Raw genomic sequence first — 114,652 nt, 5'->3', positions numbered from 1 at the left:
GATCTACACTTATGCGATCGTCGGCAGCGTCAGATGTGTATAAGAGACAGCCGGTGGGCGGCGGCCGTACGCGCCACGACACACACCGGGTGGGTGACAAGCGATCTCAAGCGATGAATGGAGTGGCCAGTGGCCGAATGTCCGAGTGAACCGACAACCGACGCCGCGGGGGTCGCCTTCGCGGCACCGCCGGGTGAGGCGACAACGACGCCTCGCCTTCAGGGGCGGCTGGGCGTCGGGAGCATCGTCTTCGCGATTCTTGCTTGGGCGGCACCGCTTCTCGTCGTCGTCGGTCTGATGCCGGCCATGATCGGGTTCGCGGGCGAGGGAGTCGTTCCCGGCCTTCTGCTCACGATGGTCATCCTCCTCGTCTTCTCTGTCGGCTACGGAGCGTTGACTCGGTACGTCGACCGGCCAGGCGCGTTTTATACCTACATCACAGCGGGTTTGGGTAATCGTCTCGGTCTCGGCGGTGCATTTGTTGCGCTGTTCACTTATTCGGTGCTGTTGCTGTCGACCTGGGCCGCCTTCGGGTTCTACGCGAGGCAGTTCTTCGTCGAAGGGCTGGGCCTCTTCTCGATGCCCTGGTATGTATTCGCCTTGGCCGGTGTCATGCTCACCGGTCTGTCCGGCTACGTGCAGGTGGAGTTCTCCGCCAAGACCCTCGCGGTTGCGCTGAGCGTCGAGGTCCTCCTCGTGCTGCTGGTGAATCTCCGCATCTTCTTCGACGGAGGCCCCGACGGTGTGCCGGCCGCGGCATTCACCTGGAACGGAGTCGCGTCCGGCGGATTCGGTCTGGCGGTGCTCTTCGCTTTTCTCTGCTTCGGCGGTTTTGAGTCGTCGGCGATCTATCGCGAAGAGGCCAAGGATCCGATCAAGACCGTCCCGCGGGCGACCTATGCCGCGGTGGTCGTCATCGGATCCTTCTACCTGCTCGCCGCCACCGCAATGCTCACCGGCATCGGTTCGGGAGGTATCGAGGCGGCACGGCAGGGCGCCGATGTGTCGACGATGTTCAGCGACCTCGCTCTGAAGTACGTCGGCGCCGTGATGCCCAGCATCGTCAACGGTTTGGTCATTCTTTCGACCTACGCGACATTGCTCTCCCAGCACAACGCTGTGTCGCGTTACCTGTACTCGTTCGGTCGCGACGGGGTCCTGCCTGCCGTGCTCGGAAAGGCGCATCCGAAACACCACTCCCCGTTTCGCGCGTCGCTGTTGGTGACATGCCTGGAGATCGTCGCAGTGCTCGTGATCGCCGCCGTCACGGCTTTCGAGGCTGTGGGGACCGACGCCTTCGTCGTGTACATCCGGGTCAACGGGGTCGGCGCAGTCGGGATAGTGGTGCTGCTCTGGCTCGTGAGTCTTGCCGTGTTGATGTACTTCAAGAGGAACCCGGTACGGGGTACCGGCGGCGGTCTATGGCGCACGGTGGTCGCGCCGTTGCTGGGGCTGGCGGGGATCTCCGTGGTGTTCGTGCTGAGCGTGTCGAACCTCGACAAACTCATCGGCGCGGGCCCGCTCGTCTCCGCGGCGCTTGCCGTTCTGGTGCCGCTCGTCTTCGTCGTCGGTTGGGTTTACGGGAACGTGCTGCGCAACCGCCGAGCAGACGTGTACGCCCGGATCGGGCGACAGTAAACCATTGAGCAGGTCAATATCTGGGAAAAGAGGACAACGGAACGTGGTCGGCACACGACTCGAAGGCAAGGTCGCAGTTCTCAGCGGGGGTGCGCGCGGGATGGGACTGGCGCATACCAGGGCCTTGGCGAATGAGGGCGCGCGCGTCGTCTCCTTCGACATCAACGAAGGTGAAGCACCGGCATTGGTCGACGAGTTCGGCTCGGACCGCCTGTTGTTCCTGAAAGGGGATGTCAGGTCCGGCTGGGACTGGGAGCGAATTGTGGCCGCAGGCCTCGAAAGGTTCGGGAGCATCGACGTTCTGGTGAACAACGCGGGTATATCACCGATTCAGTCGTTGGAGAGCGTTTCTGAAGAGGACTACCGTCGCGTGATCGACATCAACCAGGTCGGAACATTCCTTGGCATGCAGGCGGTCCTCCCGGCCATGCGGGAGCGCGGAGGCTCGATCGTGAACATCGCCTCGACCGCGGCGTTGGTGGGGTTTCCCGACATCTTCCCGTACGTCGCATCGAAGTGGGCCGTGCGAGGCATGACGAAGGCTGCTGCACTGGAACTCGCCGAGCTGGGCATCCGGGTCAATGCGGTGTGCCCCGGTGACACAGACACCCCGATGATCCGGGAGAACATCGAATCCGGTGCCGGGGGTTCGATGCCTCCAACAGATGAGCTTCCGTTCAAGCGGTGGGCACGAGCTGAGGAGATCTCCTCTGCCGTAGTATTTTTGGCTTCGGACGAGTCCTCCTATATGAGCGGTTCAGAGATCGTGGTGGACGGTGCCTACACAGCGCAGTGAGCGCGTGACGTCGCCGGGGGAGTGCACAGAGGAATATCCGGACAAGCGCCTTGCCGGCCAGATCGTTTTGGTGAGCGGTGCGGGCCGCGGAATGGGAGCCGCCCATGTGCGTGCGCTGTTGACGGCAGGGGCACGTGTCGTCGGCTTTGACGTCGCTGCAGGGGCGGGTCCTGAGATCCTCTCGGAAGTCGGAGATGAGCGATTTTGTTGGCTGTTGGGAGACGTGACTTCAGCAGCCGACTGGCGGCGGGTGGTCGATGAGTGTGCGTGCCGGTTCGGCCCGCCGAGCGCGCTGGTGAACAATGCCGGGGTGGTCGGGATCGGCCGCGTCGACACTGTCTCCGAGAGCGAGTACCGCCGCGTCATCGAGGTGAATCAGCTTGGACCGTTCCTCGGCATGAAGGCGGTTCTCGAGCCCATGAAGAGAAGCGGGGGAGGATCGATCGTCAACATCTCCTCCACGTCGGGGATGGTCGCGTTCCGCGACAATTTCGCGTACGTCGCGTCGAAATGGGCGCTGCGGGGGATGACCAAAGCGGCATCAATCGAGTTGGCGCATTTAGGTATTCGCGTGAACACCGTCCTTCCTGGCGAAACCGATACTCCGCTGCTGCGTGCGGATCCCACCGCGCTGCCACCCGAAGCCTCCCACTTCGGACGGTGGGCCCGCCCCGAGGAGATCTCGGCCGCGGTGGTGTTCTTGGTGTCAGAAGAATCCTCATACGTCAGCGGGGCTGATGTCGTGATCGACGGCGGCCACACCGCGAAGTAGCGCCAGGTCGCGTTACCTGATCTCGCGCGGGAGAGAACCAGCAATGAATCAGCCAATTCGCTTCGGACTCATAGGAACCGGTCGCATCGGACGGATGCACGCCGCCAACATTTTTGAGCACCCGGAAACCGTGCTCGCGTCGGTCGCCGATCCCGTCGTCGACGGAGCAGCTGATGTGGCCGCCCGGTACGGAGGAACGGTCACGGACTCTCCGGAGGAGTTGATCGAATCCGGCGGCATCGACGCCGTGCTCGTGGCATCCCCGACACCCACTCACGTCGAACTTATCGAGGCGTGTGTGGATGCCGGCCTACCGGTGCTCTGCGAGAAGCCGATCGACCTCGACATCGCGTGCGTCGATGCACTGCGCCCCAAGGTCGCTGAATCCGACGTACCGGTCGCGTTGGGTATCAACCAGCGTTTCGACCCCGCGTTCGCCGAGGTCCATGCCCGAGTACGCGACGGGCAGATCGGGGAGCTCGAACAGCTTGCGATCGTCAGCCGGGATCCCGCACCGCCGCCCGCGGACTACATCGCAGTGTCGGGAGGAATTTTCCGGGACATGACGATTCACGATTTCGAGATGGCACGCTTCTTCGTGGGTGACATCGTGGAGGTGAGTGCGACGGGTGCCCGGCTGTTCGACTCCGGCGCCCGCGAACACGGTGATTTCGACACGATTGCGGTGACGCTGCGGGCAGCTCGCGGTGCCCTCGTCACGATCACGAACTCACGGCACAGTGCCATCGGCTACGACCAGCGCCTGGAGGCTTTCGGCGCCAATGGCGTACTACAGGTTGCCAACGCACCTACGAGTCTTGTCAGCTTCTCCTGCGCCGGGATGGTCGAATCCAGGTCGCCCTACGTCGAGCCGTTCTTGGAGCGCTACGCACGGGCCTACGCGCTCGAGCTCGTCGAGTTCGTGAAGCTCGTACGCGGTGAGCGATCTTCCAGCCCCACCTTTGAGGACGGCCGCGCGGCTCTGCTCATCGCAGATGCCGCACAACGTTCGGCAACCATGGGAGAAGCGGTCGGCCTCGACCTGAGTTGAGCCGGCAGGCAGACGTCGCGACGAGCGGCGGGGCGCTGCGCCACATCCGTGACTCAGCGCCCCGCGCTTCGGATTACGTACCGTACGTCGTCTCGCCGCTGACCTCAGGGATGTCGACCCATGCGCCGGACTCAGCGCTGCGCAAGGAGGCGTCGACCAACTCGGATGCGGCCCAGCCGTCGGCCGCCGACGGGGCTAGCTGTTTTCCTTCGGTCACCGAGCGCAAGAACAGCCACGCCTCAATGGTTTTCAGGTCGTTGAACCCGATGCCCGGGCCGGGACCCGGCTGGAAGCGCCGGAACTCGCCGAAGGAGGCGTCGGTCTGGATGGTGCGATAGCCGCGGCGATCCTCGGCGAACTCCAGCTGGTTCATGCGCTCGAAGTTCCAGCGCAGAGAACCCTGCGTGCCGTAGACCTCGACGATGTACTCGGCGTGCGGTCCGATGGCCACCCGTGTCGATTCCAGCATGCCGATCACTCCTCCCTCGAAACGGGCGAGTAGTGCTGCATAGTCTTCGTTTTCGACTTTGCGGGTCACGTCCGAGGCTGCGCCCATGTCGAAGGTATTCGATGAATTGCCTGCCGGAACGGGCCGTTCCGGAATGAAGGTTCCAGTGAGCGCATTGACGGAAGAGATTCGGCCGACGAGGTATTGGGCGAGATCGAAGCCGTGGCTGAGCACATCACCGAGAACCCCCGAGCCCGCGTACGCCTGCTCGTAACGCCAGGTGAAAACCTGCGTCGGATCCGAGGCGTAGCCGGTCAGCAGGCGGATCTGCACGTTGGTGATACGTCCAAGAGCGCCGGAGCGGATGAGGCGGCGGGCTTCCGCGACAGCGGGTGCGTGCCGGTAGTTGAATCCCACCGCGGTCACGAGTCCCGCGGCTGCGGCACCCTCGGCGATCTCGCGCGATTCGCGGGCGCTGCGGCCCATGGGCTTCTCGATCCAGAAGTGCTTGCCGGCCTCGATTGCGGCCAGCGCGATCTCGTGGTGCAGGAAGTTCGGCGAGCAGATCGAGACGACGTCCACATCGGGGTGGGCGAGCACCTCGCGGTAGTCGGTGGTCGTATTCCGGTAACCCAGCGCCGTCTCGGCGTGGGCGCGTCCGGCGTCGTCCGGATCGGCCGCGATCACGAGCTCCGCGTGATGCGGAAGCTCGGGGAAGAATTGTGGGACGGCAAGATAGGCACGCGAGTGCAGGCGCCCCATCCACCCGACCGAGATGAGACCGACTCCGATGCTGTTCTGCGGCTTCAACGGAATTCCTTTGTATTGATGGTGATGTCCGGGGACGCCTCCCCGCGCAACGCTGATCGGCATCCATTGACAGCCTAGGAACGAGCGGGAGGTCCATGGTGTGTCAATGTGAAACATCTGATCCCTGAATCCGGCGGCTGTACTGGAGTTCGACATTGGACACGCCGAGGACGAGGGAGTTCCGGAAATCATGGTGGAACGGGCGCCAGGGATCTGTTCCGAGCACGCGCGGGTACTCGTCACGGGTGCCACCTCAGGTGTCGGAGAGGCGACGGCACGTCTGTTCGCCAACCGTGGCGCACGGGTTGCCTTACTTGCCCGGCGATCCGAGGAACTGCAGCGAGTGGTCGCCGATCTAGGGGATGGTGCGAAGGGATTCGTCGCCGACGTCTCCGATCCAGAGTCGGCCTCGACCGCAGTACGCGATGCCATCGAAGCGTTCGGTGGTTTGGACGTGGCTGTGAATGCCGCAGGTGTCGCTGGTTACGCTTCGCTGGAAGACCTGAGTGACGAATGCTGGCGCGAGGTCATCGATACCAACCTGTCGGGAACGTTCACCGTCTCGCGGGTCGCCGGTCTGCACATGCGGGATGCGGGCGCAGGCGCGATCGTCAATGTAGCCTCTGACCTTGCTTCGATGGGAGTCCCCGGGCTCGCTCACTATTGCGCGGCCAAGGCGGGTGTGGTCGGTCTGACCCGTGCGCTGGCGCTCGAACTCGCCCCTGCCGTGCGCGTCAACGCCGTCTGCCCCGGCCTGATCGACACGCCCATGCTGAGAGCAGGGCTGGCTCACGAGGCAGACCCGCAGCGGGCGCTACGCGACAAAGAGGCCACTGTGCCGCTCGGCAGGCTCGCCACACCTGCGGAGGTGGCTGCGGCGATCGCCTTTTTGGCATTCGACGGCACCTTTGCGACCGGAACCGCCATGGCCTTCGACGGGGGCACCTCGGCCGCCTGATAAGCGCAGCGTGCCCACTGACCCGCACGTGATCCCGCTCGTGGCAACGAGATCCGAACATCCCTGATACCGACATCCAGTACGCGAGGAGCAAACCCAGCCATGCAACAGTCGAACACCAGCGATCTCCGTAGCGCCCGCTGGTTCGGTCCGCACGATCTCACCGGATTCGTGCACCGCACAGCGATTCAGGCGGAGGGATTCTCCCGGTTTGCCATCAAAGACCGTCCTGTGATCGGGATTGCCAACTCGTGGTCCGAACTGGTGAACTGCAACATCCACTTCCGGCTCCTCGCGGATGCGGTCAAGCGCGGCGTACTGCTCGCCGGAGGTTTGCCGTTGGAGTTCCCGACGATCTCCCTCGGCGAGAGTCTCATGAAACCGTCGGCCATGTTGTTTCGCAATCTCATGGCGATGGATGTCGAGGAATCCATTCGCGCCTACCCGTTGGACGCCATCGTGCTGCTCGGCGGCTGCGACAAAACCGTGCCGGCTCAATTGATGGGGGCCGCAAGCGCGGATATCCCGACGATCATGTTGACCGGGGGACCCCAGGAGCCCGCGCATTTCCGGGGGAAGCAGCTGGGCGTCGGCACCGATACGTGGCGCTACGCCGACGAACTGCGGGCCGGCAGGATGACCCAGGAGGACTTCGATGAGCTGGAGGCCGCCGCAAAGCCGACCGCCGGCCACTGCAGTGAAATGGGAACCGCCTCCACGATGACATCTATCGTCGAAGCGCTCGGGATGTGCCTGCCAGGAACCGCTTCGATTCCCGCAGTCGACTCCCGCCGGGCCTCGGCGGCCGAGGCGACCGGTCGGCGCGCGGTGGAGATGGCGATCTGCCAGGGGCCGAGGCCGAGCGAAGTGTTGACCGCCGAAGCGTTCGACAATGCCATCACCCTGCTCATGGCGGTCGGCGGTTCGACCAATGCCGTCGTGCACCTCCTGGCTCTTGCCCGCCGCGTCGGGGTGGACCTGCCGCTCGACCGGTTCCACCAGATCTCGCAGCGCACTCCACGCATCGTGAACGTACGACCCTCCGGCGAATACCTCGTAAAGCAACTCTTCGAGGTCGGTGGTATCGCCGCGGTACTCAAGGAACTCGACCCGCTGTTGAACCCCGACGCGCTCACAGTCAGCGGGAAGACGCTGGGTGCGGGCTACGCGTCGGCGCCGCATCCCGATCGCGCGGTGATCAGCACACTAGGTGAACCCTTCGACACCGCAGGCGGTATCGCCGTCGTTCGCGGATCCCTCGCGCCCAACGGAGCGGTGATCAAGCGGAGTGCGGCCTCGCCCGAGTTGCTGCAGCACCGTGGGCCCGCCGTCGTCTTCGAGGACATCTACGATCTCGGCCGGCGCATCGATGATCCCGAGTTGGGCATCAGCGAAGACTCAGTTCTGGTGCTGCGCAACAGCGGTCCGGTGGGCGCTCCCGGCATGCCGGAATGGGGAATGCTGCCGATCCCCCAGCACCTGCTGCGCAAGGGGGTGCGGGACATCGTCCGCATCTCGGACGCTCGGATGAGCGGAACTGCGTTCGGTACCACGGTCCTTCACGTCGCCCCCGAATCTGCCGTCGGCGGACCTCTGGCGGCGGTGCGCGACGGTGATCCGATCGTGCTCGACGTCGAGAACCAGCGGCTTGATCTCGACATCCCGGCCGAGGAGATCGCACGCAGACTCGCGGAGACGAAGATGCCTGAGCCGAAATACCGCCGCGGTTACGGCCGACTGTTCCTCGATCACGTGTTGCAGGCCGATCAGGGCTGCGACTTCGACTTCCTGCAGGGTCTGCCGGATGAAGAGCCACAGCGGCTGCCGTACGGCTTGATGAGCGGTTGGCAGGGCGGCTGGTGATCATGCCACCGGGACAGAAAGGAAGTACCACGGTGAGGCCCAAGGCGATCGTCATCGTGCCGCAGGGGCGGCCGGAGCCACCCGTGGACCGGCTGACAGACGAAGCCGAGATCGTCATCGTCCGAACAGTTGAGGAGCTTCGGGCCGCGCAGTCGGGCGCCGAGGTCCTGTTCCTGAACGACTTCAGAAGTAATCTGCTGCGGGAGGCCGGCCCAGGGGAGCTTCGCTGGATCCACACGTCCAGCATCGGGGTGGACGCGTTGCTCACTGACGAGATCGTGAACAGCGACATCATCGTGACCAACTCTCGCGGGGTGTGCGAACGGCCCATCGCAGAGTGGATTCTCGGTGTGCTCCTGATGTTCACCAAGGATCTGCGCCGGACCATCGAACTTCAACAGGAACGCAGGTGGCTGCACCGCGAGACAGAGCCGTTGCTGGGTCGGAAGGTTCTGGTTGTCGGGCCCGGACCAGTTGGTCGGGAGACTGTGCTGCTGTTGCGTGCGGCCGGGATGGATGTCACCGTCGTGGGTCGCTCGGCCCGGGAAGACCCTGTGCTCGGCGCGATTGCCGCTTTTGACGATCTCGACCGAATGCTCGGTGAGGCAGCTGATGTGGTGCTCACCCTTCCTCTCACGGAGGCCACGCGCGGTCTGTTCGACGCGAGCCGGCTTGCGCGGATGCGTCCCGGGTCGCGGCTCGTGAACGTCGGGCGCGGCGCGGTGGTCGTGGATGACGATCTGATCGACGCCATAGACAGGGGACACCTGGGTGGTGCGGCCCTCGACGTTTTCGACCAAGAGCCGCTGCCGCAAAGCAGTCCGCTCTGGGAAAGAGGCAACATTCTTGTGTCGCCTCATGCCTCGGGGGACCTTGTCGGATGGAGAGCGCGCGTCGTCGATTGCTTCGCCGAGAACTTGCGGCGGTGGAAAGCTGGTGTGCCGCTGCGCGACGTGGTTGATGTCGCGCAACTCGGAGTCACGGCCCCCGCGTTGCGGGGCAACGGATCCTGAACCAGGAAAACACTGACAACAGAGCCGAACACACAATGGAATATTCAACACCGCCACGGCCCGAACCCGAGGCCGTCAGGGCGGCTGTGGCAGATCTGCGCAGCCACGGCATCGCCGTCGACGACACCGCGCTGACCCGATCCTTGTACTCGTCGGACGCCTCGGTCTACCGGGTATTACCCGCCGCGGTGGCTTTCCCCCGGCACACCGAGGAGATCGATGCGATCGTTGCCGCGTGCGCCCGAACGCAGGTGCCGATCATCAACCGCGGTGCGGGAACATCGATCGCAGGCAACGCCATCGGTGCCGGACTGGTCGTCGACCACAGCAAGCATCTCAACAACGTTCTGCACGTCGATATCGAGACATCCTCTGCCCGAGTGCAACCCGGAGTTGTGCATGCGACTCTTCAGCGTCACGCCGCGGCGCACGGACTGCGTTTCGGACCTGACCCCTCCTCGCATTCTCGGTGCACCATCGGCGGGATGATCGGCAACAACGCTTGCGGATCCCGGGCACTCGGATATGGCCGAACCAGTGACAACATTCGTGGGCTCCACGTCGTGACCAGCGCGGGGGAGCATCTGCGGCTGGGAACGCTGGATCGTGGCGATGTGGCGTCGCAGCTGTTGCAAGAACTGCGCTCCACCACCGCGGCGTCGCTGAAGGTGATCCGGACCGAGTTCGGGCGCTTCAGCCGCCAAGTGTCCGGCTACGCCCTTGATGCGCTCTTGCCGGAGAACAGATTCGACGTGGGCAGGCTCATGGTCGGGGCCGAGGGGACCTTGGGCGTGGTAATCGAAGCTGACGTACGCCTCGTCGCGGACCCGCCGCACCGGGTGATGGGCGTACTGGGGTTCGAGAATATGGTGGCCGCCGCAGCAGCTGTACCAGCGATCCTGCCGCTCAAACCTATTGCCTGCGAGGGATTGGACAGCAGGATCACCGATGTGGTCCGTCGGCTTCGTCCGGGCTCCTTGCCTGAGATGCCGCGCGGGGCGGGATGGTTGTTCGTGGAGTTTGCCGGTGACGATCGCCGTGAGCTTGAGGCCAATGTGGCTGCAGCCGCGACGGCTTGCGGGGCAGTGGGATTCCGTCAGGTTCGGTCGGCGTCGGAGGCCACGGCACTGTGGAAGGTTCGCGAGGATGGTTCGGGGTTGATAGCCCGAACTGATGGCGGACGATCCGCACATGCCGGCTGGGAGGATGCCGCGGTCCCACCGGAGCACTTGGCCGCCTATTTGACGCAGTTCGAGGATCTGCTGTCGCATCATGGCTTGATGGGCGTCCCGTACGGGCATTTCGGCGATGGCTGCGTGCATGTGCGTATCGACTTCGACCTTGATGAGCCCAGCGGCAGAGGCCGTTATGCGGAGTTCCTCGACGATGCCGCACAACTCGTTGCGTCGTACGACGGTTCGATGTCGGGCGAACACGGTGACGGCCGGGCTCGTAGCTCATTGCTCGGCCATATGTATTCGACCGCTGCCATAGAGCTCTTCCGTGCGGTCAAACGGCATTTCGATCCGACGAATCTGATGAACCCGGGCGTGATCGTCGACCCGCTGCCGGCCACCGCGGACATCCGCTACGTCAAACCGGTAGTGCTGAAGAGCCCGCCGGCGTTCACCTACCCGCACGATGCCGATGGCTTGTTCGGGGCGGTGCATCGATGCACGGGCGTGGCACGATGCGTAGCGCCGAACCCGTCAGCCGGCGGGGTGATGTGTCCTTCGTTCCAGGCGACCGGGAAGGAGAAGGACTCGACACGGGGGCGTGCCCGCATTCTGCAGGATGCGGTCGCCGGCAATCTCGGATCAGCTGGACTGTCCGCGCCCGAGGTGGGTGAGGCGCTGGACCTGTGCCTCAGTTGCAAGGGCTGTCGATCTGACTGCCCGACCGGCGTCGACATGGCCCAGTATAAATCAGAGGTCCTGCATGCCAGATATCGTGGCCGACTGCGCCCGCGTTCGCACTACTCGCTGGGTCTGCTCCCGCTGTGGCTGCGTGCGGCGCGCAAGGCACCTCGATTTGCCAACGCGTTGAGCGGGATTCAGCTGCTGCACCCTGTGGCTGCGTGGTTGGCAGGCATCGATGCCCGCCGCAGGTTGCCTCGAATCGGGCCCAGGTCTGAGCGTTCTGTGTGGCGGGCCGCGCCGCAAGAGCCCGTGGCCGATACCTCGACCCAACAGGTCGTCCTGTTCGTCGACACCTTCACCAACAGCTTCACACCCCATGTCGTCAGCGCTGTCATCGCGGTACTGAGGTCCGCCGGCTATCAGGTCCATATACCGCGGGCAGACATCTGTTGTGGTCTCACCTGGATCTCGACCGGCCAACTCGACGGCGCCCGCCGCAGGCTCGATCGAACAGCGGCGGCGTTGCATCCCTATGTGAGCCAAGGTATGTCCGTCGTCGGCATCGAACCTTCCTGCACCGCGGCGCTGCGATCCGATCTACCGGAACTCGTCGGCGGCAAGCGCGCGGCCGAGGTCGCCGCAGCGGTGAAGACGCTCGCCGAACTGTTGGTCAGCGACAACGATTATCGGACCCCCGACCTTGCCGACGTAGAGGTACTTGCTCAACCGCACTGCCACCATCACGCTGTCATGGGCTGGCAGGCGGACCGCGCGCTCCTCGACCGCGCAGGTGCCCGGATCACGTCCGTGGGGGGCTGCTGTGGGCTCGCGGGCAATTTTGGGGCCGAGCGCGGCCACTACGACCTTTCGGCCGCGGTGGCGGAGACTCAGTTGCTCCCTGCATTGCGTGAGATCTCATCCAGCGCAGTGATCTTGGCAGACGGATTCTCTTGCCGAACGCAGATCGAGCAGCTGTCCGATCGACGTGGCGTTCATCTGGCCGAGTTGCTGGCGAGCCGCCTGACGCCCAGGGTGCCTTGAGGTTTCGGTGAAACGCTACGCAGATGTTCCAAAGTGGCACGGTCACCGGAACTGATTCCCGGAGAGAGTTGACAGGACTGCCGACCGACCGACGGGAGACCACGTTGACTCACCACCTGCTCACCGTTCCCCGCCGCGCTCACCCGCTCGGCGACGCGCAGCGACAGTTGCGCGACGCGACACAACACCTCGGTTTCGACGACGGCATGGTCACCATGCTGAGCCGACCTCGTCGCGAAGTGACGGTCAGCATTCCGTTACGCCGCGACGACGGAACCATCGAAGTTCTCACCGGACATCGCGTGCAGCACAATCTGTCACGCGGTCCGGCGAAAGGAGGCCTGCGATACAGCCCCGCCGTGGAAATCGACGAGGTACGGGCCTTGGCGATGTGGATGACTTGGAAGTGTGCTCTCATCGACGTGCCCTACGGTGGCGCAAAGGGTGGCGTCCGAATCGATCCCAAGGCGTATTCCACCGCGGAACTTGAGCGGGTGACGCGTCGCTACACGAGCGAAATCCTCCCGCTGATCGGGCCCGAACGTGACATCCCAGCTCCTGACATCGGAACCGATGAGCAGACGATGGCCTGGATCATGGACACTGTTTCGGTCAACCGTGGGCACACCACCCTCGGTGTGGTGACCGGAAAGCCGCTCTCCCTCGGAGGGTCGCTCGGCCGTGGCGGCGCCACTTCACAGGGCCTGGTCCATATCGCGGCGGAAGCACTGGCCAGTCGCGGTGTCTCCGTTCGAGGCGCGACAGCGGCCGTTCAGGGATTCGGAAAGGTCGGCCGCGGCGCCGCACAGTTCCTGCACGAGCAGGGCGCCCGTGTGGTAGCGGTCAGTGACGAGTTCGCTGCCGTGCATGACGAACGTGGACTTGATATTCCGAAGTTGGCCGAGTTCTCTGCCGCCCATGGTTCCATCGCCGGATATCCCGACGGCGACGTCTTGGACGGCGGCGGCTTGCTCGAACTCGACGTCGACCTCCTGATCCCCGCTGCGGTCGAAGGTGTTCTGCACGAACTCAATGCGGATCGTGTCCGGGCGACGGTGATTGTGGAAGGAGCAAACGGTCCGACGACGTCGGAGGCTGACCGGATCCTGGCAGACAATGACGTGCTCGTCGTGCCGGATATTCTCGCAAACGCCGGCGGCGTCGTGGTGTCCTATTTCGAATGGGTACAAGCCAATCAGGCCTACTGGTGGAGCGCAGCGGAGGTGGAAGCTCGGCTGAAGAACCGCATGTTCCAGGCTTGGCGGACGGTGACGGATCTGGCTGAACAGCAAGGACTTTCCCTGCGTAAGGCGGCAACGGTACTGGCGGTGGACACGGTCGCCCGGGCGCACCGGCTACGGGGTCTGTATCCATAGTCGGCACCGTGATCATTTGGGGTCGGCGCTAGTCGACCGTCTTGAGAGCGCGGTGGGTCCGCAGACCTGGCGACCCGCTGGGCATAACGTGTCGGCGGCGACCGAATACTGACCAGAGCGCGGCAAGGTGAGCTCTAGTCAACGTTTGCATTGGTGCGGTTATAGGGCGCTCAGTAGTTGGTTGAACGCCTCGGTCATCGAGGGGTGGGTGTAGATCGAGTCCCGCAGGGCGGTGGCGGTGATGCCGTGCCGCATCGCCAGCGCGACGGTGTTGATCACCTCGTGGGAGTCATGGCTGAGCAGCGCCGCCCCGAGGATCAGGTCGGTGGTGGCATCCACCACGACCTTCATCCGGCCGACGGGCTCGCCGACGATGCGGGCTCGCGGCACGGTGGCCATCTCTGCGACGTTCATCGCGGCCACCTTGATGTTCAGGCCGGCATCCCGCGCGGCCCGTTCGGTCAGCCCGACCCGGGCCAGCGGCGGCGTCATGAACAACGCGTAGGGCACCGCGGAGCGGTCGGCGGTGCTCCGCGCGCCTGCTCCGATCAGTTGATCGAGGACGATGCGATAGTCGTCGAGGGAGATGTAGGTGAACTGTGGGCCACCGTTTACGTCGCCGATGGCGAATATGTGCGGTTGGTTGGTGTGCAAATGGTCATCGACGGGTACGGCACCCGACGGTGTGGTGTGCACGCCGGCCGCCTGCAGGTTCAGCTCGGCGGTGACGGGTTCGCGGCCCAGAGCCACCAGCACGGCGTCGGCGGGTGCGGTGTGTTCGGCGCCGTCATACCGATAGGTCACGGTATCGTGCACGCCGGTCACCCGTGCGCCGGTGATGACATGAATACCCTTGTCCTGCAGTATCTTCCGTGCCACCTCGGCAACGTCGTCGTCCTCGGCGGCCAGAACCTGGTCGTGCCGTTCGAGCACGGTGACCTCTGATCCGTACGCCGCGTACATCGCCGCGAACTCCAGACCGACGTACCCGCCGCCGAGCACCACCAGCCGCTGCGGCAGATTCTCCTCGACCAACAGGTCGGTGCTTGTGCGCACCAGCGGTGAGGTGGCCAGCCCCGGGAGGTCGGGAAAGGTCGGGCGAGAGCCGGTCCCGATCACGATCCACGTCGCGGTCACAGTCACCTCGTCGTCGTCCGCGGTGGTGACGGCCACGGTGTGGGCGTCGACGAACCGGGCCGCGCCAGTAATGACCTCGACGGTGGCCAGGCGGTCCAGCATTGCGAAGTTGCCCGCCCGCAACCCAGCGGTGAGCTCGGCGGTGGCGACCACCGCGTCGTGGTACTGCGCGTCGTGCGCCGAGCCGGTGCCCAGGTGTTCGGACCGGTACACCAGCGATTTCGTCGGGACGCACCCGACGTTGATGCACGTGCCGCCATACATCTGCGCGGACTGCTCGATCATGGCCACCCGCCAGCCCGCACCGCCCAGCGCGGCGGCGAGGGTCTTGCCGCCCTTGCCGAACCCGATGACCGCCAAATCGACCTGTCGCTCACTCACCGGTAGACCACCACTTTGCCGATCATGCGTCCGGATTCGACGAGTCGGTGCGCCTCACGTAATCCGGTCGCGCTGAAGTCGTTGATGGCGGTGGTGACGGTGCTGCGCAGTTCGCCCTGATCGACCATCTTTGCGGCCTCGGTCAACAGGCGCTGCTGTCCGATCATGTCGTGGGAGTACAGCGCACGCGTGAACATCAGTTCCCAGTGCCAGGCGATGCTCTTGGCCTTCAGCGGCAGAAGGTCCAGGCCGTCGGGTTCATCGATGGCGGTGATGTGGCCGAACGGCCGGGTGATGGCGGCGTAGATGTCGATGTTGCCCGCCGAGTGCGGCGAGAACACGTAGTCCACCCCGTCGGGGGCGACTTCCAGAGTCTGCCGCTGCAGGTCGTGGTGGTTGATCACGACGTCGGCACCCAGTGCCGATGCCCATGCCCGGGAATCGTCGCGACTGGCGGTGGCGATCACGCGGATGCCTGTGCGCTTCTTCGCGAGCTGAATCATCGCCGAGCCCACCCCGCCGGCAGCACCCAGAACCAGCAGGTCCCCAGTGGAGTCCGCGGTCAGGGCGAACCGCTCGAACAATGCTTCCCAGGCGGTGATCGTCGTCAACGGGAGGGCGGCGGCGTCCTTGAACGACAAAGACTTCGGCTTGCGGGCGACAATGCGTTCGTCGACAGCGTGAAATTGTGCGTTGGTCCCCGGCCGGCTGATGTCGCCCGCATACCAGACCTCGTCACCGACCGCCAGGGTGCTCACTGCGGTCCCGACCGCCTCCACGACACCGGCAGCGTCGAACCCCAGGATGACCGGGGATGTCGACGGGGTTAGGCCGCCGCGTTGCTTGATATCCACGGGATTTACCGACACAGCCTCGACGCGGACAAGTACATCGTGGGAGCGGAGATCCGGAACAGGCACCTCGATGTCGCGGAGGGCATCGGGATCGTCAATTGGTAGGCCTGCGAAAGACGCGATGGCGGTCATCGTGGTCACGCGCACACCGCCAGCAACCGCTGGTGTGGGTTGGGTCGACCGGTGGAGTAGGTCATCATTTGTCCTGTTCCTTTGCGGGAGTGCGTTATTGAGCCAGTGTCGCGGTTATCGCGGTGGGCGGCAATAGGTCAGATGTCTATGGCGCCGGACCAGCGGGATGGATTAGACGCCGTCGCCTGGGCGGCGGGGAAGTGGTCATTTGTCGGATACCCGCACCGGTGCACGGCTGCCAGCCTTGACGCGCAGCTTGATCAACACACCACATGGGAGGCTGACAAATGACGACCATTGACACTGTGGGCGCGGGATTCGCGGCGAATCTGCGCGTCGAGGTGGGCGCTGACACATTCGTCTACCGCCGGTTGGGAACACCGTCACCGACGGTGCCGCCGCTGGTGCTGTTGCAGCACTTCCGCGGCAATCTGGACTACTGGGATCCGGCCCTGCTCGATGTGCTCTCGGCGGACCGGGAGGTCATCACTGTCGATCTGCGCGGGGTTGGCGGGTCGACAGGTGTGGTCCCTGACACCGTGGCCGGAATGGCCAGAGACGCGCTCGCGTTCGTCGAGGCTCTGGGACTGACATCGATTGACGTGCTCGGCTTTTCGCTCGGCGGACACATAGCCCAAGAGATCGCGTTGATTCGGCCGCGGCTGCCGCGTCGTCTGGTGTTGGCCGGTACCGCGCCGCAGGGTGCACCTGATTTGCACCGCTGGTCCGACGACGTGTATCGCTGGGCATGCGCTGACGACATCACCCCGGAGGGCTTTCTGTCCTTGTTCTTTTCGGGATCCGAGGCCAGCGTGAAGCGGGGCTGGGACTATCTGGCCCGCACCCACGCCCGCACCGAGAACCGTGACCGCGAGACCACGTTGGCGTGTCGCGATGCGCAATATCAGGCGCTGATGACCTGGGGCATACCGGAATCGGCCAAGCTGGAGCGCTTGACGGCGATCACGCAACCGACGCTGGTCGCCAACGGCGACAACGACACCATGATGGCCACGAAGAACAGCTACCTGTTGGCCGAGAGGATTCGCGGCGCTCAGATCCGGATCTATCCCGATGCCGGGCACGGCTTCCTGGACCAGTATCCGGTCGAATTCGGTCAGCACGTCTGCCAGTTTCTCGGGCGATGACCGTGCTGGATGCCTCACGGGAGGCGTTGCCCGCCGGCTTGTTGGCAGGCCGTTACGCCGGGCGGGCGCTGAGCCTGGTCGCCGAGGCCGCCCGGGACGCCATCGCCGAGGGTCGGCGGCCGGGCGACGACGTGCTCGACAGCGTGGCCCGCTTCGTGACCGACGGCCCGCACGCTGCGATGCCGGCACTGCGCGATGCCCTGGAATGCACGCGCCGGCCTGAGTGGGCCCGCGGTGCGAACGCCAGCTCCCTCTGGCTGGCCGGTCGCGCAGCCGGGCTGGCTTGGGATTTCGACGCATGGCAACGATGTTCGATCGAGCTGCTTCGTGCGTTACGCAAGGAGGGCCCGGTGTCGATGCTGCCGTCTGCGTTGACCGATCGCGCCGCCACGCTGCTGTTGACGGGCAAGGTGGGTGACGTGGCTCCGTTGGCCGATGAGGAGGAGTCGGTGACCGCGGTGGCCGGCGGGCGTGTGGTTCCTTACAGTCAACTCGGTCTGGCCGCGTTCACCGGCCGCGACACCCAGGCCAGATATCTGATCCTGGCCGGCACCCAGGACGCCCATCGCCGCGGTGATGGTGCGGGTCTGTGTTTCATCAATTGGGCTGCCGCCGTGCTCTACAACGGGCTGGGCTGTTACGAGCAGGCGTACGCCGCCGCCGGCGACATCGCTCAGGATCAGCCCGCCCAGGGCTACCGCAATTGGGCGCTGGCCGAGCTGGTTGAAGCAGCAATGCGGACCGGACGTCGCGAGGAGGCAAAGGAAGCCCTGCTCCGGCTCGACGAGGTGACCCTGGCCAGTGGTAGCCACTGGGCGCGGGGCGTGCGCGCACGATCGCACGCACTGCTCACCGACGGGCCCGCTGCCGAAGTCTGGTTCGGTGAGGCACTCAGCCACTTGGAACGTACTCCGCTGCGGCCCGAACTGGCCCGCACCCACCTGCTGTTCGGGGACTGGCTGCGCCGCCGGCGCCGCGCCGTCGCGGCGCGCGAGCACCTACGGCGCGCGGCCAGTGACTTCGCCGAGCTGGGCATGCCGGCCTTCGAGCAGCGCGCACATCTAGAACTGGCCGCTGCCGGGGCGGGCGGCACCTTCGCCGAAGTGCCGATCGGGCCGGCGTTGACCGCCCGCGAAGAACAGATCAGCCGCATGGTGGCGCAAGGCGCCACCAACGCCCAGATCGCCACCCGACTGTTCATCACGCACCGGACCGTCGAATATCACCTACACAAGGTGTTCCGGAAATTGGGGGTCACCTCCCGCACGCAGCTGGCTCTGCTGGTCAACGCCGCCCCGGCCCAGGCGCCGCGAGCAGCGTCGTAACTGTTCTGGTCCAACATCATTCATCGCGACAGAAAGACATCATGTACACCCATCTGCTTGCCCTGAACCCGAGTCGGCAGCACATCGTCAAAGTTGACCTCGCCGACGGGACGGTCACGGACTTTCTCACCGCAGTCAGCCAGTTCCCCGACGGCATCGTCGTCGACCCCCACGCCGACGCTCTTTACTGGACGAATATGGGGGCGCCGGGTCTGCCCGCCGACCACCCGCCGCAACAGGAAAGCGACCTGGACTTCTACCGCCGCAACGGTTCCCTCGAGCGCGCCGCACTCGACGGCTCGGACCGTCAGACGGTCCTGGAGTCCGGCAGCTTCGTGACCGGCAAGCAGTTGGCCGGTGCGTGGTCGCGTTGTCGTCTCTACTGGTCTGACCGAGAGGGCGCAGCGGTGCGCAGCGTGTCCTTGGACACCGGCCAGATGCGCGACGAAGTCGTGGTGACCCACAGTGAGCAGGAGCGCCGTGTCATCCGCAACCAGTGTGTCGGGGTAGCCGTCGACGAGCGCAACAACCATCTGTACTGGACGCAGAAGGGGCCCTCCGACGGCGGGGACGGCCGGATTTTCCGTACCGCGCTGGACATCCCGGTCGGGCAGACCGCCGACTCCCGCACCGTGGAGGTGTTGTGGTCTGGACTGCCTGAACCCATCGACCTGGAACTGGATCTCGACAGCGGGGTGATCTACTGGACCGACCGCGGTACACCGCCGAGGGGAAACACGCTGAACCGCGCGCAAATTCCGGGCCCGGGTCAGACCGGCGGGGCGATCGACATTCTCGCCGGTGACTTCCATGAGGCGATCGGTTTGGCCGTGGACACCGCAGCGGGGATCGCCTATGTCAGCGACCTGGGAGGACAGATCCGCGCCGTGTCCCTCGCCGGCACCGGTGACTGGGTGGTGGCCTCTGTCCCAGGTGGCTTGACCGGAATCGCCGGAATCGGGAAGTAAACGGTGGCATCGGATTTCGATGTCGTGGTCCTCGGATCGGGGCCTGCCGGGGTGACCGCGGCGACACGCGCGTCCGAACTCGGCGCACGGACAGCAATGATCACCGCAGGCCGATTCGGCGGAATGGCAGCCAACGACGGGCCGGTACCGGTACGCACGTTGGCGCACACTGCCCGCCTGCTGCGTGACGCCCGCCAACTGGGCCGCTACGGCATCACCGGGTTTTACCCGGAGTTGGACTACAGCCAGGTGCTCGGGCGCGTGACGGCTGTCGTCGACGATGTGCGGGCATCATCATTTCTGCTGCGGCAGATCACCGCTCAAGGTGTCACGCTCTATCAGAACACCGGTCGTGCGCGATTCCTGGACGGCCATCGAGTACAGACCGACTCCGGGCTGAGCATTTCTGCGGACAGGTTCATCGTGTGCACCGGCGGTACGAACAAGACGCTGCCGATACCGGGGTTTGACCTACTGGGCACGCACAGTGACGCCTGGACGTTGACCACTGTGCCCGAATCGATGATCGTGGTCGGCGGCGGTGCGACCGGTCTGCAGGTGGCATCCATATTCAACGCCTTTGGCACCTGGGTCAGCGTCTTCGAGGCCGGTGCACGATTGCTACCGCATGCCGACGCTGACGTGGCAGCCGGTGTCGCCGAGGGGTTCCGGCAGTCCGGTATCGATGTGTGGGAAGCCTTCGGCACCATCGAGTCGTTCACCCGCAACGGCGCCGGCATTCGGATGGAGTACACCGACTCAGGACAGCGGCACAGTCTGGATGCTGAACTGGTCATCAGCGCGGTCGGATGGATCGCCGACGTCGACGATCTGCACCTGGATACCGCTGGGATCGCCGTGAACGCAGCTGGATTCGTGAGCACTGACCAATATCTGCGCACCAGCGCCCCGCACATCTTCGCGGCCGGTGACATCACCGGCAGATCGATGCTGGCCTCCGAAGCGATCCGCGACGGATACGTCGCCGCCGACAACGCAGTCGGCGGCTTGCGGTCACCGCTGACCGACCACTACGCGCCGGAGGGGAGCTTCACCGACCCGGAGTACGCATCCGTCGGATTAACCGAAGCGCAAGCACGTGCGACCGTCGCGCTGGTGCACTGCAGCCGCGTCGACTATGCCACCTGCGTGCGCCCGATCATCGACGGCCGCACTGATGGATTCTGCAAGCTGGTCATCGACGCCGAGACTGCCGAGATCCTCGGTGGCCACGTTGTCGGCGATCGCGCCATCGACATCGTCCAGGTGCTCTCGGTTGCGCTGGCTACCGGCACGGGACGCGTCGATGACCTTGCCCGACTGGCTGTTTCGTTTCCCACCTACGCAGAGATCCTGATCCACACCGCCATCGCGGCATCGCAGCAGCTTGGACTCACCGGCATCGCGCACAGATAGCACCCGCCTACGCAGACCTGCCGTCACCGAGAGGGTGCCGGCAGGTCTCGTGCTGTCCGGATGTCATCCAATTGAATTGTGGGACTGTGGTTTTCACGGATGCAATGCTGCTGCGCGTATCGACACAATGAAGTGCGCACATCAACACACGAGAGGATCTCATGACCACCAACGCCACAGCGCTGCCGGCGATCCCCCTTCAGGATCTCGGCGAGGGCCTGCTCAAGGCAGACTTCTACGCCTATGAGGAGATCCTGTCAGACGAACAGCGCGCCACGATCAACCGGCTGCGTGAATTCTTCCGCACCCGGGTCGTTCCGATCGTCGACGACCACTGGGCCCGAGCAGAATTCCCGCATCATCTGATCCCGGAGTTCGCGGGGCTGGGCCTGGTGGACTGGGCCGACCCGGCGTCGTCGGCCACCGAACCGAGCAATCTCATGAACGGCATCACGGCGATGGAGCTGGCGCACGCCGACGCCTCGATCGGCACCTTCTTCGGCGTTCACACCGGCCTGGCCATCGGGAGCATCATCACCTGCGGTTCCGAGGAGCAGAAGAACCGCTGGTTGCCGGCGATGAGCCGCTTCGAAAAGATCGGCGCGTTCGGTCTGACCGAACCGCACGGCGGATCCGACGTGGCAGGCGGCATGCAGACGACTGCACGCCGCGCCGGCGACGAGTGGGTTCTCAACGGTGCCAAACGCTGGATCGGCAACGCGACGTTCGCCGACCACATCGTGATCTGGGCCCGCGACGTCGACACCGACCGCGTGCTGGGTTTCGTTGTGGACAAGGGCACCCCGGGTTTCACCGCCACCAAGATCGAGAACAAGATCGCCCTTCGCATCGTGCAGAACGCCGATATCGTGCTCACCGACTGCCGGGTGCCGGAGGCAAACCGGCTCCAGAACGCCAACTCGTTCAAAGACACCGCCAAGATTTTGCGCCAGACCCGTAGTGGCGTGGCCTGGCAGTCCGTCGGTGTCATGTGGGCCGCCTACGAGATCGCCCTGGCCTACGCGGTGGAGCACACCCAATTCGGCCGGCCCATCGGGAAATTTCAGCTTGTGCAGGACCTGCTCGTCAAGATGCTCGGCAATGCCACCGCGTGCGCGGGCATGATGGTGCGCCTGGCCCAGCTCCAAGACGAGGGCGTGTACCGCGACGAGCAGTCCGCACTGGCCAAGGCGTACTGCACGGTACGCATGCGCGAAAGTGTCGGCTGGGCACGGGAACTGCTCGGCGGCAACGGCATCGTTCTGGACTACAACGTCGGCCGCTTCGTCGCCGACTCCGAGGCGCTCTATTCCTATGAGGGCACCCGGGAAATGCAGACCCTGATCGTCGGCCGGTCCATCACCGGCGGCCTGAGCGCCTTTGTGTGAGGAGCACCAACATGACAACACCTTCACCTGCCGCCATCTTCGCCGGACTCAAGGTCGTCGAGATCGCCAGCTTCATCGCTGCCCCGGCCGCAGCGACGATGCTGGCCGATTTCGGCGCCGACGTCATCAAGGTCGAGCCGCCCGGGCTCGGCGACCCCCAGCGCGTACTCAGCTCGCTACCACCGAGCCCCGTCGCCGCGGGGAACTACAGCTGGCACCTGGCCAACCGCAACAAGCGCGGCATGGCGGTGGACCTCAAATCCGAGGGTGGCACCACCATCTTGCGTCGCCTCGTCGAATGGGCCGACGTCGTCATCACGAATTTTCCGCACGGCACCCGTGAAGCCCTGCACCTTGGCTACGACGAAGTCTCCCAGTGGAACCCGCGGGTGATCTATGCCGATATCACCGGCTTCGGCGATGCCGGCGATGATGCGAACCTGCCCGGCTTCGACCTGACAGCCTTCTGGTCGCGCAGCGGTCTGCTGGCCGCCACTCGCGACGCCGGTGCGCCGCCGACCTCGCCCGTATGGGGCAGCGGCGACTACACCACCGCCACCGCCGTCTACGCGGCCATCACCACGGCGCTGTATCACCGCGAGCGCACCGGTGTGGGATCCAATGTCGGGACCTCCCTGCTGGCCACCGGCGTGTGGGCCACCGGCACCCTGGTTTCGGCGGCGCTGGCAGGCGGCACGCCGTATGAGCTCCATGACCGCACCGCGCCCGTGAATCCGCTGAGCAACCCCTACCAATGCAGCGACGGCCGATGGCTGATGCTGGTGGCCCGCCCTCAGCACTGGCCCAAACTGGTTGAGGCACTGGGCCGACCCGACCTGCTCGCTGATCCACGGTTCGCCGACGAAACAGGTTTACGCAGCCATTCGGAGGCACTGGCCGCTGTCCTGGACGGTGAATTCTCGGCCCGGCCCTCCGGTTACTGGAAGCAAACCCTCGATCACGCCCGGATCACCTACAGCATCATCCAGACCCCGGAAGAGGCGGCCGCTGATCCTCAGCTGAAGGCCAGCGAGGTGGTTGTCCCGATCAGCGGCGCCGCAGACCTGGAATATACGGTCAACAGCCCGATCACGATTCGCGGCCAGCAGAAGGTGCCTGCCACGCGCGCCCCTGATCACGGGGAGCACAACGACGAGATCCTGGCGCAGCTCGGATTCACCGTTGAGCAGGTCACCGAACTGCGCACCGCGCAGGCCATCCCGCAGGCAACAGAGGTGCTCCGATGAGCGCAGAAGAACTGGTGCAGCAGCAGGCCGCCGACGGCGTTTTGACCATCACCATGAACCGACCCGCCCAGCGCAACGCGATCAACCATGACGTCGCCGTGGCTCTCGGCGCGGCCTTGGACCGCCTCGACGCCGATCCCGCGGTTGCTGTCGGGGTGCTTACCGGGGCGGGCGGAACCTTTTCCGCCGGAATGGATCTCAAGGCGTTTGCCGGTGGGCAGACACCGGTGCTGCCCGGGCGCGGACTGGGCGGGCTCACCCGGGCTGTGGTCGCCAAACCGTTGATCGCGGCGGTCGAAGGCTGGGCGCTGGGTGGGGGATTCGAACTGGCACTGGCCTGTGATCTGATAGTCGCCGCGGAGAACGCCACCTTCGGTTTTCCCGAGGTCAAACGTGGCCTGATCGCCGGCGAAGGCGGCGCGGTGCGGCTTCCGCATCGCCTGCCTCACCATCTCGCCATGCGACTGCTGCTCACCGGCGATCCCATCACCGCGCCGGTGGCACAGCAGTACGGACTGGTCGCCGACCTCGCAGCCACAGGATCCGCACTCAGCGCCGCTCAGGCGCTCGCCGCACGGATCGCCATGAACGCACCGCTGGCCCTGGCCTCAGTCAAGCAGGTTGTCCGCGAGACCCAGGCGCTACCTGAAGGCGAGGCCTTCATCCGCCAGGACGAGATTGCTGCACCGTTGCTGAGAAGTGACGACGCCCGCGAGGGTGCAGTGGCCTTCGCCGAGAAACGTTCCCCGGTCTGGCACGGACGCTGACCGCCCCACCACACAGGAGTAGCACCATGTCCACAGTCGATATCACCACCATCAAACAGATCGCGATCGTCGGCACCGGCACCATCGGGGCCAGTTGGGCCACCCATTTCCTGGCCCGCGGATTCGATGTCGTGGCCACTGATCCTGGCCCCGGTGCTGAAGCAGCGCTACGCACCTACGTCGACGCCGCCTGGGACACCGCCGCCCGTCTCGGCCTCGCCGACGGTGCCTCCCGCGACCGCCTCAGCTTCACCACCGACCTCGCAGAGGCGGTCGGGCACAGTGATTTTGTTCAGGAGAACGCCCCCGAGCGCCCTGACCTCAAGGTCAAGCTGTTCGCCGATATCGACGCGGCCGCCCCGCCGCAGACCATCATCGCCTCGAGCTCCTCGGGCATCACGATGAGCGTGATGCAAGCCGACTGCGTCGGAGCAGAGCGGACCGTCATCGGGCATCCGTTCAATCCGCCACATGTCATCCCGCTGGTGGAGGTGGTCGGAGGAACCCGCACCTCCACCGCAACGATTGACGCGGCCATGGCCTTCTACGCCGCGATCGGGAAGAAGCCGGTGCTGCTGAAAAAGGAACTGCCAGGCCATGTTGCCAATCGGTTGCAGTCCGCGCTCTACCGAGAGGTGGTACACCTCATCGGCGATGGCGTCATCGGGGTCGCCGACGCCGATGACGCGGTGTCCTGGGGTCCTGGCCTGCGCTGGGGAGTGATGGGTCCGAACCTGCTGTGGCACCTCGGTGGCGGAGAAGGCGGGATCGCGCATTTCATGGAGACGCTCATGCCCCGGATGACCGAGGGCTGGCCGGCGCTGGGCAACCCGTCTTTCACCCCGGAGCTGGAACAGAAGATCATCACGGGAGTCCTGGACGAGGCACACGGCCGCTCCATCGGTGAGCTGGCCGCCGATCGCGATGACATGTTGTTGGATCTGATCGCAGCCCGCACCAAACACCAGTAATAGCAATGCAATCCGGTGGGCAGGCGATGAGCGTCATCGTCTGCCCACCATTGCATCGGCGCGAAAGGCAGCACACATGACATCATCGCGATACAGCGCGCGGTGGCGCTACTACTGGGTGCACCACATCTGGCTCGACATCGTCCCAGCGGCGGCGGTGATCGCCGTGTGGTCGCTTCTGGCCCGACAGGATGTCGTGCCCTTCGGTCTCTCCCACGTCCCACCGGACACTCGGCGGGCGCTGTATCAATCATTGTCGTCCATCGCCGCCACCATGGGTGGGGTGACCCTGACCAGTATCTCGTTGCTGCTCAACCTGATCCGCGTGCCTACTGGTCCGGTAGAGCTGCCCGCCGCTGACGAACGACGGATCGGTCAGGCGTTCCTTGGGGTCTTGCCCTGGCAGGGGGCGCTGTTCGCCGGCGCTCTGATCGCGATCACGATGGATGCGACGCGCTCCGGCGGGTATCCGTGGCTACAAATCGTTCTGCTGGCCCTGGCGACGGCCGGGCTGTGCTCGATCGGCCGGGTGTTCTGGATCCTGCGGCGACTACTGGGCGCGACAGCCAGACGAGCGTAGGCCGCCGCGCCCGGCAGCACACTCGAACCGGTAACCGCTCAGGTCGACCGCGACGATCAACGGGTCGGCGGCAGCGGTGTTGTCCGCATTGCGCGGGTAGATCCGCATCTTGGTCGGCAGCACGATCCCCGACACCGTCACCGGTTCCAGAAGGTACCGCGCAGCAGGGTTGCTGCCCTGGATGTCAACTTCATAGTCGTGGCGGCGCACCAGCCCGTCGGCATCGATGTAGAAGGTCTGCACGGTGCTGTGGGTCGCGATGTCGGGCGGGAAGGTGACGCGCAACCGTCGCCATGTCTGCCCCTGTTCGCTCCACGGCTCGATCTCTTCAGCCACGATTCCCGTGCGGGCCAGCAGGAACGGTGATGTCAGATACGTCCACATGGTGTAGCCGGCGAAGTAGGCCACCTGGGTGTGGCTCCACGGGGTTTCCATCGCGTAGCCGGCGAACGAGGCGCGCGGATCGTCGAGCTGCTCGACCGTGTCGCCGTCAGGGGTTTCGATGGTGACCCGCTGCGGGGTGTATCGGGAATGATTGCTCGTCGGCGCGAACGGTCCGTGCGACACGGACTGGTTCTTCAAATCCACACGCACCTGCGCGTTTTGGAGCACGGTGGGCTGTCCCTTGAGGCCCCACAGCACCCCACCTTGATGCAAGTGGGCAGTGAGATACGAGTATCGGGTGAAGCGCTCCAGTCCGCCGTGGGCGTTCATGGTCAGTTCGAGCAGATCGGACATCGGTCCCTCCTTGGTCACAGTGGCGAGACCACTGTGCGCGCTGGCGGGGTGCGACGGTATCGGTCAGCTGACCAGTTCCCCCAACGCGGCGTGGAGTTGGCTGCGGCTGGTGATGCGCAGCTTCGGGAATACCTTGTACAGGTGCGCGGCAACGGTCTTGTGAGAGACATAGATCCGATCGGCAATCTCGCGATTGGTCAGGCCGGAGGCTGCCAGCTGCGCGATCTGCAGCTCCTGAGCGGTGAGATCGGCTGTGGTGTCGCTCTTGGACACAGCGCCGGCCCCGGAAACCCCGGCGGCGCGTAGTTCTGCGGCGCTGCGTTCGACAAAGGCTGCGGCTCCCGCGGTGTCGAACGCAGCCAGTGCCAGAGACAGGTGGGTGCGTGCTTCGACGATGCGTCGTCGGCGGCGTAGCCACTCGCCGTAGAGCAGGTGGGTGCGGGCCAGCTCCAACTCGGCGTCAGCGGTCTCGCCGACCGCCAGCGCGGCTCGGAACGCGGCGTCTGCCTCGTGATCGGAGTCGGCCAGCAACGCGAGGGCGCGCTGCGCCAGCATGGTCTCCAGGCCGGTGCCCAAATGCCCTGCCTGCGTGGCGATGTCGGCCACCAGTGGTCGCACCACGTGCGCTCGGTCGCAACCGGCGGCGGCCTCGGCCAGGTCAGCGACTGCCCAACGTCGAGAGGTGCGGTGCAACGTCATCTTCAGCAGGTGGCCCAGTGCCTCGGCGTGGTTGGCCGCGCACAGCGCTGCCAGACCGGCGGCCCAGTGCGCATCGTCATTCCAGAGGATGGCCGGGTCGGGCGCCAGCGCCATACGCGCGCGGTCGAGGGCGCCCCGGGCACGTTCGGGTTGTCCCAGCCAGGTCAGCGCGCGGGCCAGGATTCCCGCAGCGGACGCCTCGGTCATCGGCAGGTTCATGTCGTCGGCCATGCGCACAGCGTTTTGAGCGGCGATGGCCGCGGCCTGAGGACGGCCCTGGATCAGCAGTAGTTGTGCAGAGCCGCGCAGACTTTCACACTCGTTGGCGGGTGATCCGCGGTGGCGGGAGCGCTGACCCACGCTGGTCCAGCATGCCAGCGCATGGGTGCGTTCCGCGATGCCTTCGGCAGCAAAGGCCATCCCCATGAGCAGCAGTGGTTGGTCGCTGAATTCATCAATCAAGCGCGGCAGTTGGGTCCGCAGAGCCAGCCCAGTTCCCGTGTCTTCCACCAACGCGGCGGCGACCGCCAGAAGCGGGTCGGCCGCGGGCCCGCCCAGGTCAGTGATAGCCGCCGCGACGTCGCGGCGGGCGTCCTCGCCGAGACCATGCATGCGGCACTCAATGGCTGCCGCCCAGAGCAGTTCGCGCTGTTGGGGTTCGCGATCGGCAAATTTCCGCGCTAACGCGACCAGCTCGCTGGCCGTTCGGCCCGGCAACGCTGCAGTGGCATTGAGGACAAAACGCGTGATCGCCAGGGGCTCGGCGTCGTCGTGACCGTCGGCCAGAGGTTCGGCTTCGGACAGGATGCTGATGGCCTCCCGGGTCAGGCCCGCGCTGCGGGCCACCTCGGCGGCGGCGCTGAGCCGGCGCACGCGAGAGGCCACGTCGGCTGACAGGACTGCGGCGCGACGTAGGGCGGCGGCTGACTCCGCTCCGGCGCCGCGGGACCGTGCGTGTTCGGCGGCGCGCTCCAACTCGGCGGCCACCTGTTCATCGGGCCCGAATGCCGCCTCGGCGCGGTGCCAGGCAGCACGGATGGGGTCGGCCGCCACATCGGCCAGCGCCCGGTGCGTCAGCGCGCGCGCCGACAGCGGCGCGGCGCCATAGACGGTGGACCGGATCAGCGGATGGCGCACCTGAATGCGCCCACCACACCCGGAGACCAGGGTGGCCCGCTCCAGCGGATCCAGATTCTCGGTCAGATCAAGTCCGAGACGAGTTGCGGCCGCGTCGATCTCGGATAGGGATCCGTCGCTGGCCGAGATCAGCAGCAGGAGTCGGCGCGCCGGCGCGGATAGGGCGTCGAGCTGGTTGAGGAAGGCTCGCTCGACGCGGCGTCCAGTCGGCAGCGGCTCCCCGGCGAACACCGTGGTGTCAGTACCGCGCTCACCGATCGCCGACGTCAGCTCGATGACCGCCAGGGGATTGCCGTTGGCCTGTTCGAGGACACGCTGCTGCAAATGAGCATCCATAGGCCGTGGCGAGGTACTCAGAGTATGGGTCAGCAACTGTTCGGCATCGGAGGTGGGCAGGGGTCCCAGCGAGAGGCGGGCAAGCCCCTCCAACTGGTGCACGGGGCCCGCCATGGTGGTGCGTTCGGCGCACAGCAGCAGCAACGGTGCGTTGGCCAGGCGGCGCGCTACGAAGGCGAGGACGTCCAACGAGGATTGATCCAGCCATTGGATGTCGTCGATCACCAGGATGAGCCGCCGCCGGGTCGCTGCGTCTTCGAGGAGGCTCAGGACGGCGAGGCTGACCAGCAGTCGGTCAGGGGTGGGACCGTCCTCCAGACCGAATGCCGTGAGCAGTGCGCTGCGCTGGCGGGCCGGCAGGTCGCGGATGTGCGCCAGTAGCGGGTGGATCAGTTCGTGAATACCAGCGAAACCCACCTCGGACTGGCTCTGCAAACCCGAACAGCTCAGCCGGGCGAAGCCATCCAAGCCTGCGCGTTCGGCGGCGGCGGTGAGCAGGGTCGACTTGCCGATACCCGCCTCGCCTTCGATCACCAGCGCTGATCCGCTCGCTGAGACGGCGGCGAGGGCGTCGGTGATGACAGCCAACTCGGCGGTGCGTCCGATGATGATCACCTGGGCCAAGTTAGCATAGCTGAGTACGTTTGACGTATTCAGCTAGAATGTGACGATGCGCACCAATTCCTGGTCTGACGATGTCTGCCCCATCGCCCGCGCCATGTCGGTGTTGGGACAGCGGTGGGCGATCCTGATCATCCGCGAGGCCATGCTCGGCCGTTCCCGATTTTCGGAGTTTCGGGAGCAACTGGGCATCGCACCGGAAGTTCTGAGCTCGCGACTCTCCGAACTCATGACCGCCGGCATCATGGAATCTGTCGACTACCGCGAACCAGGAGACCGCACCCGCAGCCAATACCAGCTCACCCACTCGGGCCGCGACCTCATCTCCGTGCTGGCCGCCGTCGGGCAATGGGGACATCGCCACATCGCACGGGAGAACAGCAGTGCCTACCGCTTCATCGAAGCCGACACCGGCGACATGGTGGGCCTGAGTTTCCGGCGCCGCGACGGACGCAAGGTGTCCTCCGTCGACGTCGCGTTGGTGAATCTGACCCCGGCCTAGGGGCCGATGAACTCCAGAAGATCACCCATCAACTGCTCGCGGTAGGCACCGTAGATGCCATGCGGCGCACCCGGATAGACGCGTAGCCGACCGTAACGAACCAGCTCGATCGCTTTGGCGGCGGCATCATGGATCGGCACGATCTGGTCGTCGTCTCCGTGGGCGATGAGAATCGGAACGTCCAGCGCCTTGAGGTCGTCGGTGAAGTCGGTCTCGGAGAAGGCCTGCACACAGTCGTGGACTGACACCAACCCGGCCCGCATCCCTTGCAGCCAAAAGTGATCGACCAACCCTTGTGAAAACTCCGTGTTGGCGCGGTTGAATCCGTAGAACGCCAGGGCGAGTTCTCTCCAATACTGCGAACGATCATCGAGCACCTGAGCGCGTATGCCGTTGAACACCGACACCGGCGTGCCCTCCGCATTGGCCGCCGACTGCACCATCACCGGCGGCACTGCCCCGATCGTGACGATCTTGCGCACCCGGCCGGCGCCGAGGCGAGCCGCGTAGCGCACCACCTCACCACCGCCCGTGGAATGCCCCACCAGCGCGATGTCGGTCAGCCCCAACCGGCGCACCAGCGCGTCCAGGTCCGCAGCATAGGTGTCGATGTCGTTGCCCGACCACGTGTGCTCCGAGCGGCCGTGCCCGCGTCGGTCATGGGCGATCACCCGAAACCCTTTGTCCGCAAGCAGTTTCATCTCGGTGTCCCAGGCGTCGGCACTCAGCGGCCACCCGTGACTGAACACCACGACCGGGCCGCTGCCCCAGTCCTTGTAGTAGAGCTGGGCTCCGTCAGAGCCGTCGATAAAAGGCATGGATGTGATTGTGAAGCCGCCCCGCTGCGGCAGTTATCAGTCAGATGACCACCATCCGGGACCACACGGCGATGGTCATTTGACCGATACCCGCTCGGCACGCTCGATGTGAACCTGAAAGCCGCAGCCCGAGATAGCGCTGCAGCCCGCTCAGCTATCGGACAGGACATCGATGACAGACCTTCTCACCACGACGTTGCGCGCCTACGGAGGCCTCGAGCGCTGGCGCCAACTCACCTCGGTCACCGCGCGCAAGCGCTTCGGCGGCGCCATCTGGGACATCAAACAAGTCCCGGGCATCGTCGACGACGGCCACATCACCGTCTGGATCAAAGACCAGCGCACCTCGCTGTGGCCGTTCACCGCCGCCAACTTGCGCACCGCGTACACCCCGCAGCGGGTCAGCATCGAGACCACCGACGGCGACACCGTCGAACTGCTCGAGGACCCACGAGCCTCCTTCGCCGGCCACACCCTCGAAACACCCTGGACAGCACTACAACTCGCCTACTTCACCGGCTACGCGATGTGGAGCTACACCGCAGAACCGTACAACCTGACCCTGCCCGGCGTACGAACCGAAGAAGGCGACTCCTGGACCGAAGCCGGCCAGCGCTGGCGGCGGCTGCACGTCGACTATCCCGACAGCGTCGCCACCCACAGCCCGCACCAAGTGCTCTACATCGACGATGACGGTCTGATCCGCCGCCGCGACTACCAGGTCGACATCGCCGGCGGCTCGCCCGCTGCCCATTACATCTCCGACTTCGACGAGATCAACGGTGTCGTGATCCCGCGCACCCGCCTGATTTACGTCCGCGACGCCGACAACCACCCGATACCCGAACAACTCGTGGTGTCCACCTCGCTGACCGACATCCACCTCGACTGAAAGAGACCAGCATCGTGACCTACCAATCCGACCATGCCGAGGACCGGTTCGTCGCCGGGCCCGACGGAGAACGCTTCCACTACCGGCGATTTGGCGCACCAGGTGGCGTGCCGCTGGTGCTGTGCATGCGCCTGCGCGGGACCATCGACCACTGGGACCCTCAGCTGCTGGACGCGCTGGCCACCGAACGCGAAGTCATCGTCTTTGACAACCGCGGCACCAGCTTCACCACCGGCACCGCCCCCACCAGCCTTGACCAACTCGCAGACGGCGCCATCGCTTTCATCCGCGCACTCGGCCTGCACCAGGTCGACGTTCTGGGCTGGTCCCTCGGAGGCATCGTCGCCCAGGGAGTCGCCCTCCGCGCTCCGGACCTGGTGCGCCGTCTGATCGTTGCAGGCAGCACCCCGGCCGGTGTACCCGACCAACCGACCCCGCCGCCGCGGGTTGGGGAAGTCCTGCAACACGCCGTCAACGACGACGAGGACTACCTGTACCTCTTCTTTCCCGAGACCGAACAAGGACGGTCAGCCGGCCTGGCATCATTGCGCCGCCTCGACACCCGCCTCGTCCAATCCAAAGCAGCAGTGCAGGATTCCACTTATCGCGCCCAGCTCGGGGCGATCGCGACGTTCGGCGGCTACTACGACCGACTCGGTGAGTTGAGGCTGCCCGTCCTAGTCGCCAACGGCGCACACGACGTCATGATCAACTCCTACGCGAGCTACGCGATGTCGCAGAAGCTGCCTGACGCCAAAGTCGTCCTCTACAGCGACGCCGGGCACGGCTTCCTCTTCCAACACATCGACGACTTCGCCGGCGAGGTCAACAGCTTCCTTGGAGCAACCCGATGAGAGCGGTCAGTCAAGACGAACTCGGCGGCCCTGAGGTCCTGCACATCGTCGAGATCGACCGGCCCGAACCGGGCATGGGGGAGCTCCAAGTTCGCGTGCACGCAGCCGGGGTCAACCCCGTCGACGCGATGAATCGGCAGGCCGGCATGTTCGTCGGCCCACCGCCCTTCGTGCTCGGCTGGGATGTCTCCGGGACCGTGGAGGCCGTCGGTGTCGGAGTGACGCTGTTTCGTCCCGGTGATGAAGTCTTCGGTCTGCTGCCGTTCCCGAAAGGTCACGGCGCCTACGCCCAGTACGTGGTTGCGCCCACCCGGGTGTTCGTACCGAAGCCCGCCAGGCTCGACCATGTGCACGCTGCGGCTCTACCGCTGGCCGGGCTCACTGCCTGGCAGGCGCTGGTAGAGACTGCCCGCGTCGATGCCGGCAGCCGGGTTCTCATCACCGCACCCGCCGGTGGGGTAGGACACCTCGCGGTACAGATCGCCAAAGCGCGCGGCGCCCACGTCGCCGCGTTGGCTGATCCCACAGTCACCGACTACGTCACCAATCTCGGTGCCGATGAGGTGATCGACTACACTACAACGGATTTCAGTGCCGTGCTTGCTGATCTCGATGTGGTTTTCGACATGATCGGACACGACTACCCCGAGAAAGCGCTGCGGGTGCTCAAACCCGGCGGAATGCTGGTGTCGACCTTGCCCCAGTCGCTCCCGGTCGTTGCCGAGGCAGCAGCGGCACGCAACATCCGAGTGGCAGGGCTGTTCGTCGAAGCCGACCGGCTCGGACTCACCGCACTGGCCGATCTCGTCGACCGTGGAGTCCTGACTCCCACCGTCGCCACCACGATCCCACTGGAACATGCTGGCCAAGCCCAATCTGTACGCAATGCCACCGGAAAAACCGTACTCACGGTGATCTGACGATTTGGCGGCCGTGGGCTTACGCAGCGACGGCACATACTGTGTGGCCCCTCGTCGGTCGACGCCATCTGCGCACCCAGCGGCACGCGATAGGAGCCAACGGACGACTGCGCCAACACCTATCGAAATCCGCGTCTGCAAATTACGTTCGCGATGCCAACTCTTCGCCAGTGGCGCGATCAGTTGGTGGACGAGGGGATGGTCGTCGCGTGGTCGACGGTCGTCGCCAGGCGCTCGAGGGGAACGGTGAGTGAGCCCGCTGGGCGGTTGCCCTTCCTCGATGCTGCGTTGAAAGCGGTGCACTGAGGTTCGTTACGGGCGGGTCAGATCGTGTACGCGGTTGTTCGGGCCTTCTCGTCCGAAGCGCTGCTATTGAATGTTAGTTAAGTGTGATCTACAGTCGTGATGCCAGTGGTCTGGATCACGTGTGGGCGACCATCTGCAGGCACAACCGAATATCAACGCCGAGCCACACGTTGGTTGATCCGCGGCGACGCATGTGCTGACTGCATTTACTTAAACATCATTTATCTAGCCGCTCTGACAGGGAAACGAAGGGCCTTACATGACCGATCAGGTGAAGATCCCGCCGCCGTTGACGGCGCAAGACCCGTCGTCTGCCGATGACACCCGACATAAACTCCAGGGCCGAATCGGTGTGGTGGAGTTGATGCTCACCGTCCTGGCGTTCTCGGCTCCGCTCACAGTGGTCGCGGCTTTCGCAGTGTTCGTGCTCACGTACAACCGCAGCGCGCCGATCGCCTTCGCGGTTGCCATTGTCCTGTTGCTGCTGTTCGCCGTCGGCTACACCACCATGACGCGCTATCTCCCCAACCCAGGTGCGTTCTATGCGTACATCACGGCTGGTATGGGTAGGCATGCCGGCTTGGGGTCCAGCTTCCTGGCGATGTTCGGCTACGTGACGATGGCCGTCGGTACAGTCGCATTCTTCGGAACCATCGCGTCGAGCCTCGTGAGCGAGACCTTTCACGGCCCGAGCCTCCCGTGGTGGATGTATTCGGTGCTGTGCGTGACGACCACCGGCGTCTTGGGGTATTTCCGCATTGACCTGTCGGCGAAGGTCCTGTCGGTGGTGATGGGTTGCGAAATCCTGATCGTGCTCATCTTCAATGCCGCTGTAATGGTCAAGGGAGGCCCGGAAGGCCGTTCACTGCAACCATTCTCGTTGGCCGGGTTCGCCGCCGGAGATGTCGGGTTGGCGGTGTTGTTCGCTGCCACCTGTTTTCTCGGTTTCGAGGCCACTGCGATCTTCCGGGAAGAGACGAAGGACCCTGACAAGACCGTTCCCAGGGCGACGTACGGCGCGGTGGTTTTCATCGGAGTTTTCTACCTGGTCAGCATTTGGCTGCTGATCGTTGCCTACGGCCCCAGCCAGGCGCAGGATGTTGCGATCAACGACTACGCGGGGATGTTCCCGAATGCGGTCCGATCATATGTAGGCCTGTGGGCAACCGATCTCGTCCGAGTGTTGCTGTGCTCGTCGATCTTTGCCTGTCTGCTCTCCGTGCAGAACATCCTGGCGCGATACACATACTCCCTCGGGGTCGATAAGGTGCTCCCGGGACAGCTTGGCCGGGTACACCCGAAACATGGCTCGCCCTATGTCAGTTCAGTGACGGTCACGGCAGTGCTGCTCCTTGTGCTGGGCGGTGTTGCGATCGCCAAGGCCGATCCCGGCCACGTATACGCCAGCCTGGCGGGCACCGGAGGGTTCGCGGTACTGGTGCTGATGTTCCTCACCGGTGTCAGTGCACTGGTGTTCTTCCGCAGGCGCACAGATATCACCGAACGCAGGGTGTTCCACATGTTCATCGCTCCGCTGCTCAGCTCGATCAGCATGGCAACGGTGCTGTATCTGGCCATCACGCACTTCACGTCGATGACCGGCGGTTCGTTGGCGCAGGCGTGGGCGCTGCAGATTGTGCTCTGGGGCACTTTTGTGGCCGGCATCGTGCTTGCTGCCGTGTACCGCGTTCGGCGTCCCGCCACTTTTGCCCGGATCGGCAGGCAGAAGGTCGGCTGATCTGAGCTGAAGGGGCGTAAAACCCGCGTTCTCCGGGTGTTCCAACATCCGCCAGAACGCGGGTTTTCCGCTGTGAACGTCGTAACTCGGGCCCGAGTATCACCAACCGCCCGAACGACGTGTGTCACATGGAGCTTTCGCCGCGGTCGGTCATATCGTGCCGCTCATGGGCGCGGTGCGTCCGCAGACGTACCGCGCGGTCTGGCAGCTGGCGGCTGCGCTCGTCTTCGGTGAGTCCACCCCAGATGCCGAATGCCTCTTCGTAAGCCACCGCGTGTTCACGGCATTGAGGCACGACCGGACATTGCGCACACAGCTGTTTGGCGAGCTCCTGGCGACGACGGCGGGCGTGTCCTCGTTCTCCATCGGGATGGAAGAACAGGCCGAGATCCTCACCGCGACAACGCGCTCTCACTCGCCAACCCCACGACTCGGGGTCGGTCACCTGTGTGATCCGATCAATGTGGTCCGACCTGCTTGGCTAGTCGTCCTCGCCCAACGGAATCATGGGTTCGGGCAACGTCTCCATGACGAACAGGTTGGAGGTGAGCCCGCCGTCGACGACGAGATTGATTCCCGTGATGGCCGATGCGTCGTCGGAGGCCAGGAAAGCGACGGCCGCACCGATCTCGTCGGGCTCGACGAGCCGACGCATCGGCACCCGGGTGAAGTCGTTCAGCATGTGTTGCAGAACGTTGGGTGTCGAGGTTTTGTGCACCATGTCGGTATTGACGAAACCCGGTGCCACACAGTTGACTCTGATGCCCAGCGGGGCCAGCTCCATGGTCATTGTGCGGGCGAGGCTGACTACCGCAGCCTTGGTGGCCGTATACGCGGTGAAGGGACCGTCGGCGCCGAGCGCATCGATGGAGGAGATATGGATGATCGATCCCTTCCCGGCGTCGGCCATGTGCCGGGCCACGGCCTGCGACAGCAGAAACGTTCCGGTCACGTTGATGGCGAACGTGGCTTGGAAGGTTTTCTCATCCAAGTCGAAAAACGGCGGTTCGTCGAAAATCGCGGCGTTGTTGACGAGGATGTCGATGTGCCCCCACCGCCTCATCGCTTCTGAGACCATGGCTGAGACGTCGGCCGAGGATGAGATGTCGGCCTGCACCGCGAATGCGGTGCCTCCCCGCTCCTCGATGGCTGCCACTGTCGTATTGAGTGGTTCCGACGCTCGACCGACGACCATGACCTGCGCTCCGCGGTCGGCGAGGGTGAGTGCGATGGACTCGCCGATGCCGCGTCCCGCGCCGGTGACGATGGCCGTGCGCCCGGCAAGTTGCGCGCCGTTACCTACAGACACGTTCTGCTCCTTGAACTTTCCATGATGGTGCGGGGATGATGCGGCGGCCCGATCCTCGGCCGAGGGTGGTACGCACTACCGTGCGTACCGTCTCTGATACTCCACGAGTGGGGCCAACGGATCGAGGGCGTCGGCGATCTCGCGGTTGGCAAACGCGATCAGTGCTTCTTCGTGCTCGACGACCTGCCGGCCAACGGCGGCGTCGTCCCCGTCAAGGACATCGGCCAGCCGCCGAAAGTCCGAAAGGTAGTCATCAGCCAGCCGAATGACCTTCGCCCACATGTCCTTCCACGGCTGTCCTGACAGTGCTGCGGCGAGTTGGTGGCCTTCGCGGGTCGCGGACTCGTTGTCGACCGCGACGTGGTAGCGGGTGATCAATGGTTCGAGAGCCTCGGCGGTGATGCGCTCGACCACGTAGAGCAGATGCAGGGCATCTTTCTTCGGGTACGCCGGATCGCTGACCATCCGGTCGTACATGGCACAGCCGATGATCTCGCCCTCGTAGGCCCGGCACAGCAGCGCCTCGCGCACAGACGCCGCGTCGTCGGATGTCTCGTCCAACAGGTTGTCGGATCTCATCTGGGTGTCCTACCGTGCCGCGGTTGCGTCTAGATCGGGTTACGGGCGGCGGTCAGCCAGCCCCCGTCGATGACCATGGCCGCGCCATGGATGTAATCGGCGTCGTCGCTGGCCAAAAAGAGCGCCAACCGTGCGATCTCGGCGGGTTGGCACCACCGCTGGGCGGGGATACGGGCGATCTCGGCGTCGGAATCCGGCAGATGGCTCGCGTCGCCCTCAGGCACGGTAAGGCCGGTCAGCGTCGCGCCCGGGCAGATCGCGTTGACCCGGATGCCGCGGGTGCCGTAGTCGAAGGTCAGCTGGCGAGTCATACCCAGCACACCGTGTTTTGCTGCGGTGTAAGCAGTTCCACCGCCTGCGGCGCTCATCGAAGCAATTGATGCGGTGTTGATGATGACGCCGCGCGAACGACTCAACATATCGGGGATGACTGCACGTGACATCAGGAACGGCCCGGTGAGGTTGACTGCGATGTTGCGGTTCCATTCCTCGATCGGGACCTCGTGGGCGGGGCGGAAGCTGTCGATGATGCCTGCGTTGTTGCACAGTACGTCGATGCGGCCTGCCCACCTGAGTACCTGACTGACGGCGTCGGTCACCGATTCCTCCGACGCGATGTCGACGGCGACCGCGGTTGCCTGGTTGTCGGCGACGCCGAGGGCGGCGACCACAGCCTTGGCCTTCGCCTCATTGATGTCCAGCGCGGCGACGCGAGCGCCTGCGGTGACGAACTGTTGTGTCATCGCTTCGCCCATGCCGGAGCCTGCTCCGGTCACGATGACTACCTTGTCTTGCAGGGATGGTGACACCGGTATCTGCCTTCCTATGCAGTGTTGGGGATGTTCGGTTCATGGATGTGAGTGTCGTGACGGGGTGACTCAAGCTGACACTCCAGGCATCGGGGCATGTCCGGCGCTCCCTCCAGAGCGTCCATTTCATAGGTCGTGTAGCTCAGCCCGCAGTTCGTGCACAGTGTGCGCGTGTTCCACACGTCGTCGATCGCCTCGCGCCCGTCGACGGAGCGTCCGGCGCCAAGGCGGCGACGCAGCACGCGAACCTGCGTGAGATACAGGATGATGCTTGCGAACAGCGAGATCAGCGGCGCCAGACTCGCCGTGGTCGGTGGCCCGAAGTTGAGGGCTAGCAGCCCGATTCCGGTCGCGGCGACCCAAACGACGAAACCTCTTGTAAGCATGGGCAGTCTGCTGGCGCGGATCTCGGGATCTGGCGTAACGCGGAGCAGGTGCACCGTCACGATGCCAACCCAGGAGACGGTGACGATACCCTGCCAGGCCAGCGCCGTTGCGATGTAGCTGAATACGTTGGTGAGCATCAACACGAATGTCACCACCGCGAGCAGCACCACCCATGCGCGTCGCGGAAGGTTGCGCCTCGACAGTTGGCCTACCACGCGTTCCAAGCAGGTGCTCGCAACGTAGAAGTTGGCCGAGTTGATGCGGACTTGACTGACGATCACCACGACCAGGCCGGCTGCACCTAACGAGGCGACAATGCCTGTCGTGACAGCGGATTCGGCGATCGTGGTGCCCGGGGCCGCCCAGGAAACTATGAGGATTCCCGCCACCCCGCTGAAGCCATACGCCACCAGGTAGAACGCCCATCCGAAACTAATGTGAGCGTGGAAGCGCCGGTCCTGGATGCGGCCGAATCGCGCGAATTCTGGAGTGTCAGGTACGAGCAGCCAGTTGCCCATGTACAGAATGAAGGCAGTCAGCCAGCCGGGCAAAGGATTTGGAGATGCGGTGCCGGGCCCGGCAGTCCACCAGTCGGCGCTCCAGCCGAACCTCAGGGCGGCGACCACGACCGCAGCGGTGACACCGGTCAGGAAGATCGGCAGCGACCACGAGTTGAGTTTGTTGAGCCAGGTTTGCATACCGCCGAGCATGAGCGGCGTCATGGCAACGATGACCAGCGCGTACCAGACGCGGATGTCGAACACTCGAAAATAGGCATGTAGCGCAGCGGCCATCACACTGGACTCGAATACCGCGTAGTAGAGCGCGCCCAGCCCGCAGATCAGCGGCGTCACAACCGCTCCGCGGACCCCGAAGATCTCGCGGGTGAGCAGCATGGAGTTCACACCCCGGCGGATGGACGCATTGGTTGCGAAGGCGCCCAGCAGGGAACTGACCACGATGACCAAGAGAAGGCCGATCAGGGCCTGCTGCGTCCCTGCGAGAGTGGCTGCCAGCACGCCGTAATACAGGAACGCCATCGCGCTGGCGATCGACCACCAACTGCCGAGAACGGCCCGGCGCGGTAGGCGTGCCGTCGTTGGTACGACATGGTAGGTGTAGTCCTCGTGTTCCTGCTCCGCGGTGACACGAGGATCGTCGGCGGTGGACAGGGCCCAACCCGTCGGCTCTGGCTGGGCCCCTGCCGGCACCGCGTTATCGCTTGGCTGCATCATGGTTGTTTGGTCGCCGGTTCGCGTGTCAGGTGAGGTCGCCGAAAAACGCCTCGACTTCAGGCTGATTCATGTCGGCAAAGCGGCATTCGACAATCTTGTCGCCGGCCACGCGGTAATAGCCGATTCGTTCGGTCGTCACCGAGCGGTCCCCGCGCGCCCAATGCTCCCGTACCAGCAGCAGTACGCCGTCCTCGCCGACCAGGAGCGTGTTGTTGCCGATGACGTCCCAGGTGTCGGTGAACGCAGCGACCCGGCCGATCCAATTGGTGTTGAAATCGTCACGGCTGGTGTAGGTCCCGGCGAGTGGCCCGCCGCCGCCCATGTGCACAACCAGGTCCTCGGCGTAGAAACCCATGCCGGCTTCCTGGTCGCCGCGTTCCCACGCATCGTGGTACGCGTGCATGACACGTTCTGTGTTCTCGATGGTCATGTTGATCCCTTCTGTGATCAGTGGTTTGGGCACGCGAGTTGACGCGGACGGCCGAGTTCGGCCGAGCCGCCTTGTAGCAGTTGGGCTGAGGGGTCTCAGCGACCGGCGCCGCCGAGCAATGCGAAGGCTGCCGGCCGTCGGCTCCGCATCCAGGCGGCGATGACAACCCCGATGAGGAACGACGCGGCGAGCACACTCAGCAGGACCACATTGGCGCTGGACGATCCGACGACCAGGTCGAAGTTGGACAGCGCGAAGATCACCAAGGCAAACAGTGCCACCGCAGCCAGGGCCGGAGCGATGGTTGTGGCCCAAACGGTTTCGTCGCTTCGGCGTTCGTGACGGGCGAAGAACACCACGACGGCGACGCTGACGAGGGCCATGAGGATGAACACCCCGGCGTTGCCGAGCCCTGCCAGCTGGCCATAGACGATGCTCGGGTCTCGGTCGGCGAGCACGAACGGGGTGACGCCCAGTAGCGACAGCACGGTGATCGCCACCGATGCCCGGTATGGCGAATTGTGGCGGGTGTGGACGTCCGCGAGTTTGCGTGGCAGGGCGGCGTCGGCGGCCAGGTTGAACAGGTAGCGGGTAGCGGCGTTGTGAATCGACAGGATCGACGCCAGGACTGCTGTGATGACCAGCGTGGTGGCGACGTTGCTGAACCAGTAGCCGACGTAATGTTCAGCAGCCACGCCGAACATCCCGGCGGTGTTGTCCTGGGCGACCTGCTGGGCGCCTGCGCCGAAGGCCATCACCATAACCCAGACGGTCAATGTGTACAGCACACCGATGAAGACGACGGCGATGTAGGTGGCGCGCGGGATGGTGTGGTCGGGGTCGCGCACTTCGTCGCGGTAGAGCGCGGTGGCTTCGAACCCGATGAACACCAGCATCGCGAACAACAACCCGGCCCATACCTGGCCGTGGGCGAACTCGAAAACGTTGAACGGCTGGAGATTGAGCCCGGCCTGGCCACCGCGACCGATGACGGCGACGTTGAAGATCATGACAATGGTGACTTCGACGAACATCACCCACATCAGCACTTTGGCCGACACTTCGACGTTGAAGTACCCCAGCACGCCGATGATCATCAAGACCACCAGTGCGGTGAGCCACCACGGGATGTCCGGGCCGCCCCATTTGGCGATCAGTCCCGAGATTGTCAGCCCGGCAAAGCAATACACACCCATCCCGATGACGGTGTACGACATGGTCGCGAGAAACGCCGCGGCCAATCCCAGGTGCTTGCCGAGGCCTTCCGAGATATAGGCGTAGAAGGCGCCGGGGCGCGGCATGTGCTTGGTCATTGCCATGTATCCGACGGAGAACACCAGTAGAACTGCGGTCACGATCAGGAACGCCACGGGGGCCGTCGCGCCCGTGGTCATGATGGTGAGCGAGAAATAGCCTGCCAAACACGTCAGCGGCGACGAGAACGCCAGCACAGACAGCACCAGTTGTGTCGTGCTCATCTGGCCGGATAGCCGTGCGCTGCCGCCGGTGGATGTCTGCGTCTGAGCGGTCGTGGGGGTGATGTCCATTGGGATCACCGCTTCCTTGGGTCCGGGGAGGCCACTACTGTGACTCGCACCATATAATGAATGTTAAATAGATTGATGTCAATGCTGAACATCCGTGGAATGACCGGCGGGTGCGGCTGCGTGGTGTGACGGTGTCGATGGAGTGCATCGAGCGGCATGGTCCGCTGCAAGCGGTTGAAATACCCTGGTAACACAGGATGAGACCGGCCCGATTGAGATGCCCGGAGTGGCCGAGCGCCCGTGACTGTCATGGTGAATCCCCCGCGGGGCACCCGCCAAGATGATTTCTTGACTTAATAATCATTAAATTACAGCCGCAGCCTGGTCATCACGACAGCCGCACGATGAGGCGTTCGCAGTTGCGGTGGCGATCCGAGCGGGACCACACCGGGTCGCCGATGAGCTCGACTGCGCTGTAGCGTTCCACGACGACGTCGAGCACGGCCCGCAGGACGGCCCGTGCGATCGCCTGGCCGGCACAGTTGTGCGTCCCGACGCCGAATGCCAGAACGGCGCTGGACTGCTTGGGGCGGGTGTGGTCGAACGTGTCGGGGTCGGGGAACACCTCCGGATCGCGTAACGCGGCACCCAGGATGAATCGGATCATGGCGCCACGGGGCAGGTGTACTCCGGCTACCTCCAGAGGTTCGGTGGTGAATCGGTCGAGCGCCACCTCAGGAAGTGCGCGACGGAAGATCTCCAGCAACATCTCTTCGCGCTGATCGGGGTTGTCACGGTAGGTCGGGAGCACGTGCGGAAATTCGGCAAAGTCGACCAACGCCGAGGCCATGACGTGTCCTGGATTGTGCGCGGCCGAGCCCCAGAGGATCTGGATCGACTCCTTGAGTTCACGCTCGCTGAGGCCACCCTCGTCCACGATTTTGATCATGGTGTCGAGCAACATGCCGTCGCCGGGATTGTGTCGTTTCTCGGCAATGAGCCGTTCGGATTCGAACATCATGTAGCCGAATCCTTCGTGTGCGCGCACGACATCGTCAGGGGAGTGCTGAATGCCCATCGACATCATCGTGAGGTTGGTGGCATGGATGAGCGGGAAACCGTCCTCGGGCGGGACGCCGAGAGCGTGGGCCATCGCGTCTTGTGCAGGCTGGACACCGAGTGCGAGGTGACCGTCGATGATGCCGTCGGAACCCATGCCGTCCAACGCGTTTCGGGCGCTGTCGGCCGCAGTTTGGGCCCACTGCCGGCAGGCTTTCGGGGTCAGCCAACTTGCGAACGAACGTCGAATGCGCTTGTGTCGGTCGCCCTCGGTGAGCAGGACCGAGTTCAAGTTCGCCGCCCATGGACTATCTCCGATGCCGTCTGGGGGCACTGCGACCAGGCTCGGATGTTTCGCCCACTTGACGACGTCGGCGTATTTGCTCAGCACCAAGGTGCCGTCATTGAGAACCAGGGCAGGCTTTTCCCTGAGCAGTCGGTCGAACCACGGCCACGGAGCGTCGATGAACTCGGGGTTGTCGAACGGCAGATAGTGCTCTTCGGTCGGCGGGAAATGGGTTGTCGGGGTGGTCACGGATTGCAGGCCTTTCGTTCAAGCGGACGGGAGGTCGCGAGTTGTCACAGCAAATCGACGATGGTCTTGGCCCATGACGTGGCGACGTCGGTGAACGAATCGCCGCTGACCGCGTCGTGGCGTCCGGTCTCGCCGATCTGTCGAGCGCGAAGGCCGGCGAAATGCTCGGTGAGGATGTCGACGGCGTTGCTGTAGGTCTCGTAGCTGCTGTCGCCGAGACCAAAGGCCGCGAACCGCAGGCCCGAGAGGTCCGGTTTTGCACCGACCAAGGCTTCGGCGAAGGGTGCGGTGGTGGCAGGCAACTCACCCTCACCGTAGGTTGACGTCACCACAACCACGGTGCCGAGGTCGGCCAGGCTTGCAACGTCAACGTCCTCCATGGGAACCACACGTGCGTCGATACCGGCGTTGGTGAAGGTCTCGGCGATGTCGTCAGCCACGAGTTCGGCGTTGCCGGACTCGGTGCCGAACAGGATCTGTATCTCGGTCATCGGTTACTGGGCTCCTCTGCTCATTCAAATGTGTTGAGAAAAACGGATTTTCAGCGTCCGGCATGCTGCCGAACGCAATGATTGACCGCGGCTATGGAAACCATGTCGTCGAGGCTGGTGATCTTGCGCCGGCAGCGCTCATCATCGGCAGCGCGACGTTCGGTGGCATCGATGGCCTGCCAGCCGGAAAAGTCGACCACGCTGTGCTGCAGGACATCGCGCACCGCGGCCAAACCCGGGCTGCGTCCGTACCTAGTCCGACCGCTCTGGAGGTCTGCGACGATATCCTTGGCCGTCCGCTGGGCGTGCTTCCGGTTCTCGGCGATATTGCCTCGCGCGCCGCGCTCGAACCAGCCCACCCGGTAGACGTGGGGAGCAGTCCACGGATCTCGGGCCGAGATGTTGTTGTGACAGAAACCAATTGCGGTGATCAGGGTGTCCGCGGGATAACTGGCCGCCGCTCCGGCCGGATCGGTGACGTGGAATACGGTTCGACCACTCTGAACGCGAACGGATCTCGGCACCGTCTGAAAATGGAATGTCACGGTCGTGGCTCTCGCGGCCTGAGTCGGACGGTGCGCCGCCGCCTCGCGCAGAAGGTCGGCGACAGGGCTGGACACATCGGCGTCGAGTCCTTCGGCGGCAACGTTGACCGTGTCGAGAGCGCACAACTCCCGTACCATCGCGAGGTCGAACTTGGCGTTTTCTGCCGACGACCGCCCGATGACACGGACCGATCTCGGCGCTATGGGCCGAAGAGCCCGCAGTGCCTCATCGTGGACATCCGAACCGCGGAAGTGTCGATGTTCTTTGGCGAGCAGCCGTACCACATCGATTGCCACGTTGCCGTGTCCGACAACGACCAGCTCATCGCCGAGTGGTTCGGTGAGCGGCGCGAGCATCGGCGCCGCGGCATCGGGAAATGCGTTGAGCAGGCGCAGAATGCGCCCTGCACCGACGACCCGGGCGCCGGCTTCTTGGGGAACGGGTAATTCGCGGTCGGCAGTGAGGCCTGTGGCGGCGACGACGACATCGAATGACTCTGTGATAGCTGCGAAGTCGATGTCCACACCGATGCGGGTGTTGCCGACGAAGGTGACGTTGGAGCGGCTGAACATCCGGTCGAACTGTGCGGCGACGGCTTTGGTGCCCTGGTGATCGGCGGCCACACCGTAGCGCACGAGCCCATAGGGCACCGGTAGCGCTTCGAAAATCGTGATCTCGGCGTCAGGCAGGTCTTTGCGTAGGAACTGGGCGGTGTAGCAGCCGGACGGGCCGCTGCCGACGATCGCGATCGTCGGTGCCACCTGCTTCTGGTGTCTACCGCTCACAGTGGTGCTCCTCCAGAGATCCGTATGCCCGAAACAGAACGTGATGTGGACCATACATGCGAACGAATGTTAGCTTGATACTGAGGGCGACACCAGCCCCGGACGTAAAACCCACGTTAACCGCATGGAGGGAGTGCTCAGCTATGGCTCATGGCGCGGAGCGGCCAGGGTACGCGCCACCACTAAATCGCCGCATCGAGCTCATGAGCTGCGCTTTACTGACATCTGCGGGTGCCGGCCTGGCGCGCGCCGCGGGCTTGTCTGCGGGGGATCGGAAGTTCGCCCCTTCGGGAGTGGTGGCCGATTCGACCCTTGACGAGGCACCTTACTTAATATTAAATAAATCAATCGAGCTGGTGTGAAGGACGGTCGGCCCCACCCGGACACATGTCCTCGGGGGCTCCCTGCCGGCCGTCACCTCCGTACTGCGTCACACGAACCAATCAGGGATCTGTAGGGAGCATTCATGGGTTTCAAAGTCTCGGCCGACACCGGCGGAACATTCATCGACGTCGTTATCCAAGACGAGTCGTCGGCCCAGGTGATCGGCAAGTCGCTGACCACGCATGACCGGGTGTTCCGGGGGTTGTTGGACGCACTGGAAGCGGCTGCAGCCGAACTGGGTTCGACCGCAAAGCAGGTACTCGATGAGACCGACCTGTTTATCTACGGCACGACCCGGGCGACCAATGCGATCATCACCCGCAACATCGCCAAGACCGCGTTGCTGACCACCGAAGGATTCGAGGACGTGCTGCTCCTCAAGGAGGGCGGCAAACAAGACGGCTATGACTTCACCAAGCCTTACCCGAAGCCGTACATTCCGCGCCGATACACCTTCGGTGTACGCGAGCGGATCGACTCCGAAGGCACGGTGATCACAGCGCTCGATGAAGGGCAACTGCGCGGCATCGTCGAGGCCATCAGAGAAGGCGGCTTCGAAGCAGTCGCGGTGTCACTGTTGTGGTCGGTGGTCAATCCTGAACACGAACTGCTCGTCGAGAAGACGATCGCCGAGGTATGTCCTGATCTTCCGGTGACGTTGTCGCACCAGATCGCCCCGATCATTCGGGAGTACCGCCGTACCTCGGCCGCTGCGATCGACGCCTCCCTCAAACCGCTCATGCAGCAACACTTCCGGCAGCTCGAGCGCGATATTCGCGACTTCGGGTACGCCGGAACCATCCTGGTGTCGACGAGCATGGGCGGCGTCATGAACATCGACGAGGTCATCGAGTCGCCCATCAATACCGCTCGGAGTGGCCCGTCGATGGCGCCACTGGCCGGGCTGAACTACTCGCTGCAAGAAGGCCTGGGCGGCGACATGATCGTCTGCGACACCGGGGGAACGACGTTCGACGTCGGGATCTCGAGGGACGGCGCCGTCGTTCATTCCCGCGACACGTGGTTGGGCCCGGAGTGGGAAGGCGACCTCCTTGGCATCTCCTCGGTAGACATTCGCTCGATCGGTGCCGGAGGCGGTTCGATCGCCTGGATCGACGAGGGCGGGCTGCTGCGCGTCGGCCCGCAGTCGGCAGGCTCGGAGCCCGGCCCGGCCTGCTACGGGCGGGGCGGTACCGAGCCCACCTTGTCCGATGCGGCCTGCGTGCTCGGGTATTTCGATCCGGACTACTTCCTCGGCGGCCGCATGGAACTCGACGTACAGGCCGCTGAACGGGCGATCGCGAAGCTTGCCAACGCGTTCGGTCTCAGCATCCACGAAACCGCATGGGGCATCCTCTCCCTGGCGAGCGAGGCAATGGTCAAGGCCGTCCACGAGATCACCATTGCTCAGGGTCTCAACCCGCAAGACAGCACCCTGGTCGCTGGTGGCGGTGCGGCCGGTATCAACATCATGAAGATTGCCGCGGAACTGGGGTCGCGCCGGATGGTCCTGCCGAAGGTCGCCTCGGCCCTGTCGGCGTCGGGCATGCACTTCGCCGACATCGTCAAGGAGGAGTCCCAGGCACTCATCACCTCATCGGATGCGTTCGCGACCGAGGCGGTCGACGGGGTCCTGGACAGTCTGGAACTGCGGCTGCAGGATTTTGCGAGCCGGTTCGGAGGTCAGCACCCCGACTACGAGATCGAGTTCGGCGTCGAGGCACGCTACAAGTCGCAGGTGTGGGCGATCGACGCTCCGCTTCCCGGCAGCCGCGTAGGGGCCGACGGGGTGCGCGAGAAACTCTTCGCAGCCTTCCATGATCTGCACGAACGCATCTTCGCCGTGCGCGACCCCGAATCGGCCATCGAGTTCCTGAACTGGCGGGCCCGCGTGACTGTCAAGCTGCCCCGGGTGCACCGAGCCCACCCTGAGGCGGAATTCCGCACCGGGGAACCGACTTCGAGGCGCAGGTGCTACTTCGGGGACACCGGCGAGGTCGACACCGAGGTGTACAAGCCGGTCGACTTGCCGCCGGGCACGCGAGTCGAGGGGCCGGCCATCATCGAGGAGCCCACGACCACGCTGGTCGTCTTCCCCGGCATGTCGGCCACAGTGGCCGACTCCGGCAACTACTTGCTTTCCATCGGTACCGAGGAGACACGATGAGCCAGAACAGTTTCGACGGGGTCCGCACCGCCATCATCGCCAACAAGGTCGACGGCATCGTGCGGGAAATGACCAACACGCTGTTGCGGTCGGCTCGATCGGCTGTCATCAACAGTGCTCGGGATTTCTCGTGCGCGATCCTGACCGTGGACGACGAGTTGCTGACGGCCGCCGAGGGCATTCCGGTGCACGTATTCGGTGCCCAGCTACAGGCACAGGCACTGCGTATCGCGCATCCGGACATGCGTGAGGGTGACGCCTACCTCGACAACAACCCCTACATCGGCAACTCACACGCCGCCGACCACACCATTCTGGTACCCGTTTTCATCGACGGCGAGCACCTGTTCACCACGGTGACCAAGGCGCACCAGGCCGACACCGGAAACTCCCTGCCGACCACCTACCATGCGGCGGCCAAGGATGTGTATGAAGAGGGCGCCGTCATCTTCCCAACCGTCAAGGTGCAGTCCGACTATCAGAACGTCCACGACGTCATACGCATGTGTCGCACCAGAATTCGGGTACCGTCGCAGTGGTACGGTGACTTCCTGGCCGAGGTCGGAGCCGCTCGGGTGGCCGAACGTCGCCTCAAGGAACTGGTCGCAAAGTACGGCATCGACACCATCCGCCAGTTCGTCACCGACTGGCTCGATTACAGCGAGACGGTGATGGCCAAGGCGATCGAATCGCTGCCCGCGGCCACCCTGCGCAACGCGGGTCGGCATGACGCCTTCGAGCCGTATCTTCCTGACGGCCTGGACTTTCGGGTCCGCATCGACATCAAACCGGAACAGGGCCGTATCGACGTCGACTTGACCGAGAACGGGCCCAACGTCGATTGCGGACTGAACCTGACCGAGGCCACCACTCGAGCTGCGGTGTTCGGCGGCATCTTCAACGCGATACCGGCGCGGGTTCCCAAGAACTCCGGAGCGTTCCGTCGTATCGGCGTTGAGATGAACGAAGGCTCGGCAGTAGGTAAGCCGAAGTTCCCGCACAGCTGCTCGGTGGCCACCACCAACGTCACCGACCGACTGATCAACTGCGTGGGCGCAGCGTTCGCGGAACTCGGGGAACCGTACGGTGTGGCCGAGGGTGCTGTCGGCGTGGGTGCCGGCTACGCCGTGCTCTCCGGACGTGATCAACGCACCGACGAGCAGTTCGTCAACCAACTGTGCATCACCGCCAACGGCGGGCCCGGCAGCGCCTATGCCGATGGCTGGGTGACATACGGCGTGCCCTGCACGAGTGGCTTGATGTACCGGGACTCGGTGGAGATCGACGAGATCAAGATGCCGATCGTATATAAGCACCTGCGCCTGGTGCCCGATACCAGCGGCGCCGGAAAGTACCGCGGCGGGCCGTCGTTCGAATACGCCTACACCCCTAAGGACGAGCCGATCTCGCTCATCTACCCCTGCGACGGGCAGATCACGCCGTCAAAGGGTGTGGCCGGCGGCGCCGACGGGACACTGGCGGCCGCATGGCTCGAAGACACTGACGGCACCAGGCGCAAGCTGCCGAACACCGTGGCGATGGTGCTGGAGCCCGGCCAAACCGTGCACGGGTTCGACGCCTCGGGCGGCGGTTATGGCTCGCCGTTCGAGCGTGATCCTCGACTTGTACTGGAAGACGTCCTAGAAGGCTGGGAAACGGCCGAGCACGCCACGGCTACCTACGGCGTCGAATTCGTTGAAACACCAGGCGGTTTGGCTATCGACTCTGAAGCGACCGCGCTGCGGCGCGGCTGAACCTCTCAGCGCGACGACCGAAGTCCATCCGCCGCGCCGACCACCCCACCGATCCACGCAATCACCGCGGGCAGATCCACTGCGCGCATGACAAGGAAGAAGACGCCCATGAGCAACCCGACAGTGGCGGTCCTCGGTGCGGCCGGAGCCCAAGCCTCCGGGCTGTTACGTGGATTCGCACGCTGCACTGACCCGATGCGGCTCACGCTGTGCGACCGCGCATTTCGTGCTGACCAATGGGCCGAGGTCGGTGTTCACGAGGTGCAGCGCGTCGAGTTCGACCTGCTGGCAGAGCCTGACCGGTTGCGCGAGGTGCTCGGAGGTGCTGATCTGGTGGTCAACTTGACCGGCCCGTACTACACCCTTGGCCCGATCATCCTCGACGCGGCGATCGCCGCGGGCACCGATTACCTTGATATCTGCGATGATTCCGACGCCACCGAGCTGCTGCTGGCGCGCGACGATGCCGCCAAATCAGCCGGGGTGACCGCGCTCATCGGGATGGGCTCGGCGCCGGGCACTACTAATGTGCTGGTGCGGCTCGCGCTTGATGCGCTTCCCGACGGAGAGGCCGATGTGTCGATCGCATGGTGCGTCGACGCCAAAGACATGGTGGGTGCTGTGGTGCCGCACTTTGCGCACTCGTTCGCTACCGCGATCCCCGAACTCGGGGGCACCCCGAGCTGGGACGCCCTTGGTCCGGAACGGGTGAGTTTTCCCGACCCGGTCGGTGAGCAGGTCGTCGTCACACTCAGTCATCCCGAAGTCCTCACGCTGCCGCGGTTCACCCGAGTTACCAAGGCTCACAACAAGGGCGGCTTGATTCCCGAGGACTTCACTCATCTGGGCTGGGCCGTCTCCCGGCTGCCCGAGGGGCCGGACCGCACCGCGGCGATGCACGCCATCTTCGAGACCGCGCGTAAGGCGCACGGCGATCGCGAGCCGGTCGGGTCCGGACTCATCGTCGATGTGCGGGTGGGCAGCGAGGGCATCAGCTTCATGTCCGGCGACACGATGAGCCAGGACGACGCCACCGGCACACCTGCGGCAGCGGGCGCCCTGGTCGCGCTGCACGGCGGGGTGCCCGGCCCTGGCGCGGTGTCCCCGGAAGTGCTGCAGCCGAAGGACTTCTTTGCCGCACTGCGCAAGGTGTCCGCCGGTGGGGGAGGCATGACCGCGTACCGCACCCGTGACGGCGAGGTCGTTGAACACGTCCGGATCCGGGATCTGCTGGGCGCCGTTCCCGTACGCAGCTGAGCACCACAACTCTTCACTCATGACCGCCCGGCTCTGAAAGGGCCCACACCGAAAGGAACAATCATGGTCAACATCGACTGGGACCGCGTCAACAAGGGCGTGGCACGCGAAGGCGAGAAGATGATCTGGCGGCCCTACGGGATCCCCACCGTCTTGGATCTGGAGCATTCGGCCTACCACGACGTGCCGATCTCCACGCCGTGGGACATTCCGGAGAAGCTGGTCGTATCGGTGGCGATCACCGGAGCGTTCTTCCGCAAGAACCAGAACCCCAACCAGCCGATCGCCCCCGGCGAGATTCTCGAGTCGGCGCGCGAGGTCCATCAGGCCGGCGCGAGCACCGTCCACATCCACGTCCGCGATGACGACGGCTACAACGTGCTGTCGCCGGACCGGTTCCGCCAGGTCATCAGCCCGCTGCGCGAGGAGTTTCCCGAGATCGTCGTCGACGGCTGCCTTGTGCCCGCGTTGTCGGGCGAGTGGGAACTGATGAAGCAGGTCCTCAACGAAGGCGTGCTCGACGCGGCGCCGATCAATACCACCGCGACGTACATCGGGGATTCACTGTTCGTCAAGCCCGCCCCGATCATGATCGACAAGGTGCGGCTGATCAATGAGGCCGGCGCAAAGCCTGAAATCGCCGTCTACACCGATGCCGACGTCTCCAACGCCGACCGTTTCCTGATCAAGTCCGGACTCATCGACACCCCAGCGGTGTGGCTCATCCTGCCCGCGCTGCCCGGGTGCAGCCCGATGGAGAACCCGCGTCAGATGATCGAATGCCTCACTCGGACAGCCGCGGCGATCAAAGATGTCGACCCGGACGCCTTCATCATGGTCTGCGCGGCCGGGCGGGCGTCCACCCACGTCGCCGCGCTGGCTGCGCTGATGGGTCTGCACATCCGCGTCGGAATGGAAGACACCTACTTCCTGTGGCCGCACCGCGACGACAAGGTGCAGAGCAACCTGCAGGCGTTGCATATGGGCCAACTCATCTCACAGGTCACCGGCCGCCCGGTCGCCACCCCGGCCGAATACCGTGAGTTCCTCGGGCTGCCCGCAGCCAACGCGAAGGTCGGTGTCGCAGCAGGCGCGAATGGACAGACTGTCTGATGCGCGCGGTCTGTGCGACCAACTACGACGGGCCGACCGGGCTGCGAGTCATCGAGATCGACGCCCCGACGAGGGAAGACGACGAAGTCCTCGTCGAGGTGAAAGCGGTGGCGCCCGCATTTCCCGATCTGTTGATGTCTCGCGGTGAGTATCAGGTCAAGCCCGCACCACCGTTCAGCCCTGGATCGGACTTTACCGGGGTCGTGCTTGAGAGCCCGGTTGGATCCGAGTTCTCACCGGGCACGAGGGTGGCCGGCTGTCTGAGTTTCGGTGCTGCGGCCGAACAGGTTTCGGTGGGCGAGGATCGCTTGTACCCGCTGCCCGACGAGTTGGACTTCGTCCAAGGCGCGGCGATCCCGATGAACTACCTCACCGCGCACTTTGCGCTGGTAACCCGAGGTGGGCTGGCCAAAGGCGACTGGGTCATGGTGCTCGGGGCGTCCGGCGGGGTGGGCCTGGCCGCTATCCAGGTCGCCGCCGGCTTGGGTGCGCGGGTGATCGCCGTGGTCTCCAGCGACGAGAGGGCCAAAGTAGCGCTGGAAGCGGGCGCCCACCACGCGGTCCTGCGCGGTGATGTGCCGATCAAGGTGAGGGAACTGACCGGGGACCGGGGCGTGGATATCGTCGTGGACGTCGTCGGCGGCGACATGCGTAATGCGTTGCGAACCCTGGCCCCGCTCGGCCGCGTTTTGGCGGTCGGTTTTGCGTCGGGCGAAATTCCCACGGTGAAGGTCAACCGACTGTTGTTGACCAATACCGATATTCGCGGTGTTGAGTCGGACTACCTGTGGACCGCGGGGATCAGCCGGGTCGCCTGGGATGAGCTGATGGCACTTTACCGCGACGGATTCATCAAACCGGTTGTGCAGCAGACCGGCCCATTCGAGGAGTACGGCACCGCCCTGACGAAGCTCGATGAACGGCAGGTCGTGGGACGCGTCGTACTGACCCTCTGAGTCGGCATCGCCTTCGAAGACCGCGGCTGGGGGCAGCCCGGGTTTTGCCTGCCCCCAGCCGGACTCGAACCATGCAGGAGGATTCAGATGACGGCAGCCGAAGGGGTCACCATCGATATCGATGGACCCATACTCACGGTGACGCTGGACCGGCCGAAGGCCAACGCCATCGACGCTGCCACCAGCCGGGCCCTACATGCCGCGATATCGCGGCTCGACCACGACGACGACCTCCGCGTCGCAGTGCTCACCGCGGCCGGTGATCGGTTTTTCAGCGCAGGCTGGGATCTCAAGGCCGCCAACGATGGCGAGTCCGCCCATGCTGACCACGGAGCCGGTGGATTCGCCGGCATCACCGAATTGTTCGGACGCCGCAAGCCGATCATCGCTGCCGTGAACGGGTCCGCCTATGGTGGGGGTGTCGAGATGATGCTCGGTGCCGATCTGGTCGTTGCGTCCAACGCAGCGACGTTCTCGTTTCCCGAGGCACGTATCGGTGTCTTACCCGACGCCGGCGGTGTCATCCGGTTGGCTGCGCGGCTGCCGCGAGCATTGGCGCTGGAGCTGCTGTTGACGGGCCGCAGCTTCACTGCCCACGAAGCCCACGGGTGGGGATTGGTCAACCGGGTAGTACCCGCCGAGTTCGTCCTCGAATCTGCGATGGAGCTGGCCCGGAGCCTCTGCGAAGCGGCGCCTCTGTCGGTTGCAGCCACCCTGGAGATTGTCGAAGCGGCCCAAGGCTTGTCGGACGAAGATGCATTCACCGTCACCCGCCGAGATCTCGAGGTGGCACCTTTGGTGCCTGTCAGCGACGACGCCATCGAGGGGGCCAGGGCTTTCGCCGAGAAACGTGCGCCGCAATGGCGCGGACGCTGAGCTTTCCGCAACGTGATCACCACCCGCATACCAAGTACCGCTAGGAGCACGACGATGACAGAGTTCCTCGACAATCGCCCACTGCCGTTCCCGACACTGTCCGCCGCGCTGGATCACTGGGCAACCACGACGCCTGATGCCCTGGCACTGACCGCGTCGACGCGCGAGCTGACGTACTCCCAATTCGCGCAAGCGGTGTCGCATTGCGCAGGTTGGCTGGCCCAGCAAGGTGTTCAGCCAGGGGACCGCGTGGTCATCGTGGGGCACAACGAGATAGCGTGGGTCGTCCACTATATGGCGGTGCTTGCCCTCGGCGCGGTGATCGCTCCGGCCAACAACCGGTTGAACCCGTCGCAGTTTGCCGAGCAGGTGGCACTACTGGACGCGGTTCTGGTATTGGCTGACCACGCTCACGAGGACATCGTTGCGGAAGTGCCTGCGAGCAAGGTGCGCTCGCTCAGCGACGGCAACGTCGTCGACGCAGCCCCGTTGCCTGCGGCGCCGGACACCGAAGCGCCCGCGCTTATCAGCTTCACCTCGGGGACCACCGGAAAGCCGAAGGGCGCCACTCTGACTCAGCGGGCACTCGCCGAGGCTTCCTGGGCGTTTGTCAGGGTGCTGGGCACCGGTGGCACCGATTCCACACTCGTCGTGGTGCCGATGTTCCACAACACGGGTTTTGTCGACCAGTTCGGCCACATGCTGCTGCTCGGTGGCCGCACCGACCTCTTGCGGAAGTTCCACACCAAAGACGCTGTTGCCGCTCTGATTGCTCGGCCCGTCACCTATCTGGCCGCGGTGCCGAGCATCCATCGACTGATCATGCTCGCCGACGGGGCAGAGCAGGCGCTGGCCTCGGTGCGGGTCCTGCTGTACGGCGGCTCGCCTATGCCGGCCGCCTGGATCGATGAGCTCTTGGCGAAGTGGCCGAACATGCGATTGTGCCACGGCTATGGGATGACCGAGTATGGCTCAGCGGTGTCCTTTCTCCCGCCCCGGTACGCCGAAAGTCGCGGTGAATCAGTCGGTTTCGCGGTTCCCGGCACTGCGATCCGCATCGTCGGGCAAGACGATGGGCTCGACGTGGCCGCCGGTGAGGTCGGGGAGATGTGGGTCAAGGGCCCGACCATGATGGCGGGCTACTGGCGTCAACCGGATCTGACCGCGACGAAAATCCAGGATGGCTGGCTGCGCACGGGCGACCTGGCTCGCCTCGAGGATGGCTTCTACTACATCGAAGGCCGCGTTGACGACGTCATCAACCGCGGCGGTGAGAAGGTTCTTCCCGCCCATGTCGAGGGTCTCTTGGCCGCGATGGATTCAGTGGGCATCGGCTGCGTGTTCGGTGTCGCCGACCCTATCCTGCAGAACCGCATCTGGGCTGCGGTCGAGGAACGGCCCGGCCACGTCTTCGACGAGACCGCTGCGCGTGAGCGGCTCCGCGCGCAACTGCCCGATTACGCAGTGCCCGAACGAATCCGGGTACTCAACCCGCTCCCGCGCACGGCAAGCGGCAAGGTCGATCGGCGCGCGATTGCCGCCCAATTCAGTGCGGAGAAGGCTCACGGCGCCTCGGCCGCCCGGTAGCGGCCGCGGTGGTGTCATCTGTGTCATCTGTTGGATTTGAGTGCTTCCGGGTGGTGCGCGACGCGGCTGGAGACGACCCCGACCATTCTGCGCACGAGTGCTTCGTAGCGGTTGGCTACGGCAGGTATCGACAGCGGACCGTTGGAGTTGTACCAGGTCGTGACGTACTCGCACAGCGTGATGATCGCGAATGCCGTTGTGACATAGTCATCGACGTCGAACACACCTGCCTCGACACCCTCTCGGAGGATGGCGCGAACGTCGTCGAGGTAGTCGTTTTCGAGCTTCCGGACAGGGGCCAACCGGCTTTCCGGAATATCGCTGGCACGGCCTTTGAGCGCCATCGTCAGGTCGAAGGCCTGAGCGATCTCGGACTGTTGAAGCTGCCAAGTGACGTGTGCACGGACGAGTTGGCTCAGCTTGAACACAGGGTCGCTGTCGGTGATGGCTCCGCGGACGTAGTCCAGGAAATCGCGCATGGACTGCTCGATGACCGACCCGTACAGCTCCTCCTTCGACGGAAAGTACCAATACAGCGCCGGCGGGGAGATTCCGAGTTCATCAGCGACCGCCTTGAGGCTGGTCCCTGCGTATCCGTTGGCGAGGAACAGTTGCAGTGCGACCTGCATGACGCGTTCGCGTCCGACAGTTTCGCGTCCGGTCCGTGATTTTCGTTCACGTTTCGGCGCGCCGTTGCTCGCGCTATTCCTGGCCACTGCCATCTGTGGTCCTCACTATGCGGGTGACGAGCTCTCAACCGTGCTGAGCAGCCTGATCTCGGGGTACGGTGTGACAGGTTCTACTTAACGTTCGTAAGATTACCACCGTAGGGCACTAGCTGGTGTTTCATGACTTGAGAGTGTTCGCACCACAGTCCATACCGGTCCCGCGTAAGGTTGATCGGCAAGGTGCGGCAGATTCCCCCGAATCGTGCCTGGGCAAACGAGAGTTCGCCGGTCTGCGCCGGCGACGGAAGGACCGATGGATGCCAGAGGCGACAGCTGCGACGCCCGCAGGGCGCGTATCCGAGGCACGCGAACAATTGTCGCCACGTTTACGAGCCGCCGATCAGTTGCGCGCCTACGTCGAGCAGGCGGACTGGTCGCACATGACCTATCGACGGCAGCAGATCCTCGAAGCGTTCGTCGAGTTGGCATCGACGAACGGCTACCAGTCGGTGACGATGCGCGCCCTGGGGGACCGCGTCGGGGTGAAGGCTCCCAGCATTTACCGCCACTTCGCCGATGGACGGGACGAGATCGTGTTGGAGGCGTATCGGTGGCATTTCTATCGGTTCGCCTCGGCGATACTGGAAGCCGTCGATAAGACGACGGACGTCGATGAGTATTGGAACACCCTGATCGCAGTTCACCTGCGGCGGCAGCTGGAAAGTCCCGAGAACGATATGTGGGACATCCTGCTCGCCAGTGATCGCATCGGTGGATTCCTGCCGCGCGACATGCGCGACGAATCCCGGGAGTGGCTGCGCCTGTATGTGCAGATGCACGCCGCGGCCGCGCGCGAACTCGAGTACCCGTCATCAGATGTCGACAAGTTCGCCAAGGTGGTGGTGAAGATCTTGGACACGGCCAAGGAGTGGTGCAAGTGGGACGGCACCAAGCCTGGCCTGCAATTGTGCGTTGATCAGGCTGTCGCCATGTGCCGCGCGTTGTTGGTGCTCGACATTGATCCGCGCGACGTGCCGGGGACGGCGGGACGACGAAACGTCCGCAGGCTTCGCGGCTGACCCAGTTCCGCGACACCGCGGCCACTGGCGGGGCACGCGTCGTACATGCGCCTGACCGAGGCGCAGGGCAATTAGGTCAGCCGACGGTGTAGCCACCGTCGATGGCGTGATCGGCGCCCGTGGTATAGCGGGATTCGTCAGATGCGAGATATAGAGCGAGATAGGCGATCTCTCGGGGATCCCCGAACCTGCCCAGCGGTGTTGAGTCGACGCTGAGGCCCAGGTCGGCGATCATCGGAGTGTTGACTTCGCCGGGCAGGATCGCGTTGACACGTATGCCGTATGGGGCGACGTCCAAGGCCGCGGCTTTGGTCATCCCACGCACCGCCCATTTCGTGGCCGCGTAGCTGATGTGGTCGGCGAACCCGACGGAGCCGGCCGTAGACGAGATGTTGACGATGGAGCCGCCCCCCGCACGCTTCATTCCGGGAATCACTGCCTGCATGCCGAGGAATGTTCCGATCTGGTTGACATCAACCACTTTTCGGTAATCGGCCACAGTTGCTGTCTCCACCGAGTGCATGATCAGTATGCCTGCGTTGTTGATCAACACGTCGATGTCACCGAAGCGTGCGTTGGCTGTCTTGACCAGCGCTGCCCACTGTGCGGGATCGGTGACGTCGAGGTGCACAAACATCGCGTCGTCGCCGAGGCCATCGGCTAGCTGTTGTCCCGTGGAATCGGCGAGATCCGCGATGACGACCCGAGCGCCGTGTTCTGACAGCAACCGAGCGTGAGCAGCGCCCATTCCTTGTGCTGCCCCCGTGATGACGGCGACCTTGCCGTCGACGCGCTTGTTCATGTTGGTCATCTGAGTTCGACTGTCCTTCCGGTTCGGGCTGGGCAAATATTTAATGAACATTCGATCACTGCCCGCCATATCGACATGATGGCCATGGGATGGCGGTCTGCAGGTGGAGCGGCTTGGCGTAATAAACCGCGCTGTGACTGGCTGTTTCCCCGTATGGATGTTTATGCCGAGCTCCCTCACTGTGATATGGTACACATAAAGAAGCGTTAAGCTCATTCGGATGAGCGGCATAGTTGGCCGACAGGCCGAGTGAAGGTCGATCGTTACGCGTCATCCAGTTGGAAGGTGATCCGACCGTGCAGGCGGCAAGCGATGAAAAGTCCACTCTCTCAGAACGTCTCGTTGGAGGTGTCGTTATCAACGGCGGTCGCACGTTGCCGGCCGGCGATGGCAAGCTGAGCGCATACGATTACTTGCCGTGGGATGACCCGGACTTCGAACGGGACCCGTATCCTTGGTATGCGCGGGCGCAAGCCGAAGTGCCGGTATTGCATGATGACACAGGGTCTTTCGTCGTCTCGCGGTACGACGACATCATGGAATTCGGCAAGCATCCGGCCATGTCCGTCGAGCCGGGCTGGGATCTGGCCGGGCCCTGGTCGGTCGCCCGTGAAACCGTCATCGGACGCGACGTCCCTGATCACACCCGCTTGCGCCGCCAGACAAACAAGTGGTTCACACCCAAGATGGTCCGCGAGTGGGTTACCACGACCGTTGCTGTCACCAACGAAATCATCGACCAGATGCGGGGTGACACTCTCGACGGATGGCATGACCTGTCACTGCTCGCTACGCACCGCACGATGTGTCGCGTACTTCAGTTTCCCGACCACGATGCCGAAGGTGTCATGACCGAGATGGCGAGCACAATGCCGATGCTCTCGGCGTGCCCGCGACCCGGAACACTGCAGATGGCGGAGGTCGGATTCGCCAGACTCACCGAACGGGTCATTCCCTTGATCGAAGCCAAGCGCAAGACGCCCGGCGACGGTCTGGCGGATGCTCTGGTGGCTGCGCAAATGCGCGGCGATATGTCCGAAGACGAAATGCGGGCGACGATCTTGATGCTCTACAGCCTGGGGCACATGGACGTCGGCTACATCATCGCGGCAGGCCTGAGCATTCTTGCGCAGTTACCCGATGTCTACGACGCGTATCGAAACCGGCCGGAGGTTCGCGACGCCATTGTCAACGAGATCGTCCGCTACGATCCTCCAGAACTATCTTTCTATCGGGTGACCACTGAAGATCTCACCATTCGTGGCACCGACATTCCGGCTGGATCGACCATCCGATACCTACTGGCGGCGGCGAACCGCGATCCTGAGGTCTTCACCGATGCGCAACGCTTCGATTACCTGCGACCGGCGGAGCAAAGCCGCAATCTCTCTTTCGGGATGGGCGTGCACAGCTGTGTGGGGCAGGTCATTTCACGCGCAGAGGCCAAGGCTGTGTTCGAAGTGGTGGCGGCGCGATGCCGGCGTATCGCACTCGCGGAGCCTGTCGAGATGGACAACACCGACTTCTCAAGACATTTCACAAAGCTGAAGCTGCGGCTGGTGAGGTAGTCACACGATTGGGTACGTGCATGTTCTGCTCAAGCAGCCTCGCCGACCGTCATACTGACAAGCGTGACGCCAAGAAAAGTGCGGGGCACATCACGTAAGCAGGAATGGCTGACGCCGAAGCAGCAGCGCGCCTGGGTCGCCTACATGCGGGTGCAGCTGCGGATGAGCTACGAGATGAACCGCCAGTTGCAGGCCGAATCAGGTTTGTCGCTGGCCGATTACGACGTGCTCGTCGCGCTGAGTGGCGACCGCGACGAGGGCATGCGCATCAGTGACCTTGCCGCGCAGATCGGCTGGGAGCGCAGCCGGCTGTCACATCAATTGCGGCGCATGGAAGAACGTGGCTTGACCGAGCGGCGTACCGGCGCGACGGACGGCCGAACCACGAACGTCGTCCTTACGGCGAACGGGCGGCGGGCCATCGATGATGCGGCTCCCGGCCATGTGGACCTCGTACGCAGGCTGTTCTTCGACCCGCTGCCCGAGAACCTGCTCGCACCGTTCACCGCTGCGTTGGAGCACATCCACGTCAACCTCAATCACAACAGCTCTCTCCCGCCCGCGCCGCGCTAGTATTTAGGTGAATAATCACCTAAATATGGGAGTAGACCTATGAGTGACGTGATCACCGTCCTGATGGAGGCCAACCTGCTGGCCGTGTTCAATGAGCGCGACCCTCGGCGCCGCGCCGAGGCGATCGCGACGACCTACGCGGACGATGTGCGGTGGACCGACGACGAGGGTGTCGCCACAGGCCATGCCGAACTGAACGCCAAAGCAGCTGAGCTGCAGGAAAAGTTGCAGGGGCTGCACTTTGTCAAGGTCGGCATGGTTCGACAAACCCGCGGTCTGGGTTTCCTGGCCTGGGAGGTGCGCACCCCGGACGACACCACCGTGGCGTCCGGCTTCGACGTGGCCGAGATATCCGATGGCCGCATCCACCGACTGTGGACGGTGCTGAACTCGGCGGAATAGGTGATCTATCACGTAGGTTATACCGTCCGCAACGCCGAAACTCACAACCAGAACGGAGCTCGATCATGGGACAGCTAGACGGCAAGACGGCACTCGTCACAGGTGGAACCTCGGGCATCGGCCTCGCTACCGCGAGGCGGCTGGCCGAGGAGGGCGCCTACGTCTTCATCACCGGCCGGGACCGGACCCGCCTCGACGAGGCGGCTGCCTCGATCGGCGCCCACGGTGTGCAGAGCGATATCAGCAAGCCCGAAGAACTCGACGTCTTGGCCACCGAAATCGCCAAGCACGGCAAAGGGCTGGACGTCGTCTTTGCGAACGCGGGCGGCGGCGATTTCGCGACCCTCGCCGACGTGACGCTGAAGCACTACCGGGACAACTTCGACCGCAACGTGGCCGGCACCGTGTTCACGGTGCAGAAGACGTTGCCGCTGCTCAACGACGGCGCGTCGATCATCCTGGCCGGGTCGACCGCGGCAACCAAGGGCATGCCCGCGTTCGGCCTCTATGCGGCATCCAAGGCCGCAATCCGGTCTCTCGGCCGCACGTGGGCCGCAGAACTGGCCGACCGCAAGATCCGGGTCAACACCGTTATCCCGGGCCCAATCGAAACCCCGGGACTCACCGACTTGGCGCCTGCCGAGCAGAAGCAGGGATTGCTTGACGGGTTGACTGCTCAGGTGCCGATGAAGCGGCTCGGACACCCGGAGGAGATCGCTTCCGCGGTGCTGTTCCTGGCCTCCGACGAGAGCAGCTTCATGACCGGTGCGGAGCTGGCCGTCGACGGCGGGCAGATTCAGGTCTGACGTCAACGGCGGGACTATGCGCCAACATAGTTCGAGTGCGAGGATTTATGTCTGGATATAGGGCCGGTTCTGCTGCTGCTAGATAGAATCGCGTGATGACCAGCGTTGCCTGCCGCGCGCATCGTCGTGCCGGCGGGCGACGCGCCCCAAGTCGCGGGACTGTGACGATCGCCGGGCGAGGTCCATCGTGGCTGCGGATGTCTTGTTCGCTCTCGTGAGCCTTGCCGTCCTCGCCTACTTCAGGCGTGAGCGAGGAGCACACTCGGTCAATCTGTGGGTGTCTATGGTAGCTCCGGCGGTATCACTGGTGGCGATGAGCGTTCTACTGATCTTGGGAATCATGAACTTCTCGACGCTTACCGGCGGCTCCGGCGTCTACGCGGTGATCTTGCAGGCCGCGGTCTGGGGCAGTGGCCTCGTCGGGGTCGCCCTCGGCCTCTTCTATCGAGCGAAGCGGCCCGACATCTTTGTCCGCATCGGCCGTAGAGATGTCACGGAAACTCCGCTTTCACATTGATTCTGGCGCTCAGAAATCCTGTCCTTCAGCATGTTTCACGCCACCTATCAAGGTCCACACGTTTGAGTACCATGGACAGGCCTCGACGCTCAGCCTGCGGGCAGGCGACATCGCGGGTCACATGGTATTCCGCGCTGAATACCGGCTTGGCCCGGTCGGTGAACGGTTTGAGCGCTGCGCACTCGTCGAACTCCACGCACTGCTCGACGACTGAGTAGTCGAACAAATCGGCCAAGAGCACCGCCTGATCGAGATCATTCTTCAACCCGATAGCCAGGCCGCGCTCGTGGGCCATGTCGGCGAGCATCCGATTGAACCGCAATTGGTCCTCCGGGGTGATGTCGAACCCGGTGCGCTGACGATGATTATCGAGCCAGTCGGGCTCCACACCATCGAACCCCTTGTCACGGCAGAGATCCAACCGTGAAGCCATGAGCGGACGCAGTGCGTCGACCCGGCGGATGTCCAACCAGCGCTCATCCGGCCAAGCCTCGACTTGCCCGCCCAAGAGATCTGGCGCGAAGGCATGGCTGTCCGGCCGATACGGTTCCCATGAACCCGCGGTGAAATAACAGATCACGCGTCGACCCTGGGCATGAAGAGAGCCAACCGTGGCGGCAGAGTTGTCGAACAGGTCGATGTCGAACACCTCCGCGTCGACCGTCGCATCGATCGGTTCGTCATTGAGTTGCCATTGCCAGGTCGGCGTACCCGTTGGCCGCCACCACGCTCTCGTGCTACTCGTCGACTCCGCTGCGGGAGTATCCCGAGCCAGCGTCTGGCGTCCGTTGCTGCACCCAAGTGCGGTCAGTGCAACGATGAGCAACAGAGCGAAGAGCCGTGTCGCGTAACGAGAAGTGAAGTGGCGGCGTAGCGGCGAGCAGCCTGCTGCTGGTGCTTGAACAGTCGGCATAGGCTTCCCTGTCTGCGGTCCGGATCCGCGGGATGGCTCACGAGCGACATGAATTATGCGACAAACTGTCCAACAGGTGCAGAGAGGATCGCAACCCAAATATCTTCTACCGTTTCCAAATTTGCCGCGAAACGCCCGCTCGACACACACCGAAACGGGTGATCTGTTTGTGAGGCAGATGCCTCATGCGGACGGCCGCGGTGAACGCCGAAGCTTCTGGCATGACCCACCGACGCACACCGCCCCGAGTCATCCCGGCCGCGGCCGCCGAACGCCTTCGCCTGCCGCCCGGCCCCGACGAACGGGTCGCCGGTTTCGGCGTGATGGGCCTGCCGTTCGCCAGCGGACATTATCTGGCGTTCCGGGACTTTCCCGTCAGCTCGTTCGCACCGGGCTACCGGTCGGTGTGGCACCGTGATCCCGACGGCGTATGGACGTTCTACGCAACGACGCCGGGCGCGCAGAGTTGCTCGCGCTATTTCAGCTCGGCCACGTCGATCGCGCCGGTCCAATGCGACATCAGTTCTGCCTGGGTGACGCCGTGGACGCTTCACATTTCCATTGCCGGCCTGCTGGATTGGCGGGTAGATATTTGCAGCACGACAGCGACCCGGCTGGCCACCGCCATCGGCTCCCGGCTGCCCGCATCGGCGTGGCGCAGTGCGGCCGCACTCGCAGCGATGAGTCGAGCCGTCGGCCCACTGCTCGGTATGGGCCGAGTGCAGCTCGGCGGAACGCTACCCAACGGTCAGTGGTACCGGATCGCCCCCAAAATAGTATGGGCAGTTGAAGATTCGGTCGCCACACTGGCCGGTAGAGACCTCGGCGCGCCGATGGCGCTGGCCGAGCAAGCCTGCCTTGGGGATTTCCGGCTGCCGCAGCGGGGCGTCTGTGTGATCGGACATGGCTGTTTCGAGACGTTCGACGTCGGCAGGCACCGGTGTGACGGACTCGAGCTGTCCCGCTGACCCGGACGACGCCAGAGCGCACAATCAGCACGTGACTGTCGACCGCCAGGATGAGCTTCCGACGCGAGCTGAGGTTCTCGCGGCGTTGTCGGTGGCCATCGACCTGGGCCTGGGCCAACCGACCGAACACATGCTGCGGTCGGCAGTGATCGCCACGCGCCTCGCCGACCGCCTGGGACTGCCCCGAGCTCAGCGTGACTGTGTCTACTACTCGACACTGATCATGTGGATCGGATGCCACGCGGACTCGCACGAATACACCCGCTGGTTCGGCGACGACATCGCGGTACGCCGTGGCGCCTATCTGGTCGACTGGTCGGGCCTGCCGTATCAGCGTTTCCTGCTCAGCAACGTCGGCCAGGGCGCATCGCTGCTGCAGCGGCTCAAGACCATCTCGACGCTGTATCTCGATGCCCGCGGCCACATTTCGCAACTGATCCACTCGCACTGCACATCGGCTGCGCTGCTCGCACAGCGGATCGGACTGGCGGACGACGTGCAGACGGCGTTGCGGCACACGTTCGAACGCTTCGACGGCGGTGGGCTACCCGGCGGGGTGTCAGGCGAGGCGATTCCGATCGAGATGCGGGTCGCGCAGTTGGCCGACATGGTGGAGGTGCACGACCGCGAGTACGGCACCGGCGGCGCCGTGGCGATGGCTCGGAGCCGCCGCGGCGGCCAGTTCGACCCGGCGGTGGTCGACGCGTTCATGGCCGACCCGGACGCGTTGCTGGCGGTCCCGGCTAACGGGGACATCTGGGCCATGGCGCTTCAGCAGGCGCCGGATCGCAACGCCCGACTCGACGCGGCCGCGCTCGATGCGCTGCTGACGGCGCTCGGCGATTTCGTCGACCTGAAATGCCCGTTCACACTTGGTCATTCGCGCGCCGCCGCGCAACTGGCGGCGGATGCCGCCGCAGGCGTGGGGCTCGACGCCGAAGACGTCACGCTCACCCGTCGGGCAGCGCACATTCACGACATCGGCCGGATCGGCGTATCCAATCAAATCTGGTCCAAGCCAGGCGCTTTGACGCTGGCCGAGTTCGAGCGGGTACGTCTGCATCCGTATCTGACCGAGCGGATCCTGCACCGCATTCCCGGTTTGCAGCGCGTCGCTTCCGTGGCCGCCAATCATCATGAGTACCTCAACGGCCGCGGCTATCCGCGCGGGGCGAGAGCGCGGCAGTTGACCATGCCCGACCGGCTGGTGGCGGCCGCGGTTGCGTATCAGTCGGCTGTGGAGCCCAGACCGTATCGTGAGCCGCTGTCGACGCAGGGCGCGGCCCGCCGGCTGCATACCCGGGTGCGCGACGGGGAACTCGACCAGGTCGCCGTCGACGCGATCCTGCACGCAGCCGGGCATCGCGGACGACGTGCCGCGCTGCGTCCCGGTGGGCTGACCGCCCGTGAAGTCGAGGTGCTGCGGTTGGTCGCCCAAGGCGCGAGCAACAAGGAGATCGCCGCAAAACTGGTGATCAGCGAAAAGACGGCGCGCAATCACGTCGAACGGACATATGCCAAGATCGGCGTCTCGAACCGGATCGGCGCCAGCATGTACGCGCTGGAGTGCGGGCTGGTCGGCGGGATCGAAAGTTGAGGCAAATGCCTCATTTCGGGGTGCGCAGCCGGCGTCACGCTTGTGGTCATGAACCGTTATTTCGCAATCACATACGGCGCGATCAGCTATGCACTGTTCCTGACCGTGTTCGTCTATGCCATCGGCTTCGTAGGTGGCCTGACCCCGCGCAGCGTCGATGACGCCCTCGCAGCGCCGGTGGGCGTCGCGGTCGTCGTCGATGTGCTTCTGATGACGCTGTTCGCCGCCCAGCACAGCGTGATGGCGCGCCCTGGATTCAAACGGTGGTGGACGCGCTACGTACCCACGGCGATGGAGCGCAGCACCTACGTGCTCTGCGCGAGTTCGACGCTGGCGTTGCTGATGTGGCAGTGGCGGTCGATACCCGCTGTGGTGTGGGACATCGACTGGCGGCCGGCCTGCATGACCGTGTGGTCGCTGTTCTGGCTGGGCTGGGGGATTGTGCTGGCGTCGACGTTCATGATCAACCATTTCGAGTTGTTCGGGCTACGACAGGTTTTCAACACCGCGCGGCCACAGGCCGAGACGGGCTTTCGCACCACGTTGTTCTATCGCGCCGTGCGGCATCCGCTGAACCTGGGCTTCATCGTCGCGTTCTGGGCGGCGCCCACGATGACCGCGGCGCATCTGCTGTTCGCCACCGTCACGACCGGCTGGATTCTGCTGGCAATACAACTGGAGGAACGCGACCTGCTGGCGACGCTGGGCGCGCGCTACGCCGCCTACCGCGAGACGGTGCCCATGCTGGTGCCCCGGTTGTTTGCGGATATGCGGCGTTCGCCGTGCCGAGAACGCGTCGACGCGCAACGATATGACGGTGCCAGCACAACACCGTCCACGGATCGACCAGGACACACTGTCCCGCGTCGACCAGCTGCTCACCACGGTCGACGCGGAGCTGGCCAGCCGGTTTCCCGGCGACCGCAGTGACATCCAACCGGTGCACACCGTCTACGTGAGCGCAGCGGATGCCTCGCCGGACACCCCACGTCAATGGGGAGCGGCGGCGCTCGACCTGCTGGACCGTCACGCCGCGGTGTTCGCCGAACTGGGCGACCCCGATGAACTGGCCCTGGTGCGGGAGCGTCTCACCCAGGCGCCCATCGCCGATCTGAGGCTGGACTTCGAGGACGGCTACGGCCGCCGGCCCGACGACGTCGAGGACGCCGACGCGGTGCAGGCCGGTCAGACGCTGCACGCACTTGGCCTCGACAGCGCCGGGATCCGGATCAAGGGGCTGACCGTCACCGAGCGACCGCGCTCTGTGCGGACCTTGGAGCGTGTGCTCGACGGCGGCCTGCCGAACGGGTTTGTGTTCACGATCCCCAAACTTCGTGCGGCCGAGCAGGTTACCGCGGCGGTATGGCTGTGCGAGGCCCTGGAATCGGCGCACGGCCTGCCGGAGCGTGCGCTGCGCTTCGAGTTGCAGATCGAGAGCCCGCAGGCAGTACTCGACCCCGACGGCACCGCCACCGTGGCCAACGCAATCCAGCGTGCCGACGGCCGCTGCACCGCATTGCATTACGGCACCTACGACTACAGCGCGGCCTGTGGAATAGCACCCCAGCATCAGTCCCTCGACCATCCGGTGGCCGACCATGCCAAGGCTGTCATGCAGGTCGCGGCCGCACAGACCGGCGTGTGGATATGCGACGGCTCCACCCAGGTCGCCCCGGTGGGTTCCGACGACCAAGTGGCGCAGGCGATCCGGCGGCATCACCGTCTGGTGAGCCGGTCGCTGGCGCGCGGCTTCTACCAAGGGTGGGATATGCATCCCGGACACCTGGTGACTCGCTGGCTCGCGACGTTCGCGTTCTTCCGCGCCGCGATGACAGCGGCCGCGCCGAGGTTGCAGGCCTACCTCGACCGGCGCGGCGGGTCGATCGTCGACGAGCCGGCAACCGCCGAGGCGCTGGCCGCAGTGGTGCTGCGCGGATTGGACTGCGGCGCCTTCACCGCCGCCGACGTGGCGGCCCTGGCGCCCGGCGCGACGCTCGAGACGTTGCGAGCCCTCAAGCGTCGCACCGTATGAGGCATTCGACGTTGAAATTGCGCCCAGGGTCGTGATTTTCGAGAAACCACGACCCTGGACGCAATCTCACGCGCCTACAGCGACGCGGCGACCATACTGTCCCGTTTGGCCAGTACGTAGTAAAGTCCGAACGCCACACCGCAGCCGATAAACCAGCTGTACTGCGCCGCCGTGTGCATGCCGGCGACCGATCCGCCGAGCAGCACGGGGATGACGGCCAACACGGCACCCACCACCGTGGCGATCACTGCGGCTCTGTTGTAACCGCCCCGGTACCAGTACTTTCCGGATGTGTCCATGGTGAACAGATCGTCGACTACGACCTTCTGCTTGCGCACCAGGTAGTAGTCGGCGATGAGGACACCGAACAGCGGGCCGATGAACGCACCGAGGGTCTCCAGCGTGTAGTGGATGACCTCGGGGTTGTTGTAGAGGTTCCACGGTGTGATCAACACCGAACCGACCGCCGCGATCATGCCACCGGCACGCCAACTGATGCGCTGTGGGCTGAGGTTGGAGAAGTCGAACGCGGGGCTGATGAAGTTGGCGACGATGTTGATGCCGATGGTGGCGATCGTGAACGTCAACGCGCCCAAGATGATTGCGAACGTGGAGTCGATGCGAGCCACGGTCTGGACCCGGTCAGTGATCAGCTCGCCGAACACTGGCAGCGTCAGCGATGCCGTGACCACCACCAGCACCGAGAACACCAGGAAGTTCACCGGCAGACCCAACAGGTTGCCCTTCTTCACCGCCTCGAACGACCGTCCGTAGCGGGAGAAGTCGCCGAAGTTGAGCATCGGGCCGGAGAAGTACGACACGACCAGTGCGATGGCACCCAGCATGACCGGCACAGCGGACCAGCCGGTGTAGGTGACCCCACCCAGGTTGAGATCAATTGCACCCCAACCTGCCTGAAAGATCAGGTAACCGCACAGCAGAAACATCACCACGTAGACGGCCGGGCCGCAGAAGTCGATGAACTTGCGGATCGACTCCATGCCGCGCCAGAACACGCAGGCCTGCAGCACCCACAGCAGCAGGAAGCTGCCCCAGCCCAGCAATGACAGTCCGGCGAATCCATAGTCGGCGACCACGGCGTACGGCGCGAGCGCCGGGAACAGCTTGATCAGAACGATGTCGAGCGCAGCTGACGCCAGGAACGTTTGAATGCCGTACCAGGCCAAGGCGATCAGGCCACGGATGATGGCCGGATGTTGGCCCCCAGCACTCCGAATACCGTCCGGCAGATGACCGGGTAGGGCACGCCTGCGGTTTGGCTGGGCTTGGCGACCAGGTTGCACAGGAAGTAGACGATCGTGATGCCGATCAGCAGTGCCACGAGGACCTGCCAGCTGGCCAGTCCCAGCGCGAACAGGCTGCCGGCGGTGACGTATCCGCCGACGCTGTGTACGTCGGACATCCAGAACGCGAAGATGTTGTACGAACCCCAGGTCTGCTTGCGCAGCGGTGCGAGATCCTCGTTGGTGAGCCGTGGGTCGTAGCCCGGTTTGATCTCACCGCTGCCGACCGGATGCCCGGCCGCCTCAACGAGATCCCCGGACCCCACTGCAGTGCCGGGCGGTACTGTCGTCTGAGGTACAGCGGTTTCAGTCATCGACCGACGGTAGGGATGAACTGTTTCCCCGCTGTTTCCGCTGCGCTATGCCGTAATTGCGAGAAAGATATATTCGGCACTCAGGCCAGCAGCCCGGTATCCGCAGGCAGGGTCGAGATGACGGCGTTGAGGCGCGCGGCATGCGCCTCGGAGGCGGCCACCAACCGCTCGGCGTCCCCGGCGAGAAATGCGTCCAGCATCGCACCGTGGTCGGCGTGGAGTTGCTTTCGGGCCGCGGGGCTGACGTGGACCATAGATTGCACGGGTTCGGTGACGTTCCACGCCGTTTCGAGCATGTGCAGTAATCGGTGCATGCGAGATGGCCTGGTCAGTGCGGCATGAAAGTGCCGGCTCTGTCGGTGATAGGCGACCGCGTCGTTGTCGGCGACCGCCTGCGCGAGCAGGTTGTTCACCGCGACAGCAACTGCTCGATCCGTGTCGCTCGCGTTGACCACCGCGGCCAGCAGTGCCGCGGACTCCAGCGTTTCGCGCACGATGTACATCTCGCGTAACTCCTGGGCCGTCAGCAGGGCCACTGTGTAACCGGAGTTTCGCCGATGGGCGACGAGTCCTTCGCCCATCAGGGTCTTCAGCGCCTCGCGCACCGGGATCTGGCTGACCCCAAAAAGATTCGCGACCTCGGTCAGTGGTATCGACGTTCCTGGCGGTACACCGCCGGAGACGATCGTGCGGCGCAGCTCATCGAGGACGGCCTGCTGCGAGGGGCCACCTGGTAAAGCGGCCAAGTGTTCGAGCAGGGCCGAACGCCGTCGAGGCCGCATGCTCGCGAGGATAGCTCCGCGGTGTTGCGACAAGGGGTCGCCGATGTTTCAGTCTGATGGTCGCCCCGGCGGAATATCTCTTGATCGGTACAGCGGGGTAGCGACGGCTTAACGTCGGGATAACAACGCAAATCTAGCTTTTCGCGAATGACACATACGATCGATCCGCCGAACAGTGAGATGGTCCGGCTGGCAAACAGGCCGCCGTGGTACACATCGCTGTTCTTCCAGTTGCTGGTAGCGATCGTCGCAGGTGTCCTCCTCGGCTGGTTGTGGCCCGACGCCGGTGGCGCTCTCAAGCCACTGGCCGACGGATTCATCAAGCTGATCAAGATGCTCATCGCGCCGATCATCTTCTGCACGGTGGTGCTCGGTATCGCTCACGTCGGAGATCTGAAGTCGGTGGGCCGGATCGGAGTGAAGGCGCTCGTCTACTTCGAGGCGGTGACGACCTTCGCGCTTCTGTTCGGCTTGGTCGTCGGTAATCTCGTCAAACCAGGCGCCGGTTTCAGTATCGACCCGCAGACCTTGGTGACCGGGGCCGAAGCCGTCGCCAAAAAGACGAGTAACGGCGAGCTGCCGCACACCGTCGAATTCCTGCTCAACATCATCCCGACATCGGTCGTATCAGCCTTCGCCGAGAACGCGCTGCTGCAGGTGCTGTTCTTCGCAGTGCTGTTCGGCCTCGCACTGGCCAAGTTCGGTGAGTCCGGTCCGCCGGTGATCCTCGAATTCGTCGATCACATGAGCCACATCTTCTTCACCATCATCGGTTGGGTGATGCGGCTGGCGCCGCTCGGCGCTTTCGGTGCGATGGCCTACATCATCGGGCAGTACGGCATCGCCTCGCTGGCCAGTTATGGCAAGCTGATCGCCGCCTGCTACCTGGCGGCAGTGCTGTTCATCGTCATACTCGCGGTGATCGTCAAGGTGTTCGCCGGCGTGAACCTGTGGAGATTCCTCGTCTACATCAAAGATGAGTTCTTCCTCGCGTTGGGTACCGCCTCCACGGAGGTGGTGCTACCTCGGATCATGACCAAGCTCACCAACGCCGGTTGCTCGCGCACCACCACGGGTCTGGTTGTGCCGACCGGGTATTCGTTCAATCTGGACGGCGCGACTCTGTACTTGTCGATCTGCGTGCTGTTCCTCGCTCAGGCACTCGGCGTAGACCTGAGCCTGGGTGAGCAGATCACCGCGGTTCTGGTCCTGATGCTGACCTCCAAAGGGATGGCGGGGGTTCCTGGTTCGTCGTTCCTGGCGCTGTCGGCGACCGTCGCGGCGATCGGGCACGGCGCCATCCCGGTTGCCGCGGTGGCGCTGTTGCTCGGCGCCGACCGCATCATGGACTCGATGCGCGTATCGGTGAACCTGCTGGGCAACTGTGTGGCCACCTTCGTCGTCGCCAATTGGGAGGGCCAGCTGGACAAGGACCGGATGCGCCGTGTCCTCGCGGGCGAGGATGTACCGCCCCTCGTCGAACCCGACCCGATCAGTGGCGAACTCGCGTCGACACCGGAGGAAGCCGCGGTGAATCCGCGCCCCTGACCGCGATCGGCTACGAACCCATGGGTGAGTTGGTCGTGTCCGATTGTCCGGCGCTCTACCCGATGTGGAGGCTGCCGGTGCAGTGAGTCTGCCGCCGTCCACGTCGGCCGCGCCTGCACCCGCACGGGTGGTTCCGGAACTACCATGGTGCATGGAACGGATGCCATCATGACCGACCAGATCGATTTGAGTGAGCAGGAAAAGCAGGCTGAGCTCGATCTCAACCAGCTCAGACAGCTCGTGGGCCTCGTCGAGTACGACCAGAGCAATGACCCTTTCCCCGTCAATGGCTGGGACGCCATCGTTTTCGTCGTCGGCAATGCCACTCAGGCCGCCAGCTACTACCAGTCCACCTGGGGCATGGAGTTGGTCGCCTACTCGGGCCCGGAGAACGGCAACCGCGACCACAAGGCGTTCGTCCTGCGGTCGGGTTCCATCCGGTTTGTGCTCAAAGGAGCCGTCAACCCCGACAGCCCGCTGGTGGCCCACCAGGCCAAGCACGGTGACGGCGTCGTCGACATCGCGCTCGAGGTCCCGGACGTCGACAAGTGCATCGGGCAGGCGCGACGGGCAGGCGCGACGGTGCTCGAAGAGCCGCACGACATATCCGACGAGCATGGCATCGTGCGGGTCGCGGCCATCGCGGCGTACGGGGAAACCCGGCACACCCTTGTCCAGCGGGAGGTGAACGGCACTCGGTACAGCGGTCCCTACCTGCCGGGATACCAGCCGGCGACGAGTACGCATGTCGAGGGTGCGGCCGCATCCGAGCGGCTGTTCCAGGCGCTGGACCACATCGTGGGCAATGTCGAGCTCGGCAAGATGGACGAATGGGTCGACTTCTACCGCCGGGTCATGGGCTTTGTGAACATGGCGGAGTTCATCGGCGATGACATCGCCACCGACTATTCCGCGCTGATGTCGAAGGTCGTCGCCAACGGCAACCACCGCGTCAAGTTTCCGCTCAACGAACCGGCTGTCGCCAAACGCAAGTCGCAGATCGACGAGTACCTGGAGTTCTATCGCGGGCCCGGGGCGCAGCACCTGGCGCTGGCAACCGACGACATCGTGCGCAGCGTCGACGTGCTGCGCAAGCGAGGCGTGCAGTTCCTCGATACGCCCGACGCGTATTACGAGGATCCGCAGTTGCGTGCCCGCATCGGCGAGGTACGGGTCCCGGTAGAAGAACTGCACAAGCGCGGCATCCTTGTCGACCGGGACGAGGACGGCTATCTGCTGCAGATCTTCACCAAGCCGTTGGGGGACCGGCCGACGGTGTTCTTCGAACTGATCGAGCGGCACGGGTCACTCGGCTTCGGGAAGGGCAACTTCAAGGCCCTGTTCGAGTCGATCGAGCGTGAGCAGGAAAAGCGCGGCAATCTCTGATGACCGACTACCAGTCCGGCTTCGGCAACGCCTTCGAAAGCGAAGCATTACCCGGGGCACTACCGGTCGGCCGCAACTCGCCGCAGCGCTGCGCCTACGGGCTCTATGCCGAGCAGCTGAGCGGGTCACCGTTCACCGCGCCGCGGGCCCACAACGAGCGGTCCTGGCTGTACCGCATCCGGCCCAGCGTCGCCCACTCGGGCCGGTTCACGGCCGTGGCCACCGATCCCGATAGCGGCACCGGGGGAGTCGCCCATTGGCGTTCGGCACCCGATGACGCCCCGCCCGTGCCCATCGCCCAAATGCGTTGGAACGCACTGCCGATACCCGATGAGGCCACCACATTCATCACCGGTATCCGGACCATCAGCACCGGCGGCGACGTCGGCACCCGTACGGGTTTCGCCTGCAGCGTCTACTGCATCACCGGCTCGATGGTGGACAGCTGCTTCTACAACGGCGATGCGGAGATGCTGTTCGTCCTCGAACACGGGACGGTCCGGTTCTGGACCGAGTTCGGCATCATCGATGCCGAGCCCGCCGAGATCGTCGTCATCCCGCGCGGCGTGAAACTGCGTGTCGAAGTGCCCGACGGCCCGGCGCGGGGCTACCTGTGCGAAAACTACGGCGGGTCCTTCACCCTGCCGGAACGGGGACCGATCGGCGCCAATTGCCTGGCCAATTCCCGCGACTTTCTGACCCCCGTGGCAGCCTACGAAGACCGTGACGAGCCGTGCACGTTGTACGTCAAGTGGGGCGGCACCGTGTGGCAGACCGAGCTGGACCATTGCCCGCTCGATGTCGTTGCCTGGCACGGGAATTACGCTCCGTACAAGTACGATATGCGCCGGTTTTCACCCGTCGGTCCAGTGCTGTTCGATCACGCCGACCCGTCCATCTTCACGGTCCTGACATCGCCGAGCGAGACCCCGGGAACTGCCAACGTCGACTTCGTCTGTTTTCCGGAGCGGTGGATGGTCGCCGAGGACACCTTCCGTCCGCCCTGGTATCACATGAACGTCATGAGTGAGTTCATGGGACTCGTTCACGGCGTGTACGACGCCAAGCCGGATGGCTTTGTGCCGGGCGGCTTCAGCCTGCACAACGGCATGATGCCCCACGGCCCTGATGCCCAGGCCTTCGAGGCCGCCAGCACCGCCACACTGAAACCGGTGAAACAGGAGAACACGCTGGCCTTCATGTTCGAAACCCGCTTCCCCCAGAGGGTTACGCGCTACGCCGCCGATGTTCCGCAGCGCCAGTTGGACTATTCGGACTGCTGGAGCGGGCTGACCAAGCGATTCGACCCCAGCCGGCCGTGACACCGCCCAGAAGCTGGGTCCCCTCCGCGGGGCCCGACAGTGATTTCCCCTTGCAGAACCTGCCGTTCGGTGTGGTGAGCGCCGGCGACGAACCGCGCGGTGTGGTCCGCATCGGCGACGCCGTCCTCGACCTGCGCGCCCTCGCGGCGTCAGGATTGCTCAGCGAGGCGGCCCGGGACGCCGCCCGCGCCGCGGCGGGTGGCACCCTCAACGATTTGTTCGCCCTCGGTGCCGCACCGCGCGTCGCGCTGCGCACCGACCTTCAGTCGTTGCTCGTCGACGGCGCCGCACACCAGCGGGCCGTTGCTGAGTTCCTCACTGCGGTAAAGGAAGTCGACGTCCTGCTGCCGGCCCGCATCGGGGACTACACGGACTTCTACGTCGGAATCCACCACGCCCGCAACATCGGTGCGCAGTTGCGGCCCGATGCGCCGCTGCTGCCCAACTACAAGTGGATCCCCATCGCCTATCACGGGCGGGCATCCAGTGTCCGCGTCAGCGGCACGCCGATCATCCGCCCGCACGGTCAGCTCAAGCTGGCAGAGACACCCACGTTCGCTCCGACCCGGCGGCTGGACTTCGAACTGGAACTGGGGGTGTGGATCGGGCCGGGCAACCGTCTCGGCGAGCCGGTGCCTCTCGATCAGGCCGAAAGCCAGATCGCCGGCTACTGCCTGCTCAACGATTGGTCGGCACGCGACGTCCAAGCCTGGGAGTACCAGCCGCTGGGCCCGTTCCTGGCGAAGAACTTCGGCACCACCGTCTCGCCGTGGGTGATCACGCCGGAAGCGTTGGCGCCGTTCCGGATTCCGCTGAGCCGACCCGTCGACGATCCGCCGCTGCCGGCCTATCTCGACAGCGCGTCGTCCCGCGACGACGGCGGCCTCGCTGTCGACCTCGAGGTCCGCATCCGCACATCCCGCATGCGCGAGAGGGGAGACGCACCGGCCGTGCTCGCTCGGTCCTCCACCCGGCACATGTACTGGGGCGTGGGGCAGATGATCACGCATCACACCAGCAATGGCTGCGACCTGCGGCCGGGTGACCTGTTCGGCACCGGCACCCTGTCGGGCCCGGACCCCGGTTCCGAGGGCAGCTTGATGGAACTCAGCCATGGCGGCAAGGATCCCGTCACCCTGCCGAATGGTGAGACCCGCACTTTTCTCGAAGACGGCGACGAGATCACGCTGACCGCACACGCCCGCCGACCCGGTTTCGTCACCATCGGTTTCGGCGAATGCGTCGCGACCGTGCAGCCGGCGATCGGCTGAGCGCGGCGGTTCAGGCGCCGACGGCGCCGTCGATACGTTCGCGGATCAGGTCGGCATGTCCACAGTGGCGGGCGTACTCGGCGATCATGTGGGTGTAGATCCAGCGCAGGCTCACCTCGCCGCCCATGAACGGGCTGGTGTCCTCGAGCGCGCGCTGCGCGCAGTTGGCGCGCGCATGGCTGATCTCGTCCTGCCAGACCTCAAATGCCGCGCGGTATGACGACTGGGCTGATACGTCAAAGCCGCCGTCGTGGCCCTCGGGGTGATCCCGCGGGCCGAAGATGGCGGGCGCAGGCTCACCGGTGAGCACGCGGCGAAACCAATTCCGTTCCACCTCTGCGGCATGCTGCATCAAGCCCAACAGGGTCAGCTCCGACGGCGGCACCGAGGCGATGCGCAGCTGCTCGTCATCGAGGCCTTCACATTTGGCGGCCAGCGTCGCACGGTAGAAGTCCAGCCAACTCTCCAGCGTCGTGCGCTCATCACCATTCAGCGGCGGCATGGGCCGCTCCATCGACGTCACGCTGACCGATGGTGCCATGCTGCGCCGACGGGGTCAGTGCCCCGCGTTGCGCACCAGGTCGACCGCGAACTGGTTGACGAAGGTGCCCGCGGATGGTTCCCCGGTGCCGCACGAGCCGTCGGATTCGCCGGGCCGTTTCACCCACAGGAAGGCGTCGACGTTTCCGTTTCCGGTCGCCGTGGTGGGTGCGACGCCCAGCGCACGACCGCTGGGGTTGCACCAGTACATGTCGCCGCCTGCGGGCCCGGCGCCGTTGCGCGAGGTGTCGATGACGTAGGGCTTGCCCCCGACGGCTCCTGAAATCGCGTCGCCGTAACCGATTTCCTCATCGGTGGTGAAGAAGTTCGCGGTGTTGAGGCTGAAGCCCCGTGCCTTGGCCACGCCGACCTGGTTGAGCCGGTTGGCCATCTCCGGGGCGCTCACCCAGCGGGAGTGCCCGGCGTCGATGTACAGGGCGGTGGCCGGGTTGCGGGTCAGCGCATCGACGGCGTAGCTCATCAGGTCGAAGCGCTCCTGGCGCTGGGCGCCGGACAGACAGTCGGCCATGGCCAGCGCATCGGGCTCGAGGATGACCGCCGCGGGTCCGCTGCCGATGGCTGCTGCGACGCCGTCGATCCAGCCCTTGTAGGCATCCGCCGAGCCGAACCCACCCGCGGCGTAGCTGCCGCAGTCACGATGCGGGATTCCGTAGAGGGCCAGGATCGGCATGGTGCCTGCCGCCTGCGCCGTGGCGATGTACTTCGAGTCGACCGCGAGGCTCGACACGTTGTCCATCCAGTAGGCCGTCGGAGTGTTGGCGATGGCATCCAGCTCGGGGCTGCCCGCGCCTTTGGCCGCGCGCATCGCCTTGGAGTCGGGGTTGACGTAGAAGGTCTGTCCGGCCAGCGGGTTGCCGTCACTGGCCAGGCGCACCGCTGGGCTGCTGACCGGCGCCGTCTCGGCTGCGACACCCGCGCACGCCACGGCGGCAACTGCCAGGGAGGGGACTATCCAACGCGCGACTGCACCGGCAGCAGAGGAAATCACCCCAGAAACATATTGTGACGAGGCAACGAGCGCCAATCGCCGACGCCAGGTGCCCGGCGATCGGAGGTCCGGTGGCAAACGGCGGATCGAGGCTTCGTTGAGGAGCTGCCTGCACTGTCGACGCCGTGCCGCTCGCTGCGGGCAAAATTTATCGCGGCGAAAGGAGTGGGCACCTCACCCGTTGAGCCGGCGCAGCCCGGCGACGGTGTCGGCGAGGGTGGTTTGTGGATCGCGGTAGGTGATGCCGAGGTCGCGCTCGCTCGGGGAGTCGTCAGACGCCGGCATCTGGGTGTAGTACTGCATGCCGGCCTCGGTGATGGGGGTGTCGAACGGAAGGTAGGGGCCAAGCCGGTCGAGCACCTGGCCCGCCGCGCGCAGCACCGTGTCGGGAACCGGGACGGCGAGCATGGTCTTGCCGCTGACCTCGGTCAGCAGTTTCGCGAGTCGGTCCACCGGAATGCGATGGCCGCCGGCCATATAGCGGCGCGGCCCCCGCCCCGGCTGCAGCAGCGCAGCGTGCAGGGCCGCCAGATCTCGACCATCGACGATCGTCCAGGCTGCGCTGCGACCTGGAATCGCTCCGAGTTGAAGGGCCGCGGCCACCCCCTCGCCGGCTTCGCCGAACTGGTCGCCGACCGGCGGACCCATCACCATGCCGGGGTAGGTGATGTTCACCGGTGCACCACCGTCCTGCATTCCACGGGCGTAGATCTCGACCTGCGCCTTGGACCGGCCGTAGCCGTCGCTTCCGCCGAACACGGGCAGGTCGGCATGCAGCGTGTCCACGTCGGGGTTGAACAGCGCGGTGATGCTCGAGACGTGGATGATCGGATCCAGGCCGAGTTCCGCGGCGCCGCCCAGCACGTTGCGGGCGCCGGCCATGTTGGTGCTGAGCATCCGGTCGGTCTGGCTGGGGTCGGTGGCGACCAGGGCGGCGCTGTGCAGGACGGCGTCGCAGCCGTCGAGGGCGCGCAGGACCGACTCGCGGTCGGTGATGTCGCCGACGGCGTAGTCCGAAACGTCGACGCCGAGCTGGGCAACGCTGGTGTGCAGGCGCTCGGGTTTGCGCACCAGAAACCGCACGGAGTGCCCGGCGTCGGCGATCACCTTCGCGCTCCACCCGCCCACGAATCCGGTGCCGCCGGTGACCAACACGCGCATGCGCCAACCTCCTAGCGGGCAACGATTGTCGCAACGACGCTAGTACGTTCAGCGCTGCCGGGAAGCGCTTTGCGCGTCAGCCTCCGCGCAGGGCAGCAAGTTCCTTCATGTTCGCCAAACCTTGCTGTTGCGCGTCGTCGAGGAAGTCGGGCAACGGGGCTCGGAGTTCGGGGAGCACTTCATGATCGAGCAGATCTTGCAGCGCGGCCTGTTTAGGGCTGTGGTCCGCCTGGTTGTCGAGTTCCTGAACCCCTGAAGGTGTTGCGTAGTCGTACAACTCGCGATGGATGGGCCGCGACGTGTCGATGTCCATGCTGCCGGGCCTCCAGTACGTGTACATGCCGAGTTTGGCGTCGGCTGTCCGCACGGCGACAATATGGCTGGGCGCCGAGGTGGGAATGTTCGTCGGGGGACCGCTGGCCCCGAAAACCTTCTGTGCCAGTGGGGATCTCAGCAGCGCCGCCATCTCCTCGACCGACATGTCGTCGGTGGCGTGCGCGACCCACGGCCGACCGGGTGCGGTGGCGTCGGCGGCAATGCCTGCGATGTCCGCACGGCTCGCCAGGTACGAGTACCGGGAATCCGAACGCCAGCCCGCCCCGCCGTGTGCCATCGTCAGCAGCAGCGGCGCGAGGTCTGCGCTGGACGTGAGTTGCGTCCGCACCTGGCCCGCACTCGGAGTGAGGTGCCCGGACGGATCCCTGATGTAGAGCGGCACCCGGATGCTCTCGTCATAGACAGCGGCGCCCTTGCCACGCAGCCCGTGGGAGCCGGCGTACTCCCCGTGGTCGGAGGTGAATACCACGACGGTGTTGCTGTCGATGTCCGGCCGGGCCGCAAGGGTGTCGAGCACTCGGCCGATCTGAATGTCGACCTGCTGGTGCAGCCACAGGTACATGTCGAGGCACCGGGCCCACTGCGCCGCGGCGTCGGGCCCCGTGTAGTCCAGCGCACCGGTCATCAACGGCGACATGAAGTTCATGTAGTCGATCTGCAACTGGGGTTTACCGCGGCGCCGCAGATCCTCGGCGGTCTCGAAATTGGCCGGCTTGGCGCTGAAGTAGTGCGGAACATCTTCGGGCAGAGGGTTTTTCGGCCACCAGCAGATGTCGTGAGGATTCACCAGCGACACCGTCGTGCACCAGGGGCCATCGGTCGCGTGGTCATCGAACCAGCCGGCGAACTGGTCGACGATCGAAGGGTCCTGCTGCAAACCTTGATTCGGCGCTCCGTTGGGCGACGGGTATGTGCCGCCGGAGAATCCGTGAACGTCGAGCCCGTCGGGAGTGTTGTCGGCCTCGTGACCGAGGTGCCACTTGCCCCACCACCACGTGCGGTATCCCGCGTCGCGCAGCATCGTTCCCCAGGTCGGGAACCGGGCAGCCAGCGTCGACTCGGTGGGACCTTCTCCGGTGTACAGACACCCGGTCTGGTGCGAGTACAGCCCCGTGGTCAGCACCCCTCGGGACGGCGTGCACATATTGGACGCGCTGAAGTGCGAACCGAAGGCCGTGCTGCGCGCTCGCAGGCCATCGAGGTTCGGCAGCAACGCTCCGAGCTGCGCTGCGTCGGGGAACCACTGCGGTGCGCGCATCTGGTCGACCACGATGACCAAGATGTTGGGCCGGCTGCCCGTGGCGGCGTCCGGCCTGCGCAACAGTTCGTATCCGCCCAATCCCGCTGCGGCCACCCCGGCGACCGCTGCGCCACCCAGAACCGTCCGCCGACTGACTTTTGCCATAGAGGCCACATTAGGGGCCGATCCTGGGCGGCGGAGCGAGTCGATACCGTGGAGAGGTGACAGCTCAGCGACGTGTCGATGCCGACTTCCTGGAGTTGCCCCGGTTCGCGTTGGCCGATGCCGCACTGACAGCCGCTCTGGCCGCCGGTGCGACCTACGCGGATCTGCGGATCCACCGCATCACCACCGAGATCATCCAGCTTCGCGACGGAGAACTGGAGACGGCGGTGGTCAACCGTGAGGTCGGCCTGGCCGTGCGGGTGATCGTGGACGGTACCTGGGGATTCGCCTCGCACGCCGAACTCGATCCCGCGGTGGCGGCCGAGACCGCGCGGCGGGCGGTGGCGGTGGCGACGACGCTCGCGCCACTGAACGCCGAACGCATCGAGCTGGCACCCGAACCCGTCTACAGCGACGTGACGTGGGTGTCCAGCTACGGAGTCGACCCGTTCCTCGTGCCGTCCGCCGACAAGATCGCGCTGCTCGACGAATACTCCGGGCGGTTGCTGGCCGCCGACGGCGTCGACCACGTGTCCGCGGGCGTGCACGCGGTCAAGGAACAGACCTTCTACGCCGACAGCTTTGGGTCGTCCATCACTCAGCAGCGGGTGCGGGTGCTGCCCTCCCTGGAAGCCATCGCTGTCGACGCTGCCGTCGGCTCCTTCGAAACCATGCGCACCCTGGCGCCGCCCACCGCGCGTGGGTGGGAGGCGGTGGCAGGCGACGAGGTGTGGGACTGGACCGGCGAACTGGCCGAGCTGCCGACGCTGCTGGCCGAGAAGACCAAGGCGCCCTCGGTGGCCGCCGGCCCCACCGACCTGGTGATCGACCCGTCCAACCTGTGGCTCACCATTCACGAATCGATCGGACACGCCACCGAATACGACCGGGCCATCGGCTACGAGGCCGCTTACGCCGGAACCTCGTTCGCCACCCCGGACAAGCTCGGCACCATGCGCTACGGCTCCGAGGTGATGACGGTGACCGCCGACCGTACCGTGGAATTCGGCTTGGCGACTGTCGGTTTCGACGACGAGGGAGTACGCGCACAATCGTGGGATCTGGTGCGCGACGGCATCTTCGTCGGCTACCAGTTGGACCGCGTGTTCGCGCCAAGGCTCGGCCAGGCCCGGTCCAACGGATGCTCGTATGCCGACTCGCCGCATCACGTGCCGATCCAGCGGATGGCCAACGTGTCACTGCAGCCCGCCGCCGAGGACCTCAGCACCGACGAGCTGATCTCCCGGGTGTCCGACGGCATCTACGTCGTCGGCGACAAGAGCTGGTCAATCGATATGCAGCGGTACAACTTTCAGTTCACTGGGCAGCGGTTCTACCGGATCCGCGATGGCAGGCTGGACGGACAACTGCGCGACGTCGCCTATCAGGCCACCACGACCGACTTCTGGGGTTCGATGGAAGCCGTTGGGGGACCGTCGACCTGGCGTCTCGGTGGGGCGTTCAACTGCGGTAAGGCCCAACCCGGTCAGGTCGCGCCGGTCAGTCACGGCTGTCCCAGCGCGCTGTTCCGTGGCATCAACGTACTCAACACCCGGACGGAGGCAGGCCGATGATCGGCGCACAACAGGTCGTCGACATCGCGCTGGCCGCCGCGGGTCCAGGTAGCGAGACTGTCGTCTTGGTCACCGACCGGGCCGACGCGGCGCTGCGCTGGGCGGGTAACTCGATGACCACCAACGGGGAATCGATCAGCCGCACCACCACTGTGATATCGATTGTGCGCCAAGGGGACAAAGCCCACGTCGGGTCGGTGCGGTCCAGTGAGGTGGATCCGGCGGTGATCCCGGATCTGGTGGCCGCGGCCAAAGCCGCCGCGGCGGCCGCTCCTCCTGCGCGCGACGCGGCTCCGCCGTTGCCGCCCGACGGCGTCCCCGCCGATTGGGATGAGCCCGTCCCGGGCACCGGTGCGCAGGTGTTCGCCGGCGTCGCCGCTGACCTGGCCCGTGGCTTCGGCAGATCGGACCGGCTCTACGGCTACGCCCGGCACGTCGTGGAGACGACGTTCGTGGCGACCTCGGCTGGGTTGCGGCGGCGCTACACCCAGCCGACCGGATCGGTGGAGATCAACGCCAAGCGGGACCGGGCCAGTGCCTGGGCCGGCCTCAGCACGCCGGATTTCACTGCGGTTCCGGTCGATTCGCTGCTCGACGACCTGGCGCTGCGGCTGGGCTGGGCGTCCCGGACGGTGGAGCTTCCGGCCGGGCGCTACGAGACCATCATGCCGCCGTCCACGGTCGCGGACATGATGATCTATCTGACGTGGACCATGGACGGCCGCGGCGCGCAGGAGGGCCGCACCGCCCTCTCGGCGCCGGGTGGCACCCGGGTGGGGGAGCGGCTCACCGATCTGGGCCTGACTCTGTACTCCGATCCGTATGCGGAATCGCTGGCGTGCCAACCGTTTGTGGCGGTCCCCAACTCCTCGGAACGGACGTCGATCTTCGACAACGGGATGGACATCGGCCGGGTCGACTGGGTGCGCGACGGCGTGATCGACGCGCTGGCGTATCCGCGTGCCGTCGCGGCCGAATACGGCGTCCCGGTGACCGCGCCCGCCGACAACCTGCTGATGACCGGCGGATCGGCGGAGCTGGCCGACATGATCGCGGGCACCGAGCGTGGGCTCTTGCTCAGCACGCTGTGGTATATCCGCGAGGTGGATCCGACCGTGCTGTTGTTGACCGGGCTGACCCGCGACGGCGTCTACCTGATCGAGGACGGCGAGGTCACCGCCGCGGTCAACAACTTCCGGTTCAACGAGAGCCCGCTCGATCTGCTGCGGCGGGCCACCGAGGCGGGCGTGAGCGAAGTGACACTGCCACGCGAGTGGGGCGATTGGGCCACCCGGGCATCGATGCCGACCCTGCGGATCCCCGACTTCCACATGTCGTCAGTAAGCCAGGCTCAGTAAATCCGGCGTGGCGGCGGCACTGGTGGTGGATACTGCCGGTGTGTGCACTGAATTGACACGTTTGGTGGCGCTGTCGCCGCCGAAATGGGCCGATATCAACGCCGATATCCGCGATGTGTGCGCCACGACCACCGGGCTGGCGCCCTTGCCTGCGGAAACTACCGGCGGCGCGGTCGATCCCATGGTGAGCGAGTTCGCCGAGCAGTTCAGCATGGACGTGACCGGGATCAGCAACGCGCAGCGGGCGGCGATCGTGGATCTGCTGGGCTCCGAGGTCTTCACCGTGTCCACCCTGATCTACATCGCGGACTTCGTGCCCCGCGTGCACGCCGGGCTGCGCTCGTTCGGGGTGGACGTGGCGCTCGAGCCGGCCAGCTGGGACCACGACACCCAACCGGCCGACTTTGTGATGAACGTCTTCCTCCCCGCGGTGGGACAGATGCGCTCGGTCGATCCGGTGACCTCCGAGATCGTTCGGCTCCGCGGGGCCCGCCAGCACAACTGCCGACTGTGTCAGTCGTTACGCGACACGGGTGCGCTGCAGGCCGGCGGTAGCGAGTCGGTGTACGACGAGATCGACCACTACGAGCAGTCCGATCTGTCCGCCCGGCACAAGGCCGCGTTACGGTATGTCGACGCACTGATCTGGACGCCGGCGCGGGTGTCGGGAGATGAACTGTTGCAACACTTCTCCCCCGAGGAAGCCATCGAGCTCACCCTCGACGTGATGCGCAACGGGTACAACAAGGTGGCGGTGGCGCTGGGCGCCGACGGGGCCCGCGTGACCGACGGCACCGAGCAGTATCGGCTGGGCGACGACGGACAACCGATCTACGGTTGAGGCCCGCCGACAATACGGTTTGTGGCGTGATTTCGACGATTCCGCGCCACAAACCGTAGTGTCAGCGCAGCCAGGGGCGGGTTCAGCCGAGATTGAGGCCGGCGTAGATCTCGTTCAATGCGGTGGGTACCAACGCGTTTGCAGTCGTCCTGCCGTCCGGGGACAGCGTCAGGTTCGTCCAAATGACCAGCGCCACATCGTTGTCCGGGTCGTATCCCATAAAAGAGTTGAAGCCGGGCATCTCTCCGCCATGGTAGTGCATCGCGGCGTGGGGCCCGTAGCGCTGGTGGCTGATGCCGTACCCGTACCGCTGACCGTCCGGCTTGGCCGGGTCCTCGGGCCGCAGGCTGTTCAGCCACTGCTGGTGGTAGTCCGCATTGAAGACCTTGCCGGTCACCAAAGCGCGCATCCACGTGGCGAGGTCCGCAGCCGTGGAGATGGCGCCGCCGGCCGCCTGGGCATACGACGGATTCTGGTGGGTGTAATCGACCGGCTTGAGGGTGCCGGCTCGTGCTGCGGCGATCACGTCGGCCGGATAATCCTCGTCGACCATGGCGTACAGCGTCGTTCCGTACATGTACCCGTGCGCATACGGTTCGGGCAGCGTCGTGTCATCGATGGCCGGAAGGAGCGTGTTGTTCATCCCGAACGGAGCGAACAGGCGGTCATGCAACTGCTCCGCCAGCGGGCGGCCGCCCACCTTCTCGGCGACCAGGCCCAGCAGCGCGTAGTTGGTGTTGCAGTACTCGTAGGTGCTGTCCGGCTGGGCGGTTGGCGGATGCGCAAACGCGATCGCCAGCACCTCCTGCGGTGTCCACGCCTTCGCCGGGTCTTGGTCGAGCGCGGTCGAGAGCTCGGGCGCGTCGGTGTAGCAGTAGAGCCCGCTGCGCATCGTCAACAGGTCTGCGAGAGTGATCTTCTCGCCGTTGGGGACACCCGGGACGTAGGCCGATATCGGCGCGTCGAGGGTGAGCTTGCCGTCCTGGGCAAGCAGCACGATCAGCGCGGCCGTCATGGTCTTGGTGTTGGAGGCGATCCGGAAGTGCGTGTCGGGTTGCGGTGGGCTCTGCGCGCCGAGTTCGGTGGTGCCGACCTTCGCGGTGAAGGTGCCCTGCGGAGTCTGCGCCAGCACCAGTGCACCCGGCACCTGAAGCTTCGCCGCCGCGTCTTGCACCGCCGTCTGGAAGTGTGCGGGGTCGATGGTCTTGAGCGCCGCGGCGTGCGGCGCCGAGCACCCGGCCATTGCCACGGTCAGGCACGCCGCCAGGACGAGCCGCAATGCGGTCATGCATCATGGTCGCGCGTCGTTGCGTTCGGCGCGCGGCAACGGCGATTTGAATCCCGGGTCGGGCCTCCGGGCGCCGCCTGCCGAGGGTATGCGACCATAGGTTCCGCGCAGCTGCGCCCGGGGCGGTAGCTCAGTCGGTTAGAGCCGTGGACTCATAATCCATTGGTCGCGGGTTCGAGCCCCGCCCGCCCCACATCAGAGCTGTATGACCTCGGTTGATGCTTGCCATTCTGTGTCGGGCGATAGCAAGGTCGGGGCGTCGCGTCGGACCCGGTCTATCCATACCGCAAAATCGGAAAATCATCGAACGGTGATGCGCTCGTTTCCCAGATCACATCGTCGCGCTTGCCGAGCTGATTAAGCTCCCAGGGTTCCTGAAGCTGACGTCCGATCAGATGTTCATGTTGACTCGATTGCCGCTGAATTACCAATGGCTGTCGTGGACTGCAAACAAAGCGAAGAATTGCGGCAGCGCCGAACGCTTACTGCCAGAGGCAGACCGGAACTGGGTGGGAAAGCAGCTGCACCTGCAGAACCAAACCAGGGATCAGTTGCAAGACATCATCAACAATCTTGTTAAAGCCAACGGAGGATGAGTCGCATGGAGATCGACTTCGATCAAGTGGCTGCTGATTTGACTGTCAAAGGAACCGCGGAGTTGATCACGCCGGATTCTGGCCGAGCCCACGAGGTTCCGGATCGCTGGCGCGGGGTACTGAGCGGAGTCGGCCCTGAGGAACGAAAACAGGCGGCACTATCTCACTGGGACGGTGATTTCTTGGCGATGATCCCGCGGTTCGCCCAGGTGTTGCGGGAACGGCTCATTGATGTCCGAGTTTTTTGGGTAAAGGCCCCTAAGGACAGTTTCTTCATTCTGGTTTATGTGGTGAAGCACAACGAGGACGACTATGTGTGCTGGATGGGGTGGGACCCGGCGAGAACCGGAGATGCCCCCCGGTTCTGGGATACCTTCCCCGACCCGGTACAGAATTTCCTGCGCCACACTCACGCCGGGTTCACCGCAACGGATTGGGAGTCCTACGGTGTCATGCAACCCTCCGAGTTCGTAACCTTCGCTGAATCGACCCGCCAAAAGATCTCGGCACCGAGCTCGACCGACTGATGACCGGCCGGCTGGATGCGTCGTGACAGGGCCACCGTCGCGACCTCCGTATGGGGGCGACCCATTTGGTGGTGACCGGCATCCTCTGTCTGCAACCGGATGGGCGCCGCCACAGCAACTGGCCTACCCGCCAACAGGTTTCGGGCCGAAACCTGGCTACCCTCCTGCTGGATTTCCACCATCGGACGCCTCGCCGAGTCACTCCTATTCGCAACCGAGTTCTCAGGGGTACCCGCAGCCGGGGTATGGGCAACCGTGGTCAGGACATCAGGCGCCGACAGCGCCGCGAAGGTCGCGGCTACTGATCGCCCTGGCGATTACAGTTCCGCTGCTGCTGATCCTGTGTGGCATCGGTGGTTGGATGTGGTTGTTTCGGACCGGGGATAAGGATGCGATCAAGGACGTCGCTTCCCAGTTCGCCGATGCGATCGACACCCAGGATCAGGACAGCTGCTGGCGACGCTGTGCAAGGAAGAGCGCGACGAGGTCACCGAAAGTGAGGGCTTCGATCCTGATGACTCTGGACAAGGGACACCCGACGGCCGTGAACCGTTCGACGTCACCAACGTCACGGTGAAAGGTGACGTCGCAGAGATTCAATTCCAGCGACCGGCGTCCAATCACTCCGGTTCGCTATATCCGCGGAAAGAAGAAGGCACGTGGAAGATGTGCGCTCCCGCGGAAGCAGAATTCACAAAGTGAAGAATCAACTCCCATCCAACGCTCCGACTTCGACTCCCGCGCGGCCAGCAAACGTCTTTGACTGAGGAATCATCGGCTGGCGAGAGAAGTCTCAAACGAAGTTGCGCCCTTGCCTCGCGCCAGCGTCAGGCAGATCATTATCAGCATCCGCAGGGTTGGTGCGATACGGCGAGGTAGGCATGGGGCGCGGGGGAGTCTTCATTGGGGTGGATCAGACGGGCGGTTTGCAGCGCCTGAATGATGCCGCCAAAGGTGCAGAGCGGATGCACGCTTGGGCCGTGCAACAAGGAATGGTCGATGGCACGCAGGCGAAGCTGATCACCGACGCCGCCGGAATTGTGACGCCTGACCAGATCTTCGACGCCATCGATGCCATCACGGGAGGCGCCGGTGTAGAGCAGCTCATTGTTTACTTCGCCGGACACGGCGTGAACATCAGCCGTGGTGAGAAGTGGTTGCTCTCGCGCGCACCGGACAATCCGAATGCGGCTGTGGATCTCGCTGAGACCATCGAATTCGCCCGTTATGGTGACGTCCAGCATGTTGTCTTCATCTCCGATGCCTGCCGCGTGGCACCGGAAGGTATTCAGGCGCAGAGCGTGAAGGGCAGCTGTGTGTTTCCGAACACCGAACCTGATGGCGCGCAATCCAAACCGGTGGACGTGTTCTACGCGTGCGGTCTCGGTCGCACCGCCGCCGAGATCAAGGACCCGGCCGTGGCGGCCGGGAACTACTCGGCGCTCTATACGAACGCCATGCTCGATGCACTGGACGGGACCCGCCCCGACGTACTCGAGCCGGGCGAGACACCAGGCGACACTTTCCATTACGTCCGGCCGGACGGACTCCAGCAGTACCTTCTGAGTGAGCTGACACAGCGGGTCCGGGCGCTGGGCCTACTGGGCCGTGTCAATCAGAACCCGGATGCGATCATCGCCTCGCGTCATCAGTGGCTGGCGCGCCTGACTGCCCCGCCACCGGCTGCGGGCGGACCGCCGATCCCTCCTCCGCCGACGCCGTTATTGCCGACGTTGGGTAGTCTGACAGCCGATCTGGTGCGTTCGGCGGTAGCGACACATCTGGATGTTGCCGACGTGGTGTCTCTGCCCGATCAACTCGACCTGACTCGGGACGCGCCTGTACCCGGGGCCACGGATCTGGTCCTGACCGCCGAGAGGATCGCAGAGCCCTTCGGGCCGAAGGTATTCGAAACTGAGTGCGGCATCAAAGTTCGAGGTGCTCGCATGGTCGACGCGTTCGCGACACGTGCCGAACTCGACATGATCGCACCCGACGGCCAGGTGCTCCGGATCAACGGCATCGACGGGCCGGCCGCCAGCGTGTTGGTCACGTTTGAACGCGGTGACGGAGCTTTGGTGCCGTGCATGCCGGGCTTTATCACCGGCCTGACCTTCGACGATGGCGAACTCGTCGATATCGCATGCGAACCCTGCGAAACCAACTGGCGGTGGTCCCAGTATGCGCAGCGGGCTGATGAGATCCGATCGTTGCGAGGTGTCGCATCGTCGTCCGCCCAGCACGGTCGCTTCCGCCTCGACCGCGACGATGCCCCCGATCTGGCGCGACAGATGCAGTACGCCAAGGGAATCGACCCCACGATCGCGGTGTACGCCGCGTACGCCTATTACGACCTGCAGACCGTCGGGCGGATCGACGAAATGTCGAACGCGCTGCGAGGAGATCTCGGGGTGAGCATCTTCGATGTCGAACTGTTGGCACGCAAGCTGGTCGGCAGGCACGTGACGATCAATGTCCCGGTTGTTCCGTTCGTTCCGTTGCTCTCGCAGGGCTGGCACCTGCTGAACGCGCACGGAATCCGCTTGCACCCGGCATTGGATGGCATCGAACGGACGATGCGGGACTCACTGTGGTCGCTGTTTGGACGCGAAGGAGTTGGACAGTTGCGAAATGCCCTGCAACGTAAGGATGTTCGATGACCCGGGAACTCGTGTTCATTCACGGACGATCACAACAGAACAAGGATGCCGACGCGCTGAAGAAAGAATGGCTCGATGCGTTGGGGGAGGGCCTGGCGAAAAGTGGCCTGACCCTGCCCATTCCCGAGACTCAGGTCCGATTTCCGTACTACGGCAACACCCTGTTCGACCTCAGTGAAGGCAAAACGGTTGCGGAAGCCGCCAAAGTGATCGTGCGTGGGGACGAGACGGACGCCGCCGAGAAACAGTTCGTGCTCGCGATGCTCGACGAGATCCGACGGGAACGCGGCATCTCCGACGAGCAGCTGGCCGAGGTGGCCGGTCAAGACGTCGTCGAGAAGGGTCCACTGAACTGGCCATGGGTCCGCGCGGCGTTGCAAGCGATCGACCGGTTCCTGCCGGAGAGCAGCAGTCCGACGATCGCGCTCTTCACCCATGACGTGTACGTCTACCTCACCGACTCTGGGATTCGGCAGGTCATCGAGGATGGCATCTGTGAGGCCATGAAGCCGGGTGTTGAGACGGTCGTCGTCTCGCACTCGTTAGGAACCGTTGTCGCTTACAACCTGTTTCGGCGCGAAGGCCACCTACGCAACTGGCAGGTTCCGCTCTTCGTCACGGTCGGGTCACCACTGGCCATCACCGCGATTCGCAAGAAGTTGAAGAGTTTCGCACCGACGCGAATCCCGCAGTGTGCCGATGCCTGGTTCAATGCGATGGACCCGCGCGACGTCGTAGCGCTCTACCCGTTGGATGCGAAGAACTTCCCGATTGACCCAGCCGCGCCGGAGATCGAGAACAAGACCGATATCTCGAACAAGACCGAAAACCGGCACAGCATCTCTGGGTATCTGGACGACGAGGTGGTTGCCGCGCGCATCCATGAAGCCCTGACGAAGTAGCCATACTGAGCCGCGATCGTCCTACGGGTGATTATGGGCACCAAAACGACGAATGAGAATCCTGCCTGTCGCCAGGCTCGGGCCGGGCTCAGAACCTATCGACACAGGCGCATGTGTAGTGACCGGTCCCCGCCACAGGATTGTCGAACACCTGCATGCATTCAAATTGCAGAGGGCAGGATATAAGAATATGACAACCCTCCCCGCCGTCGCTGCCGCCGTGTAGGCACCGGTCCGAAGAAAGCATCTCGGGGGCGGCGTCGGGGAACGCCTTGAGGAGCAACTGTGTCCGTTCGTCCTCCGTGCCGGGACGAACGAAACGTTTTCCATTCTGTTCCTCAATGAAGAAGCCGAACGGAAATCGGACGTCACCGAGCGACACCGAGGCTAGCAGCGTGAATGCCAGATGATTGGGGTAATCGGCGCGACTGCCTCTAGGAAAGAATACAACTCCATTACGCTCGAACATTGTTAACTCCCTGGTTTGATTGGACGGAATGCTCAGTGCCATGTGATGCCTAAGGTGACTCCGCAATGGCTGGATAGAGTTGGGGGCTCCCCGTATTCTCTAACGGACTTTGATTCTGATTGGCGGTTGCGCCGATGCCAAGGGCGAACCCGGGAAGAGGTTTTTCTTGCGCGAGACACGTAACGGCTCTAACTGCGAGCTGGCTGCCTGGCGCCGCTGCTCATACTTGTTGCGTGGAGATAGTCACAAAGAAGACCAGCCCACCCACACACGAATGGGCCGCAGCAGACAGTGAAGCGAACTTGAACCCCGAAATTCAATCGCCAAAGAAGTGCACTCGTAGCAAGGGTGGGTCGTTCAAGTCTCCCGGAGAGTGACCGATCACAAATTCGCTATGGCCTGGACATGCACGATCCCCTTCGGGTCCATGGACGACGCCATTGCACGCTAGGCATGCAAACCACTTGTGCTCTCCGTGCGCTTGGTCCCCGTGGTCGCGGTCCAGTACATATGCGAATGAGTGTTCCGTCCCGTGGCCCCCGCCTGCCGGGCATACCCCGAGTGTGCTCCCGTCACTATGGAATGGATCCAAGTCCTTCTGCAAGTAGAGGATGTGGCACTTTTCGCAGAATCTGAAGCCATTGACTTGGTCTGGGCCTGCAGCGCCGCTGTGGGCGACGAAGTATGGAAGTGTGATGTCGCCGTTGTGGCCACCGCCTGCGGCGCACTGCCCTTTGTTGACGTGACCGTTCCAAAACAAAGTGGCGCACTTGCTACAGAACGCCCACTTATCCTGAATATCCATCGCTCCTTCTTCCCCGTTGGTCAGCGGCGTAGCCACAGGTAGCCCTGGTCTGTTTGTACAAGGTCGATTGTGCTTGCGGATCGTTCGGGGGACGCGCGTAGTGGACTACCTGTCTTTTGGCAGCAGATACACAGCAACCAAGCAGCCTTCTCGCGATGGTTGGAGTGGGCTGGCCGACGATGGCGAGGCGAAGCTGATTTCAAGCCTCCGCGAATCTCGTTGCACAGCACAAGGTGACGCAACTGCCGAATCCCGCATCGGACAAGGAGTCTAACGATGCCCCTTGAGGGTTGCCTGCAGCCAGTCTTGACCATTCTGCGAGCCGCATACCCTGACGGGATCGATGACCAAGACTACGACCCGCTGCTGGCAGTCCTTGCCGATGGCATGTGCGAAGAGCCTGGGGAAGGTAATCGCTGTATTCACAGGACGAAACAGATACGTCGTCATCAACGACGCCCCGGCCTCGGCCCGGGATGTTCCTGCTGGTCTTTCGCGCGAAGGGCTGCTGGGGCGGATGTTCGTTTACTCAAAACGCGTGAAGCGACACACTGCGGACGGGACTCAAAGGATCGCCCTCTGACGGATTTCAGTGGTTAGACGCGCTACTTGTAAGTCTGCAGGCTAATAAGCAGCATCTCTGAATTACGCTGAGGCAGACGGACTCTGGGCGGAACACGGACGGAAACGGGCGGGCGGCGGTCTGAATCCGGGCGATGGCGGAAGGCGACGTCGCGTACGTTGTAGCCGCATGCGCGGACTGGGAGGAACTGGCGCAACACGGGCCGCCCTACTGGCGTCCGCGTAGCCCGGCGGGATTGCGGCGCAAGATCGCCGCCACGGCGGGCCCGCAACCGGTACCGAGTACACCTTCGTTATGGCAACCGACGACGGCGAATTGGTCGGGGAACGCTCGCTGCACGGCATTGACTGGTGGAACCCCTTCGCGCAGGTTGGCGTTTTCACACGGGATCCGGCGAACCGTGGCCGCGGTTATGGTCGGATTGGTGTACGGCACGTGATCGACTGGGGCTCAGTTTATCTCGTCTTTCGAGTGCACTAGAAAGGAGCGCCTTTGGCACGCCTTTGTTCGACGGCGTCGTGAAACGGAGTACACCACGGTGCCGTCAGGTCCGGTGCGCCGGTTCGCGTGCGTTCGGACCGCGATGAGTTACAACGAGCTGCACCAGGATGTGCCCGCAACCTCCACGTGGTTCATGACGCCGCGACCGGGGATGGACGTGAGCCGTCGCGATTGCTTTGAGCTGTTGGAGCTTTCAGTCGATGGAAGAGACGATGTAGGGTGCGGCCCGGCAGACGCGCAGCATGTCCACCGCAAACTGGGAGAGCGGAAGCGTGCGACGCCCAGCGGCCGACTTCGTGTCGTCCACGCGGATCAGTCTCTTGCCGGCGCCCTGCTTCAGCTTGCCGGTAACGGTCAGGGTGTTGGCGTCAGCACCGAAGTCCGTCCAGTGATGCGAGTAATTTCGAGCGCCGAAGGCCGGTCGCTATGTCAGCGTGGTCGGGTCGATGAGGACGTCACCCCGGCAAAACGGGGATGCTTCGAGCCTGCGCAACAGGCGTGCGCAGTTCCCCGGCAGTCAGCGCCACTGCGCCGTTGGGGCGAGTCTGGGCGCGCAGGGGCTGGACGTCTCGCACCGGATTGGCGCCGAGCACGTTGGCCATGACTCCAAGTTGCAGAGCAACGCCCAAGATGGTCGTCGCCTGCTTTGCCATCGTGTGTGCTGACTAGTTTTTGCGCCTGCATCTGATGCAGGAACGGTGCGAGGAAGCTGTGGGATATTTGAACTGACTCCAGCTGAACGGCTTTCGTTGTACGAGCGGCTGAGAGGGAACAAAAGACTGCGCCTTTGGGCACCGTGGGTCAACATACGATCGACCTGTGGAACACCACCTGCCACAGGCGGAGGCGGCTGGCGCGAGCACCGCGAGGCCGACTCGCAAGCAGGAGACGTCGAGCCTTTCCACGGGATACACAAAGACGGTGCCGGTCAGCCTGATGGCATTGCAGCGCACTGCGGGCAATCTGGCTGTCAGTCGGATGTTAGCCGGCAATACCCAGACTCAGGTGGTCCAGCGCGCCGATGAAGCCAATCCCAAGACGCTCGACGAGGCCATCAAGACAGGAGACTCCGACAGCCTCAAGCCTTTCCGGCCGTTCCCGCCGATCAATTCGCAACAACTGCTGTCGATCTGCAACATCGTCCTCACCAACATGTGGGTTGGCCCAGACGACGAGAGAACACTCGAAGAAGCGTGGAAGGCCTACGGTCACCAGCCGTCGATGACGCAATCCGATTACGACATGTGGAAGCGATGCGAAGACCGTGGCGCTGAAATCAACAATGTCCCATGGATGAGGATCATGGAGTCCGATTTCGCCTGGGCGACACGAGATCTTGCTGACCGAAATCTGGAGAACAACGCCAAGCACATCTCCGACGAGGCGGGGCGGCTTGGCGTCGCCGTCGACGGTGGTGCTCCTGTTCAGCCCACCGCCGCTCAGGACGCCGCGATGACCGAGCAACAACAACTGGCCAAGCGTGTCACTGACCTCAAGGAGTCGATGCAGAACCTGCTCAAATTGGATGTCGGTTACGCCGAGGGCCCGGTGCCGGTACCGGCCCCGGAGACGCCGACGGACAGCGCCCCTCCGGCCGGTGCGCCCGGAACTCAGGAGCAGTTGCGAAAGCACTTCACCTTCAAGCCCGGCGAGCATCCACCGTATACGCCGGACGGTAACGAACAGTCACCGATGGCCAACAACGAGCAGGTGCAAGCGGCGTACAACGGCCTGGAGAAGGCGATCAACCGCATCCTCAACCAGAATCCGGCGCTGTACGCCCTCGCTTCAATCGGAGGCGATGTCAGCGGAGTGAGTTCTGGAGCACCCGCAGCCCAGGGCCAGCCCGCGACGCAAGGTCACAGCCTTGAGGAAGCCCGCGTGCAGATCCGCGGAGCGTTCACGAAGATCCTGGACAACATCAAAGAGACCCGCGCAAACGTCACGACCCAATCGCTCGGGTTTCAACACCTTCTGCCGGTCCACGAAAAGCTCTACGGCTCCAAGTATCCGAACGCGTTCGACCGCGAGTTCCTGAAGGCATACGTCGTCGATGAAAAGGGCTCTGAGGAGTCAATGAAAGCGGCGCTCGGCTTCGCCACGATGGCCCTGATCATCGCCGTGGAGATCGGCACCGGCGGCGCCGCCACCCCAGTCGTCGGAGCGTTGATCGGCGCTGCATCGTCGGGCGCCGTCGCGGCCAACTCGTGGGATCAGGCGCTTCAGCAGGGCGCCGCTAGCAAGACCGGGTTCAACGACGACAGCGCGGTGGTGAGCAAAGAGGAAGCGAATGACGCAGCGACGACGGCTGCGCTGGACACAGCCGCAGCACTTCTGGACGTGTTCATGCTCGGGCACGCCGCGGTGTCTGGGGTGGCGGCGGCGCGCGTCGCCGGGCTCGTGGCCGCAGAAGAGGTCACCGCGAAGTTGACGAGGCTTTCGGCACTGTCAGCCGAGGAACGCGTCATCGTGGTGGGGCAGGCAATCGAGCGTGACGGCGTCGGCTCTGTCGTCGCTCGTTCCGGGCAGAAGGCCGAGGACCTGCTGACCATCGTGGGCAAAGATACGGCCGCCGGCCGCAGTATCAACGCGTTCATCGCCGCCGGCGGTGCGAAGAGTGCAGATGATGTCGGTGCCACCCTCGCGAAACTGGCGACGTTGGCTCCGACTGACGCCGACCAGGCGCTGTCGCAGGGCATTGAGGTTCTCGGACCGGCGAAAACCATTGAGCGGGCGGGCGGTTGGGCCACTATCGAATCGAAGGCGGTCAACACGGCAAGCGTTCGGCGGCTGGAGAATTGGCGTTCGGAGGTCACGGACGACCTTCAGGGCTTCATGCGCCAACGACGGGCGTCGACAGCTTCGTCGACGGCAGCCGAGGATGTCGAGGCGGCGCGCAACTTCCTGGGAAGTCGAGCAGGCATCGGAGGCGGGGCGGCCGACGAGATCTTGGGAATCGCACTCGGTGAGATGGCCACGATGGAGAAGACGGCCCGACTTGCAGTTGGCGTCAAGAAGTTCTTCCTCGAGCCGGCCGACGCGCGAACACGGCTGAACGCATTGGTGGGCATCGTCAATCCGGTCTTGGAGGAGAAGGGCATCCCCGCGGCGATGGCCATCTTCGACAACAAGGGGTACATGGCATTTGACAAGGGCCCCTGGAACGTTGAGGTTCTCGGCAAGCTGCTGGCCAAGGAAAGACTGACCGATGCAGAATTCGAGGACGTGGTGAGCTGTGCCTACCACGAGGCTCGCCACGCCGAGCAGTTCTGGATGATGGCGCGCATGAAGGCCGCTGAGGGATTGGAGCCCATCGAGCTCGTGGAGGAACTCCGGATTCCCAGGATGGTGGCGGACCAGGCAGTGAACGAGCCACTGGCGGCGGGCAGTGCCGAGTCGAAGGCAGCGCGGGAATGGTACGAGAGCATCTTCGGCGCGGGAGCGGCGGAAAGGAAGCGTATCTACCAGGAGATGGACGATGCCACAGCGCGGTGGCAAAAGCTCAACGCGCAACTCGATGAGATACTGGTCCGCAAACCTCCTGCCTCCAAACAACTTATCGAGATCGCTGAGAAAGAAATGAACGACGCCCGCGATGCAGCATTCGGTTGGGAGCAGCGCTACAAGACCCTGCCGGAAGAGAGGGACGCCTATGCGGTGCAGGCGCGGTTCGACCCCGTCATGAGGCGCGTGAACGCAGAATCGGACGCCGTCCGCGCCAGGGCCGATGCTGCGCTGCTAACCGCGCCTGACTCCTCGCCTCCAACGGTCCCTCAGGGGCGAGGCGCGCGAGGTGCTGAACCATCAGATCTTCCTTCGGGTCCCGCGTCCGATGAGGCGCCGACCTTGCGGGGCGGCCCGGACTCGAATCAGCCGGCAACCGAGCCCATGGGTCCGCTGACAGCCAAATCGCCGCCGCCCGAGATGCCCCAGTCAGACGACGCGCCAACTCTCGCTAAGCCGTAGCCGTAGCGGCATCAGCCGCGACGAGGCGATCGCAGTACGCGAATCAGCACTTTGCGGCTGTCACGGCGTTTCCAACGCCATGTCCCAGAACCACACTTCGAGCTTGAGCACCTCTGCCACCAACGAGTCGTGCCCGTCCGCCGCGAGAGCGGCGAGACCATCGACGTAGGCAGCGAATTCCGGCACCGTCCAATGCTCCACGAACTCTCGGAAGGGCGTGGTCGGTGACGCCGCATGTGTCCAGGCCAGCAGGTACACCCGCTCAATGACCCATAGTGCGGTGACGGCCGCGTCGAAGGGCTCGTTGTCGAGCCGTTGCAGCAGTTCCCGGTAGGCCAGCGTCGCCTGCTGCGGCGCGGCAGGCAGGTCGATGTGGCGCCGCGCGGCCTGGTCCTCGAACCAGTCCAGTTCGGCGACCAATGCCGTGCACCCGCCGACAAGGACCGCCTGCGCAGACCGCGGCGCCCGCGCCAGCAGCCGAGCCTGAAAGGTCAGCAGATCAGCGACAAACAACGCGTCCTGCGCGAGCCATCGGTCGAATGCCGCGTTGGAGACGGTGCCGTCACGAACGGCCTGCAGAAAAGTGTGTTGGGTTGCGGCAGCCCAGAGGTCATCGAACACTGCACGCACTTTAGTCGTAGGAGTGCTGGGTCATGCTCGGCGCCTCTGAGGATTGCTGGCCGCGTCTAGCCGGACGGCAAACCCAGAACTTCTGGCCGAACCTCTACCACGGCTGCCACGGCGGTGCCAGTCTTGGCTGTAGGACACCCCGCGGTGTCCTGCTCGTGAATGCGAGCGAGTCTGGGACTCAAGGGAGGAACACATCATGAACACCATTACCCGCAAGAAACTGGCCACCGCGGCGCGGGCCGCCTGCACGACGGGAGCAAGTGTTCTTGCGTTGGCTACAACCGCTCCGTTGGCCCACGCGGACGATTGTGCACAGTGGGATTTCGGCCAGGGCAACGATTTCTACCAGTCCAACGGTTGGACCATGAGTTTCAGCGGTGCCCAGGTTAATTTCCCCCGAACGCCCTCTGGGACAGCGATAGGCCGGCCATCAAATGACCCCGTGCCCAGGATGCACGGTTCGCCCAAGGGTGTTATCGATGGGAACTTTATCTTCATGGACGTGTACTGGGACAACGGTTCGGTCGGACACTACGAAGGCAATGTGAGAGGTGACGGCACGGCGTCTGGAACCACCTATGACACAACGCACCCCGGCTCCACGGCGACCTGGACGTCGTCGCCGACGTTCGTGTGCGAACCGTAACTGCGCAGTCGAAGCAGAAACGGTGCCTCTCGTCGAGAGGACCTGATACCCATCCCCATTGCCGCGCAGAAGTTTTCGAGCGAAAAGTCCTGATCCAGGTTGGGACACCCGGCTCAAGGGTTGTCGACTCGCTGTGCCCCGGTGGTGGTGATTCGGTAACGGTTTAGCAAAGTCTTCACATGTCGCGTGGGATGTCCCGCGCTGAAAACGACTTTGTTGTTTCCCTGGACACATCAAGGGTAGGAAAATAGTCACCGCGACTCAGATGTGCTGGCGCAGACATAGGGGACGACACATGCGCTTTGTGGCAACCGCGATCACCGTCAGTGCTGCTTGCATCCTTGCGGCGGGCTGTGGCCAGTCACAGGAGCAACCGGCCGCGAAAACGCCGACCACGCCCATGATCACGTCGTTTGCTCCGTTGCCGCTGGCCCCAAAGATCCTGCCCGCGTTGCTGCTTTCGCCGGAGGAGATCAACGCGACCATGGCGGCCGGGGGCATGGTCGTGACGTCGACCAACACCGAAATGTCTGACGACAGCGCGACGATGGAGCCTCGAGATTGTCTGGCGATCGACGGTGCGGTGCAGGCGCCCATCTATGCGAACAGTGGTTACACCAACGTCTTCGATGTGACCATGAGGGAGCCCGACACCTTCGTCCACTACGCCCATCAGGCGGTGGTTCTCTACGGAAGCGCCGATCAGGCCAAGGCGTTCTACGACGCTTCGGCCAAACAGTGGCCCGCGTGCACGCACTACAGGCACACACAGTCCGGCACCCAGTGGGACGTGGCACCCATATCGGACAAGGACGGGATGCTGAGCACCCTCAGCACCCAGTCCAACGCGCAGGCGGGCGGCTGGGCCTGTGGTCGGGCCCTGACCGCGCACAACAACGTCGTGGTCGACGTCAACACGTGCAGCGCCAACCCTGCGGACTCGGCCGTCAAGATCGCCCAACAGATAGCCGCACGGGTCGAGAAGCCGCCGTGGCAGAAACCGTAGGCTCACGCTGACAAGAGTTCGGCGCGGGAGGCATGCGGATTCCCGCCGGAGCACTCCGGTAATCGCGCCAACCGCTATTAGCCGCGCAGCTCAATGGGAACTCCTAAGGACGGCGCCGACGGGCGGCGCCGGACAGGTAACTGGCAGGAGTTGAGATGCCGACTGATTTTCCCGGTGAGGAAGGGCCCTACACCCTCGCAGCCAAATTGATCGGATCGCACCTCGTCGACGGGCAGATGCGTCCCGGCGAGGAGATCGGGTTACGCATCGATCAGACGTTGACACAGGACGCGACCGGCACCCTGGTGATGCAGGAGCTGGAAGCCCTCGGGCTGGACCGCGTGCGCACCGAGCTCAGCGCCCAGTACATCGACCACAATTTGCTGCAGACTGACGAGAAGAACGCGCAGGATCACGAATTTCTGTTGTCCGCGTCCCGGCGGTACGGCGTGTGGTTCTCAAAGCCCGGCAATGGCGTCTCGCATCCGACCCACATGCAGCGGTTCGGCAAACCGGGCGTGACGATGGTGGGCTCGGATTCGCACACGCCGGCCTGCGGCGCGCTGGGCATGCTGGCCATCGGCGTCGGGGGATTGGAGGTCGCGCTCGCCATGGCCGGTCGTCCGCTCTACATCCGAATGCCGGAGATCTGGGGTGTGGAGTTGACCGGCGAACTGCCGCAGTGGTGTTCGGCCAAGGACGTCATCCTGGAGATGCTGCGCCGCCATGGCGTCAAAGGTGGGGTGCACCGGATCATCGAGTACCACGGGCCGGGCGTCGCCACGCTGAGCGCGATGGACCGCCACGTGATCGCCAACATGGGCGCCGAGCTCGGGGCCACCACCTCGGTGTTCCCCGCTGACAGTGCGGTCAGGGAGTTCCTGCGCGCAGAGGACCGGGAGGACGACTACACCGAGTTGCTGGCCGACGATGGTGCGCGTTATGACATCGCCGAACAGATCGACCTGTCGACACTCGAGCCGCTGATCGCCAAACCCACGTCACCGGGCAATGTGGTGCCGGTCCGCGAGGTTGCCGGCGAACCGGTTGCCCAGGTGGTGGTGGGATCGTCGGCGAACCCCGGACTGCGGGACTTCGCCATCGTTGCCGCGATGGTCAGCGGCCGCCAAACCGACAGCGCGGTGAGCTTTGACGTCAACCCGTCGTCGCGCGAAATCCTGGAGGATTTGACGAAGATGGGGGCGACGTTCGAGTTGATCCGCGCCGGAGCGCGGATCCACCAATCGGGGTGCATGGGTTGTATCGGGATGGGGCAGGCGCCCGCGGTAGGCCGAAACTCGTTGCGCACCATGCCCCGCAACTTCCCCGGTCGTTCCGGCACCCGCGAGGACGCTGTGTGGCTGTGCTCGCCGGAGACGGCTGCGGCCGCGGCGTTGACGGGTCAGATCACCGACCCGCGTGATCTGGCCGAGCAGCTCGGTCTGGCCTACCCGGAGTTGAATCTGCCTTCTCACGCGTCGGTGAACACCGCCATGCTGGTGGCGCCGCTGCCCGAATCCGAAGCGCGGCAGGTGGAGTTGGTCAAGGGACCCAACATTTCCGGCCTGCCTGACTTCGACCCGATTCCGGACCACATCGAAGCGCCGGTGTTGTTGAAAGTCGGCGACAACATCTCCACTGACGAAATCTCCCCGGCCGGTCGGGCTTTGCCATTTCGGTCCAACATCCCGAAGCTGGCCGAGTTCACGTTCACCCAGATCGATGAGACGTACCCCGCGCGGGCGGCTGAGATCGCCTCCGGCACTGGGCATGTGATCCTCGGTGGAGAGAACTACGGTCAGGGCTCATCGCGTGAGCACGCTGCCATCACTCCGCGATATCTGGGCCTGCGGGTGGTGATTGCCAAATCGTTTGCCCGGATTCACTGGCAGAACCTGGCGAATTTCGGCATCCTCGCGCTCGAGTTCGCAAACCCGGAGGACTACGACCGAATCGCCCAAGGCGATGTGCTGCGTATCGACGGAGTGCGTGATGCGCTGCGGGCGGGGACGCCGCTGACGGCCCACGACCAGACCCGGCGCATCGACGTCGCGTTGTCTCATCGACTGTCGAAGCGCCAGGTCATGGCCGTGCTTGCAGGCGGAGTGATCCCGCTGCTGGCGGAGTAGGGCCGTAGCGCCTCCACCGCTGGGCTAGAACCAGACTTTGCGCCCGCCGACAGGGCGGCCGACAGCGCCGAGGATCCACAGGATGACCCCGATCACCACGAGGATGCCACCGATCGTGTACAGGATCGACAACCCGGTGAAGTAGCCGATCAACAGAAGGATGATGCCGAGCACAATCATGGTCAGTCCGATCCTCTAGGTAGCAACGGAAAATCTGTCGCGAGGAGGAATTGCCAGTTTCGTCAGTTCCAAACCTGTTGGGCGCAAGTAACGCTCGCACCGGTGTCGCTGGCAGTGGGATCGGTGTGTCAAACGGGCGCGGCGCCTACCGGTCGCTGCGGCTGCAATTCGGGTTTGCCGGTTTGGCCGGCCACGTGCAGACGTCGATGAAGGTGCTGGTGTTGTACCCGCCGCCGTCGAACACGCCGTATGCGTCGCCGTGGGTTCCGGTGTAGGTGGCGCCGCCACCCGAGCTGCCGCCTGCCGATGTCACGATGGTCGTCACCTGCCAACCCTTGCTCTCGAGCGCCGACTTATAGGCGTTGAGGACGTCGTTGGGTGCGCCGTTGACTTGGTAGAACATGTGAATGCCGTTGTCGGCGATCTGATTGGGGCCCTTGGTCTGCTGGGTGTCAGCAGGCGCCGGAATCAGCGACGGCAGGTCCACGGCCGCCGGAGCTGCGGCAGGTGTCGTTGTCTGAGCCGCCGATTCCGTCGAGCCGTTGCAGGCGGAGGCCGTGAGACCGACGGCAACCGCGAGGGCTGCAAGAGCACAGGTGTTCGGGGTGACACGCATGAGTGTTCCTCTCGTCTGGCCGCACGGTAGCAACGTGTGAGCAATTGATCTCGGCAAAAGACGAAAACACTCGAAAACCGCAGACGGCGAACGAGGTCGTCGTTGACTGAGCAAACAGCTGCAGTCGAGGAATGCGACCGTCAGCACGTCTGCGTAGTGTGCAAAGTTTGCAGAGTCTGCAGAGTCTGCAGAGTCTGCAATAATCATGGTGTGGAATCCGAAGGGCTACGTCAGCGACGGCGCCGTGAGACGGCGACGGAGATCCACCGCGCCACCTTGGAACTGGCCCGCGATGAGGGCTTCGACAAGGTGACGGTCGACGCGATCAGTGCCCGCGCCGGGATCTCGCAGCGCACCTTCTTCAATTACTTCTCCAGCAAGGAAGCGGCGCTCGTACACGGGCCGTTCGAGCTTGCGGCCGATCGAGTGCGCACGTTCATCGCCGCCGGGCCCTGCAGCCCTCGGCAGATGCTCACCGATGTCATCGACCTGCTGATGGCGAACGTGGCTGAGCTGCCGCCTCAACGTGAGGTGATGAAAGAGGCGCTGACGGTGGCCTCCGAGCATCCCAGCGTCCTGGCAGCGTTCCTCGCACGGGTTGACCATCTCGCGCAACAGATCGCCGACACCATCGCCGAACGGGCCGGGGAGCGCATCGACGACGCCGATGACCCCACAGTGATTGCCGCGTTGGCTGTCACCGCTGTCCGCCTCGGCATGGACCGGTGGATGGCTACGTCACCCGGGACCGAGGGGGCGGATTCCCCGGCACCGCACGTCCGTCACATCGCCGTGCGGATGCACGCCGTCATGGAAGGTCAATCATGAAGTCGCTCAACGACAGACAGGCCCGGATTGACCTTATCGAGAAAGGCATCCTGGCGGCCGCGCGAAAGTGGGACCACGTCCGGCCAGTGTACAAACCCTATGTCGACGGGCTTGAAAACCTGCCTGTCGACGGCAGATTCCTCATCGTGGGCAACCACACCGCCGTGGCGTCGACGGAAATCGGGCTGATTCTCTATGAGGTGCAACGCCATCTGGGTATTCGTGTCCGGGCGCTGATGGATCGACAGTTCGGCAAGCTCAAGGGACTTCCCGCCGAGTTCGTCGCGGCCGGTGGCGGCATCGTGGGTGAACCTCGCGCCGCGGGAGAGTTGATGTCGGCCAACGAGCCCATCCTGGTGTTCCCCGGTGGTGGCCGGGAAATCGCCAAGGCCAAAGACGAGCTCTACACACTGCTGTGGGGGGACCGCGCCGGATTCGCCCGGCTCGCGGCCGAGCACAGCTACCCGATCGTGACCGCGGCCGTGATCGGTGGCGACGACGTGTACAAGATCCTGACAACGCGAGAAGGAGTATGGTCGCGCGTGAGCGGGCGTGCCAGCGAATTACTCAGTGGGCGAACGGATATGGCGATCCAGCTGATGCGCGGTATCGGTCCCACCCTGGTGCCGCGCCCGCAGCGCCTGTACGCCCGGTTCTCCGCGCCCATCGACACCGCACGTCCGGCGGATGTCGCGGCCGACGACTGGGTGGCCACGGTCCGGGCGAAGACCAAGTCGACACTCGAATCCGACCTGGCCGAGTTGCAGGAGATCCGTGCAGGCGACCCATTCCGCAACCTGGCGCCCTGGGCCTGGGGAGCGGCCGTGATGCCGCCTGGATGCGCCTTACCGGCTAGGTGAGCGGTGCGGCGGGGGCCTGCGGTACAGGGGAGGGCGTCGCCGCTGGTGCCGGACCCGGTGCGGCAACCGTCGCCGGGAGGTGCTGCGAGGGCGCGGGTGCGGCCGGCAGCGGCGTCAAGGTCGCGGGTGCGGCGGGTGCCGGGGCCGGGCCTGGTGCGGGTCCGGCCGCCGGCGGATTCGCGATAGCGTCGGCGGCCCAGCTGGCCTGGAGCTGGTTGGCGACGAATGATGCGCCCTTGTCGACCATGCCGGCTTCTTCGTACTGATTGTGCGCGGAGAAGCTTCTACCGTCGGATGCGCAGACGAGATCATTGTCGACGCACAGGTCGATGGTCTTGGCCGCGTAGAGCGGGCCGATGGCGATCGGTGGCTCGCTGATGGCTTTCATGAACCGCGTCGACGGTTTGCCGAAGAGGGCCACCGCGGCGACGTGATCGGAGATGTCGGGCGGCAGCGGGGTGGGCACGTCCGTCGCGTGAACGCCGTCAGGAACCACGCTGGCGGTGACGAAGCCTGCGATGGCGGCGCCTTGGGAGAACCCGCCGATCACCATCTTGGTGCGCGGGCAGTTCGATGCGGTGGCCAGGACGTGTGCGCGGGCGTCCGAGATGCCGTCGACGGCGGTCGGGAAGTCCATCGTGGCGGGGTAGTCGACCGCGTACACGCCAACGGTTTTGCCACTGAGACGCGACCGCAGGGAATTGACGAATGCTTCACCCGTGGGGCCGAGGCCCGGGTCTTCAGTGGTTCCGCGGGCGAAGATCACTTCGGCGTCGGGGCACGTGGCCGCCTGCGCGGATAACGTTGGCGCGCCCAGCAATATCGTCGGCACCGCTGTCGCGGCGCCGATCAGAAGAGCGATGTGGCGTGCCTCCACGCACACATGCTGACACATGGAAACGATGTGCGCGCGCCAGTTGAACGACATTTTATTGCTGTTCACCTGTTGAGAACCCGCAGGCACCGCTTTTTGGCGCGGTGAATCCTGTTTGCGGGCAGCACAATACGCACAGCTGTCGCGAATTCGCCGTGCGTCCGGGGGTGGACCGAAATACCACACCGGAGGCCTTGGGCCCGGACGCCGACGGTTGCGACACGGTCACAGAAGCATACCTATCGATGCATCAGGAGCAGCAACCTTCACTTCGGTCACTATCGTCACATCAGTCAGCTAGTGACGTCAATGGGACGTCGTGCCCTCTGGAAGGGGTGAGATGTCGCCGCGTCCTCGAATCGCATCACTGTCGGTGGCGTCGGCGGCCGCTATGGGGCTCGTCGTCGCAATCGGCGTCGCCCCTCCCGCGGGCGCCGAACCGTGCACGGGAGCCGCCGCCGCTGCCCAGCCGCCCGCCAACGCCGTGGCCACTCCGGCGTTGCCCGGGCTCAACCGCCCGCCAACGGGTCACCGGCCTGCCGGTGCGAATGACAGTGCGCCGCTGCCCCGATTGGGACAGCTGCCCAAGATGCTCCTCAACGCGCTCTCGCCGTTGAGCCAGCACTCCGCGCCGGTGCGCCAGCAGGCGGCGGTGGAACCACCGCCACGTCCTGTCGTTCCGAACAACCCCGCTCAGCCGAACGTGGCTCAGCCCGTTCCCAACGCGGCGCCGGCCCCGGCGCCCGAGGCCGCGCCTGCACCGGCCGCGCCCGGAACGTCACTCGTGGGTTGGGTGACCGGCCCGGACAGCCCCAACAACACCATCCAGCGGTTCGCCATCTCGGGAACAGATCTCGGGATCATGTGGGACAACGGCGATCCCGGCGCGCATCAGGTGCTGATGGCTTTCGGGGATACCTACGGTTACTGCAGCGTCCGCGGACAACAGTGGCGCTACAACACCCTGTTCCGCAGTCAGGACGGTTCGCTGTCGCAGACCATTTCCGTGCCCAATGGCGTGAAGGCCAACCGCTATTCGGGCTCGCCGGTGTGGGCGCCGGGGCTTTCCAAGCAGATCGTCAACAGCATCAAGTGGGCGCCCACCGAGGTCGGGATCATCCCGACATCCGGCGTCTCGGTCGGCAGAAATCAGTACTTGAACTTCATGTCCATCAAGCGCTGGGGCGACAACGGCTTCTGGGACACCAATTTCTCGGGCATCGCGGTGTCCCAGGACAACGGCGAGAACTGGGGGGTGTATCCCAGCAGCATCCGCGCGGTGGGTGATTCCGTGCCCAGGCTTGCCGCTGTGCCGGGCAACGAGAACTTCCAGATGGGGGCATTCCTCAAGCCAGGGCCGGGTGACCCGTACCTCTACACGTTCGGCACGCCGTCAGGGCGTGGGGGATCGGCCTACATCGCCCGAGTTCCCCAAGGCGCTGTGCCGGATCAACGACGCTACGAGTACTGGAACGGCGACAGCAATTCCTGGGTGCCCGGCAATCCTGCCGCGGCCACCCCGGTGATCCCGGGTCCGGTCGGAGAGATGTCAGCCCAGTACAACACGTACCTCAAGCAGTATCTGGTGCTCTACTGCAATGGCGCCAACGACGTCGTCGCACGCACTGCCCCTGCGCCACAAGGGCCGTGGAGTCCCGAACAGATGTTGGTGTCCTCGATGCAGTTCCCGGGCGGCATCTACGCGCCGTTCCTGCATCCGTGGTCGACGGGCAAGGAGTTGTACTTCAACCTGTCGCTGTGGTCGGCCTACAACGTGATGTTGATGAAAACCGTCTTGCCGTAACGGGTTCGACCACTTCGCCGAGACTACGGGTCTTGGCGTCAAATCCCCGAAAATGCACAAGAAACCGTAGTGTCGGCGGGAGCGCGGCACTTTCTCACAGTCGCCTACTGGAAATGCTTAAGGCGCGCCATAGGGTGCGAGATGTGACTGAGTCGTGTTCTAAAAGTGACAGAAGAAGTCCAATGTTTCCAGAGTGATATGAGTGCACGAAGGGCGCGAGATCACTTCCCAGGTGAACCTGGCGGCCCTACACGTCGTGTATTCGACGGACGATCAGAGGGATGGAGTGAAACCGTGAACATGAGCCGAACGTTCGACACGCGAACCGCGCGGATCGCCCTCCTGCTGATCCGTCGCCCCATCATGAGCCGGCGCTATCCCGCCGAGCAGGAGCGTCTGGTCACGCCACAGGAACTCGCCGCTCTCGGCAGGTAGTCCCGTAAACGTGCCACGATGAAGCCATGACGGATCAGGGCGAACGCGACTTCAACGAACGCAACATCGAGGAGTTCCGCGCCAACGGTGGCAAGGTCGGCGGCCAGTTCGAGGGATTCCCGCTGTTGCTGCTCACCTCCACGGGTGCCAAGAGCGGGGCGCAGCGGGTCAATCCGGTTGCCTACTTCGACATCGACGGGGCCATCTACATCGTCGGATCGTCAGCGGGACGGGACCGGGATCCCTCGTGGGCCTTCAATATTCGGGCCAACCCGGACGTCACGGTCGAGATCGGTACCGACGCCCCCGCGCCCGTCACCGCGCGTGAACTTCCTCGCGATGAGCGGGACCGCATCTACCAGATCGTCACGCAGCGAGCACCAGGGTTCGCCGACTACGAGACGCGCACCGATCGGGTGATTCCCGTCTTCGAACTGGTCCGCAAGTGACACTCAGGCGGTGGCCAGCGCCGTCTCGGCCACCTGCTGGGCGTCGTAGGTGTTGATCGCGACGCTGTCGAGAATGGTCTGCAGTTGTTCGGCCTGGGCGCGTGGCGTCAGCTCCGTGGACCGGTAGATACGCCCGGCGGCGCGAGCCTGTGCGCGGACCTGGCCGGTGCGCTTCATCCGCAGAGTTTCGTAGCGGCGCAACCGCTCTGGCAGTTCGTCGGGTCGTGCGCCGCGGAGCAGTACCGCCAAGGTCATGGCATCTTCGATGGCCTGGTTGGCGCCTTGCCCGAGGTGTGGAGTGACCGCGTGGGCACTGTCGCCGAGCAGGGTGATGCGATCCGATGACCAGCGGTCGAGCGGTTCGCGATCGTAGATGCCCCACCGGAAGGTCGAATCCATCGCGTCGATGATGGCGCTCACCTGGGGATCCCAACCGCGGTAGGCGGCGGCGAGTTCGGCGACATCGCCTGGCGCGGTCCAGGATTCGGCAACGGTGAGATTGGTCGGCACGAACGCGACGATATTGAGCAGCCGGCCCGCCGAAACCGGGTAGGCCAGGAAGCTCTGCCGGGGCCCCAGCCACATGGAACTGGCGTGCATGTCGGCGATCCCGTCGACCCGTTCGGCGGGAATCAAGCCGCGGTAGGCCATGATTCCCTCGCTGACCGGTTCGGCAGGCGCGGTCACCGTGCCTTGAAGACGTGAATGGATGCCGTCGGCGCCGACGACCAGATCGGCGTCGACCGTTGTGCCGTCGGCGAACTCGACGCGCACGCCGTCGGCGTGCTCGGTGGCGCCGACGCAGGATCGGCCCAGGCGCAGCGAGTCAGAGGGCAGTGTGTCGGCGAGTACCTGCTGGAACTCGCCGCGATGCAGAAACCAGGTGCGGGCCGGATCGCCGAATGACAGCGTCGACGGTTCACCCGCGATGGGCTCGGCCTGCCAGGTGCGAAAGCGGTAATGCGTCACCGGGCCGGCAACCTTCGTCAGGGCATCGCCCACGCCGAGGTGCTTGAGCACTCGCGATCCGTTGGTTGCGATGGCCACTCCGGCGCCGAGCGCCTTGAGCTCATGGGCCTGTTCGTACACGGTCGCGTCGATGCCGTTGGCGCGCAGCGCGATCGCGGCGCTCAGTCCACCGATGCCTGCGCCGATGACGGCGACTCTCGGGCCGGTCATGGTTCACCTTTCTCCGCAATACGTGTACCGATCGATACAAGATTGACTATAAACGTACCGATCGGTACAGTCAAGGGGTGGCCCGAACCGCAGATCCCGTCAAACGTGAAGAGCTGTTGAAGGCGGTCGTGGCCTATCTCGAACAGCACGGCATCGGCGATATGTCACTGGCGCCCATGGCGCAGGCGCTGGGCACCAGCAAACGGATGCTGCTGTACTACTTCGGCGATCGCGCCGAGCTGCTCACCCAGGCCCTCGACGCGAGCCGTCCGCAGCTGGGGGAGATGTTCAGTGACGTCACCACCGCACAACAGTTCACCGACGCCGCCCGCACGATGTGGCGCGAGCTGACCCGCGGGGGTGAGCGCCGCAATGTCCGGCTGCTCCTGCAGGTCCTGAGCCTGGCCGTCACCGACCCCGAGACCTACGGCGAGTCGGCCCGCACGGCGGTCGAGGTGATGATCGGACCGATCGCCGCGGCGTTGCGCACCATCGGATACGCCGACGAGGACGCTTGCGCACGTGCCACTCTCGTGGTGTCCGGGCTGCGTGGGCTGTGCCAGGACGCGCTGGTCACCAAGGACCGACCGCGGGTCGACGCCGCCGCCGACCTCCTGATCGCGGCGTCGGTCATGGGCTAGGAGCTCGAGCGCTCCAGCGCCCGCGCCACCACGCCCCGCGCCGGGCGCTGCCGAACCCTCTGCGGCCACCAGAACCACGGACCCATCAACGCCGCGATGGACGGCGTCATGAACGACCGGATCACCAACGTGTCGAACAGCAGACCCAACCCGATCGTCGAACCGACCTGTGCCACCACGGTCATCTCACTGACCACCATCGACATCATGGTGAACGCGAACACCAGGCCCGCGGCCGTCACCACCGAGCCGCTGCCGCCCATGGCCCGGATGATGCCGGTATTGATGCCCGCCGGTAACTCCTCCTTGAGCCGCGCGACGAGCAGCAGGTTGTAGTCGGCGCCCACGGCCAGCAGCACGATGACCGCCATCGCCATCACCATGAAGTGCAGCTCGATCCCGATCAGGTGTTGCCATACCAGGACCGACAACCCGAACGACGTGCCCAGCGAAACCAGCACCGTCCCCACGATCACGGCCGCGGCCACCAGGCTGCGAGTGATGAGCAGCATGATGATGAAGATCAGCGACAGCGCCGAGATGCCGGCGATGATCAGGTCGTAGTTGTTGCCTTCCTGCATGTCCTTGAACGTCGCGGCGGTGCCGCCCAGATAGATCTTGGACCCTTCGAACGGCGTGTTCTTCATGGCTTCTTTGGCGGCCAGCTTGATCCCGTCGATCAGCTTGATGCCGTCTGCCGTAAGCGGGTCGCCCTCATGGGAGATCATGAACCGCACGGCTTTTCCGTCGGGGGAGATGAAGCTCTTCATGCCGCGTTTGAAGTCGCTGTTGTTGAACGTCTCCGGCGGCAGGTAGAACGTGTCGTCGTTCTTCGAATCGTTGAACGCGTCACCCATGGCGGATTGGCCGTCCTGCATGGCCGCCATCTGATCCTGCAGACCCTTCTGGGTCTGGTACATGGTGAGCATCATCGTCTTGGTGCTCTTCATGGTCTCGATCTGCGGCTGCATCATCGCCGCCATCTGCGGCATGAGCGCGTCGAGTCGGTCCATGTCGGGCAGCAACTCCTGGATGGCCGCCGTCATGGTGTCGACGCCGTCGAGGCCGTCGAACACCGACCGCATCGACCAGCACATCGGGATGTCGTAGCAGTGCGGTTCCCAGTACAGGTAGTTGCGCAGCGGGCGCAGGAAGTCGTCGAAATCGGAGATGCTGTCCCGCAATTCGGCGACGTCGGTGACCATGACGTGGGTCTTGCCGACCATGCTGTGCGTCGTCGCGCTCATCTCCTCCATGAGCGTGATCATCCGGTCCATGATGTCGATGGTCTTCTGCATGTCGTCGGCCTGCAGCAGCATGTCGTCGGCCCGGTCGGTCAGATACTTGCGGTTCATCGTCTGCATGACCCCGCCCATGCTCATCTGGGCAGGAATCGTGCTGAACTTCAGCGGTTTACCGTCCGGACGCGTGATGGCCTGCACACTGCCGATGCCGGGCACCTGGAAGATGGCCTTGGCGATCTTGTCGATCACCAGGAAGTCGGCCGAGTTGCGTACGTCGTGGTCGGTTTCGATGAGCAGCAACTCGGGATTCATCTTGGCCGGCGCAAAGTGGCGTTCGGCGGCGGCGTATCCCGCGTTGGCGGGCAGATCGGCGGGCAGGTAATTGCGGTCGTTGTAGTTGGTCCGGTAGCCCGGCAGCGTCAGCAGCCCGACCAACGACAGCAGGATGGTGCCGAGCAGAACCGGTCCCGGCCAGCGCACGACGAAAGCACCCAAGCGTCGCCAACCCCGGATTCGCATGGCTCGCCGGGGCTCCAGCGTGCGCCCGAACCGGCTCGTCACCGTGACCAGCGCAGGCCCGAGAGTCAGCGCCGCGAACACCGCGACCACCATGCCGACCGCCATCGGGATACCCAGCGATTGGAAATACGGCAAGCGGGTGAAATGCAGACAGAACGTCGCGCCCGCGATCGTCATACCCGAGCCCAGCACCACGTGCGCAGTGCCGTGGAACATCGTGTAGTAAGCCTGTTCCCGGTCCTCGCCGTTGCCCCGGGCCTCCTGATAGCGGCCGATGAGGAAGATCGCGTAGTCCGTTGCGGCGGCGATCGCCAGCGTGACCAACAGCTGAGTGGCGAACGGTGTCAGCCCGATCAGGTTGTGATAGCCGAGGAACGCGACCACGCCACGCGCCGCCGACAACTCCAGGACCACCATGACCAGCACGATGATCACGGTGATCACCGATCGGTAGACCAGGAGCAGCATCGTGATGATCACGACGAAGGTGACCATCTCGATCATCTGGACGCTGCGGTCGGCGGAAATCTGCTGATCGGCGGCCAGTGCCGTCGGGCCGGTCACGTACACCTGGACGCCGGGAGGCGGGGACAGGCCTTTGACCAGCTTCTGGACCGACTCCACCGACTCGTTGGCCAAGGTCTCACCCATGTTGCCGACGAGATAGACCTGTACGTAGGCGGCTCTGAGGTCGTTGCTCTGGGCGCCGGCCTTGGTCAGCGGATCACCCCAGAAATCCTGGACGTGTTCGACATGCTTGGTGTCGGCCTTCAGCTTGGCGACCATGTCGTTGTAGAAGTAGTGCGCATCGTCGCCGAGCGGCTTGTCGCCTTCGAGCACGATCATCGCGGAGCTGTCGGAGTGGAACTCGTCGAAGACCACACCGACGCGCTTCATCGCGATCACCGACGGCGCCTCGTCCGGACTCATCGAGACCGACCGCATCTGTGCGACGGCCTCGAGCTGAGGCACGGTCATGTTGAGCACGACGACCAGGCCGATCCACCCGAGGATGATCGGAATGGCGAGTCGGCGAATCCAACGAGCGATCCCGGCGTGGGTCGTCGTGGATTTGCTGGGATCGGCCATCGGGAGAAATACCTTGGTATCGGATTCGGGCAGGGCTGCGGCCGACCTTATCCCGTTGAGCGGTCGTTTAGTGAGCCCCCTACGGATAGGAGATGGCGCCGAGCGCCCGCGCAGCGCTGCGCAGCTCCGCGTGAATTCCGCCGTAGGCGGCCGCAGGCGGCAGCAGCCGCTTGTCGATCTTGGTCGCCGAGCTGTAGTTCACGTCGACGACATTGGCGATCGGCGCGAGCGCGATCTGCGTCAGAAGCTGGTAGGCGTCGAGCCGGTCGAGGCCGTAGAGCTCGCCCAGCCACGTGATCATCTCCACCTGGCCGGCCCGCCACGCCTCTTCCAGCGGGCGCCCGGAACCGATCGCCAGCAGATGGGTGTCGGTCTCCAGCCGCGGCCACGCCGGGCCACCGCCGCCCTTGATGAGGTCGACGATGGCCGTGATGTTCATGGCGCCCTCGACGGCGGTACCGCACGCTTCGCCCTCGCCCTGGCGGTAGTGCCCGTCACCGAGCGAGAACAGCGCGCCCTCGACGTTGACCCGGAGATAACAGGTGGCGCCCGCGGTCATGTCCGGCGAGTCCATGTTGCCGCCGAACGCGTCGGGCACCAGTGAGCTGCGGACCTCCCGGCGCGCGGGGGCGACCCCGACGGTGCCCAGCATCGGGTTGGCGGGCAACGTCAGCTCGAAGTCGCTGCCCCGGGCCGAGAAGCCCACTGTGCGTGCGGCCGAGTCGTATTCGTAGATCCAGGTGCGCTCGGGCAACGGGTCCTGCAGGGTGGGACTGACCGGGATGCTGGTCAGCCCGCCGAAGAACGGGATCAGCGTCGACGCGCCCCAGCTGCGGGCCGGGGTGAGGTCGACCAGATGGACCGCGAGGGTGTCACCGGGCTCGGCGCCTTCGATCCAGAACGGGCCGGTCTGCGGATTGAGGTCCTCGGTGTCCAGTGCGACGGTGGCCACCGAGTCGAGGCTGGTGATGCGGCCACCGAAGGCGTCCTCGGCCCAGAGGGTCAACACCGTGCCGGGCTTGATCCGCATGACGGGTTCGGCGCCGCCGAAGGTGTAGTTCATCTGCTCGACGGTCGGCACGAAGGTGATGTGGTCCATGACGGACATCCTTACGGATACAAGGCCACTCGGCACCAGAGTTTCAGGATGACGTCGAGTCGGATACGAAAATCAATTCCAGATGGAAATTTTTTTGTCAAAGTGGCGCGCGCACAGTGCCATCCGTGGGTAGGGTGGCTCATAACTCGACCGCAGTTCCGGAGATGGTGAGGAAAGCCGTTGGTTCTGTACGTGTTTCGCTGCGACTCCGGTTGCCCCACCACCGAACGACGGTTTGCGATGGATGCGCGTCCCGACGTGATCGACTGCCCGAGCTGTAGCGGTGCGGCCCGCCGGATGATGTCGTCGCCCAACCTCGGCCGTGCCGACAAGACCGCGATGGCGCTGCAGGACTCGACGCGCGCCACCGCCGATCGTCCTGCCGTCGTCACCTCGCCCTCACCGTCGCTTCGGCGGCAGAAGGTCTCCCGTAACCCGCTTCACCAAAAATTGCCCCGCCCCTGAAGGAGGATCAATGCCCGAAGTTGTGTTCCCGCTCGATTCGACCAAGAAGTTCACCGATCAGGAGAAGCTGGGGCACAACCGGTGGCACCCGGACATTCCGGCCGCGGTCACGGTGAAGAAGGGTGACTCGTTCCGCGTGCACTGTCGCGAGTGGTTCGACGGTGCGATCGTCAACGACGACTCCGCCGACGACATCCTCAACGCGCCGCTGACGACGGTGCACGTGCTGTCCGGTCCGATCGCCGTCGAAGGTGCCAAGCCGGGTGACCTGCTGATCGTCGACATCCTCGACGTCGGGCCGATCCCGCAGGAGGATTCCGGTCCGCTGGCCGGCCAGGGCTGGGGTTACACGGGCATCTTCCCCAAGCTCAACGGTGGCGGATTCCTGACCGATCAGTTCCCCGACGCCTACAAGGCCATCTGGGACTTCTCCGGCCAGAAGGCCACTTCACGCCACGTCCCGCACGTCGAGTTCACCGGCATCGTGCACCCCGGCCTGATGGGCACGGCGCCCTCGACGGGCTTGTTGGCCAAGTGGAATACCCGCGAGGCCGCCCTGATCGCCACCGACCCCGATCGGGTGCCACCGCTGGCGCTGCCGCCCGAGCCGCGTGACGCGATCCTCGGCGGCCTCACCGGGGATGCTTTCACCAAGGCCGCCGCCGAAGCCGCCCGCACCGCCCCGCCGCGGGAGAACGGCGGCAACCAGGACATCAAGAACCTCACCAAGGGCAGCCGGGTGTTCTATCCGGTGTACGTCGACGGAGCCAACCTCTCGGTCGGCGATCTGCACTTCTCCCAGGGCGACGGCGAGATCACCTTCTGCGGCGCCATCGAGATGGGCGGCTTCATCGATCTGCGGGTCGACGTGATCCCCGGCGGCATGGAGACCTACGGCGTGGGGGAGAACGCCATATTCATGCCCGGCAACACCGATCCGCAGTACTCGGAGTGGCTGGCGTTCTCCGGCACCTCGGTCACCCTCGACGGAGAACAGCGCTACCTGGACTCGCACCTGTCGTATCAACGCGCCTGCCTGCACGCCATCGACTACCTGACGAAGTTCGGCTACAGCCCTGAGCAGGCGTATCTCTTGCTGGGTGCCGCACCGATCGAGGGTCGCCTTTCGGGCGTGGTGGACATCCCGAATGCCTGTGCGACGGTGTACATCCCGACCGCCATCTTCGACTTCCCGGTGACGCCCTCGGCATCGGGCCCGGTCACGATCGACCCGGGCATCGGAGCGCCGCACTCGTCGTTCGACTGACGACCTCCGGCTATCCTCGTTCCCGAGACCACCGCGTCCCGCCCGGGCTCGGTGAAACCGCGTCGCGCGACCGCTCCGCCTGGATACCGCGACGCCTGGTGCACCGGCGACCTGACGGTCGTCTGCCCGGATGGTGGTCGCAGACCGTGTCCAGGCGGCCGAAAGGATCGTGGAATGGCATCCCCCCACGACGCCCCGCGCGTCGGCACCCGGTTCGGGCCGTATGAACTGAGGTCGCTGATAGGCGTCGGGGGAATGGGGGAGGTGTACCGCGCCTACGACACGGTGAAGGACCGGATGGTCGCGGTGAAACTGCTCCGCACCGAGGTGGCTGCCGACCGGAGCTATCAGGCGCGGTTTCGTCGCGAGTCGCGGGCAGCCGCGCGGCTGCAGGAACCCCACGTGATCCCGGTGCACGACTTCGGCGACATTGATGGTGTCCTCTACATCGACATGCGACTGGTGGAGGGGGCCAGCGTCAAAGAAGTGCTGAGGACCAACGGCCCGCTCGATCCCGCGCGGACCGTGTCGATCGTCACACAGGTGGCGTCAGCCCTCGATGCCGCGCACACCGACGGTCTGGTGCACCGCGACATCAAACCCGAGAACGTCCTTCTCACCGGCGACGATTTCGCGTACCTCGTGGACTTCGGCATCGCCCACATCGGCGGTGAGGCGACCGTGACGATGACGGGCGTGCTGATCGGGTCCAGTGCCTACATGGCGCCGGAGCGGTTCTCCGGCGCCACCGTGGGGCCGCCCGCCGATATCTACGCGCTGACCTGCCTGCTCTACGAATGCCTCATCGGCCGGCCGCCGTTCGAGACCGGCGATCTCCGCCAGCTCATGAGCGCCCACATGTTCTCCGCCCCGCCGCGGCCGAGCATCATGCGCCGCGGCATACCGCGCGCATTCGATGACGTCATCGCCCGCGGCATGGCCAAGGACCCCACCCACCGGTACGCATCGGCCGGGGAAATGGCCAGAGCCGCCCGCGACGCCCTGTCCGGGGCACCGGCCGTCCCCTGTCTCTTATACACATCTGACGCTGCCGACGATCGCAT

General features: G+C 64.5%; 97 protein-coding genes, 1 tRNA gene and 2 pseudogenes. 65 read left to right on the top strand and 35 right to left on the bottom strand.

What is annotated here, in order from left to right:
• The first annotated feature begins 129 nt into the window (after positions 1-129).
• From A5784_RS05640 to A5784_RS05625, 4 genes are read left to right on the top strand one after another with little or no spacing between them, the layout of a single operon-like run.
• Positions 130-1,638: an APC family permease gene (locus tag A5784_RS05640; protein WP_197514646.1), complete on the top strand. Its 1,509-nt coding sequence runs from the start codon at positions 130-132 to the stop codon at positions 1,636-1,638.
• A 43-nt stretch (positions 1,639-1,681) separates the two neighbouring features.
• Complete coding sequence (locus A5784_RS05635; RefSeq protein ID WP_082944677.1) at positions 1,682-2,434, top strand: SDR family NAD(P)-dependent oxidoreductase; 753 nt, start codon at positions 1,682-1,684, stop codon at positions 2,432-2,434.
• Complete coding sequence (locus tag A5784_RS05630) at positions 2,415-3,206, top strand: SDR family NAD(P)-dependent oxidoreductase (protein ID WP_156750395.1); 792 nt, start codon at positions 2,415-2,417, stop codon at positions 3,204-3,206. The genes A5784_RS05635 and A5784_RS05630 overlap by 20 nt, the downstream gene beginning before the upstream one ends.
• A gap of 43 nt (positions 3,207-3,249) precedes the next feature.
• Positions 3,250-4,257, top strand: coding sequence for a Gfo/Idh/MocA family protein (locus A5784_RS05625; protein WP_064943140.1), 1,008 nt, complete (start codon positions 3,250-3,252; stop codon positions 4,255-4,257).
• A 73-nt stretch (positions 4,258-4,330) separates the two neighbouring features.
• On the opposite strand, the gene A5784_RS05620 is transcribed toward A5784_RS05625, so the two are convergent.
• A complete protein-coding gene (locus tag A5784_RS05620; protein ID WP_064943138.1) occupies positions 4,331-5,515 on the bottom strand; it encodes a Gfo/Idh/MocA family protein in 1,185 nt (394 codons plus the stop codon).
• A 190-nt stretch (positions 5,516-5,705) separates the two neighbouring features.
• On the opposite strand from A5784_RS05620, the gene A5784_RS05615 reads away from it, so the two are divergent.
• The 5 genes from A5784_RS05615 to A5784_RS05595 all read left to right on the top strand — a co-directional run bounded on the left by A5784_RS05615 (position 5,706) and on the right by A5784_RS05595 (position 13,625).
• Complete coding sequence (locus A5784_RS05615) at positions 5,706-6,473, top strand: SDR family NAD(P)-dependent oxidoreductase (protein WP_064943136.1); 768 nt, start codon at positions 5,706-5,708, stop codon at positions 6,471-6,473.
• 102 nt (positions 6,474-6,575) lie between these two features.
• A complete protein-coding gene (locus tag A5784_RS05610; RefSeq protein WP_064943134.1) occupies positions 6,576-8,336 on the top strand; it encodes an IlvD/Edd family dehydratase in 1,761 nt (586 codons plus the stop codon).
• Positions 8,337-8,368: 32 nt separating this feature from the next.
• A complete protein-coding gene (locus A5784_RS05605) occupies positions 8,369-9,349 on the top strand; it encodes a D-2-hydroxyacid dehydrogenase (protein ID WP_197514644.1) in 981 nt (326 codons plus the stop codon).
• Positions 9,350-9,384: 35 nt separating this feature from the next.
• Positions 9,385-12,249: an FAD-binding and (Fe-S)-binding domain-containing protein gene (locus tag A5784_RS05600; protein ID WP_064943132.1), complete on the top strand. Its 2,865-nt coding sequence runs from the start codon at positions 9,385-9,387 to the stop codon at positions 12,247-12,249.
• A 68-nt stretch (positions 12,250-12,317) separates the two neighbouring features.
• Positions 12,318-13,625 carry a Glu/Leu/Phe/Val family dehydrogenase gene (locus A5784_RS05595; RefSeq protein ID WP_232005953.1) on the top strand — a complete coding sequence of 436 codons (1,308 nt, stop codon included), beginning with the start codon at positions 12,318-12,320 and terminating at the stop codon, positions 13,623-13,625.
• Positions 13,626-13,784: 159 nt separating this feature from the next.
• Here the strand turns inward: A5784_RS05595 and A5784_RS05590 are convergent, their stop codons facing one another.
• A complete protein-coding gene (locus A5784_RS05590; protein WP_064943130.1) occupies positions 13,785-15,143 on the bottom strand; it encodes an FAD-dependent oxidoreductase in 1,359 nt (452 codons plus the stop codon).
• The gene (locus tag A5784_RS05585; protein WP_064943173.1) at positions 15,140-16,138 is read right to left on the bottom strand and encodes a zinc-binding alcohol dehydrogenase family protein; all 999 of its coding nucleotides are present in this window, start codon (positions 16,136-16,138) and stop codon (positions 15,140-15,142) included. Before A5784_RS05585 ends, A5784_RS05590 begins: the two co-directional genes overlap by 4 nt.
• Before the next feature lie 278 nt (positions 16,139-16,416).
• Here A5784_RS05585 and A5784_RS05580 point away from each other — a divergent pair, with 278 nt between their 5' ends.
• From A5784_RS05580 to A5784_RS05540, 9 genes are all read left to right on the top strand, one after another.
• On the top strand, positions 16,417-17,277 hold the full coding sequence (locus A5784_RS05580) for an alpha/beta fold hydrolase (protein ID WP_064943128.1): 861 nt from the start codon (positions 16,417-16,419) through the stop codon (positions 17,275-17,277).
• Positions 17,274-18,602, top strand: coding sequence for a helix-turn-helix transcriptional regulator (locus tag A5784_RS05575; RefSeq protein WP_064943126.1), 1,329 nt, complete (start codon positions 17,274-17,276; stop codon positions 18,600-18,602). The genes A5784_RS05580 and A5784_RS05575 overlap by 4 nt, the downstream gene beginning before the upstream one ends.
• Positions 18,603-18,643: 41 nt before the next feature.
• The gene (locus A5784_RS05570; RefSeq protein ID WP_064943124.1) at positions 18,644-19,570 is read left to right on the top strand and encodes a hypothetical protein; all 927 of its coding nucleotides are present in this window, start codon (positions 18,644-18,646) and stop codon (positions 19,568-19,570) included.
• A 3-nt stretch (positions 19,571-19,573) separates the two neighbouring features.
• A complete protein-coding gene (locus A5784_RS05565) occupies positions 19,574-20,986 on the top strand; it encodes a dihydrolipoyl dehydrogenase family protein (protein WP_064943122.1) in 1,413 nt (470 codons plus the stop codon).
• 161 nt (positions 20,987-21,147) lie between these two features.
• Positions 21,148-22,374, top strand: a complete 1,227-nt coding sequence (locus A5784_RS05560) for an acyl-CoA dehydrogenase family protein (protein ID WP_082944675.1) — start codon at positions 21,148-21,150, stop codon at positions 22,372-22,374.
• Between the two features lie 11 nt (positions 22,375-22,385).
• Positions 22,386-23,621: a CaiB/BaiF CoA transferase family protein gene (locus tag A5784_RS05555; protein WP_064943169.1), complete on the top strand. Its 1,236-nt coding sequence runs from the start codon at positions 22,386-22,388 to the stop codon at positions 23,619-23,621.
• Positions 23,618-24,388 (top strand): crotonase/enoyl-CoA hydratase family protein, encoded by a 771-nt coding sequence (locus tag A5784_RS05550; protein ID WP_064943120.1) that lies wholly within the window; start codon positions 23,618-23,620, stop codon positions 24,386-24,388. Before A5784_RS05555 ends, A5784_RS05550 begins: the two co-directional genes overlap by 4 nt.
• 26 nt (positions 24,389-24,414) lie before the next feature.
• Positions 24,415-25,359: a 3-hydroxyacyl-CoA dehydrogenase NAD-binding domain-containing protein gene (locus tag A5784_RS05545; RefSeq protein WP_064943118.1), complete on the top strand. Its 945-nt coding sequence runs from the start codon at positions 24,415-24,417 to the stop codon at positions 25,357-25,359.
• A 76-nt stretch (positions 25,360-25,435) separates the two neighbouring features.
• A complete protein-coding gene (locus A5784_RS05540; protein WP_064943116.1) occupies positions 25,436-25,939 on the top strand; it encodes a hypothetical protein in 504 nt (167 codons plus the stop codon).
• Here the strand turns inward: A5784_RS05540 and A5784_RS05535 are convergent.
• Together A5784_RS05535 and A5784_RS05530 are read right to left on the bottom strand one after the other, a co-directional pair.
• Positions 25,910-26,677 carry a hypothetical protein gene (locus tag A5784_RS05535; protein WP_064943114.1) on the bottom strand — a complete coding sequence of 256 codons (768 nt, stop codon included), beginning with the start codon at positions 26,675-26,677 and terminating at the stop codon, positions 25,910-25,912. The two genes, A5784_RS05540 and A5784_RS05535, sit on opposite strands and share 30 nt — an antisense overlap.
• Positions 26,678-26,740: 63 nt before the next feature.
• On the bottom strand, positions 26,741-29,464 hold the full coding sequence (locus A5784_RS05530; protein WP_232005952.1) for a helix-turn-helix transcriptional regulator: 2,724 nt from the start codon (positions 29,462-29,464) through the stop codon (positions 26,741-26,743).
• Between the two features lie 55 nt (positions 29,465-29,519).
• Here A5784_RS05530 and A5784_RS05525 point away from each other — a divergent pair, with 55 nt between their 5' ends.
• Entirely contained in the window at positions 29,520-29,972 is a 453-nt protein-coding gene (locus tag A5784_RS05525) for a winged helix-turn-helix transcriptional regulator (RefSeq protein ID WP_064943112.1), read from the top strand.
• Here the strand turns inward: A5784_RS05525 and A5784_RS05520 are convergent.
• On the bottom strand, positions 29,969-30,790 hold the full coding sequence (locus tag A5784_RS05520; protein ID WP_064943107.1) for an alpha/beta fold hydrolase: 822 nt from the start codon (positions 30,788-30,790) through the stop codon (positions 29,969-29,971). The two genes, A5784_RS05525 and A5784_RS05520, sit on opposite strands and share 4 nt — an antisense overlap.
• Positions 30,791-30,962: 172 nt before the next feature.
• Here A5784_RS05520 and A5784_RS05515 point away from each other — a divergent pair, with 172 nt between their 5' ends.
• The 4 genes from A5784_RS05515 to A5784_RS05500 all read left to right on the top strand — a co-directional run bounded on the left by A5784_RS05515 (position 30,963) and on the right by A5784_RS05500 (position 35,500).
• Positions 30,963-31,682, top strand: coding sequence for a hypothetical protein (locus A5784_RS05515; RefSeq protein WP_064943105.1), 720 nt, complete (start codon positions 30,963-30,965; stop codon positions 31,680-31,682).
• 14 nt (positions 31,683-31,696) lie between these two features.
• Entirely contained in the window at positions 31,697-32,536 is an 840-nt protein-coding gene (locus tag A5784_RS05510) for an alpha/beta fold hydrolase (RefSeq protein ID WP_197514643.1), read from the top strand.
• Complete coding sequence (locus A5784_RS05505; RefSeq protein WP_064943102.1) at positions 32,533-33,456, top strand: NADP-dependent oxidoreductase; 924 nt, start codon at positions 32,533-32,535, stop codon at positions 33,454-33,456. Before A5784_RS05510 ends, A5784_RS05505 begins: the two co-directional genes overlap by 4 nt.
• Before the next feature lie 565 nt (positions 33,457-34,021).
• Positions 34,022-35,500 carry an APC family permease gene (locus A5784_RS05500; RefSeq protein WP_064943100.1) on the top strand — a complete coding sequence of 493 codons (1,479 nt, stop codon included), beginning with the start codon at positions 34,022-34,024 and terminating at the stop codon, positions 35,498-35,500.
• A 124-nt stretch (positions 35,501-35,624) separates the two neighbouring features.
• Here the strand turns inward: A5784_RS05500 and A5784_RS37390 are convergent, their stop codons facing one another.
• The 10 genes from A5784_RS37390 to A5784_RS05455 form a co-directional block, all read right to left on the bottom strand.
• Complete coding sequence (locus tag A5784_RS37390) at positions 35,625-35,945, bottom strand: WhiB family transcriptional regulator (RefSeq protein WP_353651901.1); 321 nt, start codon at positions 35,943-35,945, stop codon at positions 35,625-35,627.
• A gap of 36 nt (positions 35,946-35,981) precedes the next feature.
• Positions 35,982-36,809 (bottom strand): SDR family NAD(P)-dependent oxidoreductase, encoded by an 828-nt coding sequence (locus A5784_RS05495; RefSeq protein ID WP_064943098.1) that lies wholly within the window; start codon positions 36,807-36,809, stop codon positions 35,982-35,984.
• A gap of 75 nt (positions 36,810-36,884) precedes the next feature.
• Complete coding sequence (locus tag A5784_RS05490) at positions 36,885-37,388, bottom strand: hypothetical protein (protein WP_064943096.1); 504 nt, start codon at positions 37,386-37,388, stop codon at positions 36,885-36,887.
• Between the two features lie 29 nt (positions 37,389-37,417).
• Positions 37,418-38,197 (bottom strand): SDR family NAD(P)-dependent oxidoreductase, encoded by a 780-nt coding sequence (locus A5784_RS05485; protein WP_286159412.1) that lies wholly within the window; start codon positions 38,195-38,197, stop codon positions 37,418-37,420.
• 14 nt (positions 38,198-38,211) lie between these two features.
• The gene (locus tag A5784_RS05480; protein WP_232005950.1) at positions 38,212-39,816 is read right to left on the bottom strand and encodes a purine-cytosine permease family protein; all 1,605 of its coding nucleotides are present in this window, start codon (positions 39,814-39,816) and stop codon (positions 38,212-38,214) included.
• Between the two features lie 28 nt (positions 39,817-39,844).
• Entirely contained in the window at positions 39,845-40,249 is a 405-nt protein-coding gene (locus A5784_RS05475; protein ID WP_064943166.1) for a nuclear transport factor 2 family protein, read from the bottom strand.
• Positions 40,250-40,344: 95 nt separating this feature from the next.
• Positions 40,345-41,796 carry an APC family permease gene (locus A5784_RS05470; protein WP_064943093.1) on the bottom strand — a complete coding sequence of 484 codons (1,452 nt, stop codon included), beginning with the start codon at positions 41,794-41,796 and terminating at the stop codon, positions 40,345-40,347.
• A 328-nt stretch (positions 41,797-42,124) separates the two neighbouring features.
• On the bottom strand, positions 42,125-43,330 hold the full coding sequence (locus A5784_RS05465) for a cytochrome P450 (RefSeq protein ID WP_064943091.1): 1,206 nt from the start codon (positions 43,328-43,330) through the stop codon (positions 42,125-42,127).
• Positions 43,331-43,374: 44 nt separating this feature from the next.
• On the bottom strand, positions 43,375-43,821 hold the full coding sequence (locus A5784_RS05460; protein WP_064943089.1) for a flavodoxin domain-containing protein: 447 nt from the start codon (positions 43,819-43,821) through the stop codon (positions 43,375-43,377).
• A gap of 50 nt (positions 43,822-43,871) precedes the next feature.
• Positions 43,872-45,152, bottom strand: coding sequence for an FAD-dependent oxidoreductase (locus A5784_RS05455; protein ID WP_197514642.1), 1,281 nt, complete (start codon positions 45,150-45,152; stop codon positions 43,872-43,874).
• Between the two features lie 466 nt (positions 45,153-45,618).
• Between A5784_RS05455 and A5784_RS05450 the strand changes: the two genes are divergently transcribed.
• The 7 genes from A5784_RS05450 to A5784_RS05420 all read left to right on the top strand — a co-directional run bounded on the left by A5784_RS05450 (position 45,619) and on the right by A5784_RS05420 (position 55,246).
• Positions 45,619-47,703: a hydantoinase/oxoprolinase family protein gene (locus A5784_RS05450; RefSeq protein ID WP_064943085.1), complete on the top strand. Its 2,085-nt coding sequence runs from the start codon at positions 45,619-45,621 to the stop codon at positions 47,701-47,703.
• Positions 47,700-49,457 (top strand): hydantoinase B/oxoprolinase family protein, encoded by a 1,758-nt coding sequence (locus tag A5784_RS05445; RefSeq protein ID WP_064943083.1) that lies wholly within the window; start codon positions 47,700-47,702, stop codon positions 49,455-49,457. The genes A5784_RS05450 and A5784_RS05445 overlap by 4 nt, the downstream gene beginning before the upstream one ends.
• A gap of 108 nt (positions 49,458-49,565) precedes the next feature.
• Positions 49,566-50,714: a saccharopine dehydrogenase family protein gene (locus A5784_RS05440; protein ID WP_064943081.1), complete on the top strand. Its 1,149-nt coding sequence runs from the start codon at positions 49,566-49,568 to the stop codon at positions 50,712-50,714.
• A gap of 63 nt (positions 50,715-50,777) precedes the next feature.
• Positions 50,778-51,827: a beta-keto acid cleavage family enzyme gene (locus tag A5784_RS05435; RefSeq protein ID WP_064943079.1), complete on the top strand. Its 1,050-nt coding sequence runs from the start codon at positions 50,778-50,780 to the stop codon at positions 51,825-51,827.
• Positions 51,827-52,783, top strand: coding sequence for an NADPH:quinone oxidoreductase family protein (locus A5784_RS05430; RefSeq protein WP_064943077.1), 957 nt, complete (start codon positions 51,827-51,829; stop codon positions 52,781-52,783). The genes A5784_RS05435 and A5784_RS05430 overlap by 1 nt, the downstream gene beginning before the upstream one ends.
• 87 nt (positions 52,784-52,870) lie before the next feature.
• Positions 52,871-53,659 carry an enoyl-CoA hydratase-related protein gene (locus tag A5784_RS05425; protein ID WP_064943075.1) on the top strand — a complete coding sequence of 263 codons (789 nt, stop codon included), beginning with the start codon at positions 52,871-52,873 and terminating at the stop codon, positions 53,657-53,659.
• A 54-nt stretch (positions 53,660-53,713) separates the two neighbouring features.
• On the top strand, positions 53,714-55,246 hold the full coding sequence (locus A5784_RS05420) for a class I adenylate-forming enzyme family protein (RefSeq protein WP_064943073.1): 1,533 nt from the start codon (positions 53,714-53,716) through the stop codon (positions 55,244-55,246).
• Positions 55,247-55,269: 23 nt separating this feature from the next.
• On the opposite strand, the gene A5784_RS05415 is transcribed toward A5784_RS05420, so the two are convergent.
• Positions 55,270-55,875 (bottom strand): TetR/AcrR family transcriptional regulator, encoded by a 606-nt coding sequence (locus A5784_RS05415; protein ID WP_064943071.1) that lies wholly within the window; start codon positions 55,873-55,875, stop codon positions 55,270-55,272.
• Between the two features lie 356 nt (positions 55,876-56,231).
• Here A5784_RS05415 and A5784_RS05410 point away from each other — a divergent pair, with 356 nt between their 5' ends.
• Entirely contained in the window at positions 56,232-56,993 is a 762-nt protein-coding gene (locus A5784_RS05410) for a TetR/AcrR family transcriptional regulator (protein ID WP_082944670.1), read from the top strand.
• Between the two features lie 76 nt (positions 56,994-57,069).
• Here the strand turns inward: A5784_RS05410 and A5784_RS05405 are convergent, their stop codons facing one another.
• Positions 57,070-57,795 carry a glucose 1-dehydrogenase gene (locus A5784_RS05405; RefSeq protein ID WP_064943164.1) on the bottom strand — a complete coding sequence of 242 codons (726 nt, stop codon included), beginning with the start codon at positions 57,793-57,795 and terminating at the stop codon, positions 57,070-57,072.
• Positions 57,796-58,037: 242 nt separating this feature from the next.
• On the opposite strand from A5784_RS05405, the gene A5784_RS05400 reads away from it, so the two are divergent.
• The 5 genes from A5784_RS05400 to A5784_RS38160 all read left to right on the top strand — a co-directional run bounded on the left by A5784_RS05400 (position 58,038) and on the right by A5784_RS38160 (position 61,670).
• Complete coding sequence (locus A5784_RS05400) at positions 58,038-59,372, top strand: cytochrome P450 (RefSeq protein ID WP_156750393.1); 1,335 nt, start codon at positions 58,038-58,040, stop codon at positions 59,370-59,372.
• A 144-nt stretch (positions 59,373-59,516) separates the two neighbouring features.
• Positions 59,517-59,945 (top strand): MarR family winged helix-turn-helix transcriptional regulator, encoded by a 429-nt coding sequence (locus tag A5784_RS05395; protein WP_082944680.1) that lies wholly within the window; start codon positions 59,517-59,519, stop codon positions 59,943-59,945.
• 39 nt (positions 59,946-59,984) lie between these two features.
• Positions 59,985-60,347 (top strand): nuclear transport factor 2 family protein, encoded by a 363-nt coding sequence (locus tag A5784_RS05390; RefSeq protein ID WP_064943064.1) that lies wholly within the window; start codon positions 59,985-59,987, stop codon positions 60,345-60,347.
• Between the two features lie 65 nt (positions 60,348-60,412).
• Positions 60,413-61,153 (top strand): SDR family NAD(P)-dependent oxidoreductase, encoded by a 741-nt coding sequence (locus tag A5784_RS05385; protein WP_064943062.1) that lies wholly within the window; start codon positions 60,413-60,415, stop codon positions 61,151-61,153.
• A 313-nt stretch (positions 61,154-61,466) separates the two neighbouring features.
• Positions 61,467-61,670 carry a hypothetical protein gene (locus A5784_RS38160; protein ID WP_156750392.1) on the top strand — a complete coding sequence of 68 codons (204 nt, stop codon included), beginning with the start codon at positions 61,467-61,469 and terminating at the stop codon, positions 61,668-61,670.
• A 25-nt stretch (positions 61,671-61,695) separates the two neighbouring features.
• Here A5784_RS38160 and A5784_RS05375 read toward each other — a convergent pair whose 3' ends face one another.
• Complete coding sequence (locus A5784_RS05375) at positions 61,696-62,583, bottom strand: endo alpha-1,4 polygalactosaminidase (protein WP_082944668.1); 888 nt, start codon at positions 62,581-62,583, stop codon at positions 61,696-61,698.
• A gap of 221 nt (positions 62,584-62,804) precedes the next feature.
• Between A5784_RS05375 and A5784_RS05370 the strand changes: the two genes are divergently transcribed.
• From A5784_RS05370 to A5784_RS05355, 4 genes and pseudogenes are all read left to right on the top strand, one after another.
• Complete coding sequence (locus A5784_RS05370; RefSeq protein ID WP_064943157.1) at positions 62,805-63,551, top strand: hypothetical protein; 747 nt, start codon at positions 62,805-62,807, stop codon at positions 63,549-63,551.
• Between the two features lie 31 nt (positions 63,552-63,582).
• Positions 63,583-65,148 (top strand): HD domain-containing phosphohydrolase, encoded by a 1,566-nt coding sequence (locus A5784_RS05365; RefSeq protein ID WP_064943160.1) that lies wholly within the window; start codon positions 63,583-63,585, stop codon positions 65,146-65,148.
• 48 nt (positions 65,149-65,196) lie between these two features.
• Positions 65,197-65,901: pseudogene (gene mddA / locus A5784_RS05360) on the top strand (methanethiol S-methyltransferase); the annotation flags it as partial.
• Between the two features lie 58 nt (positions 65,902-65,959).
• A complete protein-coding gene (locus tag A5784_RS05355; protein WP_156750391.1) occupies positions 65,960-67,180 on the top strand; it encodes a DUF6986 family protein in 1,221 nt (406 codons plus the stop codon).
• Positions 67,181-67,254: 74 nt separating this feature from the next.
• Here the strand turns inward: A5784_RS05355 and A5784_RS05350 are convergent.
• Positions 67,255-68,798: pseudogene (locus A5784_RS05350) on the bottom strand (NCS1 family nucleobase:cation symporter-1).
• An 80-nt stretch (positions 68,799-68,878) separates the two neighbouring features.
• The gene (locus tag A5784_RS05345; protein ID WP_064943055.1) at positions 68,879-69,580 is read right to left on the bottom strand and encodes a GntR family transcriptional regulator; all 702 of its coding nucleotides are present in this window, start codon (positions 69,578-69,580) and stop codon (positions 68,879-68,881) included.
• 147 nt (positions 69,581-69,727) lie between these two features.
• Between A5784_RS05345 and dctA the strand changes: the two genes are divergently transcribed.
• The 4 genes from dctA to fahA all read left to right on the top strand — a co-directional run bounded on the left by dctA (position 69,728) and on the right by fahA (position 75,107).
• On the top strand, positions 69,728-71,128 hold the full coding sequence (dctA, locus tag A5784_RS05340) for a C4-dicarboxylate transporter DctA (RefSeq protein ID WP_064943053.1): 1,401 nt from the start codon (positions 69,728-69,730) through the stop codon (positions 71,126-71,128).
• 168 nt (positions 71,129-71,296) lie between these two features.
• Positions 71,297-72,514, top strand: a complete 1,218-nt coding sequence (gene hppD / locus A5784_RS05335) for a 4-hydroxyphenylpyruvate dioxygenase (protein ID WP_197514641.1) — start codon at positions 71,297-71,299, stop codon at positions 72,512-72,514.
• Positions 72,514-73,836 (top strand): homogentisate 1,2-dioxygenase, encoded by a 1,323-nt coding sequence (gene hmgA, locus A5784_RS05330; RefSeq protein ID WP_064943049.1) that lies wholly within the window; start codon positions 72,514-72,516, stop codon positions 73,834-73,836. Before hppD ends, hmgA begins: the two co-directional genes overlap by 1 nt.
• Positions 73,833-75,107 (top strand): fumarylacetoacetase, encoded by a 1,275-nt coding sequence (gene fahA, locus A5784_RS05325; RefSeq protein WP_232005947.1) that lies wholly within the window; start codon positions 73,833-73,835, stop codon positions 75,105-75,107. The genes hmgA and fahA overlap by 4 nt, the downstream gene beginning before the upstream one ends.
• A 10-nt stretch (positions 75,108-75,117) precedes the next feature.
• Here the strand turns inward: fahA and A5784_RS05320 are convergent, their stop codons facing one another.
• The 4 genes from A5784_RS05320 to A5784_RS05305 all read right to left on the bottom strand — a co-directional run bounded on the left by A5784_RS05320 (position 75,118) and on the right by A5784_RS05305 (position 79,558).
• Positions 75,118-75,609, bottom strand: coding sequence for a DinB family protein (locus A5784_RS05320; RefSeq protein WP_232005946.1), 492 nt, complete (start codon positions 75,607-75,609; stop codon positions 75,118-75,120).
• A gap of 54 nt (positions 75,610-75,663) precedes the next feature.
• Positions 75,664-76,653, bottom strand: a complete 990-nt coding sequence (locus A5784_RS05315; RefSeq protein WP_502687495.1) for a glycoside hydrolase family 6 protein — start codon at positions 76,651-76,653, stop codon at positions 75,664-75,666.
• Positions 76,654-76,830: 177 nt separating this feature from the next.
• Positions 76,831-77,817 (bottom strand): NAD-dependent epimerase/dehydratase family protein, encoded by a 987-nt coding sequence (locus A5784_RS05310; RefSeq protein WP_064943043.1) that lies wholly within the window; start codon positions 77,815-77,817, stop codon positions 76,831-76,833.
• Positions 77,818-77,893: 76 nt separating this feature from the next.
• On the bottom strand, positions 77,894-79,558 hold the full coding sequence (locus A5784_RS05305; protein WP_064943041.1) for a sulfatase-like hydrolase/transferase: 1,665 nt from the start codon (positions 79,556-79,558) through the stop codon (positions 77,894-77,896).
• A gap of 56 nt (positions 79,559-79,614) precedes the next feature.
• On the opposite strand from A5784_RS05305, the gene A5784_RS05300 reads away from it, so the two are divergent.
• Genes A5784_RS05300 through A5784_RS05290 form a run of 3 tightly spaced genes read left to right on the top strand, consistent with a single transcriptional unit; the run spans position 79,615 to position 83,331 of the window.
• A complete protein-coding gene (locus A5784_RS05300) occupies positions 79,615-81,132 on the top strand; it encodes a TldD/PmbA family protein (protein WP_064943039.1) in 1,518 nt (505 codons plus the stop codon).
• A complete protein-coding gene (locus A5784_RS05295; protein WP_064943037.1) occupies positions 81,129-82,490 on the top strand; it encodes a metallopeptidase TldD-related protein in 1,362 nt (453 codons plus the stop codon). The genes A5784_RS05300 and A5784_RS05295 overlap by 4 nt, the downstream gene beginning before the upstream one ends.
• A 22-nt stretch (positions 82,491-82,512) precedes the next feature.
• Complete coding sequence (locus A5784_RS05290; protein WP_502687494.1) at positions 82,513-83,331, top strand: carboxymuconolactone decarboxylase family protein; 819 nt, start codon at positions 82,513-82,515, stop codon at positions 83,329-83,331.
• Positions 83,332-83,413: 82 nt separating this feature from the next.
• On the opposite strand, the gene A5784_RS05285 is transcribed toward A5784_RS05290, so the two are convergent.
• Entirely contained in the window at positions 83,414-84,619 is a 1,206-nt protein-coding gene (locus tag A5784_RS05285; RefSeq protein WP_064943033.1) for a serine hydrolase domain-containing protein, read from the bottom strand.
• 119 nt (positions 84,620-84,738) lie between these two features.
• Here A5784_RS05285 and A5784_RS05280 point away from each other — a divergent pair.
• The 4 genes from A5784_RS05280 to A5784_RS05255 all read left to right on the top strand — a co-directional run bounded on the left by A5784_RS05280 (position 84,739) and on the right by A5784_RS05255 (position 89,304).
• A tRNA-Ile gene (locus A5784_RS05280) sits at positions 84,739-84,812 on the top strand.
• 408 nt (positions 84,813-85,220) lie between these two features.
• Positions 85,221-85,742 (top strand): hypothetical protein, encoded by a 522-nt coding sequence (locus tag A5784_RS05270; protein WP_064943029.1) that lies wholly within the window; start codon positions 85,221-85,223, stop codon positions 85,740-85,742.
• An 857-nt stretch (positions 85,743-86,599) separates the two neighbouring features.
• A complete protein-coding gene (locus A5784_RS05260) occupies positions 86,600-88,402 on the top strand; it encodes a caspase family protein (RefSeq protein ID WP_156750389.1) in 1,803 nt (600 codons plus the stop codon).
• On the top strand, positions 88,399-89,304 hold the full coding sequence (locus A5784_RS05255; RefSeq protein WP_064943023.1) for a hypothetical protein: 906 nt from the start codon (positions 88,399-88,401) through the stop codon (positions 89,302-89,304). The genes A5784_RS05260 and A5784_RS05255 overlap by 4 nt, the downstream gene beginning before the upstream one ends.
• An 88-nt stretch (positions 89,305-89,392) precedes the next feature.
• On the opposite strand, the gene A5784_RS05250 is transcribed toward A5784_RS05255, so the two are convergent.
• On the bottom strand, positions 89,393-89,773 hold the full coding sequence (locus tag A5784_RS05250) for a hypothetical protein (protein ID WP_156750388.1): 381 nt from the start codon (positions 89,771-89,773) through the stop codon (positions 89,393-89,395).
• A gap of 1,622 nt (positions 89,774-91,395) precedes the next feature.
• Between A5784_RS05250 and A5784_RS38155 the strand changes: the two genes are divergently transcribed.
• Complete coding sequence (locus A5784_RS38155) at positions 91,396-91,641, top strand: GNAT family N-acetyltransferase (RefSeq protein WP_353651902.1); 246 nt, start codon at positions 91,396-91,398, stop codon at positions 91,639-91,641.
• 476 nt (positions 91,642-92,117) lie between these two features.
• Here the strand turns inward: A5784_RS38155 and A5784_RS38150 are convergent, their stop codons facing one another.
• Positions 92,118-92,315: a hypothetical protein gene (locus A5784_RS38150; RefSeq protein WP_156750386.1), complete on the bottom strand. Its 198-nt coding sequence runs from the start codon at positions 92,313-92,315 to the stop codon at positions 92,118-92,120.
• A gap of 268 nt (positions 92,316-92,583) precedes the next feature.
• Between A5784_RS38150 and A5784_RS05240 the strand changes: the two genes are divergently transcribed.
• Positions 92,584-95,628 carry a hypothetical protein gene (locus A5784_RS05240; protein WP_156750385.1) on the top strand — a complete coding sequence of 1,015 codons (3,045 nt, stop codon included), beginning with the start codon at positions 92,584-92,586 and terminating at the stop codon, positions 95,626-95,628.
• A gap of 60 nt (positions 95,629-95,688) precedes the next feature.
• On the opposite strand, the gene A5784_RS05235 is transcribed toward A5784_RS05240, so the two are convergent.
• Positions 95,689-96,249, bottom strand: coding sequence for a TenA family protein (locus A5784_RS05235; RefSeq protein ID WP_064943015.1), 561 nt, complete (start codon positions 96,247-96,249; stop codon positions 95,689-95,691).
• 205 nt (positions 96,250-96,454) lie between these two features.
• Between A5784_RS05235 and A5784_RS38145 the strand changes: the two genes are divergently transcribed.
• The 3 genes from A5784_RS38145 (at position 96,455) to A5784_RS05225 (ending at position 100,039) form a co-directional block, all read left to right on the top strand.
• Entirely contained in the window at positions 96,455-96,904 is a 450-nt protein-coding gene (locus A5784_RS38145; RefSeq protein ID WP_156750384.1) for a hypothetical protein, read from the top strand.
• Positions 96,905-97,199: 295 nt separating this feature from the next.
• Entirely contained in the window at positions 97,200-97,910 is a 711-nt protein-coding gene (locus A5784_RS05230; protein WP_064943013.1) for a sensor domain-containing protein, read from the top strand.
• 155 nt (positions 97,911-98,065) lie between these two features.
• A complete protein-coding gene (locus A5784_RS05225; protein WP_064943011.1) occupies positions 98,066-100,039 on the top strand; it encodes an aconitate hydratase in 1,974 nt (657 codons plus the stop codon).
• A gap of 24 nt (positions 100,040-100,063) precedes the next feature.
• Here the strand turns inward: A5784_RS05225 and A5784_RS38140 are convergent, their stop codons facing one another.
• Positions 100,064-100,219 carry a hypothetical protein gene (locus A5784_RS38140; protein WP_156750383.1) on the bottom strand — a complete coding sequence of 52 codons (156 nt, stop codon included), beginning with the start codon at positions 100,217-100,219 and terminating at the stop codon, positions 100,064-100,066.
• A 145-nt stretch (positions 100,220-100,364) separates the two neighbouring features.
• A complete protein-coding gene (locus A5784_RS05220; protein WP_064943009.1) occupies positions 100,365-100,835 on the bottom strand; it encodes a hypothetical protein in 471 nt (156 codons plus the stop codon).
• Between the two features lie 210 nt (positions 100,836-101,045).
• Here A5784_RS05220 and A5784_RS05215 point away from each other — a divergent pair, with 210 nt between their 5' ends.
• Together A5784_RS05215 and A5784_RS05210 are read left to right on the top strand one after the other, a co-directional pair.
• Positions 101,046-101,663: a TetR/AcrR family transcriptional regulator gene (locus tag A5784_RS05215; RefSeq protein WP_064943007.1), complete on the top strand. Its 618-nt coding sequence runs from the start codon at positions 101,046-101,048 to the stop codon at positions 101,661-101,663.
• Positions 101,660-102,523, top strand: a complete 864-nt coding sequence (locus A5784_RS05210; protein ID WP_064943005.1) for a lysophospholipid acyltransferase family protein — start codon at positions 101,660-101,662, stop codon at positions 102,521-102,523. The genes A5784_RS05215 and A5784_RS05210 overlap by 4 nt, the downstream gene beginning before the upstream one ends.
• On the opposite strand, the gene A5784_RS05205 is transcribed toward A5784_RS05210, so the two are convergent.
• Positions 102,516-103,400, bottom strand: a complete 885-nt coding sequence (locus A5784_RS05205) for a cutinase family protein (protein WP_232005945.1) — start codon at positions 103,398-103,400, stop codon at positions 102,516-102,518. The genes A5784_RS05210 and A5784_RS05205 overlap by 8 nt on opposite strands.
• Positions 103,401-103,737: 337 nt before the next feature.
• On the opposite strand from A5784_RS05205, the gene A5784_RS05200 reads away from it, so the two are divergent.
• From A5784_RS05200 to A5784_RS05195, 3 genes are all read left to right on the top strand, one after another.
• Entirely contained in the window at positions 103,738-105,201 is a 1,464-nt protein-coding gene (locus tag A5784_RS05200) for a glycoside hydrolase family 183 protein (protein WP_064943003.1), read from the top strand.
• Between the two features lie 294 nt (positions 105,202-105,495).
• On the top strand, positions 105,496-105,636 hold the full coding sequence (locus A5784_RS38135) for a hypothetical protein (RefSeq protein WP_156750382.1): 141 nt from the start codon (positions 105,496-105,498) through the stop codon (positions 105,634-105,636).
• A 26-nt stretch (positions 105,637-105,662) separates the two neighbouring features.
• The gene (locus tag A5784_RS05195) at positions 105,663-106,085 is read left to right on the top strand and encodes a nitroreductase family deazaflavin-dependent oxidoreductase (RefSeq protein ID WP_064943001.1); all 423 of its coding nucleotides are present in this window, start codon (positions 105,663-105,665) and stop codon (positions 106,083-106,085) included.
• A 3-nt stretch (positions 106,086-106,088) separates the two neighbouring features.
• Here A5784_RS05195 and A5784_RS05190 read toward each other — a convergent pair whose 3' ends face one another.
• Positions 106,089-107,264, bottom strand: a complete 1,176-nt coding sequence (locus A5784_RS05190) for an FAD-dependent monooxygenase (protein WP_064942999.1) — start codon at positions 107,262-107,264, stop codon at positions 106,089-106,091.
• 77 nt (positions 107,265-107,341) lie between these two features.
• Between A5784_RS05190 and A5784_RS05185 the strand changes: the two genes are divergently transcribed.
• On the top strand, positions 107,342-107,905 hold the full coding sequence (locus tag A5784_RS05185; RefSeq protein WP_064942997.1) for a TetR/AcrR family transcriptional regulator: 564 nt from the start codon (positions 107,342-107,344) through the stop codon (positions 107,903-107,905).
• Here A5784_RS05185 and A5784_RS05180 read toward each other — a convergent pair.
• Entirely contained in the window at positions 107,902-110,757 is a 2,856-nt protein-coding gene (locus A5784_RS05180) for an MMPL/RND family transporter (protein ID WP_064942995.1), read from the bottom strand. The two genes, A5784_RS05185 and A5784_RS05180, sit on opposite strands and share 4 nt — an antisense overlap.
• Positions 110,758-110,836: 79 nt before the next feature.
• Positions 110,837-111,856: an acetamidase/formamidase family protein gene (locus tag A5784_RS05175; RefSeq protein ID WP_064942993.1), complete on the bottom strand. Its 1,020-nt coding sequence runs from the start codon at positions 111,854-111,856 to the stop codon at positions 110,837-110,839.
• Between the two features lie 240 nt (positions 111,857-112,096).
• Between A5784_RS05175 and A5784_RS38130 the strand changes: the two genes are divergently transcribed.
• From A5784_RS38130 to A5784_RS05160, 3 genes are all read left to right on the top strand, one after another.
• Positions 112,097-112,321, top strand: a complete 225-nt coding sequence (locus tag A5784_RS38130) for a hypothetical protein (RefSeq protein WP_064942991.1) — start codon at positions 112,097-112,099, stop codon at positions 112,319-112,321.
• Positions 112,322-112,331: 10 nt separating this feature from the next.
• Positions 112,332-113,588, top strand: coding sequence for a formamidase (gene fmdA, locus A5784_RS05165; protein ID WP_064942989.1), 1,257 nt, complete (start codon positions 112,332-112,334; stop codon positions 113,586-113,588).
• 174 nt (positions 113,589-113,762) lie between these two features.
• On the top strand, positions 113,763-114,652 hold an 890-nt coding region (locus A5784_RS05160), incomplete at its 3' end, for a serine/threonine-protein kinase (protein ID WP_232005944.1).

It is taken from the genome of Mycobacterium sp. 852013-50091_SCH5140682 (assembly GCF_001665685.1).
Lineage (GTDB): Bacteria > Actinomycetota > Actinomycetes > Mycobacteriales > Mycobacteriaceae > Mycobacterium.
This window is presented reverse-complemented; position numbering and strand designations above follow the sequence as displayed.

What these genes read in the sequence shown, in the direction of transcription:
- A5784_RS05580 (WP_064943128.1), top strand. Translation starts at nt 16,417, where the DNA reads ATGACGACCATTGACACTGTGGGCGCGGGATTCGCGGCGAATCTGCGC.
- A5784_RS05415 (WP_064943071.1), bottom strand. Translation starts at nt 55,875, where the DNA reads ATGCAGGTCGCACTGCAACTGTTCCTCGCCAACGGATACGCAGGGACC.
- A5784_RS05405 (WP_064943164.1), bottom strand. Translation starts at nt 57,795, where the DNA reads ATGAACAAGCGCGTCGACGGCAAGGTCGCCGTCATCACGGGGGCAGCA.
- A5784_RS05475 (WP_064943166.1), bottom strand. Translation starts at nt 40,249, where the DNA reads ATGACCATCGAGAACACAGAACGTGTCATGCACGCGTACCACGATGCG.
- hmgA (WP_064943049.1), top strand. Translation starts at nt 72,514, where the DNA reads ATGACCGACTACCAGTCCGGCTTCGGCAACGCCTTCGAAAGCGAAGCA.
- A5784_RS05355 (WP_156750391.1), top strand. Translation starts at nt 65,960, where the DNA reads ATGACGGTGCCAGCACAACACCGTCCACGGATCGACCAGGACACACTG.
- A5784_RS05190 (WP_064942999.1), bottom strand. Translation starts at nt 107,264, where the DNA reads ATGACCGGCCCGAGAGTCGCCGTCATCGGCGCAGGCATCGGTGGACTG.
- A5784_RS05425 (WP_064943075.1), top strand. Translation starts at nt 52,871, where the DNA reads ATGACGGCAGCCGAAGGGGTCACCATCGATATCGATGGACCCATACTC.
- A5784_RS05270 (WP_064943029.1), top strand. Translation starts at nt 85,221, where the DNA reads ATGGAGATCGACTTCGATCAAGTGGCTGCTGATTTGACTGTCAAAGGA.
- A5784_RS05515 (WP_064943105.1), top strand. Translation starts at nt 30,963, where the DNA reads ATGACAGACCTTCTCACCACGACGTTGCGCGCCTACGGAGGCCTCGAG.
- A5784_RS05320 (WP_232005946.1), bottom strand. Translation starts at nt 75,609, where the DNA reads ATGCCGCCGCTGAATGGTGATGAGCGCACGACGCTGGAGAGTTGGCTG.
- A5784_RS05305 (WP_064943041.1), bottom strand. Translation starts at nt 79,558, where the DNA reads ATGGCAAAAGTCAGTCGGCGGACGGTTCTGGGTGGCGCAGCGGTCGCC.
- A5784_RS05535 (WP_064943114.1), bottom strand. Translation starts at nt 26,677, where the DNA reads ATGTCCGATCTGCTCGAACTGACCATGAACGCCCACGGCGGACTGGAG.
- A5784_RS38160 (WP_156750392.1), top strand. Translation starts at nt 61,467, where the DNA reads ATGAGCGTTCTACTGATCTTGGGAATCATGAACTTCTCGACGCTTACC.
- A5784_RS38130 (WP_064942991.1), top strand. Translation starts at nt 112,097, where the DNA reads ATGGATGCGCGTCCCGACGTGATCGACTGCCCGAGCTGTAGCGGTGCG.
- A5784_RS38140 (WP_156750383.1), bottom strand. Translation starts at nt 100,219, where the DNA reads ATGATTGTGCTCGGCATCATCCTTCTGTTGATCGGCTACTTCACCGGG.
- A5784_RS05560 (WP_082944675.1), top strand. Translation starts at nt 21,148, where the DNA reads ATGACCACCAACGCCACAGCGCTGCCGGCGATCCCCCTTCAGGATCTC.
- A5784_RS05470 (WP_064943093.1), bottom strand. Translation starts at nt 41,796, where the DNA reads ATGGACATCACCCCCACGACCGCTCAGACGCAGACATCCACCGGCGGC.
- A5784_RS05450 (WP_064943085.1), top strand. Translation starts at nt 45,619, where the DNA reads ATGGGTTTCAAAGTCTCGGCCGACACCGGCGGAACATTCATCGACGTC.
- A5784_RS05310 (WP_064943043.1), bottom strand. Translation starts at nt 77,817, where the DNA reads ATGCGCGTGTTGGTCACCGGCGGCACCGGATTCGTGGGCGGGTGGAGC.
- dctA (WP_064943053.1), top strand. Translation starts at nt 69,728, where the DNA reads ATGACACATACGATCGATCCGCCGAACAGTGAGATGGTCCGGCTGGCA.
- A5784_RS05625 (WP_064943140.1), top strand. Translation starts at nt 3,250, where the DNA reads ATGAATCAGCCAATTCGCTTCGGACTCATAGGAACCGGTCGCATCGGA.
- A5784_RS05200 (WP_064943003.1), top strand. Translation starts at nt 103,738, where the DNA reads ATGTCGCCGCGTCCTCGAATCGCATCACTGTCGGTGGCGTCGGCGGCC.
- A5784_RS05255 (WP_064943023.1), top strand. Translation starts at nt 88,399, where the DNA reads ATGACCCGGGAACTCGTGTTCATTCACGGACGATCACAACAGAACAAG.
- fmdA (WP_064942989.1), top strand. Translation starts at nt 112,332, where the DNA reads ATGCCCGAAGTTGTGTTCCCGCTCGATTCGACCAAGAAGTTCACCGAT.
- A5784_RS05410 (WP_082944670.1), top strand. Translation starts at nt 56,232, where the DNA reads ATGCCAGAGGCGACAGCTGCGACGCCCGCAGGGCGCGTATCCGAGGCA.
- A5784_RS05395 (WP_082944680.1), top strand. Translation starts at nt 59,517, where the DNA reads ATGCGGGTGCAGCTGCGGATGAGCTACGAGATGAACCGCCAGTTGCAG.
- A5784_RS05600 (WP_064943132.1), top strand. Translation starts at nt 9,385, where the DNA reads ATGGAATATTCAACACCGCCACGGCCCGAACCCGAGGCCGTCAGGGCG.
- A5784_RS05370 (WP_064943157.1), top strand. Translation starts at nt 62,805, where the DNA reads ATGACCCACCGACGCACACCGCCCCGAGTCATCCCGGCCGCGGCCGCC.
- A5784_RS05610 (WP_064943134.1), top strand. Translation starts at nt 6,576, where the DNA reads ATGCAACAGTCGAACACCAGCGATCTCCGTAGCGCCCGCTGGTTCGGT.
- A5784_RS05225 (WP_064943011.1), top strand. Translation starts at nt 98,066, where the DNA reads ATGCCGACTGATTTTCCCGGTGAGGAAGGGCCCTACACCCTCGCAGCC.
- A5784_RS05210 (WP_064943005.1), top strand. Translation starts at nt 101,660, where the DNA reads ATGAAGTCGCTCAACGACAGACAGGCCCGGATTGACCTTATCGAGAAA.
- A5784_RS05390 (WP_064943064.1), top strand. Translation starts at nt 59,985, where the DNA reads ATGAGTGACGTGATCACCGTCCTGATGGAGGCCAACCTGCTGGCCGTG.
- A5784_RS05285 (WP_064943033.1), bottom strand. Translation starts at nt 84,619, where the DNA reads ATGACCGCATTGCGGCTCGTCCTGGCGGCGTGCCTGACCGTGGCAATG.
- A5784_RS05525 (WP_064943112.1), top strand. Translation starts at nt 29,520, where the DNA reads ATGCGCACCAATTCCTGGTCTGACGATGTCTGCCCCATCGCCCGCGCC.
- A5784_RS05460 (WP_064943089.1), bottom strand. Translation starts at nt 43,821, where the DNA reads ATGACCGAGATACAGATCCTGTTCGGCACCGAGTCCGGCAACGCCGAA.
- A5784_RS05295 (WP_064943037.1), top strand. Translation starts at nt 81,129, where the DNA reads ATGATCGGCGCACAACAGGTCGTCGACATCGCGCTGGCCGCCGCGGGT.
- A5784_RS05615 (WP_064943136.1), top strand. Translation starts at nt 5,706, where the DNA reads ATGGTGGAACGGGCGCCAGGGATCTGTTCCGAGCACGCGCGGGTACTC.
- A5784_RS38145 (WP_156750384.1), top strand. Translation starts at nt 96,455, where the DNA reads ATGAACACCATTACCCGCAAGAAACTGGCCACCGCGGCGCGGGCCGCC.
- A5784_RS05250 (WP_156750388.1), bottom strand. Translation starts at nt 89,773, where the DNA reads ATGTTCGAGCGTAATGGAGTTGTATTCTTTCCTAGAGGCAGTCGCGCC.
- A5784_RS05480 (WP_232005950.1), bottom strand. Translation starts at nt 39,816, where the DNA reads ATGCAGCCAAGCGATAACGCGGTGCCGGCAGGGGCCCAGCCAGAGCCG.
- A5784_RS05220 (WP_064943009.1), bottom strand. Translation starts at nt 100,835, where the DNA reads ATGCGTGTCACCCCGAACACCTGTGCTCTTGCAGCCCTCGCGGTTGCC.
- A5784_RS05420 (WP_064943073.1), top strand. Translation starts at nt 53,714, where the DNA reads ATGACAGAGTTCCTCGACAATCGCCCACTGCCGTTCCCGACACTGTCC.
- A5784_RS05345 (WP_064943055.1), bottom strand. Translation starts at nt 69,580, where the DNA reads ATGCGGCCTCGACGGCGTTCGGCCCTGCTCGAACACTTGGCCGCTTTA.
- A5784_RS05545 (WP_064943118.1), top strand. Translation starts at nt 24,415, where the DNA reads ATGTCCACAGTCGATATCACCACCATCAAACAGATCGCGATCGTCGGC.
- A5784_RS05445 (WP_064943083.1), top strand. Translation starts at nt 47,700, where the DNA reads ATGAGCCAGAACAGTTTCGACGGGGTCCGCACCGCCATCATCGCCAAC.
- A5784_RS05230 (WP_064943013.1), top strand. Translation starts at nt 97,200, where the DNA reads ATGCGCTTTGTGGCAACCGCGATCACCGTCAGTGCTGCTTGCATCCTT.
- A5784_RS05195 (WP_064943001.1), top strand. Translation starts at nt 105,663, where the DNA reads ATGACGGATCAGGGCGAACGCGACTTCAACGAACGCAACATCGAGGAG.
- A5784_RS05385 (WP_064943062.1), top strand. Translation starts at nt 60,413, where the DNA reads ATGGGACAGCTAGACGGCAAGACGGCACTCGTCACAGGTGGAACCTCG.
- A5784_RS38150 (WP_156750386.1), bottom strand. Translation starts at nt 92,315, where the DNA reads ATGGCAAAGCAGGCGACGACCATCTTGGGCGTTGCTCTGCAACTTGGA.
- A5784_RS05505 (WP_064943102.1), top strand. Translation starts at nt 32,533, where the DNA reads ATGAGAGCGGTCAGTCAAGACGAACTCGGCGGCCCTGAGGTCCTGCAC.
- A5784_RS05180 (WP_064942995.1), bottom strand. Translation starts at nt 110,757, where the DNA reads ATGGCCGATCCCAGCAAATCCACGACGACCCACGCCGGGATCGCTCGT.
- A5784_RS05490 (WP_064943096.1), bottom strand. Translation starts at nt 37,388, where the DNA reads ATGAGATCCGACAACCTGTTGGACGAGACATCCGACGACGCGGCGTCT.
- A5784_RS05375 (WP_082944668.1), bottom strand. Translation starts at nt 62,583, where the DNA reads ATGCCGACTGTTCAAGCACCAGCAGCAGGCTGCTCGCCGCTACGCCGC.
- A5784_RS05570 (WP_064943124.1), top strand. Translation starts at nt 18,644, where the DNA reads ATGTACACCCATCTGCTTGCCCTGAACCCGAGTCGGCAGCACATCGTC.
- A5784_RS05440 (WP_064943081.1), top strand. Translation starts at nt 49,566, where the DNA reads ATGAGCAACCCGACAGTGGCGGTCCTCGGTGCGGCCGGAGCCCAAGCC.
- A5784_RS05435 (WP_064943079.1), top strand. Translation starts at nt 50,778, where the DNA reads ATGGTCAACATCGACTGGGACCGCGTCAACAAGGGCGTGGCACGCGAA.
- A5784_RS05540 (WP_064943116.1), top strand. Translation starts at nt 25,436, where the DNA reads ATGACATCATCGCGATACAGCGCGCGGTGGCGCTACTACTGGGTGCAC.
- A5784_RS05550 (WP_064943120.1), top strand. Translation starts at nt 23,618, where the DNA reads ATGAGCGCAGAAGAACTGGTGCAGCAGCAGGCCGCCGACGGCGTTTTG.
- A5784_RS05575 (WP_064943126.1), top strand. Translation starts at nt 17,274, where the DNA reads ATGACCGTGCTGGATGCCTCACGGGAGGCGTTGCCCGCCGGCTTGTTG.
- A5784_RS05430 (WP_064943077.1), top strand. Translation starts at nt 51,827, where the DNA reads ATGCGCGCGGTCTGTGCGACCAACTACGACGGGCCGACCGGGCTGCGA.
- A5784_RS05520 (WP_064943107.1), bottom strand. Translation starts at nt 30,790, where the DNA reads ATGCCTTTTATCGACGGCTCTGACGGAGCCCAGCTCTACTACAAGGAC.
- A5784_RS05500 (WP_064943100.1), top strand. Translation starts at nt 34,022, where the DNA reads ATGACCGATCAGGTGAAGATCCCGCCGCCGTTGACGGCGCAAGACCCG.
- A5784_RS05175 (WP_064942993.1), bottom strand. Translation starts at nt 111,856, where the DNA reads ATGGACCACATCACCTTCGTGCCGACCGTCGAGCAGATGAACTACACC.
- hppD (WP_197514641.1), top strand. Translation starts at nt 71,297, where the DNA reads ATGACCGACCAGATCGATTTGAGTGAGCAGGAAAAGCAGGCTGAGCTC.
- A5784_RS05555 (WP_064943169.1), top strand. Translation starts at nt 22,386, where the DNA reads ATGACAACACCTTCACCTGCCGCCATCTTCGCCGGACTCAAGGTCGTC.